The sequence below is a fragment of the Achromobacter sp. Marseille-Q4954 genome (assembly GCF_943737025.1).
In the GTDB taxonomy this organism is placed as follows: Bacteria; Pseudomonadota; Gammaproteobacteria; order Burkholderiales; family Burkholderiaceae_B; genus Achromobacter; species Achromobacter bronchisepticus_A.
In genome coordinates this window covers 677,367-789,246 of sequence record NZ_CALSFQ010000002.1, presented here as the reverse complement: position 1 = coordinate 789,246, position 111,880 = coordinate 677,367, and the positions used below count along the sequence as shown (strand labels likewise).

Genomic DNA, 111,880 nt, shown 5'->3' with positions numbered 1-111,880 from the left:
ATGGCGGCCCGATATTCGCGTATTCGGGGTCGCTGCCGTTCACGCCCGCGCACCTGTTGGCCTGCGCGGCCGTAGGCGTGCTGGCGGGGCTGGGATCGGGCGTGCTGACGTCCATGGTCTACGCCGCCGAGGACCTGTTCGAGAAACTGCCGCTGCACTGGATGTGGTGGCCGGCCTTCGGCGGCCTGGTGATCGGCCTGGGCGGGCTGATCGAGCCGGCGGCGCTGGGCGTGGGCTACGACAACATCCGCCATCTGCTGGCGGGCGATCTGGCGTTCCAGGCCGTGCTCCTGCTTCTGGCGGTCAAGGTCATCATCTGGTCCGTGGCGCTGGGTTCGGGAACCTCGGGCGGCGTGCTGGCGCCGTTGCTGATATTCGGCGGCGCGCTGGGCGCGTTGGCCGCGCCGCTGCTGCCGCAGGCCGATCCGGGCTTCTGGGCGCTGCTGGGCATGGCCGCGATGATGGGCGGCACCATGCGCGCGCCGCTGACCGCGACCCTGTTCGCGGTGGAGCTGACCGGCGACATGGGCGCGCTGCTGCCGGTGCTGGCGGCCTGCGTGTTCGCGTACGGGATGACGGTGCTGCTGCTCAAGCGCTCGATACTGACCGAGAAGATCGCGCGGCGCGGCCATCACATCAGCCGCGAGTACCGCGTGGATCCCTTCGACCTGCTGCGGGTCAGCCAGGTGATGACCACGCCGGTCCAGACGCTGCCGGCCGATTGGACGGTGGCGCAAGCCATCGCGCATTTCACGACGGCGCAGCCGGTGCACACCAGCTATCCGGTGCTGGGTGCCGAAGGCGCGGTGGTGGGTGAAGTCACGCGCGCGGACACGCTGGCCTGGGCCATCGACGACGAGCAGACCGGGCGCACGCTGGGGGAAGCGCTGCAAGGCCGCGACCTGGTGTACGGCCATCCCGAGGAACTGGCCAGCCAGATCGCCGACCGCATGGCGCTGACCGGCGCCGGCCGCATACCGATTCTTGACCGGGCCAACGGCCGGCTGGTCGGCATCGTGGGGCGCAAGGACCTGTTCCGCTCGCGCGCGCGCCGGCTGCGCGAGGAAAGCCAGCGCACCGCGTACTTCCGCCGCACGCCCTCAGCGGGCGGGTGAGGCGCGCAGCTCCCACAACACGTCCAGCACGTGCCGGGTGGCTTGTTCCACCTGCCCGGCGCGGTGCGCGATACCCAGCGGACGCCAAAGGGCCGGCCGCAGCGCGCGCATCTGGATGCGCGGATCCGGCTGCGGCGCGGTGGCCTCGTGCGGCAACAGGGTGGCGCCGTAGCCCGCGGCCACCAGGCTCTTGATGGCGTCGTTGTAGTTCAGCTGGATGCGGGCGCGCGGGTTCAGCCCGGCGGCGGCGAACCATTCGCCCGTCAGGCGCGACAGCCGCGTGCTGGCGTCGTTCAGGATGAGCGGCCGTTCGGCCAGCCAGGCCGGCGTTAGGCGCGCGGGCGCTTTCCAGTCCGCGGGCAGGAAAGCCATGACCGGGTCGCGCCGCCAGGGGCGCAGCACCAGGCCTTCCAGCGGCGGCTGGGGCAGGGCCACCAGGCCCACGTCCAGCGAGCCGTCGGCCAGGCGCAGCAGGGTTTCCTGCGAAGTCAGCACGGCCACCTGCACGTCGATGCCGGGATGGTTGCGCCCCAGCGTTTCCAAAGCCTGCGGCAGCAGATGGGCAATGGCGCCGGTGGAGGCGCCCAGCCGCACGCGGCCGGACAAGCCCTGCACCTGCCGCTGCACGTCGTCCAGCGCCTGGTCGGCATCGGTCAGCAGGCGGCGCGCGCGTTCCAGCAGGGTTTCGCCGATGGCGGTGGCGCGGACCTGGCCGCGCTTGCGCGTGAGCAGCGGCGCGCCGATGCGCGCCTCCAGGTCGGCCACGTGCAGGCTGACGGTGGGCGGGGCCAGATGCAGCGCGCGCGCCGCATCGGCGAACGAGCCCAGGTCGGCGATGGCAACCAGGGTGCGCAGGCGGTCCAGGCTGATTTCACGCATGGCGGTTTCGTTCAGGAAAGCTGAATTGGATAGTCATGATATTCGACTTTTGTAATCTGGCTTTCAGTCCGATGATGGAGTCCTGCGCCCGGAACCTTCCGGCGCCCCTTTGATCCAGGACGCAAGCGCCATGACCCAACCTCTAGTTTTCATCGACGGCGACCAGGGCACCACCGGCCTGCAGATCCACGAACGCCTGCACGGGCGCACGGATCTGCGGCTGCTGACGCTGCCCGAGGCGGAACGCAAGGATCCGCAACGCCGCGCGCAGGCGATCAACGGCTGCGACATCGCCATCCTCTGCCTGCCGGACGAACCGGCGCGGCAGGCCGCCGCGTCCATCGTCAATCCCGCGGTACGGGTGATAGACGCCAGTTCCGCCCACCGCACGACGCCGGGTTGGGTCTATGGCTTTCCGGAAATGAACGCGGAACAGTCCGGGCTGATCGCCCAGGCGCGGCGCGTCAGCAACCCCGGCTGCTATCCCACGGGCGCGGTCGCCTTGCTGGGTCCGCTGCTGCGGGCGGGGCTGGTGCCGGCCGACTACCCGGTAGTGGTGCACGCGGTGTCCGGCTATTCGGGCGGCGGGCGCGCGGCGGTGGACGCCTACGAAGCCGCGGACGGCGCGCCGGGACCGGCGTTCCAGCTCTACGGCCTGGGCCTGGCGCACAAGCACACGCCCGAGATCGAGCGGCATGCCGGCCTGACGCAGCGGCCGGTGTTCGTGCCAGCCTATGGCGCCTATCGCCAGGGCATCGTCCTGACCGTGCCGCTGCAGCTGCGCCTGCTGCCGGCGGGCGTGGACATGGAGCGCCTGCACGCCTGCCTGCAGCAGCATTACAAGGGCGCGCGCCACGTGCAGGTCGTGGCGCCGCAGGACGCGGCCGCCCATACGCACCTGGATCCGCAGGCGCTCAACGGCACCAACGACCTGCGCCTGGCTGTCTACGGCAATGCGCAGCACGGCCAGGTACTGCTGACGGCGGTGTTCGACAACCTGGGCAAGGGCGCCTCGGGCGCGGCGGTCCAGAACCTGGACCTGATGCTGGCCGCGATGCGATAAGCGCCGCGCCTGGGCGGGCTCAGGCCGGGTCCGCCAGCGTTTCCACCACCAGGCGGCGCAACCAGACGGTGCCCGGGTCGCTTTCGAAGCGGGCGTGCCAATGCACGGTCACGGACAGGGGCGGCAGCGCGATGGGCAGCGGGCGTATCTGGAACGCGTCGTCGTGGTTGAACCAGATCGCGGCCCGCAGCGGCAAGGTCATGGTGAGATCGGTGCGCCGCACGATCTCGGCCGCCGCCGAGAAATGCGGCAAGGTCAGATACGGCCTGCGCGGCAGGCCGGCCTCGCTCAGCACATCGTCCAGCAAGCGGTGGGCGCTGGCGCGCGAGGCCACCAGGATGTGGTCCAGGCGCTTGTACTGGCTGCGCGTCAGGCCCGTCGACAACACCGGATGGCCGCGCCTGCCCATGCAGGTGTAGCGTTCGCTGAACAATTCCGCGTGGCAGGTTTCGCTGCCCAGCCCGGCCAGGTTGCCGATGGCGAGATCGACCTCGCCTTCTTTAAGAGCCTGCGGCAGCCGTTCCAGCGGGATCTCCAATACTTCCACCTGCAGGCGCGGCGCCAGGGCGTGCACGCGTTCCATCAGCGACGGCAGGAACACCATTTCACCGATATCGGACATGGACAGGCGAAAGCGGCGGGTGCTGCTGGCGGGCTCGAAGCGCTGCCGCAGGCTGACCGCCTCCGCAAAGCTGTTCATGCCGCGCTCGATGGGGTCGGCCAGGGCAAAGGCGACCGGCGTGGGCTGCATGCCGGACGCCGTGCGCGCGAACAGGGGATCGTCGAACTTTTCGCGCAGGCGCGCCAGCGCGTAGCTCACGGCGGGCTGCGTCAGGTTCAGGCGCTGCGCCGCGCGCGTGACGCTGCGCTCCTGCAGCACGGTCAGGAAAACCCGCATGAGGTTGAGATCAAAATCCACGCATGCCTCTCATATCAGCTTGATTTATAAGATAAATAATATCCATAAATTTGACATATAAATAGTTGATTCCTAGACTAATTTCATAAGGCTGGGGCAACGCTTGCCGAGGGCCGCAACAAAGGGGAAGCACCGCCATGCATGCGTTGACACTGCCGTCGTTGTTGCTGGAGCAGGGCGCCCGATGGGGCGAGCGCACATGGGTACAGGCGCCGGGCGGCGCGCTGCGTTACGGCGATGCTCCCGGGCATGCGGCGGCCTGGGCCGCGCGTCTGGCCCAAGCCGGGATCGCCCGGGGCGACCGGGTCGGGCTGATGGCCGGCAACCGGCATGAGTTCCTGTCCATCGTGCTGGGCTGCGGCTGGCTGGGGGCGGTGGTGGTGCCTATCAACACCGCGTCGCGCGGCATGCAGTTGCAGCACATCCTGGCCAACAGCGGTTGCCGTTTGCTGGTGGCCGACGCCGCGTCCTGTCCGGCGCTGGCCGCACTGGACATGCAGCCCCTGGCCTTGAACCGCATCTGGCTGCTGGACGGCAATGCCGACGCGCTGCCGGTGCACGCGTGTCCGCCTCCTCCCGCGCCGGACACGCCGCTCCCGCCGGCGGCCGACCTTGGGCCGGGAGATACGCTGGCCATCCTGTACACCTCGGGCACGTCAGGCCTGTCCAAGGGCGTGTGCTGTCCTCATGCGCAGTTCTATTGGTGGGGCACGATCGCCGCGCGCAACCTGGAAATCGTCGAGAGCGACGTGCTCTACACGAGCCTGCCGCTCTTTCACACCAATGCGCTGAACGCCTGCTTCCAGGCCCTGGTCACGGGCGCGACCATCGTCTGCGACGAGCGTTTCTCGGCCAGCCGCTATTTCGACCGGCTCGAGGCCACGGGCGCCACGGTGACCTATCTGCTGGGCGCCATGGTGCCCATGCTGTTGGCGCAGCCGCCTGCCGCAGCCGAACGGCGCCAGCGCGCGCGGATCGCGCTGGCGCCCGGGGTGCCCGAACGCTTCCATGCGGCGTTCGCCGAACGTACCGGCATTGCGCTGCTGGAGGGCTACGGCTCCACCGAAACCAATTTCGCGCTGGGCGGCACGCTGGCCGAGCAACGCCCCGGCACGATGGGACGGGCCGCGCCTGAGTTCGACGCGATGGCGGCCGACGAGCACGACGCGGCGGTGCCCGACGGCACGCCGGGCGAATTGCTGCTGCGCGCACATGTGCCATACGCCATCGCCACAGGCTATTTCGGCATGGATGACAAGACGGTGGAAGCCTGGCGCAACCTCTGGTTCCACACGGGCGACCGGGTGGTGCGCGATGCGGACGGCTATTTCCGCTTCCTGGACCGCACGAAGGATGCCATCCGCCGGCGCGGCGAGAACATTTCCTCGTACGAGGTGGAGCAGGTGCTGCTGGCGCATCCGGCGGTGGCTGCCGCGGCGGTCTATGCGGTGCGTTCCGATCTGGCGGAAGACGAGGTCATGGCGGCGCTGGTCTACAAGACCGGGCAGGCCATCGCGCCCGAGGCGCTGCTGGACTTCTGCCAGCCTCGCATGCCGTATTTCGCCGTGCCGCGCTATCTGCGCGTGCTGGAGGATTTGCCGCGCACCGAGAACGGCAAGATCCGCAAGTTCCGCTTGCGGGATGAGGGCATTACCGGCGACGCCTGGGACCGCGACGCCGTCGGTTATCGCGTGGCGCGCTGAGCGTCATCAATCCATTCAAACAGACTAGGGGCGGCAATGACGATGGCATACAAGGGGGCGGCCGCGGCCGCTGGCGACGATGCGCGCAGAAAGCGCACGCGGCGCGTGGTGATGGCGTCCGTCGCGGGCAACGCGATGGAATGGTATGACTTCTTCATCTACGGCACGGCGGCGGCGCTGGTGTTTGGCGAACTGTTCTTTCCCAAGGGCACTGACCCGCTGCTGGGCACCATGGGGGCGTTTGCCGGCTTTGCGGTCGGCTTCCTGGCGCGGCCGCTGGGCGGCGTGATCTTCGGTCATATCGGCGACCGCTACGGCCGCAAGCTGGCGCTGGAATGGACCCTGGGCCTGATGGGCGCCGCGACCTTCCTGATCGGGCTGTTGCCCACCTATGACCAGGTCGGCTTCTGGGCGCCGGTGGCCATGGTGGTGCTGCGCATCCTGCAAGGCGCGGCCGCGGGCGGGGAATGGGGCGGCGGCGTGCTGCTGATCAGCGAGGCGGTCGGAGGCAAGCGCCGCGGCTACTTCTCTTCCTTCAGCCAGTTGGGCGTGGCGGGCGGCTTCGTGCTGTCCTCGGGCGTCTTCATGCTGGCGCAGCAGTTGCCGCAAGAAGCCTTCATGAGCTGGGGCTGGCGCCTGCCGTTCCTCTTGAGCGTGCTGATCTTCGGCGTGGGCTTGTACATCCGCAAGCACATCCCGGAAAGCGATGAGTTCGTGCAAGCCGCCAAGACCGCCAAGCGCGGCATGCCGGCAGTCGAAGTGTTCCGCCGCTATCCGCGCCAGGTGTTTACCGCGATGGGCCTGCGCGTGGCCGAGAACGGCGGGTCGTACATCTTCCTGGCGTTCGCGCTGGCCTATGGCAAGTTCCTGGGCATTCCCAACGACGTCATGCTGGGCGGCGTGCTGGTGTCGATGTTCATCGAGCTGGGCACGCTGGTCTGGTTCGGCCATCTGTCCGACCGCATCGGGCGGCGCACGGTGTACCTGATCGGTTCGGCCGGGCTGGTGCTGGTGGCATTCCCGTTCTTCTGGCTGGTGCAGACCAAGGAGCCGGTATGGATATTCCTGGCCTTTTTCCTGGGCAACACGGTCTGCCACGCCGCGATGATCGGCACCCAGCCGGCGTATTTCGCCGAACTATTTCCTGCAGAGGTCCGCTACACCGGACTGGCGCTGGGGCATGAACTGGCGTCTGTCTTCGCTGGCGGCCTGTCGCCGCTGATCGCCATGGCGCTGCTGCGCAAGTATGAATCGGCGACCCCGGTGGCGTGGTTCCTGGTGGGCATGGCCGCGGTCACGGTGTTGACCTTATTGCTGACGCGCGAACCGCCGCGGCAGGAATCGGCATGAGCGCGGCGCGCGGCCCGGGCATCGTTGGCGTGGGCGAAACGCCTTCGTTGCGCCATCCCGGCCCGGGGACCAGCACGGCCGGCCTGATGGCCGAGGCGATCGCGCAGGCGCTGCGCGGCGCAGGGTTGGAGCCCGGCGATGTGGACGGACTGGGCGTGGCTTCATTTACGTTGCGCCCCGACCGCGCGATCGATCTGGCGTGGCGTCTGGGACTGCGGCTGAACTGGTGCATGCAGGACGAGATGGGCGGCGCCAGCGCCATCAATCTGTTGCGCCAGGCCTGGCTGGCGTTGCAAGCAGGGCAGGCCGAGACCATTGTGCTGGTCGCGGGAGACCATTTCACGGGCGCCGATTTCGCGGGGCTGGTGCGGGGCTACAACCGCAGCGCGCAGGACTATCTCAGCCCCCTGGGCTGCGAGGGTCCGAACCCCTTGTTCGCCATGCTCACGCAGCGGCAGATGGCGCATGCCGGCCTTGCCCGGGAAGACTATGGCGCGCTGTGTGTCGCGCAGCGGCAATGGGCGGCCGGCAATCCCAACGCGGCGTATCGCGAGCCCATGAGCCTGGCGCAGTACCTGGCCGCGCCCATGGTCGCGCCGCCGCTGGGACGCCTGGATTGCGTGCCGGTGGTCAGCGGCGCTTGCGCGTTGGTGCTGAGCGCGCGTCCGGCGGGAATCAGCGTGCGGCTGCTGGCCAGCGATGCCCGCTATAACGGCGACCAGCAGGAAGGCGACGGGCTGCAGACCGGCATCGCGGCGTTTGCGTCGGCGCTCTGGCAGCGCGCGGGCCTGGGGCCGCAAGACATGGATGTGCTCAGCGTGTATGACGACTATCCCGCCATGGCGCTGGCGCAGCTGTGCGATCTGGGCGTCGCCAGCGTGGATGACTTGCCTGGCTTCATCGCGCGCCGCCTGGCCTCGCGTGACTTGCCCGTCAACACCGCGGGCGGCCAATTGTCCGCCGGGCAGGCGGGCACCGCCGGCGGCATGCATGGCCTGGTCGAAGTGGCGCGCCAATTGCTGGGGCAGGCAGGGGAACGGCAGGTGCGCGGCGCGCGCCACGGCGTGGCTACCGGCTACGGCATGGTGCAGCTGCGCTACGGCATGTGCGCCAACGCCGCGGTGCTGGCGCGGGAGGAAGCATGAGCGTCAACGTCAGCCTATGCAGCAGCTGCGGCCATCTGGTTTATCCCGTGAGGCTGTGGTGCCCGGCTTGCGGCCATGGACAGGCGCGCGCGGCGGCGGTGGAGCAGGCTGAGTTGCTGGCCTGGACCGAGTTGCCGTCGCGGGACGGTGCGTCCGCCGCAGTCATTGCCACGGTCCGGGCGCTGCCCGCGGGACCGGTCCTGGTCGTCCGGTTGGAAGAACCGCCCACCCATGCAGGCCAGCTCCTGTCGCTATTCGAACGCGATACGGACGGGCGGCCCTTGCCTTGGGCCCGCCTTGCGGCCGAGCCGCGGTCCTGAAGCGCTCTTGGGTCAATCGCCGCTGGCCGGCGCCTGGATCGCCTCCAGGCGCTGGGCCAGCGACGCTGCCGACAGCTCGCCCACGCGCAGGTCCACCAGCCGTCCCCGGGCATCCAGGAACAGCGTGGCGGGCAGGCCGCGGTTGCTCATCTGGCGCGAGGCCGCGCCTGCTGGGTCGAGCAGCACGTTGCGCAGCGTCGGCGCGTGTTGCGCCAGGAACGCCGTGACGTCCGGCGGCGCTTCGGCCTGGTTCAGGAAGACAAAATTCACATTGGGATGCGCCGTTTGCGCCGCGACGAAGGCGGGCATTTCGCGGCGGCAGGGCGGGCACCAGCTCGCCCACAGATTGATGACGGTGGGCTTGCCCTGGTAGACCGCCAGCGCCGCGGGTGCGCCGTCCAGCTGGCGCAAGGCCAGCGCGGCCAGTTCGGGCTGAGCCTGCGGCGCGGGCGCCAGCCAGCGGCCGCCGCCTATCCAGATCGCGCTGGCCAACGCCAGCGCGCCCAGCAGCGCGGGCCGCGGCGCCCGGCGGCGCAAGGCCGCGTACAGCGCGTAGAGCCACGCCGCGGCAAGCCCGGCCATCCCGGCCCAGCCGCCATCGCGCAGGTCCAGGATCCGGAGCGGATTCTCGATGAAGTGCGCCTGGTACTGCCAAACGAAGCCCAGCCGGGCGACCACCAGGCCGATGATCAACGCCCGCCAGAGCACCGCGCCCGTATCGGGCCGGGGCTGTAGCTTGCGGGTGAATATCCTGGCGGCCAGCAGCCCGACGGCGGCGGCAACGATGAGGACCAGCAGGTCCGAGGGAAAGACGAGGGGACCGATACGGATGGCGGGTGTCATGCGTGAACCTGGGACTGGGGGCGTGGATCAGGCCGCTTGCGGCAGCTTGGTCGGCGCCTGCGCGATGCGCCGGGTGATCTCGGTGGCGGCGCGGCAGATCAGGCCGGCCAGGTAGTCCTCGCGGAAGGCCGCGAAGGCATCCTGCATGCCGATGAGCGTGATGCTGCCCAGCACATGGTTCTCTTCATCGAAGATCGGCGCGGCGATCCCGGTCTTGCCGGAATCCAGTTCGCCTGACGAGATGCAATAGCCGGCCTTGCGCACTTGCAGCATGGCTCGGGAGAAAGACTTCCAGTCCTGGCCCAGCCGCTGCATGTCGGACGCATCGGCGTGCTCGTCGTAGACGCGGCGTAGCTGGCGCGGCCCCAGATTGGCCAGGATCACGCGGGCGGTCGCGCTGCGCAGCAGCGGCATGTGCCGGCCACGGCCGAAGTTGAGGGCCTGGGTATTGCGGCCCGCCTGCTGGTGCACGTTGATCACCTTGTCGTCGTAGCGCGCGCTGAGCAGTACGTCCAGCCCGGTCTGGCCGGACAGTTCCTCGATCAGGTCGCGGCTGACCGTCAGCATGGGGTCGTACTCCCGCATCTGCAGGTCCAGGGCAATGATGCGCGGGCCCAGCGCGTAGCCGGCGGGCAGGCGCACCAGCAAGCCGCAGGCGCACAGCTCGCGCACGTAGCGGTAGGCGGTGGCGGGCGCGTAGCCCTGCAATTGGCAGATGGCGTCTACGTCCAGGACCGGCCGGTCGGGCTGAAAGAGGTCCAGGACATCGAGCATGCGGCGAAGACTGTTCATGTGTGTGAGGCGTGGGAAGGCAGACGTGCTGCGAGGGTGCACCAAGGGGCGCGTATTGGCAAATCGCCCCACCGCGCGCGGCGCGCACGCGTGTGTATAGGACTTTCCTGCAGATCTATCAAATAGATAATTCTAATAAATTATCAGACATCAATCCGCCAAAAGAAATTGCACATTTATCAAATTACGATAAAGTAGCAAAAAAGGAGGCGGTAATCATGACCGGAGCTAGTGCCTTGCTGGAGGCTCTGCGCAAGCAGGGCGTGGAAGTCTGTTTCGCCAATCCCGGCACCACCGAGCTGGACCTGGTGCGTGCGATGGAGGAGGTGCGCGGCATGCGCTGCGTCGTCGGCCTGCAGGAAAACGTCTGCACTGGCGCGGCCGACGGCTACGGCCGGCTGAGCAGCAAGCCGGCCGCGACCCTGTTGCATCTGGGACCGGGCTTCGCCAATGGCATCGCCAATCTGCACAACGCGCGCCGCGCCCGCACTCCCATCGTCAACATCATCGGCGACCACGCCAGTTGGCACCTGGAATGCGACGCGCCCCTGACCTCGGACATCGAATCGCTGGCGCGTCCCGTGTCCGGCTGGGTGCAACGGATCGCGTCCGCGCAGGACGCGGCGGGCGCCGCGCGCGCCGCCGTGCAGGCCAGCTTGGCCGATGGCGGGCAGGGCGCGACGCTGATCTTTCCCGCTGACTTCCAGGCTGAAAGCGTCGCGGCGGATTCCCCGGAGGCGGCTGTCCAGCCCGCTGCCGAACCTGAGACCTTCGACGCCGCCGCCGCATGGCAGCGCCTGAGCCGCGCGCAAAAGCCGCTGTTCCTGCTGGGTGGGGGCGGCCCGGCCAGCGGCCTGGGACGCCGCGCGCAGATTGCGGCCGCGCGCCTGTGCGCCGCCCTGGGTGGCAAGGCATACGCCGAGACCTTTCCCGCCAGATCGGAGCGCGGCCGGGGCTTGCCGGACTTCGACCGCCTGCCGTATTTCCCGGAACCCGCTCGCGCCGCGCTCGACGCCGCCGACCTGGTGGTGCTGGTGGGGGCGCTGCCGCCCGTGACGTACTTCGGCTATGCAGGCCATCCCAGCCGTCTGGTGCCGGCGGAACGCCTGCTGGAGCTGGCGGCGCCTGGCCAGGACGCCGCCTCGCGCCTGGAGGCGCTGGCCGAATTGGCGGGCGCGCCGGCTTTCGAACCCGCCGCCGCACCGTTGCGCGAACCGGCGCCGGGCGCCCTGACGCCGCAATCCATCGCGGCCGTGGTGGCGCGGGCCTTGCCCAACGACGCCATCGTCTCGGTCGAGGGCGGCACCTGCGGTTATCCGCTGTATGCCGCGTCCGCCGGCGCCGCGCCGCACACCGTGCTGACCAATACCGGCGGCGCCATCGGCCAGGGCTTGCCGGTCGCCATGGGCGCCGCCATCGCCTGTCCGGAACGCCGCGTGGTGGCCGTGCTGTCCGACGGCAGCACCCAATACACGATCCAGGCGCTGTGGTCGCTGGCGCATGAAAACCTGCCGGTCACGGTGCTGATCGCCGCCAACCACCAATACGCCATCCTGCGCAACGAGCTGCGCCGCGGCAACGCCGTGCTGGGCGAGCGCGCCGCCGAACTGACTGCGCTGGACCGCCCGCGCATCGACTGGGTGGGGTTGGCGTCCAGCTATGGGGTGCAGGCCAGCCGCGCCGCGACGTCGGAAGAACTGGCCGCGCAGCTGGAATCCGCGCTGCGCCAGCCAGGACCGGTCCTGATCGAGATGGCGCTGTAGGCGCCGCTATATATAAGGAGCATCAAAACATGGACTTGCAACTCAAGGGGAAGGTCGCGGTGGTCACGGGCGGCAGCCTGGGCATCGGGCGGGCGGTGACCGAAGCGCTGGCGGCCGAGGGCGTGCGCGTGGCCATCGTGGCGCGCCGCCAGGCGCAGCTGGACGAGGTGGCGGCCGATATCACCCGCGCCACGGGCGTGGAAGTGCTGGGCGTGGCCGCCGACGTGTCGGACACGGCCCAGGTCAACGCCATGATGCAGCGCGTGGCCGAACACTTCGGCCGCATCGACATCCTGGTCAACGGCGCGGCCCATCCCGGCGGGCTGGTGCGCAGCGAGATCGACGAGGCCGATCCCGAGGGCCTGCTGGAAGACATCAACATCAAGGTGGTGGGCTACATGCGCTGCGCCAAGGCGGCCGCGCCGCACATGCGCCAGGGCGGCTTTGGCCGCATCGTCAACATCGGCGGGCTGACCGGGCGTGGCAGCAAGCAGCTCTCGGGCATGCGCAACGTGGCGATCTGCCACCTGACCAAGACCTTGTCGGACCAGCTGGGTCCGCATGGCATCACGGTCAACGTGATCCATCCGGGCGTGGTCGAGACGCCCCACATCCATGAACTGTATGAAAAGGAAGCCGCCAAGCAGGGGCTGACGGCCGCCCAGGTCGAGGCCAACTATGCCAAGGCCACGCCGATACGCCGGGTGCTGCAGCCGGCCGAGATCGCCGACGCGGTGCTGTTCCTGGCGTCGCCGCGGGCGGGCGCCATCACCGGCGAATCGCTGGGGGTGGACGGCGGCATCACGCGCGGCATCTTTCTTTGAACCGCTGAACCTCATTCGGGGAGTCTGGATATGCAAGGCACGATACTGGTCGGCACGGCCGGCCAAGGAATACTGCGCAGCGTGGACGACGGCGCCACCTGGCACCGCCTGGGGCTGAAGGAAGCCATCGAGTTCGACGGCACGGTGCGCAGCCTGGCCGTGGACCCGGCCGATCCGCGCCGAGTGTTCGCTGGCGCCGACGCCGGCATGTGCGTCAGCACCGACGGCGGCGCGCATTTCACCCGGGTGGACAGCCCCATGAACGGCATGACTGTCTGGGCCATGGCGATCGACCCGACAGACCCGCGACGCATGTATGCGGGCACCGGCGCGCCTTCGCGCGCAGCGATGTTCCGTTCGGAGGATGGCGGCGCCAGCTGGCAACGCCTGTCGCCTGAACTGCCGGAATTCTGCCGCGGCGTGAACCGCCCGCGCATCCTGTCGGTTTGCGTGGATCCGGACGACGGCCGCGAGGTCTGGTTCGGGGTCGAGGAAGGCGGGCTGTGGCGCAGCCGCGATGGCGGCGACACCTGGTCGCGCGAGGACGAGGAGGGCAACGCCGATGCCATCGCCAACCCCGACATCCATTGCGTAGCTGTCCTGCCGGCCACCGCCGCCGCGCCCAAGACCGCCATGGCGCTGACCGTGAACTCCGTCTACCTCAGCGAGGACGACGGCCGGCGCTGGGACGGCGTGGCCTCCAAGTCGCGCTTTGACGGCATGTACTACACCCGCACGGTGCAGGCGTTGCCGAACGATCCCGACACGCTATTGCTGGCCATCGGCGACGGCACGCCCGGCACGCGCAGCAGGATCTACCGTTCGTCCGACCGCGGCCGCAACTGGCAGCCGGCGCTGCTGCACACGCCGCCCAATTCCACCTTCTGGGCCTTCGGCGTGCACGCCGCCGACCCGCGGCTGGCTTTCGCCGGCACCAAGTACGGCCATCTGTTCCGTTCCACCGACGGCGGCCGCAGCTGGTTCAAGGAATGGCGCGACTTCAGCGAAATCACCGCCGTGGCCTGGACGCCGTATGCCGCGCCCGTGACCGCGCATCCCCAGTCCATCAACTGACAACCCGCCCGAGACCGCCATGTCCACCAACACCACGCTAGCGCCGGCAGACCGCCGGCCGCGCATCGCGCGCACCCACCTGGCCCTGTTCGTACGCGACCCGTTCGCGTCGGCGCCCTGGTACGAATCCGTGCTCGGCATGCAGGAGACCGCGCGGGGCGAGCAATGGGTGTTCCTGTCCTTCGGGCGCAAGCATCACGACATCGCCCTGATCCGCGCGGCCGAGGGCGAGCCCGCCCGCGGCCCCGTCAACATGCAGCACTACGGCCTGGAGATCGAGGGCGACGTGGACGAACTGCGCCGCCTCTACGGCATGTTGCTGGCCAAGGGCGTGGACGTGGTGAAGATCACCGACCACAAGGTCGGCTACGGCCTGTACTTCACCGACCCGGACGGCCACCGCTTCGAGTTCTTCTGCGAAACCGTGCACGGCGACGAAGAGGGCAAGCAGGTTCTGCACGACCACAACGCACCCAGCGTCCCCATGACGCTGGACCCGCTTTGACCGCCCGCGCGGCGCATCCCTTACTGATTCCACATTTCCTGGAACATCCATGAGCAACAGCAATTTCGGTCCCTACCGCATCCGCAAGTGGTATTTGCAGATCGACGACACCCTGGCTACTGAAACCGGCGAACCCGCCGACGGCGAGCCGCTGCGCAAGATCGTCATCGCGGCCGCGCTGCACAACCCCTACGCGGGGCGCTTCGAGCGCGACCTGTCGGGCTACGTCGAACCCTCGGGCATGCTGGGCGAGGAATTCGGCCGGCGCATCATCGCCGCGGCTGGCGGCCAACCGCTGGAAAGCTACGGCAAGGCCTGCGTGGTGGGCACCGACGGCGAGTACGAGCACGGCAACGCGCTCCTGACCACCATCTTCGCCGAGCCCGTGCGAGCAGCGCTTGGCGGCGGCAAGGCCTGGGTGCCTTCCACCGGCAAGCGCGGCGGCCCCGGCACCGTCATCGACATTCCGCTGGCGCACAAGGACGCGCTCTATGTCCGTTCCCACTACGACAGCGTGACGGCACTGTTCGGCGACGCGCCCAACCGCGACGAAGTGCTGATCGCCTTCGCCTTCGCCACCCGCGGCCGCCTGCATGCGCGCCTGGGCGGCATCCCGGCCAGCGAAATCCAGGGCAAAGACGGACTCTGCTGAAAGGAAGCGCACATGCAACGCCGCGACACCGAAATCGCCGTCAACGGCATGACCCTGCACCTGACCGAGTGGGGCCCCCAGGCAGGGCGTCCGCTCTTCATGCTGCACGGCATCCGGGGCTACGCCGAGACCTTCGCCGGCATCGCGCAGGCCTTGCAGCCGGACTTCCGTGTCCTGGCCTATGACCAGCGCGGCCGCGGCGCCAGCAGCTGGGATCCGGGGCGCAACTACTACACCGACGCCTACGTCGACGACCTGGCGAGCGTGGCCGACGCGCTGGGCCTGGACCGCTTCGATCTGCTGGGACATTCGATGGGCGGCATCGCGGCCATCGTCTTTGCCGCCCGCCATCCGCAGCGCGTGCGGCGCCTGATCGTCGAGGATGCGGGACCCGCCGCCTTCGAAGGCAGCGCGGGCGCGGCGCGCATCCAGCGCGAGCTGCGCGAAACGCCCGAATCCTTTCCCGACATCACCGCGGCGCGCGAATACCTGCGCGCGCTGCGGCCCAGCGTGACCGAAGCCGCCCGCGAGGAACGGCTGCGCCACATGCTGAAGGAGGACGGGGCGGGCGGCTGGACCTGGCGCCACGACCATGCGGGCATTGCCGCGACCCGGCTTGATCCCGATCCGGCGCGCGTGGTGGACCTGTGGCCGCAGGTCCAGGCGCTGAGCTGTCCGACCCTGGTCGTGCGCGGCGGGCGCTCGGACTACCTGCAGGCCCAGACCGCCCGCGACATGGCGGCGCGCAACCCGAACGTGGAATGGGTCGAGATCGAAGGCGCCGGCCATTACATCCACGACGACCGGCCGGCCGCCTTCGAGCAGGCCGTCGGCGGGTTCCTGCGGCGCGCCTGAGGCGAGCCCAAGGCGCAACCCGCCAGGCACAAGACAAGAATCCAAGGGAGAGCCGAGATGGCGCATATCGTAGAAGTGCCGGTGCTGGTTGTGGGCGCCGGGCCGGTCGGCGTGACGCTGGCCAATCTGCTGGGCAGCTATGGCGTGGAAACGCTGGTGCTGGAACGCAACCAGGACGTGCTGGACTATCCGCGCGCGGTGGGCCTGGATGACGAGGCCATGCGCACGTTCCAGAGCGCGGGCCTGGCCGATGAGATGCTGCGCGACATGATCCAGAACGTGCCCATGCGCATGTACACGCGGACCAAGCGTTGCTTCGCCGAGATCCTGCCGGCCACGCGTGAGTTCGGCTGGTATCGCCGCAACCTGTTTTCGCAGCCGCTGGGCGAGCGCACCCTGCGCGCCGGGCTGCGGCGCTTTCCCCATGTGGCGCTGGAACTCGGCACCGAGCTGCTGTCGCTGACGCAGGACGAGCGCGGCGTCTCTGTGCGGGTGCGCGATGCCAAGGGCGCCGAGCGCGAGATCCGCACGCAATACCTGCTGGCCGCCGACGGCGGGCGCAGCACGGTGCGCGAGCGCATCTTGCAATTGCCCTTCGACGGCAACACGCATCCGCGCAAATGGGTAGTCATCGAATGCGACCAGGACCCCCTGGACGCGCCCTACACGGCGCTGCATTGCGAGCCGCGCCGCCCCTATGTCTGCCTGCGCCTGCCTTACGGCCTGCGGCGTTGGGAGTTCATGCTGTTTCCCGGTGAGGACGGCGAGCAGATGCTGCAGCCCGAAAAGGTGCAGGAACTGCTGCGCCACCACGTCGCCGATCCGACCAGGCTCAACGTCATTCGCGCACGGGTCTATACGCACAATTCGCGGGTGGCGCGCAGCTTCGTCTCGGGCCGGGTCTGCCTGGCGGGCGACGCCGCGCACCTGACTCCGCCCTGGATCGGCCAGGGCCTGAACGCCGGCCTGCGCGACGCCTTCAACCTGGCCTGGAAGGTGGCCTGGATCGTGCAGGGCCGCCTGGACCCGGCCGCCTTGCAGAGCTACCACGACGAACGCCACAGCCATGCCCGCGCCATGATTTCGCTGGCCGACATGTTCGGCGCCATGCTGTCGCAGACCAATCCCGTGCTGGCGGCGCTGCGCGACACGTTCTTCCTGTCGATCCGGAACATTCCGAAAATCCGCGACTATGTGCTGCAGATGAAGTTCAAGCCCATGCCGCGCTACAGCAGCGGCGTGGTAGGCGACAGCGCCGACAGGACGCAGCGCGAGTGCATCGGCCGCATGTTCATCCAGCCGCTGGTGGAAGGCGAGGACGGCGCCACGCTGCGCCTGGATGAAGCGCTGGGCGCGGGCTTCGCCCTGATAGGCTGGCGCCGCGATCCGCGCGCCGGGCTGCCGCCGGCCCTGCGCGCGCAGCTCGACAAGCTGGGCTGCCGCTACGTGGCGGCGCAGCGCGCGCGTAGCGGCTGCGATCCCGACGAGCTGCAGGCCGGGGCCTTGCCCGTGCTGCAGGACACGGAAAACGCGCTGCACTTCTGGTTCCAGCGCACCCGCGCCGACTGGGTGCTGGTGCGTCCGGACCGTTACGTCGCGGCGCTGGGCCGGCGCGAGGACGCGGCCGATGCCCTGGGCCGCTACGCCGCCCGCTTCGTGCCGGGCGCCGCCCAGGCCACAAGCCAGCCCGCGGCGCAGGCAAGCAGTCCGGCACATGCGCCCGGGGCCATGCTGAACGGAGCGCAGCCATGAACGCGCCTGTCCAATCCGGGAACGGCCCGGTCCGCAACGTGCTGTTCATCATGTGCGACCAGCTGCGCGCGGACCACCTGTCCTGTTATGGCGGAGCCGGCGCCTTGCGCACGCCCCACATCGACCGGCTGGCGCGCATGGGCGTGCAGTACGACCGGGCCTATGTGACGTCCGCGGTCTGCGGCCCGTCGCGCGCGTCCTACTACACCGGCCGCTATCCGCTGTCGCACCGCGTCACCTGGAACCGCGTGCCGCATCCGGTGGACGAATGGTGCCTGGGTGAATACCTGGCCCAGGCCGGCCTGCCGCTGCACCTGCTGGGCAAGACGCACTTCGTGCCCGATCGCGCCGGATTGCGGGGCAAAGGCTATTCGGCCGAGGACGAACAGCGTTTCCTGCAAGGCGGCTTCGTGCCCATCGAGCGCTACGACGGCCATTTCGAATTGGCCAAGGACAGCCCTTACCGCCGCTACCTGCGCGAACGCGGCTACGACAGCGAACGGCCCTGGGAAGACTACGTGGTGGGCAGCCAGGCCGCCGACGGCAGCATCGCCAGCGGCTGGCTGATGCGCAACGCGCCGCTGCCTGCCCGCGTGGACGCGGCGGACTCCGAGACGGCCTATCTCACGGACCGCGCGCTGGATTTCATGCAGGGGCAGGGCGACCAGCCCTGGGCGCTGCATCTTTCCTACATCAAGCCGCACTGGCCGTACAAGGCGCCGGCGCCTTACCACGCCATGTACGGCGCGCAAGACTGTGCGCCGCCGGTACGCTCGCAGGCGGAACGCGAGCGTCCGCATCCGGTGCATGGCGCCTACCAGCGGCTGGAAGAGTCGGAGTCCTTCGCCCGCGACGAGGTCTGGCGCAGCATACGGCCGGTCTACATGGGGCTGGTCAAGCAGATCGACGACCAGGTCGGCCGGCTGCTGGACTACCTGGAGAGCAGCGGCAGGCTGAAGGACACGCTGATCCTCTTCACCTCCGACCACGGCGACCACCTGGGCGACCACTGGCTGGGCGAAAAGGAGTACTTCTACGAGAGCGCGATGCGCGTGCCTTGCCTGGTCCATGACCCGGCGCCCGCCGCCGACGCGACCCGCGGCACGCGCAGCGAAGCCTTCGTCGAATGCATAGACATCGTCCCCACGGTGCTGGAGGCGCTGGCGCTGCCGGGGCAAGAGCACCGCATCGAGGGCCGCTCGCTGCTGCCGGGCATCCGCGGCGTGTCGGAGTCCGCGCCGCCCGCGCGCGAGTACGTGGTGGGCAGCCTGGACTACGCCTACCGCGAGGCGCGCCTGTTCCTGGGACGTGGTGAGCGCGAGTGCACCGGTCTCATGGTCCGCGACGAGCGCTACAAATACTTGCATTGGCAGGGCTATCCCGCGCAACTGTTCGACCTGCGCGACGACCCCGGCGAACTGCATGACCTGGGCGCCGATCCGGGCATGGCGCCGGTGGCGGCACGGATGCGTTCCGCACTGCTGGACTGGCACGAAGGCCTCAAGCGCCGCGCCACCGAAACCGACGAGGAAGTACGCGAGCGCACGCATGCGCACGAACGGATGATGGGCATTCTGATCGGCCGCTGGTGAAGCGGACCGGTCCTGATCTGGATTTCCAGCCGCCCGGGTTCGTCCTGGCTCGGAGCGGCAACTCAGTCGCCGGACGCTTCCGGGAAACGACATATACAAGGGGAAGTACCATGGGATCGCCGTACCGTTGTTGTTTGCAACCCGTCTTGTGGGCCGCGCTGGCGCTATTGCCAGCTACCCAGGCCGCGGCCCAATCCTGGCCGTCGGACACCGTGAAGATCGTGGTGCCGTATCCGCCCGGCACCGAACCCGACGTGCTGGCGCGCGACCTGGGCAACCGCCTCTTCAAGGAGAGCGGCAAGACCGTGGTGGTGGAGAACCGCCCCGGCGCCAACGCCATCATCGGCAGCGACTACGTCGCCAAGGCGGCGGGCGACGGCAATACCCTGTTGATGGTGGACCGGCTGGCGCTGGAGACCAATCCCTTTCTATATGCCAAGGTGCCGTACCGTTGGCAGGAAGATTTCAAGCCCGTCACCGACCTGGGCCAGGTCCAGCTGTACGTGGCGGTCAGCAATGCCTTTCCGGCCAAGACCTACAAGGAATTCATCGACTACGCCCGGGCCAATCCGCAGCGCATCAACGTCGGCACCGGCGGCCAGGGCCATGTGAACCATCTGGGCATGGCCATGCTGGCCAGCGCCGAGGGCGTGCAGTTCACCTATGTGCCGTTCAAGGGCGTGGCGCCAGCCATGACAGCGACCATGGCGGGCGACGTGGACAGCGTCATGGCGGGCGGCCTGGCGGTGTCGGAACAGTACAAGGCCGGCAAGATCCGCGTGCTGGTCGCCGGCGCCTCGCAGCGGGCCGCCATGATGCCCGACGTGCCGACGCTGCAGGAGGCGGGCGGCAAGGCCGGCAGCATTCCGTCCACGGTCTTTACCCTGTTCGCCCCGGGCAAGACGCCGGATGCGCTGGTGGCGCGGATCAACCAGGCGGTGACGGCGGTCACGGCGGATCCAGCGTTTCGCCAGACCTACGAAGCGCGCGGCCTGCTGGTGCGCGGCTCCACGCCCCAGGCCACGCTGGCTGCCATGAAGGAAGAGGCCGGCCGCTATGAAACCCTGATCAAGTCGGCCGGGATCAAGCCGGATTGAAGAGCAGGGCGTCCGGGCGCCGCGCGGGCGGCGTCTGGGGCGGGTTGTGGGGCAATGTCGCCCCAGGGGACGGATTGCGCTCCCGCAAGAGGATAAAATACCGGCTCGCGGCTTTTTGACTGGCCATTCCGGCATTCTTCATTCTTGCGCCCGGCGCATCCATAACGATGAAAAAACTGACAGCTGTACTCCTCGCTTCCGCCACCGCGCTGCTCACGGCTTGCGGCCCCAGCGACAATGCGCCCGCCGCCGGCGCGCAGGCGCCTGCCGCCGCCAAGAAGGTCGTGGTCGGCCTGGATGACAACTTCCCGCCCATGGGTTTCCGCGATTCGAACAACCAGATCGTCGGTTTCGACATCGACATGGCCAAGGAAGCCAGCAAGCGCCTGGGCCTGGAAGTGGAGTTCAAGCCCATCGACTGGAGCGCCAAGGAAGCCGAACTCAACGGCAAGCGCGTCGACGTGCTGTGGAACGGCCTGACCATCACCGAAGAGCGCAAGAAGAACATCAGCTTCACCGCGCCCTATATGGCCAACCACCAGATCATCATCGTCGGCAACGCCTCGCCCGTGAAGGCCAAGGCTGACCTGGCTGGCAAGGTCGTGGGCGCCCAGGACGGCAGCAGCGCCACCGACGCCATCGCCAAGGACCCGGTCGCGGCCCAGATCAAGGAAGTGAAGAAGTTCGGCGACAACGTCACCGCGCTGATGGACCTGGCCGCCGGCCGCCTGGACGCCATCGTGGTGGACGAAGTGGTGGGCCGCTACCTGATCAGCAAGCGCGCCGGCGAATACCGCGTGCTGGACGAGAACTTCGGCACCGAAGACTACGGCGTCGGCGTGCGCAAGGACGACACCGAGCTGCTGGGCAAGCTGGACAAGACCCTGGATTCGATGAAGCAGGACGGCACCGCCGGCCGCATCGCCACCCAGTGGTTCGGCGCCAACATCATCAAGTAAGGGGCGGGCGGCGTCCGCGGCCATCCGGCGCGGGCGTCCCGGCCTGTATTTCGCAGCCCGCCGCGGCGCCAAGGCGCCAGGCGGGCTTACTCATGAATCGATCCAGCCCCGGCGTCCACCGACGCTGACGGCGCGAACCCACTGCATGGACTACGTTCTCTCCCTATTGGGGCCATTGGCGCAAGGCGCGAAAGTCACCCTGACGCTGTTTTTCATCACGCTGGCGCTGGCCGTCCCGCTGGGCCTGGTGCTGGCGCTGGTGCGGATCTCCAAATGGCGCCTGGCCAGCAGCCTGGTCAACGGCTATATCTGGCTCATGCGCGGCACGCCGCTGATGCTGCAGATGCTGTTCATCTACTTCGCGCTGCCGTTCGTGCCGGTGATCGGCATCCGCCTGCCGGACTTTCCGGCCGCCGTGGTGGCCTTCGCGCTGAACTACGCGGCCTATTTCGCCGAGATCTTCCGCGCCGGCATCCAGTCGGTGGACCGCGGCCAGTACGAGGGCAGCAAGGTCCTGGGCATGACCTATCTGCAGACCCTGCGCCGCATCGTGCTGCCGCAGATGGTGCAGCGGGTGCTGCCGCCCATGAGCAACGAGACCATCACCCTGGTCAAGGACACCTCGCTCATCTACGTGCTGGCGCTCAACGACATCCTGCGCACGGCGCGCGGCATCGTGCAGCGCGATTTCACGACCACGCCGTTCCTGGTCGCCGCCGCCTTCTATCTCATCATGACGCTGATCCTGACGTGGTTCTTCCAGCACATGGAAAAGCGCTATGCCAAATATGACCAGTAATTCTCCGTCCGCGCGTCCCGTCATGATCGAGGCCCGCGAAATCATCAAGTCGTTCGGCCCCAACCGCGTGCTGGACCGGGTATCGCTCAGCCTGGGCCAGGGTGAAGTGGTCGCGGTGATCGGCCCGTCCGGCTCCGGCAAGAGCACCTTCCTGCGCTGCCTGAACCACCTGGAAACCATCGACGAGGGCAGCATCGAGGTCGAAGGCGAGGCCATGGCCCGCGCCGTGCCGGGCGGACGCAGCCAGTACGCCAGCGACGCCGACGTGCGCCGCATCTGCCGCAAGATGGGCATGGTGTTCCAGTCGTTCAACCTGTTCCCGCACATGACCGTGCTGCAGAACATCATCGAGGCGCCCATCACCGTCAAGGGCATGACCCGCGCCCAGATCGTGCCCAAGGCCGAAGAGCTGCTGCGCAAGGTGGGCCTGCTGAACAAGCGCGACAACTACCCGACGCGCCTGTCCGGCGGCCAGAAGCAGCGCGTGGCGATCGCCCGCGCGCTGGCCATGGAACCGGACATCATGCTGTTCGACGAACCCACCTCGGCGCTGGATCCGGAGCTGACCGGCGAAGTCCTGCGCACCATGAAGCAGCTGGCCGACGAGCGCATGACCATGCTGGTCGTCACCCATGAAATGGGCTTTGCGCGCGAAGTGGCGCACCGGGTCATCTTCATGGACGAAGGCCGCATCATCGAGGAAGCGCCTTCGGCGGACTTTTTCCACGCTCCGCAAGAGGCGCGCAGCCGCGAGTTCCTGGCGCACATGCTCTGAGGCGCCGGCGTCGCAGGAAAAAGCCCGCTCAGGCGGGCTTTTTCATTTCGCAAACACTCCTGTCACCGCCGGGCGATGCCCAAGGACGAGCGGACCGTCTCTGCAATGAGCGCAAAAGGCAGCTTCTGGGCACTGCGCGGGAGCTTGGCGGAAGTGAAGCCGTCGGCCAGCCAGCCCTGCAGGGCTTGTTCCGGACGCTCTTGCGGGGAGGCCGCCGCCACCGCCTTGGGCACGGAGATGGCAAGCAGCAAGGACTCCTTCTTCGCGTAGTACCTGGCGCTGGAAGAAAAGCCTTGTGGTCCGTAGTCGGTGATGCTGCCGCCGATCCACAACTCGACGTCGAGGGTCCGCAGGCCGGCGACGGACAGGTCGGCCAGGGCGGACTTCAGCTTCGGCCGAAGTTGGACGATGCCGGCAAGCCAGGCGACGCCGGCCTCGGGGCCGCCGATTCTGCCACTCAAGGAAACTTCCATCGAAACTCCTGAAAAGGCGCGCCGGTGTACGGGCTGCGTCGCGCTATCGTCGCACGCCAGCGGGCCATGATGGGCGCTTGAGATTAACGCATCACCGAGGTGGTTCCGGGTGCGGACCGGGACGCCACGGGCTAAGATCTGTATCCATGCCGAACACCACCACCGACGCGCACCCGCTGCTCAGGCTGCGCGGTATCTATAGCGAACGCCTTGCGCCCGTCGGCCTGGACCTGGCCGCAGGCGAATGCGCCGCCATCATGGGGCCGTCAGGTTCCGGCAAATCCCTTCTGCTGCGCCAGATCGCCGACCTCGACCCCGGGCATGGCGAAGCGCTGCTTGAGGGCCGCCCGCGCTCGGGCATGCGGGGTCATGAATGGCGCCGCAAGGTCATGTACTGCCAGGCGGAAGCAGGCTGGTGGGACGATCTGGTGCTGCGGCATTTCACGGACCGCGCCCAGGCCTTGGCCATCATGCAACGCCTGGGGCTGTCGCCTGACAAGCTGGACGCGCTGGTGCATGAGCTGTCCACGGGCGAACGCCAGCGCCTGGGCCTGGTGCGCGCATTGGCGCTGGCGCCCCGCGTGCTGCTGCTGGACGAGCCGACCGCCGCGCTGGATCAGGCCGCCACGGACCAGGTGGAAGCGGAGCTGCGGCGCTACCTGGACGGCGGGGCAGCGATCTTGATGGTGACGCACAGCCCGGCGCAGGCGCAGCGTCTGGCGCGCCGTTCCTGGCGCATGGAGCAGGGCAGGCTGGAACCGCTATGGACGTGATCAAACTGCAGGCCTCCGACCTGGCCATTGCCTCGCTGCTGGTGCTGCTCAGCGCGGGCATCTCCTTTGCCTTGCGCCTGAACCTGCAGCGGCAGGTGCTGTGGGCCGCGGTGCGCACCGTGGTGCAGCTGCTGCTGGTCGGCCATATCTTGCGCATCGTGTTCGCGCATGCCGCGCCCTGGCTGACGGCGCTGGTGGTGGCGGTGATGATGGCGCTGGCGGCGCGGGAGGTGGCGGCGCGGCCCAAGGCCAGGTTGACGCAACGCGGCAACGGCTGGGTGGGCGCAATGGCGGTAGCGGGGACCACGGTCATCACGGTGCTGTTCATCCTGAACACGGCGCTGCGTCCGGACCCCTGGTACGACCCGCGCTACACCATCGCGCTGATCGGCATCGTGCTGGGCAGCGTGCTCAACGCGGCCAGCCTGGCGCTGGACGGGGTCTTGTCCGGCGCGCGGCGCGAGAAACTGGCGATCGAGGCGCGGTTGGCCCTGGGCGCGACGGTGCACGAGGCGTTTTCGTCCTTGCTGCGCGAATCTGTGCGGCGCGGCATCGTGCCCAGCATCAATCAGATGTCGGCCGCCGGCATCATCACCCTGCCGGGCATCATGACCGGGCAGATCATCGCCGGCATGGATCCGATCGAGGCCGCAAAGTACCAGATACTGCTGATGTTCCTGCTATGCGGCGCCAGCGGCATGGCGGCGATTGCGGCGGCCTATGGCGCCATGCGCCGCCTGACGGACGAGCGCGAGCGGCTCAGGCTGGACCGGCTGCATCCGACGTAGGCGGCAGGCAAATTTTTTGGAAATTTCATGAAAGCTTGACGCGCGCCTGGCGATACTGCGCGCAATCTTGCATTTTCCTGAACCCTTTCCGGCTCCTCATGCGACTAGCGTCCCGTCCCGAAGCACCTCCGCAGCACATTGCCTCCGTCCAGCGCCGTCTATGGGCGCGCCGCAGTGCCTGGCCCGCCTGGCTGGTGCTGGCTTGCCTGGCCCTGTGGCTGGGGGCGCTGGCCTGGGCGCGCTGGCTGACGCTGCCCGACGAGGGGCGTTATGCCGGGGTGGCCTGGGAAATGCTGCGCAGCGGCTCGCCCATGGTGCCCTTGCTTGACGGCATGCCGTACTTCCACAAGCCGCCGCTGTACTACTGGCTTGCGCAGATCAGCTATGTGCTGTTCGGCGTGCACGAGTTCAGCGCGCGGTTGCCTTCGCTGCTGGGCGCCTGGAGCGCGGGCGCCGCGCTCTACGCCTTCGTGGCGCGCTACCGCAATGCCGCGCAGGCGCGCTGGGCCGTGGTGATCCTGGGCATGATGCCGCTGTTCTTTGGCGCCGCCCAGTTCGCCAATATGGACATGCTGGTGGCCAGCATGATCACCCTGTGCGTGCTGGCGGCGGCCGACACCGCCTTGCGCCGCGCCGCGGGGCGGCCGTTCCGCGCCATGGCGGTGGCCACGGGCGTGCTGGCCGCGCTGGCGGTGCTGGCCAAGGGGCTGATCGGCGTGGCGCTGCCCGGCGCCATCGTGCTGGCCTGGCTGCTGCTGCGCCGCGACTGGCCCGGCGTGCGCGCCTTGCTGTGGGTGCCGGCCTTGCTGGCGTTCGCGCTGGTGGCGGTGCCGTGGTTCTGGCTGATGGAATTGCGCCATCCCGGCTTCTACCAGTACTTCTTCGTCTACCAGCAGTTCGAGCGTTTTTCGCAGGGCGGCTTCAACAACGCGCAACCGTTCTGGTTCTACCTGCCCATCGTGGCGGGGCTGTCGCTGCCGTGGTCGGTGTGGGGCATTTCGATCTTCAAGCCGGCCTATTGGCGCGAGTCCGATCCGCAGGGCCTGCGGCGCCTGATGGCGATCTGGATCGCGGTCGTGATCGTGTTCTTCTCGATTCCCAATTCCAAGCTGATCGGCTACGTGCTGCCGGTGTTCCCGCCGCTGGCGTTCCTGATCTGCGAACGGGTCGCGCCCGCCTGGGCGGACGGCAAACGGCGCGGCGCCTGGATCGCCGTCGGGGTGTCCGCCGTGATCTGCCTGGCCGCGGTCATCGTCGCGTCGTCCAATCCGCGCGGCAGCGCCGGGCCGCTGGCCAGGGAATTGCGCAAGGAAATGCAGCCGCAGGACATCCACATGGCGCTGCATACCTTGCCTTTCGACCTGGGTTTCTATACCCAGGCCAAGGAACCCGCCTGGATCGTCGACGATTGGCAGAACCCCGAGATCCCCAAGCGCGACAACTGGCGCAAGGAACTGTACGACGCCGCCCAGTTCGACCCCGTGATGGGCAAGCGCGTGCTGATCGGCGCCGACGACATGCGCGTGCGCATGTGCGCAGCGGCGGACGGATCGCGCTTCTGGATCTGGGGCCAGGAAGACGACGGCGGACGCTATCCGGTACTCGCCGGCGTGGCGCCGAGGCTGTCCGTCGGGAAGCGGTTCGTCTGGCGCATCGATATCGACGCCGCGTCCCGCCAGCGCATGTGCGCCGGCATGCCGGCGGCGCCGGCGCAGGCCAAACCTTGATTCAAAGATTCGATCATGAGCATTACTGAAGTGTTTTCCTGGCTGACCAGCGAGCAGGGCCTGATGGAGGTGCTGGCGCAGAATTGGGTGCTGGGCACCGCGATCATCGCCGCGGTCATCTTCGTGGAAACGGGCCTGGTGGTGATGCCATTCCTGCCCGGCGATTCGCTGCTGTTCGCCGCGGGCGCGTTCCTGGGGCTGGCCGGCGTCGATCCGGCCATTTCGCTGGCGGCCATCACCGCTGCCGCCATCGCCGGAGATGCGCTGAACTATTCCATAGGATCTTCTCGCTGGGGGCAGAGGCTTGCCAGCAGCCGCTGGATCAAGCCCGATCACATGGAGCGGGCGCGCGCGTATTTCGCGCGCTTCGGCGCGATGACCATCACCGTGGCGCGTTTCGTGCCCATCGTCCGGACTCTGGCGCCGTTCGTCGCCGGCCTGTCGCAGATGCCGCGCCGCACGTTCTACACCTACAACGTCATCGGCGGCATCCTGTGGTGCTCGTCGATGCTGCTGGCCGGCTACTGGCTGGGTTCGATCCCGTGGGTGCGGGCCAACCTGCATTGGGTCTCGGTCATCATCATCGGCCTGTCGCTGATTCCCGTCGCGCTTCAGTTCCTGCAGGTGCGCCAGCTGCGGCACCGCGAAGCGCAGCGCTAGGCGCGCGCAAAGGAAAAGGCCGGCAGCCCTGGGGCTGCCGGCCTTTTTTTGTTGCCGCGCCGAGGCGCGGCAGCGGAGGCTTAGGCGATCGAGGCCAGGGCCTGGTTCAGCGTGGCGCTGGGGCGCATGGCCTGGCTGGCGAGGGCTTCGTTGGGCTGGTAGTAGCCGCCGATGTCGACGGGCTTGCCCTGGGCAGCCTTCAGTTCGGCCAGGATCTTGTCCTCGCCGTCGGCCAGCGCGCGAGCCGGCGCCGCGAACAGGGCAGCCAGTTCACGGTCGTCGGTCTGCGCGGCCACGGCCTGGGCCCAGTACATGGCCAGGTAGTAGTGGCTGCCGCGGTTGTCCAGGCCGCCGACCTTGCGCTCGGGCGACTTGTTCTCGTCCAGGAACTTGGCGGTCGCCAGGTCCAGCGTCTTGGCCAGGACCTGTGCGCGGGCGTTGCCGTAGCTGCGGCCCAGGTGGTCCAGCGATTCGGCCAGGGCCATGAACTCGCCCAGGGAATCCCAGCGCAGGAAGCCTTCTTCCAGGAACTGCTGCACGTGCTTGGGGGCGGAACCGCCCGCGCCCGTCTCGAACAGGCCGCCGCCGGCGACCAGCGGCACGATCGACAGCATCTTGGCGCTGGTGCCCAGTTCCATGATGGGGAACAGGTCGGTCAGGTAGTCGCGCAGCACGTTGCCGGTTACCGAGATGGTGTCCAGGCCTTCGCGGATGCGCTTGACCGAGAACTTGGTGGCTTCGACCGGGCTCAGGATGCGCAGATCCAGGCCGCTGGTGTCGTGGTCCTTCAGGTAGTGCTTGACCTTGGCGATGATCTGCGCGTCGTGGGCGCGGTTCTCGTCCAGCCAGAACACGGCGGGCGTCTTGGTGGCGCGGGCGCGGGTGACGGCCAGCTTGACCCAGTCTTGCACGGCGGCGTCCTTGGTCTGACACATGCGCCAGAGGTCGCCGGCTTCGACGGCCTGTTCCAGCAGCACCTTGCCCGAAGCGTCGGTGACGCGCACGGTGCCGGCAGCCGGGATGACGAAGGTCTTGTTGTGCGAGCCGTATTCCTCGGCGGCCTGGGCCATCAGGCCGACGTTGGGCACGCTGCCCATCGTGACCGGGTTGTAGGCGCCGTTGCGCTTGCAGTCCTCGATGACGGCCTGGTAGACGCCGGCGTAGCTGCGGTCGGGGATCACGGCCTTGGCGTCCTGCAGATTGCCTTCGGCGTTCCACATCTTGCCCGAGTCGCGGATCATGGCGGGCATGGATGCGTCGACGATGACGTCGCTGGGCACGTGCAGGTTGGTGATGCCGCGGTCGGAATTCACCATGGCCAGCTGCGGCAGGGTCTTGTAGGCGGCGTCGATGTCGGCGGTGATCTCGGCCTGCTTGTCGGCGGGCAGGGACTGGATCTTGGCGTACAGGTCGCCGATGCCGTTGTTGGGATCGAAGCCGGCTTGCTTGAGCGCGTCGGCGTGCTTGGCCAGCACGTCCTTGTAGAACACGGACACGACGTGGCCGAAGATGACCGGGTCGGAGACCTTCATCATCGTGGCCTTCAGGTGCACCGAGAACAGCACGCCGGTGGCGCGGGCATCGTCGATCTGCGCTTGCAGGAAGGACTTCAGCTTGGCCGTGGACAGCACGGCGGCGTCGATGATCTCGCCGGCCTTGACCGGGGTCTTTTCCTTCAGGACGGTCTTCGCGCCGTCGGCGGCGGTCAGTTCGATCTTGACGTCGCCGGCTTCCGAAATCAGCGCCGACTTCTCGGTGCCGTAGAAGTCGCCTTCGCTCATGTGGGCGACGTGCGACTTGGAGTCAGCCGACCAGGCGCCCATCTTGTGCGGGTGCTTGCGGGCGTAGTTCTTGACCGACAGCGGGGCGCGGCGGTCGGAGTTGCCTTCGCGCAGGACCGGGTTCACGGCGCTGCCCTTGACCTTGTCGTAGCGGGCCTTGACGTCGCGCTCGGTGTCGTTGGCGGGAGCGTCCGGGTAGTCGGGCAGCTTGTAGCCCTGGTCCTGGAGTTCCTTGATGGCGGCCTTCAGCTGCGGCATGGACGCGCTGATGTTGGGCAGCTTGATGATGTTGGCTTCGGGCTGGACGGCGAGGGCGCCGAGTTCCGACAGGGCATCGCCCAGTTTCTGGCTGTCTTCGAGGTAGTCGGGGAAGACCGAGATGATGCGGCCTGCCAGCGAGATGTCGCGGGTCTCGACCGTGATGCCTGCGGGCTTGGCGAAAGCCTGGACGATGGGCAGCAGCGAACGGGTTGCAAGCGCCGGAGCTTCATCGGTGAGGGTATAGATAATCTTCGGAGTAAGAGACATGATCCTTGAATCTGTTCGGCAGGCGCTAGGCGCAAACCCGAACATGCTATGCGGCCAGAAGCCGGTAGATGTTGTCGGAGAGTGGGTTGGTTTGGGCAAGCACGCGGACGCGTCCAGGATTTGGCCGGAAGGCGTATACCCAACATGACCGACGCCTGCCCCTTTTTGATTTGGGAAAGTGCGACTGCCACGAACCTTCCATTGTAATACCGCGCTACGCCTGCTGCGCAGCAAAAAACCGCGGATTCGGCCGGGATGTGGCCATAATGGCGCCAAATTAAATGGGGACGCATTTAATCGGGAGCGCCGGGGCCGGTTGGCCGTTTGACAAAGCGCCGCACAAGGAGGAAGCTACGTCCCCATGAATTTCCGCGCCGTCCGCATTTCGCTGATTATTACCATCATTCCTGGAATGGTGGGTTAGCGCGCGACCGCAACAGTCACAGCCACCCGCCCCACGAGGCGGGTTTTTTGTTTCACGATGACTCCAGTACCGCAATTCGCTGGACTACGCCAAGGCTCTATACAGCAAGTTTATCAATCACTTAGGCGAGTTCAACATATGCCGGTGCTTTCCGAAACTTGACCCGGCTTCCCCTCGCGTGGCTCCCATGCGGCTCTTGGAAACCGGGCTCTCCGAGGAGTCATCATGGCGAAGATCAAGCTCACCAAGTCCGCAGTAGATGCGGCACAACCCCAAGACAAGGCCATCGAACTGCGGGACACTGTGGTGCCCGGCTTCCTGTGCAAGATCACCCCGGCAGGCCGCAAGGTGTTCATGCTCCAGTACCGCACGAACGCGGGCGAGCGCCGTAAGCCCGCCTTGGGCCAGTACGGGGAACTGACCGTCGATCAGGCACGCACGATGGCGCAGGAGTGGCTGGCCGAGGTGCGCAAGGGCGGCGACCCCAGTGCGGCCAAGAACGCCGCCCGCAAGGCACCAACCATGAAGGAGTTTTGCCACACCTTCATGGAGGACTACTCCAAGCAGCGTAACAAGCCCAGCACGCAGCGTGGCTATCAGGGCGTCATTGACCGCTGCATCATCCCGATCATGGGCCGGATGAAGGTGCAGGACGTGAAGCGCCCGGACGTGGCGGCGCTGATGAAGAAGCTGGCCTACAAGCAGGCCGAGGCGAACCGTACCTTTGGCGTGCTGCGCAAGATGTTCAACCTGGCCGAAGTGTGGGGGTTGCGCCCTGATGGGACGAATCCATGCCGCCATGTCCCGATGTACCCACCCGGCAAGGAAACCCGGCTTATCGTGGACGATGAACTGGTGCGGATCTTCCGCCAGTTGGAGACGCTGGAAGCCGAAGGACTGGAAAACTACGTCATCCCGCTGGCAATCCGACTGCAATTCGAGTTTGCCGCCCGCCGCTCCGAAATCTGCCCGCTGGAGTGGGGCTGGATTGATCTGGAAAAGCGCCGCGTCGTCTGGCCGGACAGCAAGACGGGCGGCATATCCAAGCCCATGAGCGAGGAAGCCTATCGGCTGTTGTCCACAGCGCCGCGCCGGGAAGGCTGCCCCTATGTCCTGCCGTCGCCGAACGATCCGGCCCGGCACATGACCCACGGTGAGCACTACGGCGGCTGGACGCGCGTGCTCAAGGCCGCTGGCGTGCCGCACGTTGGTACGCACGGTATCCGTCACCGGGCGACGACCGATATTGCCAACTCGGGCGTGCCGACCAAGGTGGGCATGAAGCTCACAGGCCACAAGACCGTGGCGATGTTTATGCACTATGTTCATACCGAGGACAAGCCGGTGCGGGATGCGGCCGAACTGGTGGCGAATCGGCGACTGGCGATTACCGGGGCATCCCGTTCTATGGAGGTGACAGCATGACAAGGAAGACGCCCGTGGCAACACGGAAACCCGCTGCCTTACCGGCTGGCTATGCCGGCATCCACGGCGGCATCGTGGAGCTGCTGGACGCGGCGCGTCAGGCGGCGGCGCGCAGTGTCAACGCGCTGATGACGGCCAGCTATTGGGAGATTGGCCGCCGGATCGTCGAAGCCGAGCAGAAAGGCAGACGGCGGGCCGGTTATGGCGAGCAGTTGATGGCGCGGTTGTCCGCCGATCTCACGGCGCGCTTTGGGCGCGGGTTCAGCCCGGATAACCTGGAGAACATGCGGCGCTTCTTCGTCGCTTATCCCCTTGAGGCAATTTCCGAGACACTGTCTCGGAAATCTGGAGACGGACTGCCCATCGAGAATTCCGAGACAGTGTCTCGGAAATTCGACCTCTCCGAACTGGCCCAGGTCTTCACCCTGCCATGGTCGGCCTATGTCCGACTGTTGTCAGTCAAGGATGACCATGCCCGCCAGTTCTACGAGGCCGAGGCGCTGCGCGGTGGTTGGAGCGTGCGCCAGCTTGATCGACAGATCGGCAGCCAGTTCTACGAACGCACTGCCTTGTCCAAGGATAAGGCGGCGATGCTGGTCAAGGGTTCGGTAGCCAAGCCCGAGGATGCCGTCGCGCCCAATGACGCCATCAAAGACCCGTATGTGCTGGAGTTCCTCGACCTCAAGGATGAGTATTCGGAATCTGATCTGGAAGCGGCATTGATCCAGCGTCTGGAAGATTTCCTGCTGGAACTCGGGGAAGGCTTCACCTTCGTCGGGCGGCAACGTCGGTTGCGTATCGACCAGACTTGGTATCGGGTCGATCTGCTGTTCTTTCATCGCAAGCTACGCTGCCTGGTCATTATTGACCTGAAATTGGGCAGTTTGACCCATGCCGATGTGGGGCAGATGCATATGTACTGCAACTATGCCAAGGAGCATTGGGCCTACCCGGACGAGAACCCGCCGGTGGGCCTGATCCTGTGCGCCGACAAGGGCCATGCCCTGGCGCGGTATGCGCTGGATGGCTTGCCGACTAAGGTGATGGCGGCGAACTATCGCACCGTGCTGCCGGATGCGGAGTTGCTACAAAAGGAACTGGAGAACACGCGGCGTCTGCTCGAATCACGTAGACCGGTACCTCACAATACGCCCAGCGAAAACTAGGGCAGTTGCAGCGTGACGCTGCCACGCTTAGCTAGCGACGCTTGCTCCGCCCTGGCCACGGCAACTCACCAGTTAATTCCGGTAGGCCGCCATCGTCCTCCACTCGCACGCCGAAGCGGTTCACTTCGATCTCCGGCAGGTCTTCACTGTCAAACCATAGTAGTGAAATGGTGGTGTCGGTACGTGCGTAGTGCCTCGAAAGCTCCCAGAGATCAAGACCTTTTTCCCAGTTATCGAACCATACATCCTGGGAAATCTCCCCCGTATCGGTGGCGTTGACCCCTGAAGATCTGATTCGGTGCGCTACCGAGCCAGCCGGGATCACCGACTTGGGTGATATCCAGGCCCCAGCTTGTCTCAAAGACGTGGAGCGTGCTGCATACCGTACTGCGCCACGCTCCATGGTGACGAAGGCACACGGAACATCGCTGAGACTGGCGAATCTCGACGCAGCCGCGGGAAATGAAGTGCCAAACAAATCGGCCATGCGCTGGATAAGGTCCAAGGAAGGCTCTTCCTTGGGAACGACAGAAAGCCATCGCTGATAAGGCATCAGCAGTTCAGCGGCAAATGTGTCGCAGGCGATCTCGTTGGGATGCCGTTTGGCATAAGACCAGGACGGGACTTCCTCGTGACTCGATTCTAGGTCGAGCACGATATGCGCTATCTCGTGGCAAATAGTGAAACGCTGGCGTTCCTCAGTCTCCAGGGAGTTCACGGTGATTATGTGCTTCCCGTTCGGCTTGGTAATGGTATAGCCAGACTCTCCTTCGCCAAGCTCATCTTTCTTGACCTTGGCATTAGCAGCGGTCACATAGGGAGACAGGTCTCCTCGGATGTTAGAAACATCGACTTTCGCAATGAACGCGCGTGCTTTCTGTCTGACATCCGATTCGTCCATGTTCAATCGTCCTCGTCGTCGTCCTCAAGGGCCTTTTTGATCCGGGTAATCAATGTGGCGGGATCAGGCCTTGCGTTACCCCGATGCCTGACGCCGGCCGCCATCGTAAATACGTCGATACCAATAGACGAATCTTGTAGCACAAATTCGACGAGGTTCGGGTCGGCGTCCGCATGGTCAACCAGCCAAGTTACGAGTGCAGCATCTCTCTCCGTCGGCTTAAGAACCTTCAATAGCTTTTCAATCAGGTCTTGGGAGGGGTTTGTTTTTTCGCCAGTTTCGAGGCGGTAGACGTATGCATGGTCCACTGACGATAGCTGCCCAATTTCACGCAGGGAAAGGGTTCTGCGTTCGCGTAGCGTCTTGATAGCGACGCCCAAGCCTGTTTGTGGCATGAGTTCTGATCCTTGCGTTGCGGGGGAAGGCCGTAGCCCTCTGTTGCATCAACCCCACATTCAGTCGAGTCCAAAGGCGCATGTTGCGCAGGTGTTGCGCCAGCGCACATGCTCTGATACATTGTTGTCTAGCCAGACAACGGAAGCGGATTTTTCGCCTGCTACAGGTTGGATTGGCTTGGTCTTCCTGTTGTCTGCATGAGCAACGTATTGTGCTACAGCGGGCGGCCATTGACAACCCAGCCGGCTGGCTGGGACTTCCATAGTTCCATTGTAGGAGTGCCATCATGGCCGGAAAAAATCAGCATGTTGTTCCTCATCAAGACGGTTGGGCCGTTAAAGGCGCCGGCAACGAGCGGGCGACCTCTGTGCATGACACGCAGCAGCAAGCAATAGATGCAGCGCGGGATATTGCACGCAACCAGAAGTCCGAACTCGTCATCCATCGTCCAGATGGCCGTATCCGTGACAAGGATAGCCACGGCAACGACTCCTTTCCCCCGAGAGGTTAAGACGTCATGACTGACATCCCTACCTACCATGTGCTCGCCCTGTCGGGGGGAGGCTATCGCGGCCTTTATACGGCCACGGTTCTTGCCGAGCTTGAAGCCGTGCTGGGCCGGCCTATCGCTTCCCACTTTGACCTGATTTGTGGCACATCGGCAGGAGGGATGTTGGCTTTGGGACTGGCAGCGGAAATCCCCGCCAGCGAACTCAAAGCACTGTTCGAAGACGAAGGCAGCCGCATCTTTGGTTGCCGCAGTCTTTCAAGACGGCTTCTGGGATTCTGGCTGACTGCAAAACATGATTCGGCAGGGTTGCGGGAAGTGCTGACCGAACGCTTCCAGGGAACCACCGTAGGCGACCTGAAGCATCGTGTTCTTGTACCAGCAGTCAACTACTCGACAGGTCGCGGACAGTTTTTCAAGACACCTCACCACCCTTCCTTTGAATTTGATCACCGCATGAAGATCGTCGATGTTGCGTTGGCGACCGCTGCCGCGCCCGTCTACTTTCCGCTGGCGCGCAACGACCGCGGTGTCTTCGCGGATGGCGGACTGGTAGGTAATGCCCCCGGCCTGTTCGGATTGCATGAAGTCAACACGTTCCTGGCACCGAAACAGGATGTGCGGATTCGGGTTCTTTCCATCGGCACGATGACGATTGGTGCGACCGTCCGTGGCGGCGCTAGCCTTGACCGAGGATTCGGTAAGTGGCGCGGAGGACTCTTCGATCTGGTGATCTCCGCCCAGGAATCGTCCGTGGACTACATGCTGAGGCAGCTGTTGGGGAACAACTACTTCCAGATCGACGACAAGGCAACGCCTGATCAGAGCAAGGACGTGAAGGCGCTGGATCGGGTTTCCATTGGCGCCACGAATACGCTCAAGGATCGTGGCAACCACGCGGCCCAGCGCGCGCTTGGCGATCCTCTTTTTCAACCATTTCGGGCGCACCAGGCCGGCGCCCCCATTTTCTATCACGGCCCCAACAAGAATGTACCGGAGGCCGCATGCTGAACCTGAGCCCGCTTTTCTTTACCACTGTTGACGACGAATCCTGCATCCATGATGAGCTGGATTTGACGCCTGAACAGCGTACCAAGATCGCCAGTGCACGGACGGATGTCAGAAGCTGCCTACGCACGGGCATTCCTCGTGTGATGAGAGCTGGCGGATACACAGAAGACGTACCGCAGCCGCGCTTCTTTACGCAGGGGTCGTGGGCATACAAGACGCTGAACTCGCCGGCACAACGTCCGCAGCAGGCGGATGTCGATGATGGTTGCTATCTACCAATGAGTTTCGTCTCGCAGACGCAGCGCCCCAGCACAGCGGCAACAGTTTTCTTTACTGCTGCGGAAGAGGCGTTAAGGCCGCTGGTCGAAGAAAAGGGGTGGAAGCTTGTCACTGACAAGCCGACTTGCATTCGCATTGTCATTGCTGCCTATGCCCACATTGACATCCCACTATATGCCATCCCCGATCAGGAGTTCGTGAATCTGGCCGAGGCCTCAATGAGGCGATATGGCTACGACTCGGTGATGGATGCCATTATCAAAGCGGAGCGAGATGCGTGGACGGCATTACCGCGCGACAAGGTTTTACTTGCCCATCGTGAATGCAATTGGATGCCCTCTGATCCTAGGCCTGTAAAGGAGTGGTTCCTGGGCGAAGTGGAAGCTAAGGGGGAGCAGTTCCGCCGCGTGGTTCGTTACTTGAAGGCATTCCGCGATTGGAGGTGGTCCAGCGGCGGGCCCTCTTCGATCCTGCTGATGGCCGCCGCGGCTCCGCTATTTGAAAAGCGTGATCGGCGCGACGACCTCGCGTTGCTAGATGTCGTCGCGGCACTACCGGCCCGATTGCGTGCGGGGGTGAACAACCCCGTGGATGAATCCGAATCGCTTACGGTACGGCTGGGCAAAGCCGGTGTCGAAGAAGCTGCAAAGGCGTTCGAAGAATTTGAGAAGGTGCTTCGTGGCGCAACCGACGCCAGCAGCCCTTCACAAGCTTGCATCTGGATGCAGGGCGAATTCGGCCCGCGTTTTCCGAATGAGCCGGATCGGGTCAAGGTGGTATCCATCGTTGCCACCATCGCCGCCGCTCCCGCCGCCGCTGGTCCGAGCGAACTCGTCGGACGAACGAAGGCCGGATGAGCGGCGCCATAGCGGTCGCAAACGTGATCGAGGCCTTTGAGCAGCAAGGCTTCGCGTTTGTTGGCAAGACGGATGACGGCTGGTTCAGGCTGCACGGACAGTTGATCCCGCCCCAATTGGGCAAGGGCTATCCGTGCGAGGTTCAGCTCGATCCGACGTTCTTCGACTTACCTCGCATCCGGCTGCTGGAAATCCCCTCCGAACTGCCAGCTGCGGTTCCTCATCTTGGCGCAGATGGCGGGCTTTGCTATCTCGCCAAGGGCACGGTCGTCCTGGACATCTACGATCCTGTCGGACAGTCGCTGGCATGCCTGCAACGCGCGGCCGTCTTGTTCGGGCAGATCCTGAAGGGGGAGATGATCGAAGATCTCGCGGAAGAGTTCTTCGCCTACTGGCACGGTGGGCTTTGCTTCGTGGACATGCAAAGCGAGGATTTGGGGCGGCAGAACTGCATCGTCGCGCAGGCCAATGGGAATCCCTTGTGGTTCATCACCGACAACGAAGATCGAACAACAGAAAAACTGAAGTCGCTCGGCTACCAAGTCACCGATAGAACGGTGCTGACTTACCGGGTAAAGACGGGTGCTCAACCCCGTCCTCTGACCAGCCATTGGCCTCCTGAAACAGTGAGGGATATCTTGGCATGGCAAAGCACCCTTGACCCTCGGTGCCGGCGCAAGATTCACGAACGCATCAAGGAAGGAGAAAGGAAAAAGGCCAATGGCGTTCTGATCGTCGTCGAATCCCCGTTGATGACGTATGGCTTCGTGGTTCTCTATGACCGCCAACGTCCTGTGCAAAAGAGCAAGCTCGCAGATCGCAGGGATTCCAGCTATGGATTGAAGGTGATACCCATCTCAATGGTCAGAATAGATGATCGCTACCTTGCCCAGCGGAACATGCCTAAGGCAAAGACGCTTGCAGGTAAGAACCTGGCCGTCGTGGGATGCGGCACGATCGGCGGATATCTGTCGGACATGCTGGTCAAGGCCGGGGCGGGGACAGGCGGCGGAAAACTCACGTTAGTGGACTTCGACTGCCTTCTCCCGCAGAACATCGGGCGCCATCGCTTGGGATTTCCAGATCTGCTGTCTAACAAAGCCGAGGCTATGGCGAAGGAACTGAACCGCTTGGCGCCAGGGGCCAAGATTCGTTCTCTTCCCGTTGATGTCAGGCAGGCCCAGTTGGGAGAACTGGACCTTCTCATAGATGCCACCGGGGAGGAATCCCTCGGGCATTGGCTGTGCGGCCACTATCCACCACCTACGCCCATGCTTTCGGTCTGGATAGAGGGGCCGGGTACGGCTGTCCGCGCACTATTGAGAACGCACGCATCTGGTGCTTGCTACCGATGTCTTTGGCATAGCAATAGAAGAGGTGAACTCCGCTCTACAGTTGATCCTCTTCCTGCCATCTTGGCGGGGCACGGATGTGAGGGCTTATACGTGCCGTTTCCTGCCTCGGTGTCGGTGCATGCTGCCAGCCTGGGCGCAGAGATGGCGCTTGATTGGGTTAACGGCGTCCATTCCCCCGCACTTCGAACGAGGGTCATCGACCGTACCCAGCAATCTGCCACGCCCGACTGTGATCCGCTGCGGAACCCGGAATGTCCTGTATGCAATTCATGAGTTCTTGGGCCACTGGCGACAGGAGGACGTTGCTGCATTTTACGGATTCCGCACTGGAGACTTTTTGCCAGCATATTCAGGTTATTGATACCGCCTGTGAAGCTGGTGGAATTCTGCTTGGTTCAGTTCATGGGGCTCACATGATTATCGAGGAAGCAACGGCCCCTACGGAATATGACAAACGATTCAGATGTCTATTCGAGCGTATGCCCTTTGGTCACGAATCTATTGCCCTGGCGCGATGGACGGGGAGTAACGGGACCATCCGCTACTTGGGGGAATGGCACACTCATCCAGAGGATCATCCTCACCCTTCTGGTCTGGATAGATCGGAATGGAACCGCTTATCAGCGAAGCGTCGGGACAAGCGGCCAATGATTGCTGTCATCGTCGGACGAAAATCTCTATACGCCGAATTGGTGCCGAAATCAGGCCGAGGTTTGGTACTCGCTCCCGTGGAGTAGCGCACAATCAATCCAGTGCGTCCCGGCGTGCAGCCGTCGGGTTCACGGGCTGCGCCCCGCGCTTCGTGCCGAATCGCGGCTATTCGGCTTTGACCCCTGACGCCTTCGGCCCTGACGGGCCTGCGCGCTCCGCTTGCACAAGGGCCAGTGTGTGCAATGGGAGGGTGTAGGCGGTCTTGCTGTTCCCTTCACTGTATCACGGCGTTCTCGCCGTCAATGACTGCGCGTGCTCGCACGCTTGCGGCCTGATGGCCGTCTCCGATCCCTGACTGCTTGCGCTGCGCCGTGCTCTCCACGGTTCCGGGCAATTCCGCCCGAGCAACCGGAGCACGATCATGTCGCAACTGTCCTTTTCCTCGTTCGATTCCTCGCTGATGGTGCGTGACGCGCAGGGGCGCTACCTGCTCGCGACTGCCGAGCAGATTCTGGAGGCCGCGCGCCAGGCCATCGAGCGCAAGATGCAGCGTGGTACTTCGTTCACGTCGCCGGCGGCGGTCAAGGAGTACCTGTGCGCCAAGCTGGCCGGCTTCGAGCATGAGGTGTTCGCGGTGCTGTTCATGGACACGCAGCATCGGCTGATCGAGTACGCCGAGATGTTCCGAGGCACCATCGACGGCGCATCGGTGTATCCGCGCGAGCTGGTCAAGGAGGCGCTGCGGCTCAACGCGGCGGCGGTCATCGTGTCGCACAACCACCCGAGCGGCAATCCCGAGCCGAGCGGTGCCGACAGGACGCTGACCCAGCGGCTCAAGGAGGCGCTGGGGCTGGTGGACGTGCGCGTGCTGGATCACATCATCGTTGCAGGCACCGACACCACATCGTTTGCCGAACGTGGCCTGATCTGACGAAGGGGGCTTCGGCCCCTTTTTGCTGCGCCGTGCTACTCGGTTCCGTTGCGCTCACGCTGACGGAGGCGCTTCACGTAGGCTTCGTCCACCAGTTCGTCGGGGCCGAGATCCAGTGCGCAGTTCGCCAATGAGGCCAATGTCCGATCGGTCAGCTTGAACGCCCTTGGCAGTTGGCCGTAGTTCTCCGTGCTGTTTTCCTCGATCGAAGCGAACAGTGCCTTGAAGAAGTCGGCCTTGGAGGGACGGGTCGCCGCAGTGGCGGCGGCCGTCAGTGGGTCTGTGGCCGCCATCTCCGCCTTCTCAGCATCCGATGCCAGTTCGCGCATGAAGTCGCCCAATGAGGGCCAATACTTCAGATCGAACTGGCCCCGGAGGGCATCCAGCTTCTCTTGTACATATGACTGGAACAGGTAGTTGTTCTGGGATGCAGCCTCGATCACGTCGCCAACGTGATAGTGGGTTTCGCTGCTGAAACCCGAGGTGTTGTGCAGATCGGTGCGTTGATCCAGCAGTTCTGCCAACTCATTCGCCTTTCTCGCGATTTGCTGATTGACGTTGGTGAGGTCGTTGCGGGCGGTGCGCGCCTTCAGCATCTTCTGTGGATTCCAGAAAGCGGCAGTGCTCAACACAAGGCCGAGAAAGACCTGGAGCGCCGGAGGCCGGGCGTGGAGCTTTCCATGCAATTCATCGTAGGCGTCTTTCAATTCGACGCCACGCGCCAGCAGGCGATCCGCGACCGCGTTCTCGCTGGGCAGGATGTGGTGCTCGATGTTGTACTGCTTTCCCTCCAGGAGGAGGTCTTCGCAGGCTTGCTGCGGATTCACGGTTTGAGACGAACTCACGGTCTGTCCTTGATGTTTTAGATGCTTCACAGCGTATTGAACCCTGCCTGATTTGTCGGTACCCGAGCGACTGTTGATGAACCGGCTCTGAGGTACCCACGCCAATGCAATCCGGGCGTCCCCGGCCCCCTGGGAGATGGCCGGTCGCGCTGTCGTGCGCGTGGCGCATCGAGCCGCCTGCGGCGTCTCGCCCCTGACGGGCTTCCATCGTTCCCTCGCTCCGCTCGGCTGACGCCTTCGGCCCGGAATCCTCGATCCGGGCCTGCGCGCTTGCGCTTGCGTGCAGTTCAGCACACGGGGACGGCCGTTGCCATGTCCAGCCGTCTCCCCTGACTTCATCACCTTGTCCGCGACTGTAGCCCGTGTCCGCGTGCCGTCAAGGCGCGCCAGGCCGTGTCCTCGGCTGCGCCTGCGGGCCGCACCTACCTGACGCTTTTCTCCTTGACGGCCCACGTCCGTGGGCTCCTGACCGTCGCGGGCGATGAACTCAGGAAAGACGGTGGCAACAGGGCCAACCGGGTTCCTCGTGCCAACCGCACCGAACAGCCGAAAGGCTGGGCTCCGAATCTTGGAATCCGGTGTGCGGTGTGAACAGCAAACCCTTTTCGTCAGGAGAAAGATCATGCAACTCGCATCCCGTTTCGCTTCCCGTTCCCCCTCGCTGCGCAGCGACTACCCGCTGACCGATGACCAGATTCACCGCGTAGCGCCGTCCATCTTCGCGGACGCGCCGCATGAAAGCCGTTCGCAGCGGTACGCCTATATCCCCACCGCCGCCGTGCTGGCCGAGCTTCGCAAAGAAGGGTTCCAGCCGTTCATGGTTTGCCAGACTCGCGTGCGCGATGAAGGCAAGCGCGAGCATACAAAGCACATGCTGCGCCTGCGCCACGCCAGCCAGATCAACGGCGCGGAGGCTAACGAAATCGTGTTGCTCAATTCCCATGACGGGACGAGCAGCTATCAGATGCTGGCCGGAATGTTCCGGTTCGTGTGCAGCAATGGCCTTGTGTGCGGCGACACCGTGGCCGATGTGCGCGTGCCCCACAAGGGCGACGTTTCCGGGCATGTCATCGAAGGCGCTTACGAAGTCTTGCGCGGCTTCGACCGGGTGAAGGATTCCTGCGATGCCATGCGCGCGATCACGCTGGACGAAGGCGAGGCCGAAGTGTTCGCCCGCGCCGCGCTGGCCCTCAAGTACGACCCCACCGACAACAAGCCCGCGCCCATCACCGAATCACAAATCCTGATGCCGCGCCGGTTCGACGACCGCCGCCCGGACTTGTGGAGCGTGTTCAACCGCACCCAGGAAAACCTGACCAAAGGCGGCTTGCATGGCCGCAGCGCCAACGGACGCCGCCAGCAGACCCGCCCGGTGCAGGGCATTGATTCCGATGTGCGCCTCAATCGCGCCCTCTGGATGTTGGCCGATGGCCTGCGCCAGTTGAAAGCCTGATTCCCCACGCGGCAGGGGCAGGCAGCAGCCCTTGCCGCTTTCTTCGCTGCTGCATCCCTGAACCGATAGGAGTTATCACCATGAACGCCGTTACCCAAACCGAAGCCCGCGCCCTCAATACCGCCGCCGCTATCCCGCTGGAAGCCGCCGACCCGACCAAGAACCTGATTTTGGTTCCCCTGTCGCGGCTGGTGTCGCGTCCTGCTGGCCGCAACGTGCGCAAGACCCCGCGCATGTCCATTCCCGAACTGGCCGCTTCTATCCAGCGGGTCGGCCTGCTGCAAAACCTCATCGTCATTGCCGCCGCCGATGGTGAGCATTACGAAGTGGTGGCCGGTGGCCGCAGGCTGGCCGCGTTGAAGCTGCTGGCGAAGAAGCGCCGCATCAGCAAGGAATGGGACGTGCCTTGCCTGCTGGTGGCCGATGGCACCGCCCGCACGGCCAGCCTCACCGAGAACGTGCAGCGCGAAGCCATGCACCCGGCAGACCAGTTTGAAGCCTTCGCGGCGCTGGTGGCCGAAGGCCGACCCATCGAGGACATAGCCGCCGATTTCAGCGTGTCCCCGCTGGTGGTGCAGCGCCGCTTGAAGCTGGCGAACGTCTCGCCCCGGCTGCTGGCCGACTACCGCGCAGAAGCCGTGAGCCTTGACCAGTTGATGGCCCTTGCCATCACCGACGACCACACCGCACAGGAAAGCGCCTTCTATGACGCGCCGACGTGGCAGCGCAACCCTTCCCAATTGCGCGACCGCCTCACCGAGCGCGAAATCGACGCCTACCGGCATCCGCTGGTGCGGTTCGTGGAACTGGACACCTACGAAGCCGCAGGCGGCGGCATTCGCCGCGACCTGTTCGCAGAAGGCGATGCGGGCGTGTATCTGACCGATGCCGCGCTGCTGGAACGGCTGGCGCAAGACAAGCTGGCCGGTATGGCCGCCGAGGTGAAGGCCGAAGGTTGGGCATGGGTGGATGCCACGCCCGCCGTGACCCATGCCGACCTGCACGCCTTCCAGCGTGCGCCGAGGGAACGGCGCGAACCGCGCAAGCGCGAAGCGCAGCGCATCGAAAAGCTGCAAACCAAGCTGCACGAACTGGCCGCAGCCGTGGATGACGCGCTGGATGCCGAGGACGAAGAAAAGGCCGATGCCTTGCAGGAAGAAGGCGAATCCGTAGGCGAGCAGTTGCAGGCGCTGGAAGATGGCTTGCAGGACTTCGGCGCGACCGTGAAGGCCGCAGCCGGTGCCATCGTCACCATCGACCGTAACGGGCAGGCCGTGATTCATCGCGGGCTGCTGCGCGAAGCCGAAGCGAAGGCGCTGCGCACGCTGGAACGCCTGCGCCAAGGTTTCGGCAGCGAAAGCGAAGCCGGGAACGACGACGAAGGCGAAGACGACGAGCAGCCCAAGACCGCCGCCATGTCCGATAAGCTGGCGCAGCGGTTGAGCGCCCACCGCACCGCCGCGCTGCAAATCGAAGTCGCCCGGCATCCGCAAGTGGCGCTGGCCGCGCTGGTGCATGGCATGGTGCAGACTGTCTTGCAAGAAAGCCATTACGGCCACGACCTGCCGCTGGGCGTGAGCCTGAAAGTGCAAGACCGGCTGGAAGGCATCGCCCCGGACATACCGGATTCGCCCGCCGCCGTCGCGCTGCGCGAGTTGCAGCAGGTAGCAGGCGAAGGCTTGCCGGAAGACAGCGCCGAACTGTTCGCCGTGCTGCTGGCGAAGTCGCAAGATGAACTGGTGCGGCTGCTGGCGGTATGCGTGGCCGTTACGGTGGACGTGGTGACACCCCGCGCCACGCAGCAGCAACCGGGCGCGGAACTGGCGCAGGCCGTGGGGCTGGACATGGCCGCATGGTGGAAGCCCACCAATGAGGGTTATTTCCGGCATGTGCCGAAGGCCACGATTCTGGAAGCCGTGGAGCAGTACGCCCCGGCGCACATCACCCGGCTGGCGAAGTTGAAGAAGGCCGACATTGCTAGCGAAGCCGAACGGCTGGCGGATGGCACCGGCTGGATGCCCGCCGTGTTCAAGGCTGAAGGCACCGACGACACCACGGCGCAGGATGCGCCGCAGACCGTGACGGATGACGAACCGGAAGCCATCGACAACGCCGACGAGCAACAGGCCCACGCACTCGCCGCCTGATCTTCACCATCACCGAGCGCCCCGGTTCCGGCCGGGGCGCTTCGCTGTTCCATCAGCATCGGCACCAGGCCGTACCGCCCTGGTGCCGATAGTCAAAAATCCGGGCGCGGCGGTGGCCGCGCCCGGTTTCGAGGCCCAAAGCCAGAACGCCCCTTCGCCGCCTTCGGGCAGGCGGCGAAGGGGCAGCGCACAAGTGGCCTTGTGCGCGGGAAACCCTCGAAGCCCATAAGTGCGTCGGCGCATAGCGCCGACGACATTCCGAACGCGCCCCGCCGCAATGGGCGGGACTTGTGGGGCTACGCCCCGGCTTGCTGCCGCAGGTTGCACGAAAGCGTGCCGTCCTCGACGCTGGCGGTTCGTCGCCTGTACGTCACGGAGGACGGTTCACCGACACGCCGTCCGGCCCTGCAATGGAGCTTCCACGCCACGCCGCATGCAAAAGGCCGCCTGCAACGTCAGGGGCGCTTTCGCCCTTGTCGCCGGGTGTTGTCCTTGCCCGTGTCAGGGCGCAGGCCGGTGAATCCGTCGCGCGGGGATGCCGAGTCGGCCATGTCTCCATTCGGGAGCGGGCGGCCAGTACGTCCTTGTGTTGTTGTGAATCCTGGCGGTGGCTGGGCTTCATGGCCGCAACCTTGCAGCGAAAACAATTTCCCCTGCGCTGCGCGCATTCCTCGCGGGACAAATTCTTTTCGCTTCCAGTTTCTCCACGGTGTTGCGACCGCTGCGCGGTGCGGCCAGCCCATCCCCCGCCGGACGGATCACAACAAGGACGCACTGGCGCGACCTTGTTCAACCCGAAAGGAGAAATCATCATGGCTAACATCGGCACCTTCACCGCAGAGAAAGACGGCTTCACCGGCCAGCTCCGCACCCTGACCCTCAACGTCAAGGCCAAGCTGGTTCCCAACGACAAGGGCGAGAACGAAAGCGCCCCGGACTTCCGCCTTCAGGCGGCCGGCCACGACTTCGGCGCGGCGTGGAAGAAAACCAGCGAGGCCGGGCGGGATTACCTGTCGGTGGCCATCGACGATCCTTCGTTCCCGGCGACGGTCTATGCCCGCCTGATCGAAGGTGAGAACGGCACGCACGACCTGATCTGGTCGCGCAGCAAACCCAAGGCGGCCTGACAGCCGCCCACCGCGCCCCGCCCATTGCGGCGGGGCGCGATGCTGCTGATCGCAGCACCGCACGCACAGGGTTTCGGTAGTTGCCCGATGCTTGGCATGTCCAGGGCAGGCATTGCATTGGCGATGGTCGGATGGCTCGAAGCCCGTGGCAGCAAGCACAGCATGGCGTGTCGGCGCATTGCGCCGCCGGGCTTTCGGGCTGCGCCCCATGCCGCCAATGGCGTCATGTCCATTCGGCTTCAATCCCTCACGCCTTCGCACCTGGCGGCGCTGCGCGCTCCGCTTGCGGAAATCCAGACGCGCTAGGGCGCGTCGCGCTCTTTCAGCACGGCCTCGAACTCTTGGCGCACCTGCGCCAGCAGTTCATCGACCTTGTGCGCGTCGTCGCCGGCGTAGGCCAGCGTCAACAGCGTCAGCGGATGCACTTCCATGACTTCGCATAGCTCGGTCAGCTTGTGCATGGTCGGGCTTTTCAAGTCGCGCTCCAGCGTACTCATGTAGGTGCGGCTGGACACGTCGGAGAACGCTTCCTGGCTCAAGCCTCGCGCCTTCCTGACTGTCCGTATTGCCGTTGCCAATGAGTGTTTCGCTGTCACTAACTTGGTTTCCCCATAAAAACCAAGATGACAGCCGATTGCGCCCTATAGGGCTACAATCTATAGTGTTCATTAATGGCTGAAAGGCTGCTTTCGTGCTTTTACGGAAATCCGTAATTACGGATTCCGACAGAACCGGGGAATCGCATCCGTGTCTTTCCGGCTTCCTACAATTCCGCTTCTGCGCTTGCGTGCTTCTACGGATGCGATGGCTTGCGCGTCCGTGCTTCCCCACGAAAACAAAGAGACGGTTCGGCGGTTCCGTGCTTCGACGCAGAAGCGCATCCGCGCATCCTCGGTTTCATGGAGGTTCCGGCCATGACCTTGTCGCTTGTCACCACCGACGAGCGCGCCCGGCTGCTGACCCATGGCGCGGCGCTAGCCGCTGGTCAGCGGCTCGACCCGTTGCCCGTGGTGCGGCTGTTCACCCCAGACGCGCATGTGACCTGGCTGCTGGTGTCGCTCGATCCTGCGGATGGCGACACGGCCTACGGCCTGATCGACCTCGGGATCGGAATGCCCGCGCTCGGGACGGTCAAGCTGTCCGATCTGGCTGGCATCGTTGGGCCGCGCGAACTGCCAGTGCGACGGGATCGGTATTTCCAGGCGGTGCGTTCGTTGTCGGAGTACGTCCGGTTGGCGCAGGAGAACAGCGCGATCACGGACTGATGAAAGACAGCATGGCCCGGCCAGCCGAGGCGCATTGTGACTATTTCAGTCTTGGTCAAGACCGTCCAGGTCTCAATCCGCATCCTTGCACCGAAGCGGTGCGACCCTGCTGCAATCGGTCATGATCTTCGGCCTGGACTAAGGCACGGTGTCAAGTGCTGCGCGTCAGTTTTATGACGGTGTGGCCGTCGCATTCAGACGATTTTCGCAACGTGCCGGAGCCAAACGGTCTTGACACCAACATTTGCAGCTTAACCATTCTTGATGACGACCTGATGGCGGTTCGATAGCTCCCGCACGGCGGAATTCGTGGCGACGTTCCTGCTGAATGACAGGAGGTTGCGTCATGGCTGACCCGAGCGCCGAACACTGGTATCCGACAGCGGCCTATCTCTACGTCCTGCACCTGGACGGCCCCGCGTTGGCGTGGGAATACCTGCGCCGTCACCCCGACTACCGCCGCGACTGGCTACGCCGTCGCCGACGACCGGACGCGGCGCAGGCTTGGGGCTTGCGCCTGCTGGAAAACCCGGCCCTGGATGCGCGCGATGCGCATCCGGCCTGGTTCCCCGATCACGATGCTGTCGTGCAGGTTTACCCGGACGATGACCCACCACCCGAAGCCCATGCCTTTGAGTTCTGGCGCGTTCCCGGCCGCAAGCAACTGATCCACGATGGCAAGCGCCTGGTGCTGGTGTCGCACTGGCCCGGCTGCTGCCTGCGGCTCGCGCTCGCGTCGGGCCTGGAAGACGGCATGGCCTACCTCTACGCCACCCGCGCCTGCGCCACGCCCTGCGCGCGCTATCGCACGCTCGCGGCCGAGCTGGACGCATTGGCCGTGGCAACGGTTGCCGCGCCTGCGGCGGCGGCCCGTTCCCGGCCCACGACGGCTGCGGTGCTGGAACTGCACACCTTGCAGGCGCTGGACGCGACCCTGGCGGGCGCGTCCTTGCGCGAAGTCGCTGAAGGGCTGTTCGGCACGGATGCCGTCGCCGCCGACTGGCACAAGGACAGCGCCTTGCGTGCTCGCGTGCGGCGGCTGGTACGTCGTGGCGATGCGCTGATGCGCGGCGGCTATCGCCGCCTGGCACAGCTTCCGCTGCTGCCGTTGCAGTAGGGGGGACGTTTCGCGTCCCCCGCAGATCGTCCCTTAGCAAGAAGCCCCGCTTTCTTGAAAGTGCCTCTATCCGGCCGCGTGGTGTGGCCGGGCTTGATGGAGGTACATCCCATGCGACCCGCTCCCTTGCGGCCTGCCGCCGCTGCTGTCGCTGCGCCCGCGCAGCCCCAACGCTACCTGACCAACGACGAAGCCGCCGACTACCTGCGCCTGTCGCCGCGCACGCTGGAGAAACAGCGCGTGATCGGCGGCGGGCCGAAGTTCCGCAAGTTCGGCCGCCGCGTCATGTACGCCGTGAGCGACCTCGACGCCTGGGCCGATGCGCGCAGCTTCGCGGCGACTTCCGACCCGGAATATGCCGAGCGGCATGCGGGCGACTACCGTGACGGCCGCTGATTTCTGGCTCGCCGGTGGCCATCGCCATGTCCAGCCCATCGCTGCCCCTGCGGCAGCGACCAGCGCAGCAGCGGGAACAGCTCGACCTGTTCCGCGCGCTGCCGGGCGACATGGCGCCGCGCGACAGCCAGGACTTGATGGCCTTTCCGTTCTTCTCGCTCGCCAAGTCGCGGCGCACCGCGCCGATCGACTTCCGCGCCGGCGGCATCACCATCCGCGTGGAGGGCACGCAGGAGCACGGCATCGCGACGATCTGGGATGCCGACATCCTGATCTGGGCCGCCTCGCAGATCGTGGAAGCCCGCGATGCGGGCATCCCGACCTCGCGGCTGATGCAGGTGCGTCCCTACGAGATCCTGCGTTTCATCGGGCGCGGTACGTCGCTGCGCGACTACCAGCGCCTCAAGGCGGCCCTGGATCGCCTGCAATCGACCACGGTGGCCACGTCCATCCGAGAGACAACAGGCCGGCGCCTGCATCGCTTCTCGTGGATCAACGAGTGGAAGGAACTGGCCGATGCCAGCGGCGTGCCGCTGGGCATCGAACTGATCCTGCCGGACTGGTTCTATGCGGGTGTGCTGGACGCCGCCCTGGTGCTGACCATCGACCCGACGTACTTCCGGCTCACTGGAGGCATCGAACGATGGCTGTATCGCCTGGTGCGCAAGCACGGCGGCCGGCAGGAGCACGGTTGGCAGTTCGATTTCCAGCACCTGTACCGCAAATCGGGCAGCGTGGCGCGCTTCTACGACTTCGCCGCCGACCTGCGCGCCCTGGTGGCGCGGCAGTCGCTGCCCGGCTACGTCCTGGGCATCGAGCGGATGCCCGGCGAGAAAACCGAACTGCTGACCTTCCGGCCCGTGCCGCCCACGGCACGGGGATAAGTCTGGGAAAACCTGTTAATTCACTCGTGCTATCAGGCAACAGGAGGCTCGTGCTATCAGGCAACAAATCCTCGTGCTATCAGGCAACAAAATCGGCTGCAAAGCCGCGCCAGCATTGGGTTTTTGCGTCCCTTAACTTCCCTAACAGTAAATACATAACTTTTAGTAGAAGCGCGCCGTTTCGGTGGACAACCACCCAACGGCACCAAACGCAGGAGCGAAAGACCGGCTTTCCAACACGGAGGGCCGCGCCATGATCCTCGCTCTGCTCAACCAGAAAGGCGGTGTCGGCAAGACCACGCTCGCCACGCACATCGCGGGCGAACTGGCGCTGCGCGGCCAGCATGTCGTCCTGCTCGATGCCGACCCGCAGGGTTCGTCGCTGGACTGGACGCAGCGCCGCAGCCAGCAAGGCTTGCCACGGCTGTTCAGCGCCGTGGGCCTGGCCCGCGAAACGCTGCATCAGGAAGCGCCAGAACTCGCCAGGCGGGCCGATCACGTCGTCATTGATGGGCCACCCAGGATTGCCGCCTTGGCGCGCTCCGCGCTGCTGGCGGCCGAGCGCGTGCTGATCCCGGTGCAGCCCAGCCCTTACGACTTGTGGGCCAGCTCGGAAATGGTTTCGCTGATCCGCGAGGCGCAGGTGTTCCGGCCGGCGCTGCGCGCGGCCTTCGTCATCAACCGGCGCGTCAGCACCACCATCATCGGCCGCGAGGCGCGGCAATCGCTGGCCGAACAGCCGCTGCCTGCGCTGCGCTCGGAAGTGCATCAGCGCATCGTGTTCGCCGACAGCGTGGCCGCTGGCCGGCTCGCACGCGAGACAGCACCCGACAGCGCCGCTGCCCGCGAAATCACCGCCCTGGTGGACGAATTGCTGCGGTGGCCGACATGACAGCGGAGCAGCCGCCCAACAGCAAACGCACGGGCAAGCGCGTCGGCATCGGCGCACGTCCGCCCGCGAATCCGCACGCCGAGGCGTGGATTCGCCAGGGCGATGCCGATGCACTGGGTAAAGGCGACCTCTACACCGCGCGCCTGACCCTCGACATTACGCCCGCCATGCGGGCGCGCATCAAGGTGTCGGCCTTCACGCAAGGCGTGACCGTGGCCGATCTGCTGCGCGGCCTGCTGGAGCGGGAGTTTCCCGAGAACCACAGGGAGAACACACCATGACGGCATCCGCTTCGCCTGCCGCTGGCGCGGCCACGGCTGCGCCACAGCCATCATTCATCGTGCCTTCCGGCCAATCCGCCAGCGCGCCGCTGACGCGCGTGGCGCTGGCCTACATCGAGGCCCGTTTCAAGCTCTATCTGCGCTTCGGCGAGCCCGCACGCACGCTGCGCCTGGACGACTGGCGGCGCTGCGCGGTGTTCCTGCCTGGCGCGATGTTCTGCCGCATCCGCTGGCAGGCCAACGACTACGGCACGATCCGCTGGCAGCTCATGGTGATGCAGGCTTGCACGCCACTGGACGCGGCGCAGCGCATCCCCGGTGTGCAGCCGGGCGCGCGCCTGCTACTCCACGCCGAAGGCGATACCAACGTGCGCGCCGTGCTGGAACGCATCGACGGCATCGAGGCGCTGGGCATCGCCGCCATCGACGTGTCGCCCGCGTACTGGCGCACGCTGGGCAACCGTCTTGCAGCGCGCCATGCGCTGCCCGAATACACCGCCGAGCGGCACACCGCCTGGCTGGCCGGGAGGGTGTTGCCATGACCGCGCCGACCGCTACCGCCAGCGCGCCGCTTCCTCGCTCGCGCCTGCGCACTCGCATCGTTCTGGCGACACTGGCCGCCATCGGCTTCGCTGCGCTGGCCTGGGCGGCTTTCGTGTCGCCGCTGCCGCGCCTGACCTACAACCCGTCCGACAGCGTGGCGGTCGGCTGGTATCGCATCGACCCGTTCGACCCGCGCACCACTGCGCTGCCACGTCCGTTGTCCGTGGACAGCATCGTGCTGGTGCCGCTGCCGACCAGGGCCGCCATGCTGGCTGCACAGCGCGGCTACCTGCCGACCCGCGTGCCACTGCTCAAGCGTGTGGGTGCGGTCGCACCGCAACACGTCTGCATCGTCGCAGGTCAGGTACGCATCGACGGCGTGCCTGCGGCCGCCGTGCTGCCCGCCGACCGGATGGGCCGGGCGCTGCCGTCCTTGCAGCTTTGCCGCCGCCTCGAACCGGGCGAACTGTTCCTGTTGAGCGTGACCAATCCGGCATCGTTCGACAGCCGCTACTTCGGCCCGGTCAGCGCATCCGCCGTGATCGGCGTCGCGCATCCGGTGTGGCTGGAGGAACGCCCATGATGGCCGCCGACTCGCTGCACGCTGCCGTGCATCTCATCGTGCCATCGGTCGTGTCGATCCAGTGGCTTTCCGCATGTCGTCGCGCGTGCAGTGCGAGCGCATCCGCGCTGCACTTCGCGCTGCCTTCCCATGTGCAGGCGTCTTGCCTCGAACGCGCCCGGTCTGCGGCCGTCGCAGCGTTCGCCGGCGCGCTGGCTGCTCGCACAGCAGCGCCGCCGGGACGCCGGTGCCTGGAGCGACAGCGGAAGGCAAAGGCGGAAGGCAAGACAAAAGGACGCGGCACTAGGCCGCGTCGAAAGCCTGTCTGCACATGGGGGTGGCGCGGCACGGAGCGGCTTCGCCGCCGTGCCGCGTGGGGCGCGAAGGTCGCGCCAATGCAGGCATGTCCGCGTGCTTCGCACGACAGGACACGCCAGAGCTTGCAGGATGCGCGGCCATGAGCGACCGCCGCGACGACGATTTCCGGGTACGCCCCAGCGCCCCGAAGAACCGGGGCAAGGGTCAGGGCCAGAGCTTCGTTTCCAAGGTGCTCAAGCAGGCAGGCAAGGCCAGCAGCGGCAAGTCCTCGATGCGCCATTCCGCAGCCGGCGGCAGCGGCGCACGCGCCGGTCAGCGCCCCGGTTCACGGCTTGGGCGCGGCCACACGGCGGCGCGCTTCGCCGGGGCGAAGCTGACGCCCATGTCGCGGCGCGTGACCATCAAGACCCTGCTGGTCAACCAGCGCAACGCCAGCCCGCAGTCGCTCGCCAGGCACCTGCGCTACATTGAGCGCGACGGCGCCGGCCGCGATGGCGAACCGGGCCGGGCCTACGGGCCGCAGACCGACGAAGCCGACCTCGATGCCTTCAAGGAGCGGGCCGCCGACGACCGGCACCATTTCCGCTTCATCGTCTCCCCGGAGGACGGCGCCGAGCTGGACGACCTGCGCACCTACACCCGGCATCTGGTGAACCGGATGGAAGCCGACCTTGGCACGCGGCTGGATTGGGTGGCGGTGGATCACTGGAACACCGACAACCCGCACGCACACCTGATCGTGCGCGGACGCGACGACACCGGCAAAGACCTCATCATCGCCGGCGACTACATCGCCCACGGCTTCCGCCATCGGGCCGCCGAACTGGCGACCGAATGGCTGGGGCAGCGCACCGAACTGGAGATCCAGCAGACCTTGGGACGCGAGGTGAAACAGGAGCGGTGGACGAGCCTCGACCGCACATTGCAGCGTGAGGCCGGCGTGGATGGCCGGGTGCAGATCGAACGCTTCAATGAACCCCGGCTGCAACGCCAGCGGCTGCTGCTGATCGGCCGACTCCAACGCTTGCAGCGCCTGGGCCTGGCCGACGAGGTGCAGCCCGGCACCTGGGCCGTCCATGCGGACGCGGAGAAGACCTTGCGTGCCCTGGGCGAGCGTGGCGACATCATCCGCACCATGCAGCGCGCCATGAGCGGCCAGCCGCGCGAACTGGCGGTGTTCGAGCCGGGCGACGACGGCCGCACCATCGTCGGCCGCGTGGCCGGCAAGGGGCTGGCCGACGAGCTGCACGACCGCGGCTATCTGGTCATCGACGGGGTGGACGGCAAGGCCCACTACGTCGCGTTGAACGCCGGCGACGAGCTGGCGAACTATCCAACCGGATCGGTGGTGGAGGTGCGTGGTTCCGCGGAGGTACGGGCGGCCGACAAGAACATCGCCGCGCTGGCGAGCGATGGCCTGTACCGCACCGATCATCACCTGGCGATCGAGCAGGGCCGGGCCAAGCCCGACCGCGACCCGCAGCAAGTCGTCGCGGCCCACGTCCGCCGGCTGGAAGCCCTGCGCCGGGCCGGCATCGTGGAGCGCGTGGCCGAGGGGTTATGGAAGGTGCCGGACGACCTGACCGAGCGTGGCCGCCAGTACGACCCGCAACGGCTGGGCGGCGTCGCCGTGGAGCTGAAATCGCACCTGTCCATCGAGCTGCAGGCGCGCGTGATCGGAGCCACCTGGCTCGACCAGCAGTTGATCGGCGGCGGCAAGGGGCTGGGCGACTTGGGCTTTGGTGGCGAGGTCAAGAACACCCTGCAACAGCGCGCCGACTTCCTTGAAGAACAGGGGCTGGCGGAGCGGCGCGGGCAGCGAGTGATCCTGGCGCGCAACCTGCTGGGCACGCTGCGCAATCGGGAACTGGCGCAGGCCGCCAAGGACATTGCCGCCGAAACCGGCCTGGCGCATCGGCCCGCCACGGACGGGCAGCGCGTTGCAGGCATCTACCGGCGCTCCGTCATGCTTGCCAGCGGGCGCTATGCGATGCTCGATGATGGCATGGGGTTCAGCCTGGTGCCGTGGCGGCCTGTGATCGAACAGCGGCGGGGGCAGCAACTCGCAGCGACGATGCACGGTATCGGGGCATCGTGGGAAGTCGGTCGGCCAAAGGGGCCATCGTTGGGCTAGTTCCAGGTACTAGTCCTTTAAAATCTCCGTCGTCATGAAGTCTATGAGTGCTCATAGTTTCGGCGCCATATGCTTGCTGGATGACCAGAGCATGTGGAAGGTGTCCTGACGCTCGGTGCTCTCGTGCTCATGCATACGAACGCAGTGGTCTCAGTGTCGACTATCTGGATATCCAACTCACCAATTCCTTCCAATCGCTCAATCAAGTCGTATCGATCCACGTAAACGTGCGTTGAGCTGATCAACCAGCCACAAGAGACTACCGCGAATGATCCCGTGCAGGCGTGCCTGGTGGCTACGATAGAGCAGCACATGGCTGGCCTGCGCCAGCCTTCCGCGTAGCGTTGTCCCCTTGAGCAGGCCGAACTTGCCCAGCGACGCAAATGCGTCGTACTCGCCTAGTGACACCAGGGATCCAAGGTCGCGGTGCACGAAGTCAGGGGGCGTCAAGCCTCGCTCGATCACGCGCGGAAGTTGGCGGATGAGGTATTGCGCCTGCTGATGTGCAACCTGTGCTGTCGGCGGCAAGGAGCGCTGGTTGCCCGACAAAGTAAGGCTCGCGCAATCGCCCACGGCGTAGATCCGCGGGTCCTGCGTCGTCTGCAGCGAGGGCCGTACCAGTAACTGGTTGATAGCATTCGCTTCCAGCCCCGCTAGATTCGACAGCAAGTTCGCAGCCTTGACCCCGGCCGCCCAGATCTTTAGGGATGCCTCCCGCCGAGTGCCGTCGCTAAACAGGAAGGCATCGGCATCCACTGCGCTGACCCGTGTGTCGGTGTACACACGGACACCCAATTGCTCCAAACGCGCTCGGGTAGCTTCAGAGATGTCTTTGGGAAAGGCGGCCAGTAATCGCGGTCCGCTCTCGATTAAAGCAACTGACATGCGCGACATCAGGTCGTGGGCGCCATACGCCGCCGCTGATTCGGCCAGTTGCACCAATTCGGCAGCCAACTCCACGCCTGTGGCGCCGCCGCCAACTATCCCGATTGAGAGTTGGGCATCCTGCGCCACGCACTGCAGGACACGAAGTCGAATCTCCCGGTTGAATGCATCGGCCTGCTCGCGCGAGTCGATCCGGTAACAGTGGTTTGCGGCACCACGCGTCCTGAAGTCGTTCGCTTGACTGCCGATGGCAATAATCAGAGTGTCATATCCAACTATGCGGCCGGGAATCAGAAGTCGCCCGTCGTCAGCGTAGACTGCGGCGATCTGCAGTTCTCGCCGTTCCCGATTCAGGCCGCACAGCTCGCCAGGCTGGTAGACGAATCCGGTATCGCGCGCCTGCGCCAAGTAGGGTGTTTGCTGCTGCGAAACATCGCGCGTACCTGCCGCGATCATGTGCAGCATAGGCTTCCAGACGTGGGCCGAATCCCGATCGACCAGTGTGACTGTGGGCGTTCCCGGACGTCGCCATCGGCGGGCCAATGCGCTGGCAATCTCCAGCCCCGCCACGCCCCCTCCAACGATCACTAGGCGATGTCTTTGCCGCTGATCAGTCATGATAGAACCCCAAGCAGAAAGGCTGCAGGCGGAACCTGGCAGGCTTGTGAATGTGACGGCGGCAAGGCGCTGACCCACGGCATCGCCTTGGCGGCCGTCACCTTACCGGCGAAGGTATCGACGCGCACTCCCGCACCAACCTCGTTGATGCCGGAGACCTGGCTGCGCACGTGGATGCGGATACCGGCGCGCAGTGCCAGCTGTTTCAGTGAGACGATGAACTTGGCCGGATCAACGATCCACTGCAGGATCCGGGCCGCGCCGAAAGTCTGGGCGCTCGTCACCGCGACCTGCTCTGGCGACACCAAGGCGCAGTCGTAGCCGAGCTCCTGCAGTTCGGCGATTGGGTAACGGCGATGGGCTCGGGTGACCAGTAGCTGTGGACGGACTTGGGCATGGCAGCTTACCTAGTCGAGTGCGACGACTCGGCCGCAGCGGGGGATGGCAGGTCGGCGTGGCGCGCGCGCGCGTCCGAACCGGTGGCGGATGCCGTGGGCTGCTCCAGGACCCAGTCGACGACTTGGGCAGCCAACGCATCCGACGCGGCGCCGAACGCAGCTATCACGTCGGTCTCGCGTTTGCTCGCGGCGGCATGCACCACCTCAAAGCGCCGGCTGACGCCGGCGCCCGCACGGTCGCGCTCGGCCAGTTGCGCGTCGAGCCGGATCGCCACCACCGGCGCGGTGCCGCGCTGTTCGACCTGAAACGCCCGCAGCGCGCCGAGCAGGTCCAGTTCGGCGGCGGGCGCCGCACTGTCCACGTGCACGGTCAGTCGTCCATCCTGGATGAAGGCTTCGGCCAGGCGGTCGCGCAGCAGGACCGGTGCGGTATCGGCCCAGCGCAGTCCCTGCCAGGCCGCAAGGCGTCCATCGGGCTGGGCAATGATGACCCGGTCCGAATCGAGCACCCGATTGCTCGCCGGGGAATGGATGACCAGTATGGGGCCATCGGCGCGCGGCCCATGTACGCCGCTGCGCGCCTGTGCCGGGTGCTGCAACGGCAGTTGGTAGGTGGCGGCTGGCGCCTGCTTGGGCAGGATGCTGCAGGCCGGCAGCGTGGCGGCGAGCAGGAGCGCCGCGAAGGTCGCGGGCAGCTTGCGGGAAGCATGGGTCATGGGGTGGTTTCCTCGATGTTCTCGCTGCCGAGCAGGTAGCCGGCGGGGTTGCGATCCAGACGGCGCAGCACGGTGTTGAGGCTGGCCAGTGACTGCCTCAGTTCGTTCATCGCCGGGCCGGTAGCGGCCATGCCCTGATCCAGCGAGGCCGCATTGCGCTGCAATAGGGCTTCCATCCGCGCCGAACTACGCTCCAGCGAGGCCATGGCCTCACGCGTGCTGGCCAGTGCGGGGCGTCCCTCCTCGTTGAGGATCGCTTGGGCATCGTCGATCACGGCATTGGCCTGGCGCAGTGCCGCGGTTGATTCCCGGCTCGCTTCGGTCAGGTTCTTGACCAGCCCGGCCAGCTCGGTGCGCTGTCCGGCGAGCGTGCCGGTGGTGTCCTCGAGGTTCACCAAGGTCTTATGCACCAGTGCCACGTTCTCTTCGGAGAACAGTTCATGCGTGCGCAGCAAGATGCCGTTGATCGTGGTCATGGTGTTGCCGTCGCCGGAGACCAGCGAAGCCAGAGCCGAGCGCGGCGCCAGGATCAGCGGTTCCTCGCCCTCTTTCCTGGGTAGCAGCGGCACGTCAGGACCACCGTCGCTCAGCTCGATCACCGCAGCGCCGGTGATGCCGGTGATCACCAGTTCGGCCCGGGTGTCCTGGCGAATCGGAATCGAGGTCTCGATGCGCACACGGGCGATGGCCCGGCGCGGGTCCTCGGGCAGCAGTGACAAAGCAGCGACCTCACCGACGGTGATGCCGCTGTACTGGACCGGGCTGCCGATCGAGAGCCCGGTCACCGGCTCGTCGAACATGACGCGGTAGTAGTGGAAGTCACGGTCGGAACGGGCGTCGCCAAGCCACAGCGCGACGCCGAAGCCGAGCGCGGCCAGGAAAAGGACGAAGACGCCGATGGCGACGTGGCGGGCACGGGGCTCCATGATTCAGTGCACCTCTCTGATAGGCATGCGGCTGTTCGGCGCAGGCGCGCGCGACCGCGGTCGGGGGAAGGAGGCGGACCCGCGCATCACGGCGGCGCCGCGCTCGTGGATCCGGCGCGCGCCTGCGCCGCCGCGCGGCCGCGCGGTCCGTGGAAATAGGCCTGGATCCAGGGGTGGTCGAAGCGCTCCACCACCTCGATGCTGTCATTGACAAGCACCTGCCGATTGGCAAGCACCGCCACGCGATCGCAGATCGTGTAGAGCGAGTCCAGGTCATGGGTCACCAGGAACACGGTCAGCCCCAGCGCATTGCGCAAGGTCAGAATCAGCTGGTCGAACGCGGCTGCGCCGATCGGGTCCAGTCCTGCCGTCGGCTCGTCCAAGAATAGGATGCCCGCGTCCAAGGCTAGCGCCCGCGCCAAGGCCGCACGCTTGACCATGCCACCCGACAGGGATGCCGGCGACTTGTCGCCGGCATCCGGTGGCAGGCCAGCCAGCGCCAGCTTGCTGCGCGCCAGGTGCTCGGCCTGGGCACGCGGCAGGCCGGCGTGCTCGATCAGCGGCAGGGCGACGTTCTCGGTCACGCTCAGCGACGAGTACAGGGCACCCTTCTGAAACAGGATGCCGAAGCGCCGTTCCAGATGCGTGCGCGCTGCGCCGTGGAGCTGCAGCAGATCCAGGCCTTCGATGCGGACCACGCCGGCATGCGGGCGCTGAAGACCAACGATGCTACGCAGCAGGACCGATTTGCCGGTGCCCGAACCGCCGACGACACCCAGGATTTCGCCACGCCGAACGTCCAAGTCCAGGTTCTGGTGCACCTGCTGCTCGCCGAAGCGGTTGTCCAGCGCGCGCACCTCGATGGCATGAGTTGCCGTTCCGTTCGAAAGGCCGCTCACCAGCCCATCTCCATGAAGAACAGCGCCGCCAGCGCGTCGAGCAGGATCACGACGAAGATCGACTGCACCACGCTCGAGGTGGTGTGGTCGCCCACCGACTGCGCGCTTCCGGAGACCTTGAAACCCTCGTGGCAGCCGATCGCGGCGATCATGACGGCGAAGAACGGTGCCTTGCTCAGCCCGACCAGAAAATGCCGCACCTCGATCTTGTCCTGCACTATGGCCAGGAACTGCGCCAGCGAGATGTCGAGACTCAGCACGCAGACCGCGGCACCGCCAGCGATGCCCGCCAGAACGCCCACCAAGGTCAGCAGGGGCAGCGAGACCAGCAGTGCCAGCACCCGCGGCAACACCAGCAGCTCGATTGGGTTCAACCCTCCCGAGCGCAGCGCGTCGATCTCCTCGTTCGCTTTCATCGAGCCGATCTGTGCGGTGTAGGCGCTGGCGGTGCGCCCGGCGATCAGGATCGCCGGTAGCAGCACGCCGAACTCGCGCATGAACGAGAACGCGACCAGGTGCACGGCGAAGATGCTGGCGCCGAAGTTGGCCAGCACGGTTGCGCCGAGGAAGGCGACCACGGTACCGACCATGAAACTCAGCAGGGCGACGATGGGCACAGCATCGACAGCGACACGCTGGATCTGCGCGACCACCGCAGTCAGCCGCCAGCGCCGCGGGTACGGCGCAATGCGCAGCCAAGTCTCCAGGATCTGGCCGACGAAGCCGGCCAGATCCAGTAACGAATGCAGCCCCCGCTCGGCCGTTGCGCCGATGCCCGCGATGCCGCGCAGCCATGCAGGCGCGGAATCGAGCGCAGGGTGCCCCGCGACCTGTTGGGCCTCCGCAGCGTCCACCAGCACCTCCAGCAGGGCTCGGCGTTCCGGCTCCAGCCGTGGATCGGCGCGCAGGTGCTCGCGCGCCAGCACTGGGCCGAGCATCTCGACCAGCAGCGCCGCGCCCGCGGTGTCGAGCTGGCGGACCTGCGTCCAGTCTAGGAACGGCACCGCGCGCTGCGCACCGGGGTTTGCGCGCGCGTCGGATACCAACGTGGCCAATCGGCCGTAGTGCTCGATCGTCCAGTCGCCGCCGGCAATCCAGGCCGCGTGTCCGTCAGCGTTGGCCTCGCGGCGTAGCCATGCCTGCGTCATCGCAAAGCCTCCTGGTCGTGGCGCAACGCGGACCGGAGTCGGCGTGCATGCATGGCGGAGGGGAAACTCATGCGGTCGCTTCCCCATTCGTGGACTTGCCGCCGCTGCGCACGCGCAGCGAGAACAGCAGGTCGTACAGGATCGGAATCAGGCCCAGCGTCACCAGTGTTCCCAGCGCTAGGCCGCCGATCATCGTGATCGCCATGCTGGTCCACAGGGGACCGCCGAACAGCATCAGTGGGATCAGGCCGACGATGCAGGTCAGCTTGGTCATCACGATCGGGCGCAGCCGCATCACAGCCGCCGAGATCACCGCCTCGCGCCGCGCCAGGCCCGAGGCCAGTTCAGCCTCGATGCGCTCGAGCAGGAGTACAGCGTTGTTGACGATGATGCCGGCCAGCGCCAGCAGGCCGAAGGTGGCGATGAAGCCGAACGGGTAGCCGGTCAGCAGCAGCGCCAGGGCCGCGCCGATCAGCACGAACGGGATGCTCGCCACCACGATGAACAGCTTGCGGAAAGAATTGAATTGCCACACGAACAACAGCAGGATCATGATCAGCGCATGCGGCATGAACTGCAGCAGCGACTGGTTGGCTTCAGCCGAATCCTCTATCTCGCCGCCAAGTTCGATGCGGTAGCCCGGCGGCAGCTCGATCGCATCGATCTGCGGCGCGATCTCGGCGACGATTCCATTGGCGGTCATGCTGGGATGGCGGCCGGTGACCGTCAGCGTGCGCACCAGGTTGCGGCGCATGATCGTTGAGGGCTCGCTCGCCGTGGAGACCAACGCGATCGCCGATAACGGTAGCGGCGCGCCGCCCGCGCCGGGATAGACCAACGTATCGGCCGGGCTGCCCGCGGCATCGCGCTCGCGCGCATCGCCGCGCAACACGATCGGCGCAGCCACGCCGTTGTCGCGGATCAGCGAGGCCTGCAGGCCGCTGTAGCGCAGTTGCAGTGCTTGGGCCACGTCTTCGCTGCTGATGCCGGCGCGGCGCGCCTTGAGCTGGTCGACCTCGACCACGTAGCGCGGCACGCGCGGCAACCAATCGTCGTAGACGTCCTGAATACCAGGCAACCCGCGCAGCGCCGCGGCGATGCGCTCGCCCGTCTCGCGCAGCACCGCCTCGTCCGGGCCGACCACGCGGTAGATGGCCACGCCGGCCTCGGTCGCACCCAGCGGGAAGCGTTTGGGCTCGGCGCGAGCCTGCGGAAACGCCTCGCGCATGTACCGATGGGTGCGGTCGATCACCTGCTCGATGTCGGTGCCCTGCGCGACGCTGACGGTGAAGTAGGCGATGTTGCTGCCCGGCAGCGGGGGATTCAGGCCCAGCACGATGCGCGGACCGCCGTCGGCGACGTAGCCGATGCTATCGGTCACCTCTGGATTGACCTTGTCGTCGGCGAACCAGCGGCTCATCGCCTCCACCGTGCGCAGGGTTTCGCGCGAGTCGCTACCAGGTTGCAGGGTCACCGGCATCTGGAACTGCAGTCGGTCGGACTTGGGCAGGAAGTCGTAGGGGATCGACGCCAGCACAACGCCGGCGCCGGTCAGTAGCACCAGCATGGTGCCGATGAACAGCGCCTTGTGGTCCAGCACCCGGGTGATGATCCGGCGGTAGCCGCGGTAGAAGCGCGAATCGTACTGGCCAGCACCCTCGCCGTGGGACGGATGCACCTTGGCGAAGTACAGGCACAGCAGCGGCGTCACCGTGATGCTCAGCAGCCAGGAGCCGAGCAGGGTCAGGCCGAGTACGATCGGCAGCGAACGCAGGTATTCGTTGGTGGCGGTCTGGCCGATGAAGAACGGCGAGAACGCCATCACGATCACCAGCGAGGAGGTCAGCAGCGGCACCGCCAGCGTGCGGCCGGCCTCGATACATGCATGGCGGCGCTCTTCGCCGGCGGCCAACCGTCGTTCGATGTCCTCGGCGATGACGATCCCGTTGTCCACCAGCAGGCCGAGAGCCATGATGATGGCCGCGATCGATACCGTCTGCAGTTCCACGCCCAGCGCGCGCATGGCGATCAGTGCGCCGAGGATGGTCAGCGGCACGATCGCGCCGACGATCAGACCGGTGCGCCAACCCAGAAACAGCATCACGACGACCATGACGATCAGGATTGTCTCGCCCATGACCTGGTGCATGCGGCCCATCTCGCGCGCGACCACGTCGGCCTGGAAGGTGACCACGTGCTGCTCGAAGCCGGCCGGCAACTGCCGTGCGGTCTCTTCCAGCTTAGTACGCAGCTGCGCACCGAAGTCGCCGATGTTGTAGCCGGTGGCCATCGACACCGCGACCACCACCGCCGGCATGCCCTCGTAGACCGCGGCGCTCTCGGGCGGATCGGCCGGCATCACCTCGATCCGGGCAAGATGTCCCAGCGGCACCTCGCGCGTACCGCCCGCACCGGATGTGTCCGACACCGAGACCAGAAAGTGGCGCAACTCCTCGGTGCTGCGCAACTCGCCGGAAGTGGCCACCGTCATCGCCAGCCCCGAAGCCGACACCAGCCCACCGGGCGCGACCACGTTCTGCGCCTGCAACTGCTGCATCACCGAGGCCGGGCTCAGCCCGGCCTCGACCAGGCGCCCGCGATCGAACGCCACGTAGACCCGGTCTTCCTGCAGGCCATAGAATGTCACCCGCTCGACGCCAGGCAAGGTATGCAACTGCGCGCGCAGGTCGCGTAGCGGCTCGCGCATCTCGCTCATGCCGAAGCCCGGCGCGGTGACAGCGATCGAGGCCACCGCCACCCGTCCGAAGTCGTCGTCGACGAACGGCCCGAAACTGCCGGCTGGCAGGGCCTGGCCGGCCTCAGCCGACTTGGCGCGGACGCGCTGCCACAGCGCCGGCAGGTCCTTGACGTGGTCGTAGGCGGTGAGCTGGATAGTCGCGGTGCCGGGCCGCACCGTGGTGACGATCCTCTTGAGGCTGCCGATCTCGCGCAGGCGCTCCTCGACCGGCTTGGCCAGCAGGGCCTCGACCTGTTCGCTGGGCATGCCGGGATGCGAAATCGTCACCAATGCATCGCGAATCGTGACCGTAGGTTCTTCCTGTGAAGGAAATCCGAGAAAGGTGACGATGCCGCCGACCAGTACCATCAGCGCGGCGAACAGGGTCAGGCGGCTGGCACCGAGGGCCGAATGGGTCAGCTTCATGGGCGCCCCGCTTCATTCAGGCGCGAAGCGGAGCGGAACGGCAGCACCGCTTGGCCGTCGCTGAGGAAGGCGCCGCCAGCGGTGACCACCTGGTCGCCTGGCTGCAGGCCGGCGGTCACGCGCACGCGCTCGCCTTCGACCGAGCCGAGTTCGACGCGGCGGCGGGTCACGGTGCCCACCTTGGTATCGTAGACGTACACCGCATCCTCGCCCTGTTGTCCGACTACCGCCTGCAGTGGCACCGACAGGTCGACTGCGGACTCATTCGAAAGCGCGAGCAGCAGGCTGTCGCCGCTGCGCAGCGGTACCGAGGCCTCGGTCACGTCGAAGATTGCCTGGACGCTGGCACCGCCTTCCAGCCGTGAGGAGACGCTTCGCAAGCGCAGCTCGAACGTCGCCTGCGGCGCGTCCGAGCGCATCGCCCGCACCAGCGCGCCTGGCGCCAGGCCCTGCGCGACCGAGCTCGGCAGCGTCGCCAGCGCCTGCGGCTGGCCCTGGCCCTCGACCTGCAGCACGGTCTGCCCGACCAAGGTATCGGCCTGGGGCTGCAATTGGCGGGCCACCACGCTGCCGTCGAACGGCGCACGCAGCTCGCTCTGGCGCAGCGCGCGTGCAGCCAACGCGCGGTCGGATTCGGCCACGCGCAATTGCGCCCGTGCCGAGTCGTCGGCGACCTGGGCGCTGGTCAGCGTCGCTTGCGAAATCGCTCCGTCCTCGAACATCGCTTGCTGTTGTTGCAATTGGATCTGCCGTTCCCTGGCCTGCACGGTGGCCGCGCGCAGGTTCGCCTCGGCCTGTGCCAGCCGCAGCCGCGCCGGCTCGGCGTCCAGACGCGCAAGCACCTGGCCCTTGCGCACGCGGTCACCCACGTCCACGGCGATCTCGGCGATGCGCCCACCGTTCTCGAACGCCAATTCCGCGCGCTGCTCCTGGCGCAGGGTGGCGACGAAGCGCGAGGCGGCGGCGGCCGAACCGGCCCCGACGGCCTCCAGCTTGACCGTGCGCAGCGGTTCGGGCGCGGGCGTGTCGGGACTGCAGGCCGACAGCAGTAGTGTCGCGACCAGCAGGCCGGCGGGGACAATGGAGCGCGCAATGGGCATAAGGCTACCTCCGGTCGCCTGCGCGCCGGTCTGAAGGGGGGAAGGGATAGTCGGCGCCGCTGTCCAGGTGGAGCAATCCGGCACGGGCGAAAAGCGAAGCGTCATTGGTCGGGGTCCTCTCTCAAAGCCGGGCGGGCAGTTCGACGCCGTAGAAGGCCCTGAACAGTGCGATGCGGCTTAGCGCCAGATCGCGCTGAGCGTGCAGGTGGTCGAGCGTGGTGCGGGTCGCCTCGATACGGTCGGCCAGCAGGTCCTGGCGATCCGCCAGCCCGCGCGAGACGCGGCGCTCGGCGCGTTCGAGACGCAGCGCCGCGAGCCGATCCTGCTCGCGCAACTGGGCTTCGGACACGGCGAAGGTGGCGCGGGCGTCGAGCGCGTCGGCGACTTCGCGGAATGCGGCCTCGATGCTGCGCTCGTACTCGATCACGCCGGCGTGCCTGCGGGTCCAGGCCAGGTCGAGGTTGGCGCGGTTGCGGCCGAAGTCGAAGATCGGCAGCACCAACTGCGGCATGAACGACCAGCTGCGGCTGCCCGAGCTGAACAGATCGTCCAGCGAGTTGCTGGCGCTACCCAGCGAGGTGCTCAGGCGGATCGAGGGAAAGAAGGCTGCGCGGGCTGCGCCAATGTTCGCATTGGCCGCGCGCAGCTCGGCCTCGGCCTGGCGGATGTCGGGACGCTGCAGCAGCACCTTCGAATCCAGATCGCGCAGTGCCGCCATTGCGTCGGGCGCCTCGGCGAGCGGTGCCAGCGGGCCGGGTGCCACCTCCGCATCGAATCCGGTCAGCAGCTGCAACGCCCGCCGCGCTGCTGCGGCATCGTCGCCGGCGCGCAGTGCGGCCACCTGCGCCTGCTCGGTGGCGGCACGCCGGCGGTCCAGCGCGTCGCGTGCGATCAGCCCGATGTCGTACTGCCCTTGCGCGATCTCCAGCAGCGCCGCGTTGTCCGCATGCACGGCCTGCAGGCGCTGGTGCGCCTGCGTCGCCGCGCAGACCAGCGCATAGGCCCTTAGCAGGCCGTTGAAAAACTCGGCTTCAACTGCCCCAACCCGTCCGGTTTGGCGCTTTTTCAAGCGCTTTGGCCTAACGGAGTCCACACAAGGCCTGACTTCAGGCCTTTTTGACAGGTTTCAGCACCACGTTCACGCCTTTCGGCGTTTTTTGGGCGTAACTCGCCCTATACATGCGATCCTCGCCACCAACCCGACAGGCTACCCAGTCGGATCAGGTTGTAGACCGAGAAACCCAGCAATAACTGAGCACTCAGCTTGGCGCGACCGATCAGCTTGGTCTTGCGCAGGCCGCCAACCGTCTTCAGCCAGCCAAAACCTTCTTCGATCCGCTTGCGGATCTTCTGGCTGGCGGCATACCCCGGATGCCGCGTGGTGCGCCCATCGATGGCGCTGCCCTTGCGCTTCTGCGCCACATGCGGTGTCACTTTCAGCTCGCGCGCCCTCTGCACGAAACGCTTCTGGTCGTAATTCTTGTCTGCACCTACCGTGCTGCCCGGCTTGGCCGTGCGCTCCAGCATCTCCAGCGCCGCCTCTACCTCGGCACGTCCATTGAACTCGGTGCATTCCACATCCACGATCAGACCGTTGCGGTGCTCCATCATCGTGTGGGCCATGTGCGCCAGACGACTGGCATCGCCATTGCTCTTGCGCGCCAGCCGGGCCTCGGGATCGCTGGTCGATTGGTGGGTCGCGTTGCTGCGCTTCTCGCCCTTGAAGTCGGCATCGGGGTTGCGCGTGCCATCCTCCGGTGGGTCGCCGCCATCCTTCTTGATAAAGGACTTGTGCGAGGCCCAGGCGTCGATCAGCGTGCCATCGACGCTGAAATGCTCGTTGCTGGCGTACTCGGACCATGCGGCCAGCGACTTGATGCGCTGGAAGAACAGCCGCGCTACATCCTGGTTGAACAAGCGGTCACGGTTCTGGCTGAAGGTCGAGTGATCCCACATGCGCTCGTCCATCGACAAGCCGACGAACCAGCGAAACAGCAGGTTGAAATCAATCTGCTCGACCAACTGCCGCTCGGAGCGAATGGTGTAAATCACCTGCAGCAACGAGGCGCGCAGCAGCCGCTCCGGCGCAATCGAGGCCCGTCCCAGGGTGGAGTACAGCCCGTCGAAGTCCCGATCCATCGAAGCCAGAACGGTATCGACCAGGCCTCGCAGGGGACGCAGCGGGTGATCGTTCGGGATGCGCTGCTCCAGCGTCGTATAACTGAACAGCTCGTTTTGTTTGAGGTCGAGTCCACGCATCGGCTTGGGCTGGCTTCGGCAGAAGAGGATGGCCGCCATTTTGCCAGAGCCACGCGGGCTCTGGCTTTTTTCAACGGCCTGTTAGTACCTCGGCGACCAACGCGCCGCGCGCTGCCTCCTGCCCAGCCTCGCTGGCTAGATAATGTTCGCGAGCGGCATCGGATAGCGACTTCAGTCGTCCGAATACGTCCAGTTCGTAGTCGCTGATGGCGATGCCGGCACGCGACAGATCCTGCTGGTAGCGCTCGCGTAGCGCGGGATCGTCGAAGCTCTGTCGGGTCTGCTGCGCATCGATACCGGCCGTGGGCAGGCGCGCAGAGCGCTCGACGCGGTATTGCGCGCGCGCCTGCTCGACCCGAAGCGCCGCAAGTCGATAGTCGGCGTTGTGCGCCAGAGCGCGCACTACCAGCGGCGCCAGGGCGCCGTCGGGCGTCAGGGCGCCCAGGAACTCACGCTCCTGATCCGTCAGCGCCGCGGGCGCGGCCTGCTCTGCGGCGGTGGCGGCCGCTGCAGCGCGAAGCTGCCCGAACGTCGCCGGTACTGCCTGCGGCGGCCGCTCATAATGCGGTGCCATCGAGCATCCAGCGAGCCACGGCGCGGCCAGCACGGAGGCCATCAACCAGGCCGGGACATCGCCAGACAATTTTGGGAACATGCGAATTCTCCAGCGTGTTACAAGAATCGGTGTAGGTTGCCTTCGGGACTTGAAGGGATGTTTCGGGTTTTTTTTAGATTTGATTAAGAAGCGCCGCTTCGCGCCCAGCGCGATCACGTGGCGCATGCACGAGCGAGTGGAGTCAGCATGTCTCAACAGAAAATACTGGTCGTCGAGGACGATCTGGACAGCGCCAGCATCCTGGAGGCCTACCTGCACAAGGACGGCTTCCAGGTCAGCAAGGCACACGACGGCGCGCAGGCCCTGCAGTTGCACGCACAGTGGCGCCCCGACCTGGTCCTACTGGACGTCATGCTGCCCAAGGTCAGTGGTACCGACGTGCTCTCCGCTATTCGCCGTGTTGGCGACACGCCGGTGATCATGGTCACCGCCATCGGCGACGAGCCGGAGAAACTCGGCGCACTGCGCTACGGCGCCGACGACTACATCGTCAAGCCCTACAGCCCAAAGGAAGTGGTGGTTCGCGTGCACGCAGTGCTGCGCCGCGCACGCCCCTCGCCGCGGCCCGATGGTCTACTGCGCCACGGCAACGTCGTAGTCGATACCGGTGCGGTTTTGGCCAGCGTGGAGGATGCATCGGGACAGCCAATTCCGCTGTCCCTGACGCCTGCCGAGTTCAACCTACTGGCCAAGCTGTTGAAGACGCCGTTCAAGGCCTTCACCCGTCATGAACTGCTCGACGCCTGCTTGCCCGAAAGCGATGCACTGGAGCGGTCCGTCGACGTGCACATGCACAACCTCCGCCGCAAGCTAGAACAGCGTGGTGTGAGCGGCGTACTGATGACAGTACGTGGCGTCGGATACCGTTTCCAATGAAGCTGCGTACGCTGCTGTGGCCGCGCCGGCGTCCGGGCTCGCTATGGTGGTGGTTCGGTCTGCGCATGAGCGCGCTGGCCGTAGGAACCGTGTTGGCGGTGGCGATCGGCATGTGGGCGTACTTCGACATCGCCGATACGCTAACACTGCGCCAGGCACCGCCGGAGACGCGCCAGGAGATCGAGCGGCTGCGTGAGGATCCTCGCGGCAATGAGCCTCGGCTGTGGGAGCTGATGGAGCGCTACCACAACATCGAGCGATTCGGCCCCGGCCTGACCAATCCTGACTGGCTGATGTTGGCCGTCATGGTCGTCGTCGCAATCCCTGTCGTCATCCTGGTCGGGCTGTGGTTGTCGCGACCACTTTCGCGTCAGTTCGTACTGATCGCAGAAGCAGCCCGCAGAGTCAGTGAAGGCCATTTCGGTAATCGCGTCGATGCGGTGACTACCGCACCCGACGAATTGGCGGGCCTTGTGCGCAACTTTAACGACATGACCACGCGGCTACAGCAGTACGAGCGCGAGGTGCGTGACTCCAGTGCGATGCTGGCGCACGAATTGCGCACGCCGCTCAACGCGGCCATGGGCCGTGTCCAAGGCATGATGGATGAGGTCTTCCCGCTGGAGCAGGATCAGCTTGGTGCGATTCTTCGCCAGCTCGAGCAGATCAACCGGCTGGTGGGCGATCTACACCTGGTTTCTCTGGCGCGTGCCGGGCAGCTCCCGCTCGAAATGGACAGCTTCCCGCTGCAGGAACTGATTGCGGAGCGGCTGGAATGGGCCGCAGCTGACCTGGATCGAGCAGGCATTAAGCCGGTTGTGTCGGCTGCGACCCATATCCAACTGTATGCCGACCGAGATCGCATAGGGCAGGTACTGACGATTCTCGTCGAGAATGTCCTGCGTTACGCGGCGCGCGGCAAGACACTGGAGATCGACGCAAATAGTACGCCGTTGGGCACAACGATTACCGTCTCGGACCACGGGCCTGGCGTCGCACCAGAACATCTTCCCGCGATGCTCGACCGCTTCTGGCGCGCCGAAACCTCGCGAGCGCGTCATTCCGGTGGAAGCGGACTTGGCCTGGCGATAGCTGCGGCCGTCTGCCGGGCACACGGGGGCGAGCTGGAATGCGGCAATCGTAGCGCTGGCGGCTTGATCGTAAGCGTGCGCCTGCCGACGCGGACTTTTGTCTCGACCGGTTGACCTGAGACCTGAAGTAAGCGGACGAAAGTCGTGGCGAATACTGAGCTACGAATTGGCGAGCTGGCTATTAGGGAATGCGCCGGCCCAGTCAAGTGCTTCTGGCAACTGCCAGTCTCGTCGAGAGACTTATCCAGCATTGGACAACGGCAGCAAGCGGATCTGAATTCATCTCTCAACTGATCGGCCTTTTTACCGGTGTGCGAAGCCGCGCAGTTCGTCACCAAAGGTGTGCTGGTAGCCAGTCACAACATCGATTGCGGATAGGGCTGCATGTGCTGCGCGTACTGTTTGATGGTGTCCTGACGCAATCCATGCCTAACGAAAGGTCAACCATATCCAAAGAAAATCTTTAAATTCCACGCGCATGCTCGCCACGCTCCGAAAGCAAGCTGCCGTGCAATGCTCATCCCGTCCCTGCTTCTGCCGCCCCGGCAGGCAATCCAGCCCGCACTTCTGGAGCGAGCCGGCAGTTTCCATCGCGCCACCGCGCCCGCTCGGGGGTTGTTCTTACTCTCCGTGCTGTGCTGGGTCTCGACGGCACTGGCCAGCGAGCCATGCCAAGCTCCCGCCACCCCCAGAAGTGCGAGCACGCTCAACCTGCGCATGGACAACGACCTGCTCGGCGGCACCGGCCAGGATCAGGGATATTCCAACGGCATATTGGCGACGCTGGTCTCCCCTAACCTAGCAGATCAAGCGAATTCGACCTGCCTGCCGGGCGTGGCGCGCTGGCTCAGCCAGCAGTTTGCCGAACGACAATCATCGACCATCGATGAATGGCATCTCACTGCCGGATTCGGCCACCTGATGTTCACGCCCACGGAGCGAAAGCGGCGGGGCCTGATTGCCAGCGACCGCCCCTACGCCGGGGCGCTGATGTTCAGCTTGGGATACAGCGCGCGCACGGGTGATGTCCTGCGGACGTCCCAGTTGCGCGTCGGCGTGGTAGGCCCCTCGGCCAAGGCTGGCGAAGTACAGAACGCGCTGCACCGCGTCATCGGTGCTGACAGCTCTCTTGGCTGGGACAATCAATTGCATGACGAGCCCGTGATCCAACTGATTCACGAGCGGCGAGAGCGTCTGCGCAGCAGCTCCTCGTCCCAGGCTTGGCAGTGGGACGCCATCGGGGCGGTGGGTGGCAGCATTGGCAACTTCGCGACTGCCGCCCATGCAGGGATGGAACTGCGCCTGGGCACTGAGTTGTCGGACGACTTCGGCATGGCGCCGCTGCGTCCGGCCGGTGAGAACACCACAGCCTTTCAAACTCTCGCGGATGGCATGTGGCGTAGCCACCTGTTCCTGTCCCTCGATGCCCGCTGGGTGATGCGCGACATCACACTCGATGGCAATACCTTCCGCAACAGCCACAGCGTCGATAAGCGCCCCTTCGTCGCCGACATCGGCTACGGCATCGCGGCCGACCGCGGGCGCTGGCGGATCGCCTTTGCACGTTATCACCGCACCCGCGAGTTCGCAGGGCAGCGACAACGACCGGTCTTTGGTAGCGTCACCTTCACCCGAGGCTTCTAAGGAACAGTTCGAGACATCCAGAGGTTATCGTCCCAGCGCCGCATTCGCGCCGTGCAATGGCAAGCGACTTAACAAAATCCAAAAGAATCCCAAAAGAATTCTTCAAGCAAGCCCGGCAGGCTGCTACGGCGGACAGATGCACAAACGCACAACGTGAGGCGGAAGAAGCTTGGGCACGACCTGGTCGTTTCGTCCGCCGACAAGCGTTTGTCATGGTTGCCGCAAAGCCGACCATAAAGGGCTCTATGCCGTTTCCAGTGGAAATTGACTTCTCAACAAACATGATCTGCGGTGGTACAACCGCCCGACACTGACGCCGACCTCGCACCCGATGAACAACCAGATCGAAGCCCTCTTCACCACCGCACTTGGCCTGCAGCCGCCCTGGCACGTCGCCAAGGTCGAGCTCAACACGGCCAGGCGGCGCATCGACTTCGAGGTCGAGCACACCGGCAAGCGTGCAGCCTGCCCTGCGTGCGGGGTCGAGCATCAGTTGATCCATGACCGGGTGCGCCGCAGTTGGCGACACCTGGATTTCTTCCAGTTCGAAGCGTGGTTGCATGCTGAGGTGCCGCGCGTGCAGTGCTCGGGCTGCGGCAAGACCGCGCAGTTGCCGGTGCCGTGGGCACGCGAGGGCAGTGGCTTCACGTTGCTGTTCGAGGCGCTGGGCCTGTCGCTGTGCCGGGAATTGCCGGTAGCCCAGGCCGCCAATCAGATGCGGGTTGCGCCAAAGCGGCTGTGGCGGCGGGTGCGCCACTATGTCGAGGTGGCCCGTGCCAAGGACGACATGTCGGGCGTGCGCCACGTGGGCATTGACGAGACCAGCGTCAAGCGTGGGCACCAGTACATCACCGTGGTGCATGACCTGGCGGCCAAGCGCTTGCTGTTTGCCTGCCCCGGTCGTGACCATCAAACCTTGGGGGCCTTTTCCGATGACCTGCGTGCGCACGGCGGCGATCCGGCCAGGATCGAACACGCCTGCATCGACATGAGCGCGGCCTACGCCAGGGGGATTGGCCAGTCGCTGCCCAACGCGCAGATCAGCTACGACCGCTTCCACGTCGTGGCGCTTGCCAATGCGGCGATGGATGAGGTGCGACGCGAAGAGATGCGAACCTCGGCGGCGGCGGTCCGCGAGGCGGTCGGCGCAGACAGCAAGAAGACCCTTCGCCAGTTGCTGTGGGGCATGCGCAAGGACGCGGCGCGTTGGACCCGCGCGCAGTTCGAGGCAATGCACTGGCTGCAGCGCTCGAACCTGAAGAGCGCGCGGGCCTGGCGGCTCAAGCAGGCCCTGCGGCTCGTCTACAGCGAGGCGCGCGACAGTAACAGCGAAGCGATCGCCCTCGGGGCACTGACGAAGTGGATGAGTTGGGCGCGACGTTCGCGGCTCGAACCGTTCAAGCGCCTTGCAGCCACGTTGAAGGAACATCTCGGTGGCGTCGTGCGCGGCATGCTCGATGGGCGCAGCAACGCCTACGTCGAGGCGATGAACGGCCTGCTTCAGAAAGCGAAGACCGCTGCCCGAGGCTTCCGGGACCCCGAGAACTTCATCGCGATTGCCTACCTGCGCATGTCCAAGCTCGAGCATCTACCACAAAGCCCCTTGGTGCCGGCTATCCCCCGCGACTACGGGCGCTACCGTCATGTTTGTTGAGAAGTCAATTTCCACTGGAAACGGCATAGAGCCCCATAAAGTCGCATCCGATTTGCAGACTCCGGACATACTACCAAGGCGGACACATGAACAAATTTGTAGCCATCATTTTTCCAGATGAAGCGCGGGCCTACGAAGGGGTCCTGGCGCTTCGCGAGCTGCATCGAGAGGGCAGTATCCTCCTTTACGGCGAAACGGTAGTCGTCAAGGACGAAGCCGGCAAGCTCTCGATCAGGGAAGCCAAGTCGGCGGGCGGGCTTGCAACCACGATTGGCGCAGTTACTGGTGGTCTTCTCGGCTTGCTGGCAGGTCCGTTCGGCACAATCGCAGGACTGACCGGCGGCGCGCTTCTCGGCGGGCTTAAAGATATATTCGATGCTGGAATTTCTGGGGATTTTATCAAGGTCATCTCCGAAGAACTTACGCCTGGCAGGAGCGTGGTCATTGCCGAAATCGATGAGGGCTGGACTTCGCCCCTTGATATTCGCATCGCCCCTCTAGGCGGCGTGGTGGTGCGTACGTTCCGTCACGAAGTCGAGGAAGCCCAGATCCGACGCGAGATCAATGACATCACGAACGAATTGACGTACCTACGCGAGCAACTGCTCCAAGAGGGTAAGCATGCTGGCACAGAACTAAAGGTGCGCATCGAACTGTTGGACAAATCCTTGGCCGAAGCCAGCAAGCGAATTCAAGGGAAGGCCAAAGCTCTTCGCGAAGAAACGGAGGCTGTAATCGTCTCATTACAAGCGCAGGCCGAGGGGGCTGTCGAATCGGCTGGAAAGCGGATTGAACAACGCATTGCCGATATCCAGGAAGACTACGATAAGCGCGCTGCCAAACTCGAACAGGCTTGGGAACAAACCAAGGCCGCGCTGAGATAGCGGCAAAGAAAGCGATCGTCTAAATCGTTGCCCATTGCGCTCTAACGACCCGCGCGGTCGTCGTGGTGGAAGTGCTCGCAATTCTCCTTCTCCAGTTGGATGAGGTCGCTGGCAAGCTGGTTTCAATCCCTCCCGATCCGAGGGAAAGGAGGTCGAGCCAGATGTATGGATGAAATGTGTTAATGAAAAAATACGCAATGGACATCAGGTCGATATGCAATTAGTGAACCTAAAGGATCGGTCGTTCATTCTCGCGCTGATCGTAATTACGCTGCTCTTCGGCCTACTGCTATGGCCGTTCTACGCAGCAATCTTTTGGGCGACGGCGCTAGCAGTGCTGTTCTGGCCGCTCTACGAGCGCATCTTGTCATCGATGCCTCGATCCCCGGCACTGGCATCTCTTTTGACCATAGTAGCGTGCGTGCTGCTCGTAGTGGTTCCGCTTGCACTGGTCGCTATATCTGCTGCGCAGGAAGTAGTGCAACTCTACGATCACCTACTGGCTGATGGCGGCAGCGGCATCGAAGCCCGTATACATCAGGCCGTAAAGACGGCTCCTCCTTGGTTGCGGGCGTGGCTGGAACGGATGGGCCTCAACCAGTTGGATGGCATCCGCGGCAACACAGTACAGATCCTCGAACAAGCGCTGCAATTCATCGCCTCGCACGCCGTCGCAGTTGGTCAAGATACGCTGCGGCTTGCAGTGAGCTTCACGTTGATGCTCTACCTTCTTTTCTTTGCTTTCCGTGATGGAACGAAGGTGGTCGAGAATTTACGTGACGCATTACCAATCGAGCGCAGCTACTTGGGTGAGTTGGGGCTTCGGTTCGAGAACATGGTGAAAGCGACGATTAAGGGAAGCCTGATGGTCGCGGGCATCCAGGGTGCGCTTGGAGGCGTGCTGTTCTGGTTGCTCGGAATCCAAGGAGCAGTTTTGTGGGGTGTCGTAATGGCAGTGCTGTCACTAATCCCCGTGCTGGGGGCGTGGTTGGTCTGGGGGCCGGTGGCACTTTATCTTCTAGCAACGGGTGAAGTGGCAAAAGCGGCTCTTATGGCCGCGTTCGGCGCCGGTGTAATCGGATTAATCGACAACATCCTGCGACCGATCCTCGTTGGTAAGGAAGCTCGCATGCCGGATTATATCGTCCTGCTATCCACTCTCGGTGGAATCTCGCTTTTTGGATTGACCGGTCTCGTCGCTGGACCGGTTATCGCGGCCTTTTTTATGGCGGCCTGGTCATTGTTTGTCGCAGGAAACACAAGTGGCGAATCCAGCACTCCGCATGCTTCAGCCGAGCCCGAGAATTCGGGGTAGAGATTAACTCCCGGGTATGGCGAGACCATGACAATGGAACTACGACACCTTCGCTATTTCCTTGCCGTAGCCGAAGAATTGCACTTCGCCCGTGCGGCTGAGCGGCTGCATATTGAGCAATCGCCGCTGTCGCGCGCCATCAAGGAGCTTGAAGAAGAACTGGGCGTGATTCTGCTTGCCCGCACCACTCGCAGCACACGACTTACTCGTGCCGGAAAGTTATTTATGGATCATGTGCCGCGCGTCTTCGCAGCATTGCAGCAGGCTCGCGATAGCGTGCAAGCAGCTGCGAACGGCTTCCACGGGCAGTTGCGCGTGGCTCTTTCCGATGGCATCACCCCGTCGCGTTTGCCGGGGCTCTTGGCGCTGTGCCGCCAAGAAGAGCCAGAGGTTGAGCTTCGGTTCTTCGAGGTGCCTCTATCGCAGCAGATCAAGGGACTGCATGATGACCTCTATGACGTGGGTTTCGCGCAGTCCGACGAAGTGGGCGACAGAGTTGTCGCCATGCCGGCCTGGAGCGATACGCTTATGGTGGCGGTGCCTGCGCGGCACCCTCTGTTGGTCCACAAGCGCATCCCTTTGGATGCGCTGTTGCGTTACCCGCTAGTGCTATGCGATCCACAGGTGTGCGAGGGTCATGCCAAGCACGTCGAACGTGTGCTGCGTCGGACAGGCATGGAGCCGTTGATAGCCGAGCGTGTGGCCTCCTGCGATCTGATGATGGCGCTGGTATCCGCAGGCTTCGCGTTGGGTCTGACGGGCGAGGCGCACATTTCCACCAGTCGCGAAGCGGGCGTTGTGGCACGGCCGCTTGCATCGCGTGTGCCGCCGCTGACGACCTACTTGCTGCGCCTTGAGGGCGATCCATCCGATGAGATCTCGCGCTTCATCGAGCGAGTGAAGGCCATCCAGTCGCCAGAGTCTCCCAAGCATCGACCTGATTCCCCGGGAGCGCTTGCGCCATGAAAAGGATCATCCCGCTTTTGCTGGTGACCGCGATGACTGCCTGCGGCCAGTCCGAAGCGCCTCAGAAGATCAACGCTTCCGAAGCGAATATTCCAACAGTGGAAGAGCTTGCGGCCAATCCTGAACGGCTCAAGGAACTGCGCCAGCACTGCAAGACTGACCGCCCAAAGTTGGGTGGCGTGCTGTGCAACCGGGTGGCCGAAGCTACGCGCAAGCGGTTCTATGGCGACGGCGAAACGCCATACACGCCTCCGAAGGAACCGCCCAAGTTCTGATCGTTGTCGGTTCGACGCATCATCTTCATTCTCCTGTTCGACACGCCGCAATGCGTCTTCGCTTGCGGCGCTTTTCTTTGACTCGCCACTGCACTCATTCTTTCTTTTTTCTTGACTTTTCTGCTCAACACGGTCTTTGACCAGCACTGACTTGACACCGAACCTGACGCCTGCGGCACGCCCCTGTGCCGCGATCTCCATGAGGAATCAGCGCAGGAGAAATCGGAGGCCAGGTCATGCAAGGGACGAACGTGCTGTTTGGTCAGATCGCCGTGGTGCTCGGCATCGTGATCGCCGGAGTGTGGGCCGCCACACAATGGACGGCAGCGGCCCTTGGCTATCAAGTACGCCTTGGCTCGCCCTGGTTCGACTTTCTTGGCACGTCGATCTACCACCCGTGGAAACTGTTTGAGTGGTGGTTCTTCTTCGGCGCCTATGCACCGGAGGTCTTCGACACCGGCGGCGCGATTGCCGGCGCCAGCGGCATGGCCGCCGTGGGCGTCGCCATCGCCATGTCGGTCTGGCGCTCGCGTCAAGCACGCATGGTCACAACCTACGGCTCTGCGCGCTGGGCGAACGCACAGGACATTCGCAAGGCTGGCCTCACACAGCCTGCCGGCGTGTTCCTGGGCCAGCATGATCGCCAATACCTGCGTCATGAAGGCCCGGAACACGTCCTGACCTTCGCACCCACGCGCTCGGGCAAGGGCGTTGGCCTCGTGGTGCCGACGCTGCTGTCATGGCCGGCCTCCGCCGTCATCCACGACATCAAGGGCGAGAACTGGCAGATCACCGCCGGCTGGCGCTCGCGCTTCTCGCACTGCCTGCTGTTCAACCCGACCGATGTGCAGTCGGCGGCCTACAACCCGCTGCTGGAGGTTCGACGCGGCGCGCATGAAGTTCGCGACGTGCAGAACATCGCGGACATTCTCGTTGACCCCGAAGGCGCGCTGGAGAAGCGCAACCATTGGGAGAAAACCAGTCACGCGCTGCTGGTCGGGGCCATCCTGCATGTGCTCTATGCGGGCGAAGACAAGACGCTGCGCGGCGTCGCCAACTTCCTGTCCGACCCGGCCAGCCCGTTCGAGCTGACTTTGCATCGGATGATGACCACGCCCCATCTGGGCAATGGGCCGCATCCTGTCGTCGCTTCGGCGGCGCGCGAAGTACTCAACAAGTCGGACAACGAGCGTTCCGGCGTGTTGAGCACCGCCATGTCGTTTCTCGGCCTGTACCGTGATCCGACCGTGGCCGCAGTCACGTCGCGCTGCGACTGGCGCATCGCTGACCTGATCGCTGCCGAGCATCCGGTGTCGCTGTATCTGGTGGTGCCGCCTTCGGACATTTCTCGGACGAAGCCGCTCATTCGCCTGATCCTCAACCAGATCGGTCGGCGCCTCACCGAATCGCTCGATGGCTCCGACGGCATCGAGCGTCGCCACAAGCTGCTGCTGATGCTTGATGAGTTCCCGGCGCTGGGACGCCTGGACTTCTTTGAGACGGCGCTGGCCTTCATGGCCGGCTACGGCATCCGCAGCTTCCTCATCGCGCAGTCGCTCAACCAGATTGACAAGGCGTATGGGCAAAACCACTCCATCCTCGACAACTGCCATGTGCGCGTGACGTTCGCCACGAACGACGAGCGCACCGCCAAACGGATCTCCGAGACGCTGGGCACGGCCACCGAGCTGCGCGCCCAGCGCAACTACGCGGGCCACCGACTCGCGCCGTGGCTCGGGCATCTGATGGTGTCGCGCCAAGAAACAGCGCGCCCGCTGCTGACGCCGGGCGAGGTGATGCAGCTTCCGCCTGACGAGGCGGTGGTGATGGTGTCCAGCGTCGCGCCGATCAAGGCCAAGAAGCTGCGCTACTACGCGGACAGCAATTTCAAGCGCCGTGTGCTGCTGCCTCCCGCGCTCGCGGACGGGCAGTACGCGGACGTGCCGCCGTTGCGTCTGGACGACTGGAGCGGCCTGGCGATTCCCGCCGTGCCCGTTGCGCCGGCGTCCGATACCGCCGAGGGCTTCGCTGCCTCTGCCGACGACGGCGGCCCGCGCCGTCAGCCCGAACTCTCCGAAACCGTCGCCTACGCCCCTGAGCTGGCCGCGCCTGCGGCCGACCTCGCGCTGCTCGATGACGACGACGACCTGCCGCTTCCCCTTCCTCGCCAGCTTGACCCATCCATGCAGCGCACGGCGCGGCTGGCTTCCCTCGACCCCAACGACGGAATCGAGCTATGAGCCACTACCGCCTCAATCTGTTCATCCAGCCTGAGCACGCCAAGCGGCTCGATGAACTGGCTGCCAAGAAGGGCGTGTCCAAGTCGTCCATCGTCGCGGCGGCGCTCGCATCGTGGCTGTCGCCCGATGCCGGCGACCAGCGCGAAGCGGCCATTTCCAAACGGCTTGATCGCCTCTCGCGCCAGGCCGAGCGCATGGAGCGCGACCAGAACATCGCCATCGAAACGCTGGCGCTGTTCATTCGCTACTACCTGACCGTGAGCACGCCGGTTCCCGAGGCGCATCAAGACGCGGCACGCGCGCAGGGCAAAGTGCGCTTCGAGCAGTTCACCGAGCAGCTTGGCCGCCACCTGCTGCGGGGCCGCAGCCTGGTTCGTGACGTGGTGGAGGAACTGCATCCCGATCCGATGCGGATGGAGGACGCGGCGGCAGCCGCGCAAGCGCAGGAGCGTGCTTCATGAGCGCCGCTCCGCAGTCCATGAGCGCCACGTCGCTCGACCGGCGCATCCAGATGCTGCGCACGGCGATGGGGCCGCTGATCGCCGCCGCGCTGGAAGACCCGGACGTGGTGGAAATCATGCTCAACCCCGATCGCACCCTTTGGGTGGATCGCCTGTCGTCGGGTCGTGCGCCGATCGGTGTGGAGATGCCCGAGGCCGATGGCGAGCGGATCATCCGCCTCGTCGCGGCCCATGTGGGCGCGGAAGTCCATCGCGGCCAGCCGCTGCTATCCGCCGAACTGCCCGAAACCGGCGAACGCTTCGAGGGCATCTTGCCGCCCGCCGCGCCAGGGCCGGCCTTCGCGCTGCGGAAGCGCGCCATCGGCGTGATCCCGCTGGAGCGGTACGTCATCGACCAGATGATGACCGCCGCCCAGGCGGGCTTTCTCGTTCGCGCCGTGCGCGAGCGGCAGAACGTCCTGATCGCCGGCGCCACCAGCAGCGGCAAGACCACGCTCGCCAATGCGCTGCTGGCCGAGATCGCCGCCACGGGCGACCGCGTGCTGGTGCTTGAAGACACGGTGGAGCTGCAATGCGCGGCCCGTGACCACGTTCCGCTGCGCACCCGCGCAGGCGTGGTATCGATGACCGAGCTGGTTCGCTCGTCCATGCGCCTGCGGCCTGATCGCGTCGTCGTTGGCGAAGTGCGCGGCGCCGAGGCACTGGATCTCATCAAGGTGTGGGGCACAGGCCATCCGGGCGGCATCGCCACGATCCATGCCGGCTCCGCGCTCGGCGCGCTGCTGCGCCTGGAGCAACTGATTCTCGAAGTGGCGGTGAATCCGCCCCGTGCGCTGATTGCCGAGGCGGTCAACGTGGTGATCCACATAGCCGGACGCGGGCGCAAGCGCCGCATCGAGAGCATCGCCCGCGTCGTCGGCTTCGACGGCGTGGGCTACCAACTGGCGGACGCGCTGGAAACGCCGTTTCCCGAGCTGCCGCCACGTCCCGATGCCGCACCCGCTGCGGCGACTTCCCGATCCCCTCACTCACTTGGAGAACTGCCATGACGCAGATGACCATTCCTGCTTTCCGTGTTTCCGTAAATCCGCCTTCTCACTTGTCTAACTCTGCACGGCTGCGCTGCCTGGGCCGCCCTGCGGGGCAAGGACTGCTGCTGGCCGCGCTGCTGCTGTTCCTGGCTGGAACAGCACAGGCCGCCGGCTCCTCGATGCCGTGGGAAGGCCCGCTGCAATCCATCCTCGAATCCATCCAGGGGCCGGTAGCTCGCATCGTCGCCGTCATCATCATCATCGCCACGGGCCTCGCGCTCGCGTTCGGCGACACGTCTGGCGGATTCCGCAAGCTGATCCAGATCGTCTTCGGCCTGTCCATCGCTTTCGCGGCTTCCAGCTTCTTCCTGTCGTTCTTCAGCTTCTCCGGCGGGGCCGTCGTATGAGCGCCCCGGACGCCTTCACGGAAGGCTTCGAGGTGCCGCTGCATCGCTCGCTGACCGAGCCGATTCTGCTGGGCGGTGCGCCGCGCACCGTGGCGATCGCCAACGGCACGCTGGCTGCCGCGGTCGGCCTGGGCCTGCAACTGTGGATTCCCGGCGTGGTGCTCTGGATCGTCGGCCATTCGCTGGCGGTGTGGGGTGCGCGCGTCGATCCGCAGTTCATGCAGGTCTTTGCGCGGCACATCAAGCACCGCCCGCTGCTGGACGTGTGAGGGGAGGACGCCGCGATGCTGAACCTCGCCGAATACCGCCAGCGCCCGGCCTTGCTTGCTGACTGGCTGCCCTGGGCCGGACTGGTCGCACCGGGCGTCGTCTTGAACAAGGACGGCAGTTTCCAGCGCACAGCCCGGTTTCGTGGGCCCGACCTCGACAGTGCGACGCAAGGCGAACTGATCGCCACGTCGGCGCGCTTGAACAACGCCCTGCGCCGCATGGGATCGGGCTGGGCGCTGTTCATCGAAGCCGACCGCCGGGCCGCTGCCGACTATCCGCGCTCGGAGTTTCCCGAACCGCTTTCGTGGCTGGTGGAGGAAGAACGCCGGGCCGCCTTCGAGGAATCGGGCCATCACTTCGAGAGCGGCTATCACCTAACGCTGCTTTACCTGCCGCCGGAAGAATCCCGCGCCCGCGCAGCCAGGATGCTCTACGAGAACACGCCGACGAATGGTGTGGACTGGCGCGAGCGGCTGCAAGCCTTCGTCGCGGAAACGGATCGCGTCTTTGACCTGCTCGACGGCGTGATGCCGGAAATTGACTGGCTCGATGACGCGCAGACGCTGACCTACCTGCACGCGACCATCTCGACGCGGCGCTATCGCGTGGGCGTGCCCGAAGTGCCGTTCCACATCGACGCGCTGCTGACCGATTCCGCGCTGGTCGGCGGCCTGGCGCCCATGCTGGGCGACCAGCACCTGCGCGTGGTGTCGGTGCGCGGCTTCCCGACCTCGACCTGGCCAGGGATTCTGGACGACCTCAACCGCCTCGGTTTTGCGTACCGCTGGAGCACGCGCTTTCTCTGCCTCGACAAATCCGAGGCGGAACGGGAGTTGGGACGCCTGCGCCGCCAATGGTTCGCCAAGCGCAAGAACGTCATCGCGCTGCTGCGCGAAACGATCTTCCAGCAGGAAAGCCCGCTGGTCGATACCGACGCCAACAACAAGGCCGCCGATGCCGACGCTGCCTTGCAGGAGCTAGGCAGCGATCAAGTCGCCTTCGGCTATCTGACGGCGACCGTCACCGTCATGGACGAGGACGCTGCCGTCGCAGACGAGAAGCTGCGCATGGTGGAGCGCGTCATCCAGGGTCGGGGCTTCGTCACCATCCCTGAAACGCTCAATGCCGTGGATGCCTGGCTGTCTTCGATCCCCGGCAACGCCCACGCGAACGTGCGCCAGCCCATCGTTTCGACGCTGAACCTGGCGCACATGATGCCGGTGTCGGCGGTGTGGGCCGGGCCAGAGAAGAACGACCACCTCGACGGCCCGCCGCTGATCGTCACACGCACCGATGGCGCCACGCCGTTTCGCCTCGTGACGCACATCGGCGATGTGGGCCACACGCTGGTCGCGGGGCCGACTGGCATGGGCAAGTCGGTCTTGCTCGCCACGCTGGGGATGCAATTTCGCCGCTATCGCGGCTCGCGCATCGTCGCCTTCGACATGGGCCGCTCCATGCGGGCTGCGATCCTCGGCCTGGGCGGCGAACACTACGACCTGGGCACGGATGGCGAAATCGCTTTCCAACCACTCGCGCGTATCGACCGTGAGGGCTATCGCACGTGGGCCGCCGAATGGATCGAAGGCCGCTTGGTGCACGAAGGCGTGGCGGTCGGCCCCGACGAGAAGACAGCTATCTGGTCGGCGCTGGGAAGTCTCGCCGGTGCGCCGGTGGAGCAGCGCACGATGACGGGGGTCTCCGTGCTGTTGCAATCGAACACGCTGCGCCAGGCGCTGTCGCCTTATGTGCTAGGCGGTGCCCACGGCAAGCTGCTGGACGCCGACCATGACCGCCTCGGCATGGCCGACGTGCAGTGCTTCGAGATGGAGGAGCTGATGCACAGCAAGGCCGCCGTCATGGCCGTGCTGCATTACCTCTTTGCGCGCTTCGATGAACGCTTCGACGGTGCGCCCACGCTGCTGATCCTCGATGAAGCGTGGTTGTTCCTCGATGACCCGGTGTTTGCCGCGCGTATCCGCCAGTGGCTCAAGACGCTGCGCAAGAAGAACGTCAGCGTCATCTTCGCCACGCAGAGCCTTGCCGACATCAAGGATTCGAGCATCGCGCCCGCGATCATCGAAAGCTGCGCCAGTCGCATCTTCCTGCCGAACCCGCAGGCGACCGAACCGCAGATTCGCACGATCTACGAGGGCTTCGGCCTCAACAGGCGACAGATCGAAATCGTCGCAACCGCGCAGCCCAAGCGCGACTACTACTACCAATCCCGCCTCGGCAACCGCCTGTTCGACCTCGACCTGGGGCCGGCGGCGCTGGCGTTTGTGGGCGCTTCCACGCCGCAAGACCAGCGCGACATAGACCGCGTGCTGCTGGACGCCGGCGTGCCCGGCTTCGCGGGCGCCTGGCTGCGCCATCGCGGCCTCGATTGGGCGGCCGACCTGCTGCCCTCGTTCCCCGGCCTCGCGCCGGGTTCCCTCGCTGACCAACCCCTGGAGAATCTGCCATGAAGAAGCGTCTTATCGCCGCCGCCATCGCGGCCATGCTTTGCACCGCCACCGCCCATGCGCAATGGGTCGTGGTCGATCCCACCAACCTCGTGCAGAACACGCTGACCGCGATCCGCACGCTGGAGCAGATCAACAACCAGATCCAGCAGCTTCAGAACGAAGCGCAGATGCTGATGAACCAGGCGCGCAACCTCGCCAGCCTGCCGTCCAGCGTAGTGAACCAGTTGCGCGCCAATCTGGCGACGACCGAGCGGCTGATCGCGCAGGCCCGCGGCCTGGCCTACGACGTGACGAATCTGGATCGGGAGTTTGCGCGCCTGTATCCCGAGCAGTACGCCGCCACCGTCAGCGGCGACCAGATGTACCGCGATGCGCAGGAGCGTTGGCGGAACACGCTCAACGGCTTGCAGACCACGATGCAGATGCAGGCACAGGTGTCGCAGAACCTGGGCGAAGACGAAAGCGTGCTGGCTGACCTCGTGGGCAAGAGCCAGTCGGCCGAAGGCGCGCTCCAAGCCATGCAGGCCATGAACCAGTTGCTGGCCTTGCAGGCCAAGCAGTCGATCCAGTCGCAACGGCTCCAGATCACGCAGGATCGTGCGGCCTCGCTGGAACTGGCGCGGCAGGCGGCCGCCACCGAGCGAGCGCGCGAAGTGCGGCGGCGTTTCATCGGCGATGGCACGCCGTACACGCCGCAGCGCGTGGATTTCTACGGCAATTGACAGGAGGCCGCCATGCGATGCGTCCTTGTCCTGTGTGTCGCGCTGGTGGCCGCTTGCGGCGAGCAGCCGGCCGACCACCTTGCCGATGCCTTGGCCGCTGATCCCGTGCGGCTCAAGGCATTGCGCGCGCAATGCGCGGCCGACCGGCAGGCCACGGGCGAGGACGCTTGCCGCGCCGCTGCCGAAGCCTTCCGGCGGCGCTTCTTCTCCGGCCAGGCTGAGCCGGATGAATACCAGACCTTGGCCGACCTGCCGCCGATCCCGCCGAGCTTCGAGGAGCCGGCCGATGGCGTGGCTCCCGCAATGCCACCCGAACCGGAGGACACGCCATGAATGACGTGACCATCATCGACCAGTTCCTCAACACCTTCGCCGCCTATATCGACTCGGGTTTCGGGCTGCTGCGGGGCGAAGTGGCGTTCCTCACGGCTACGCTGATCGTCATCGACATGACGATCGCTGGACTGTATTGGGCCATGAGCCACGCCACCGGCCAAGGCGAGGACGTGATCGCCAAGCTGCTGCGCAAAGTGCTGTACGTCGGCGCCTTCGCCTACATCATCAACAACTTCAACTGGCTGGCGAGCATCGTCTTCCGCTCGTTCGCGGGATTGGGCATCACCGCCACCGGCTCTGCCATCACGATGGAGAACTTCTTGCAGCCTGGCCGGTTGGCGAAAACCGGCCTTGACGCGGGCGGGCCGATCTTCCTCCAGCTCGACGACATGATGGGATTTCCCGAGGTGTTCTTGAACCTCGATGCCATCTTGGTGCTGTTCCTCGCCTGGCTGGTCGTGGTGCTGTGCTTCTTCGTGCTGGCGATCCAGCTTTTCATCACGCTCATCGAGTTCAAGCTGACAACCCTCGCGGGCTTCGTGCTGGTGCCGTTCGCGCTTTGGAACAAGACCTCGTTCCTGGCCGAAAAGGTCTTGGGCAACGTGGTGGCCTCCGGCGTCAAGGTGTTGGTGCTGGCCGTGATCGTCGGTATCGGCTCGGGCCTGTTCACTCAGTTCCAAGTCCACCCCGATGAGCCGTCGCTCGACCACGCACTGGTCATCATGCTGGCCTCGCTCACTTTGCTGGCGCTGGGGATCTTCGGCCCTGGTATCGCCACGGGCCTAGTGTCCGGTGCGCCGCAGCTCGGCGCGGGCGCGATGGCAGGCGCTGCCATCGGTGCGGCCGGGACGGCGGTAGCTGTCGGTGCTGCCGCGACGGGTGTAGGCGGTGCCGTAGCCGCTGGCGCACGTATGGCACCGGCTGCCGCCAAGCTGGCCGGCGCTGGTGCGCGTGCGGCCACGTCGGCGGCTGGCAGTGCGAAATCGGCGTTCCAGGCCGGCTCCGCCGCCGCAGGCGGTGGTGCGAAAGGCGCAATGGCGGGCCTGGGCAACGTCGCCAAGACCGGCGCGCAGGCAGCCGAACGAGGCGCGGCATCCCGCGCCTCCGCTGCCGGGCAACGCATGGCCGCTCCCTTCCGCGCTGGCTGGAATGGCGCTGCTGCCGATGGCGGCGCGGCATCCGGTCAGGGTGGCGCAGGCGAGGCCACAGCCGGCGCGGCTACCGCCCAGAAGCAGGAACAGCCCGCTTGGGCCAAACGCCTGCACCGCCGCCAGCAACTCACCCATGCCGCGACCACCACCGCCCACACGCTACGCGGTGGCGATGGCGGCGGCTCCGGCCAGGGGCCGAGCCTGCGCGATTCCGATTCATAAGGAGAACTGACCATGCGATTCAAGAAACCGCAGGTGCGCTATGCCGACACGCCGCAGCCTGCCACGCCGTACCAAGCTGCCGGCCAGGTGTGGGACGAGCGCATCGGCTTGCCGCGCGTGCAGGCGAAGAACTGGCGCCTGATGGCCTTCGGCTGCCTAACGCTTGCGCTGCTGATGGCCGGCGGCCTGGTGTGGCGCTCGGCGCAATCCATCGTGACGCCCTACGTCGTGGAGGTGGACAACGCGGGCCAGGTACGCGCCGTGGGCGAAGCCGCCACGCCATACCGGCCCAACGATGCGCAGACCGCGCACCACATCGCGCGCTTCGTGACGCTGGTGCGCTCGCTGTCCATCGACCCCATCGTCGTCCGCCAGAACTGGCTCGACGCCTACGACTACACAACCGACAAGGGCGCGGCCGTGCTCAACGACTACGCACGGGTCAACGACCCGTTCGCGCGTATCGGCAAGGAGTCGGTAACGGTGCAGATCACCAGCGTCGTGCGCGCCAGCGACACGTCTTTCAACGTGCGCTGGACGGAACGCCGCTACGTCAACGGCGCCGCGGCGGGCTTGGAGCGGTGGACGGCCGTGGTGTCCATCGTGCTCCAGCCGCCGCGCACCGAAGAACGCTTGCGCAAGAACCCCCTGGGCATCTACGTCAACGGCCTGTCGTGGAGCCGCGAACTGGATTCTTCCGAAGGAGCCAAGCCATGAATGATCTTCTCCGTAAATCCGCCTTGCCGGTGATCCTGCTTGCCCTGGCGGGCTGCGCTACGCAGGGCAAGCCACCGCCGACCATCTCGCTCGATGAGCCGGTGCAGGCCCAGCCGCTACCCGAGCCATCCGCGCCGGTGGAGGTGGTGGCCGTGCCCGAGGTTCTGCCGATGCCGGCGCAGTTGAAGCCATTGCCCGAAGCCGAGGACGCCAAGCCCACGCCGGAGCCAGCCGACGAGAAGGTGCGCGTCTCACGGGCCAATGCCGAGGCGCGCGTCGCACCCACGCGCGAGGGATACGTCAACGCGATTCAGGTGTGGCCGTTCACCGATGGCGCGCTCTACCAAGTCTATGCAGCCGTGGGCCGCGTGACCGTGATTTCGCTCCAGCCGGGCGAGGAGCTGGTGACGGTGGCCGCTGGTGATACTGTGCGCTGGATCGTGGGCGATACGTCCAGCGGCAGCGGTGCCGACCTGCGCGTCAATGTGCTGGTCAAGCCGATCCGCTCGGGCCTCAAGACAAATCTCGTCATCACCACCAACCGCAGGACGTACCTGCTGGAGTTGGCTTCGACGGAAAAGACGTGGATGGCGTCGGCGTCCTGGGAGTATCCGCGCGACCGGATGCTGGCCTTGCAGCGCCGGGCGCAGGCGGCCAGCGCAGCCGCGCCGGTGGATTCCGGCTTGTCCTTGGAGAACCTGCGCTTCCGCTACGCGGTCAGCGGCAGTAATCCGTCGTGGAAGCCGCTGCGCGCCTTCGACGACGGTGCGAAGGTCTATATCCAGTTCCCCGTCGGCATCGCGCAAGGCGAGCTGCCGCCGCTGTTCGTGATCGGGCCGGAAGGCGACGGGCAACTGGTCAACTACCGTTTCCGCTCGCCGTATTACATCGTGGATCGGCTGTTCGGCGCGGCCGAACTTCGCCTGGGCGGAGACAAGGGCGACGTGGTGCGGATTGAGCGCACGGACGGCGTTGCGCGGAGGAACTGACCATGAGCCAGGACGACACCCCCGACCTTGCCACGCCGCAGGCGGGCAAGGTCGCGCCCGAAGCGGTGGCGCTGCGCGCCCAGCCGCGCCCGGTCACGCGCCTGAACCGGCGCACGCTGGCCATCCTTGTCGGCGGCCTGTCGGTCGCCGTGCTCGCGGCCACGATCTGGTCGCTGCAACCGCAGCGGCGCGGCACCAACGAGCAGACCGAGCTTTACAACGTCGATCGCGTCTCGAAGTCCGAAGGGCTGGATGCGCTGCCGACGGACTACTCGAAGCTGCCACCAGCCTTGCCGCCCGGTGTGCCCGAGCTGGGGCCGCCGTTGCCCGGCGACCTTGGCCCGGCCATCGTCGCTTCGCAGCAGCCGGTGACGCCGGGCTATTCGCCGCCAGGCCATGATCCCGAAGATGCCTTGCGTAAGGAGGCGGACGCGGCTGCGGCCTCGTCGGTGTTCTTCCGCTCGGGCGGCCAAGGGCAGACCGCCGCCACGGTCGCGCAGGCAGCGCCGGGGGCTGCAAGCACGCTTGCGGCCTTCGATCCGCTCGCTGCTGGGCCTGCCTCAACGGCGGCCCAGCCCGCCGACCCGACCGCCGTGCAGAACCGGCAAGACCAGAAAGAGGCGTTCCTGAAAGCCGGTTCTACGGAAACCCGCAATTCCGGGAATCTGGCGCTGCCCGCGTCGCCGTATCAGGTGATGGCCGGAACGGTGATCGCCGGTGCGCTAGTGACAGGCATCAAGTCGGACTTGCCGGGCGACGTGATCGGCACTGTGACGGAGCCGGTCTATGACACAGCCACCGGCAAGTTCCTGCTGATTCCGCAGGGGGCGCGCATCCTCGGGCGCTACAACAGCCAGGTCGGCTACGGACAGAGCCGCGTACAGGTGGTGTGGAACCGGATCATCCTGCCCGACACGTCCTCGCTGACGCTGGACAACCTTGTCGGCACCGACCCGGCCGGCTACGCGGGCTTGGAGGATGACGTGGACTGGCACTGGAACCGCATCTTTGCCGGTGCGGTGCTGACGACGCTGCTGGGCGTCGGCGCAGAACTGGCCGCGCCAGAGAACCGCCAGGACGGCAACCGCATCGTCATCGCCGGACGTGACAGCGCCCAGGACAGCATCAATCAGGTCGGCCAGGAAATCACCCGGCGCAACATGAACATCCAACCGACGCTGACCGAGCGGCCGGGCCTGCCGGTGCGGATCATCGTTAACCGGGATCTAGTGCTGCGGCCCTACCAGCCGCTGTTCTTCAATCGGGGAGCTTCGCAATGAACGCGACCAAGAAACTGCGGCTTGGGCCGCTGCCCAAGACCGAGAACGTCAAGCTTACCTTCGCGTGCCCGGCCAGCCTGAAAGCCGACCTCGACCGCTACGCCGCACTGCACGCGCAGGCGTATGGCGAGGCGGTCGATGCAGAGAAGTTGATCCCGCACATGCTGGAGGCGTTCATTGCCGGCGACCGGGGATTCAGGAAGGGAGGCGCGAGCAGGCCCGCACCGCCGAAGCCGAGCTGACAATGCACGGATACTTTGCCGACGCACCCTCGAACGCGCAGCCCAACGCTGCGCGTTCTTCGTTCTGGAGCGCCGCGACCGATTGGGCTATGATGGCCGAGCAAGCCTGCCGTCTGCTGGCAATCGCCCCGACGCAGTACGCTCCGGCTTTCTACCGCGACGCTCTTATGTGGCTCCTAGCCCACAAAGCCGCAGCCCCGCAAAGCGGCCCGAAGTAGAGCTAAACCCGTGTCCTGTATAAGCTTTCAAGCCCCCAGCGATTTTCACTGAGGGCTTGACACAGGCACTTTTTTGTGGCCGCCTCTGCCGGGCAAGCACACCGAAGCAGAGAGCCAGATGCACCACACCCCGCAAGCCAGCCAGCAAACCGCCGCGCCGACCGCATTCCAGGACGGCCGGGCCTCGCCGATGGAATACCTGAGGCAGATCCTGACCGCACGCATCTACGACATCGCCCGCGAAACCGAGCTGGATCGCGCCCGCGGCCTGTCGGCCCGGCTGGGTAACCCGGTCTACTTCAAGCGCGAGGACAACCAGCCGGTCTTTTCCTTCAAGGTGCGCGGCGCCTACAACAAGATGCGCAACACGCCGCAGGCGGCGCTGGACCGGGGCGTCATCACGGCGTCCGCCGGCAACCATGCGCAGGGCGTGGCGATCTCGGCGGCCAGGATGGGCGTGCGCGCCATCATCGTGGTGCCGCAGACCACGCCGCAGGTGAAGGTGGATGCGGTCAAGGCGCATGGCGGCCCCACGGTGACGGTGGTGCAGGCGGGCGATTCCTATAGCGATGCCTATGGCCACGCCCAGAAGCTGGCGAGCGCGCAGGACCTGACCTTCATTCCTGCCTTCGACGATCCCTATGTGATCGCCGGCCAGGGCACGGTGGGCATGGAGATCCTGCGCCAGCACGCGGGCCCCTTGCATGCCGTCTTCGTGCCGATCGGCGGCGGCGGACTGGCCGCGGGCGTGGCGACCTACATCAAGGCAGTGGACCCCGGCGTCAAGGTCATCGGCGTGCAGACCGAGGATTCCTGCGCCATGTCCCTGTCGATGCAGGTGGGCGAACGGGTCAACCTGCCCGAAGTGGGCCTGTTCTCGGATGGCACGGCGGTCAAGCTGGTGGGCGAGGAGACCTTCCGCCTGTGCCGCGAATACCTGGACGAGATCATCCTGGTGGATACGGACGCGGTCTGCGCGGCGATCAAGGACGTGTTCCTGGATACCCGCAGCGTGCTGGAGCCGGCGGGCGCGCTGGCGGTGGCCGGGCTGAAGAAGTATGTAGAGCGCGAAGGCGTGCAAGGCCTGCCCATGGTGGCGGTGACCTCGGGCGCGAACATGAACTTCGACCGCCTGCGCTTCGTCGCAGACCGCGCCGAGGTTGGCGAGGCGCGCGAGGCGGTCTTCGCCGTGACGGTGCCGGAAGAGCGCGGCAGCTTCCGCCGCTTCTGCAGCGTGATCGGTCAGCGCAGCGTGACGGAATTCAACTACCGCATCGCCGACGCGCGCACCGCCCACATCTTCGTCAGCATGCAGATCTCGCGGCGCGGCGACGCGGCGGAAATCATGACGGCGCTGCAGGAACAGGGTTTCTCCGTCGGCGACCTGAGCAACAACGAAGTGTCCAAGCAGCACATCCGCTACATGGTGGGCGGCCGCTCGCCGCTGGCGGCGGGCGAGCGCCTGTTCCGCTTCGAGTTTCCTGAGCGCCCCGGGGCGCTGATGAAGTTCCTGTCCGAGATGGCGCCCAACTGGAACATCAGCCTGTTCCATTACCGCAACCAGGGCACGGAGTTCAGCTCGGCCTTGGTCGGCATCCAGGCGCCGCTGGCGGACAGCGCGGCGCTGGACGCGTTCCTGCGGCAGCTGGGCTACGCCCATACCGAGGAAACCGGCAACGAGGCCTACCGCCAGTTCCTGATCTGAGCGGGCCAGGTCAACCGGGCGCGCAGCCGGGCTTGCGTGGCAGGGTCACGCCCGGCTGCAGGCGCAGCGCGGCGCGCCCCTGCGCCGCCTGCGTCAGCTGCAGGGTGGCGGCGCGCCAGGCCGGCACGTCGTCGAAGGCCACGTCGGGCGCGGTCGAGGACTTGGACTGCGCGTCCGGACGATCGAATTGGATCGCGGGCAGGCGCAGGCAGACATCCTTGAAATCCAGCCGGGCCAGTTCGCGCCCGTCGCTCATGCGCACCGCGCGGAACGCCATCGGAGTGTCCACGAACTTGGTGATGGCCGGCACGATCTGCAGATAGCCGTCGGCGTCCTTGACCCGCTTGGTGGGCTCGATCTCGACCGCGTCCCTGCCTGGCGGCACGGCCAGGTAGGCCACGCCGTCCGCCACGTCCAGCAGCTTGCCCGGCCCCAGGTTCAGGGCGGCGAGCGGCGCGTGGCGGATCATCACGGTTTCGTTCCAGGACGTCTGGACGCGCGTCCAGCCAGGCAGGCGCGCGTCCTCGAAGCGCGTGGTGGCGATGCGATCGCGCTCCGGCTTGGCCGACAAGGCCAGGCGCTGGACCCGCAGCGCGCCGTTGGTCGCGCTCAGCTGCGCCAGCACGGTATTGGCGCTGGAACTGGTGAAGTAGGCCAGCACGGCGTCCGTTTCCAAGGCCTTGGCGGTGGATGCGCAGAAGAACGCGCGGGCCTCGACGCTCTGGCCATCGGGATAGAGCAGGGCGCCGACGTCCTTGCCGCACAGCGGCTTGCCCTGGTAGGTGATGGTGGTGGCGCGGGTGGTCTGCCGCTGGCCGGTATTCCAGTCGCTGCGGCTGCCGGTGGTGGCTTCGACCACCAGGCCGTGGTTGTCGTAGACGACGGCCGCGCCCGCGGGCGCGGCAAGCATGCTGAGCAGAAACGCGAGGTTGCGTCGACGCGCCATAGGCTGACTCCCGGGTGTGGCTGGACCGGTCTATATATACCACCGCCCGGGAGGGCTCCTTACTGCGGGCCGAGCTTGCGGATGAGAGCGCCCAGCATCTCCAGTTCATCGGCCCGCAGGTCGGTCAGGGGCGCGCGCACCGGACCCGCGTCGCGGCCCACCAATTTGGCGCCGGCCTTGACGATGCTGACGGCATAGCCCGGGACGCGGTTGCGGATCTCGAGGTAAGGCAGGAAGAAATCGTCCAGCAGGCGATTGGTGGTGTCATGGTCGCCCGCGGCGATGGCGCGGTAGAACTCCATGGCGGTGCGCGGCACGAAATTGAACACGGCCGACGAATAGACCGGCACGCCCAGCGCGCGGTAGGCGGCGGCGTAGACCTCGGCCGTGGGCAGGCCGCCCAGGTAGGAAAAGCGGTCGCCCAGCTTGCGGCGGATGCGCACCATGGCTTCGATGTCGCCCACGCCGTCCTTGAAACCCACCAGGTTGGGGCAGCGTTCGGCCAGTTGCGCCAGGCTGTCGGCCGACAGGCGCGACTGCGCGCGGTTGTAGACGATGACGCCGATATCCACGGACTTGCAGACCTGTTCGACGTGCGCGGCGATGCCTGGTTGCGAGGCTTCGGTCAGGTAGTGGGGCAGCAGCAGTATGCCTTTGGCGCCCAGGCGCTCGGCCTCTTGCGCATAGGCGATGGCCGTGCGGGTCGGGCCGCCAGCGCCGGCCAGGATGGGGACCTTGCCCGCGCAGGTCTGCACCGCGGTGCGGATCACGTTCGCGTATTCCTCTGGCGCCAGCGAAAAGAACTCGCCCGTGCCGCCCGCGGCGAACAGGGCGGTCGCGCCGTAGGGGGCCAGCCATTCCAGGCGCTGCGCATAGCCCCTGGCGTTGAAGTCGCCGTTCTGGTCGAAATCGGTGACGGGAAAGGACAGCAACCCTTCCGAAACGATGTGCTTGAGTTCCTGCGGGGTGGTCATGTTGCGTTGATCCGTATGGGGGCGTCATCGAACGGCAGGAGTCTGCCGGTAGCCTGGTTAAGAGGTAAGTCATCGTACAACATGAAATGCCCGCTACTCAAGCAAAGGCCGCTGAGAAAATTGGATTTATAGGTGCATACCCGGTAGATGAATATTTCGCTTCCCAACAATAATTTCATAGTTGTACGATGACATAGGCAGAACATATGCGGCAGGCGCAGGCGCGCGCGGCGGCCAATCCGAAGAGGTTGTCCCGGAGAGCCCGGGCGCAGCGTCCGCCCGCAAGACATTCCAAAGGAGACTCCATGAACCCAAGCAAGAGACAGTTCCTGGGCGGCGCCGCGGCGCTTTGCCTGTCGCCGTGGCTACCGGCATGGGCGCAGCAGCCGGGCGACTGGCCGACGCGCGCGGTCCGGATCATCGTGCCTTACCCGCCCGGCGGCTCGTCGGACATCATCGCCCGCATCCTGGCGCCGCGCCTGGCCGATGCCCTGAAGCAGACCGTGGTGGTCGAGAACAAGCCCGGAGCCAATGGCAATCTGGGCGCAGGCCTGGTGGTGCAGTCCGCGCAAGAGGGCCATACCGTGCTCTTGTGCGACGTAGGGGCGCTGGCGATCAGCCCGTCCGTTTACACCAAACTGTCTTTCGATCCATCCACGGATTTGCGCGCGGTCGGCATGCTGGCCTATTCGCCGCACGTGCTGGCCGTGCATCCCGACGTGCCGGCCAAGACGGTGCCGGAACTGGTGGCCTTGTCCAAGCAACAGCGCCTGAACTTCGCCGTGACCGCCATCGGCAGCGCGCCGCACCTGGCTGCCGTCGCCGTGCAGCAGGCCACGGGGGCGAAATGGGAGTACGTGCCCTACAAGGGCGGTTCGCAGGCGGTGACGGACACCATAGGCGGGCAGACCCAGGTCATCATGAACGGGCTGCTGGCCACGCTGCCCCACATCAAGGCCGGCAAGCTGCGGCCGATCGCGATCTCCAAACGCGAGCGCATGCGGCTGGTTCCCGACATTCCCACCATTTCTGAACAGGGCGTGGCCGGCTTCGAGTCCGGCACCTGGCAGGGGGTGATGGCGCCCGTGACCACGGCCGATCCCGTCGCCATCCGCTTGTCGGAACTGATGGCGCAAATCGTCAACCAGCCGGACGTGAAGGCGCAGCTGAACGAACAGGGCGCCGAAATCGTTACCCGCAATCCCGCCGAACTGGCGCAGTTCTTCAACAGCGAGCGCGCGCGCTGGGCCTCGGTAGTGAAAAGCGCGGATATCCGGCTGGATTGACGCCGGGCCTGTCTGGACAGGCCCTCAGGCGCGGGGGCACACTGGAATCATCCCGCGCCCGCCCAGGCCCCGGCGCGACGCGGGGCCGGGCCGAGGGACGCTATGCGGCGCCCGGCCGCAGACCAGGGGCAGGGCACGCAGCCATGAAAATCCTTGGTGCAGTCGCGCTGCTGGCGGCCGCCTGGGGGCAAGCCGTCGCGCAAGGCGCCGGACCCGCCATTCCCCAACCTCCGCCTTCGGCCCGCGTCATTCCCGATGCCTGCGTTGGGGCTTCCTGTCCCCGGCTGGTCAATCCGGGCGCTACCCAGGAACCCTGCCTGGGCACCGGTTGCGCCACCGCCGGCAGGCCGCCCGGCCCGCCCGCGCCGCCTTCCAGCGGACCGAGCCGCCAGCCCGGCTGGGTAAGCCCTGCGCCGTCCCGCCTGCCGCCGATGCCGGCGCAGCGCGGCGTGCCGACGGGGCCGCTGACGCCCGCGCCCCCGTTGCCGGTACCGCGTTGATGTTTCCGGATCGCGCCATCATGGCGGCAGAAAAAACGGTAGAAAAAAGGGTGGAAAGAGCGGAATTTAAAGTGCTTGATTTAGCAATTCATACACCAATTATTTAACAATATTAGTCGGTTAGAATGCGGGGAATCGGAAAAAAAACCGGAAATAATATATGTATGATTCTCCGCAACAGTTCCTACCCTTGATGCCCGCTGTGCACATGCTCGTCCCGTACTTGGAACGAGCAGCCAGCATCGTGTATCGGGCCGCCGAGCTGAGCGGATTTGCACATCCCAACACCCGGGGGGCGCTGCAGGATCTGCTTCGCAGCATGAATTCGTATTACAGCAACGGGATCGCGGGGCAGGGCACGTCGCCCAGGAACATCGATGCAGCCCTGCGTCAGGAGTTCTCGGACCGCCCGGAAATCGCGCGGCTGCAGCGCATTGCCGTGGCCCATATGGACGCGGAAAGAGAAGTTGAAGAGCAGGCGGCGCGGGTTTCGCCGTTGAATGCGGATTTCGTCCAGATCGCCCACCGTGCGCTATACGGACGCTTGGAGTCCCATGACCGGACAACCAAGGACGGGCTGGTCGTGGAACCGGGAACACTGCGGGAGATCGACGTCACGGTTGGCCGCCATAGCCCGCCAGCCTGGCAGTCATTGCCACAATTCATGGAGGCCTTTACCTCTCATTACGGCAGGCAATGGACCAACGAACTCCGCTTGATCGCCATCGCTTGCGCGCATCAACGCATGGCCTGGATGCATCCGTTTGCGGATGGCAATGGTCGGGCCACGCGACTGCAAACGCATGCCGCCATGTGGCCTGTCACCAGGGGACTTTGGTCCGTCAATCGTGGATTGGCGCGTGGGGTGCAGGATTACCACGGTCATCTGGCCGCTGCGGACGCGCCGCGTCAAGACGATCTTGACGGCCGGGGCAACCTTACGCAAACAGGTTTGCTGCTATGGATCGACTACTTCCTGCGCGTGTGCGAAGAGCAGGTTGACTATATGTCCCGCATGCTGGCGCTGAACTCGATGAAGGAAAAGATCAAGGCGTCCGTTCTGATTGAAACCGCGAAAGGACGGCTGCGCGCAGAGGCTGCCTTGCCGATCTACCACCTGTTCGCGGCGGGGCCGGCCACGCGGGGCGAGTTCATTCAGATGACTGGCCTGGGCGAACGCACGGGCAGGTCCTTGCTGGCGGCCGCCTTGAAATGCGGATTGGTTGCCTCCGACACCTCCCACGCGCCCGTCAGATTCGCCTTTCCGCTGGACTCGCTGCCGATTCTGCTGCCGGCGCTCTACGGCGCTGAAGAGTAGGCGCGGGCAGTTCCGGATTGGGCCTGCGCGTCAGGGCCGGGCTGAAACGCAGCGGCCGCCAAGCTCACGCGGACACGGCGCGCGCATCCGCCATCCGCATATACGAGCGGTAAGGCTCCGCCTCAACCATGTCCCGCAGCAATTCACGCAGAATGTCCTGCACGATTTTCACCGCCTGCGTCAGCGGCCGGTTCGATGCGGTGGCCAGCATCAGGCGGGTGGACAGGGCGGGATTGACGATCCTGCGGGCGACGAGCTGGCCGCTGTTCAATTCGCCCACTACCGCGGGCAGGGCCAGCACCGTGTGGGCCAGACCGTTCAACACGATTTCCTTCATCAGTTCCAGCGCGTCCATTTCGAACACGACGTTCAAGGGCGCGTCGGCCTGCGCGGCCGCCTGCTCCAGCGTGCGGCGCAGGCCGTGGCTGCGCGTGGGCAGCGCCAGGGGCAGATCAACCAACTGGGCGAAGTCGATGGAGGACAAGGCCCGCGCGGCGGGCGACAGGTTCTGTACGGGCGATACCAGCGCCAGGTCCAGCTCGGCCAGGGGATCGACCACCACATGCTGGGAACGCCGCGCGTCATGCAGCACCGCGATGTCGACGCGGGCGTTGGCCAGCCATTCATGCACGTAGCCGCTATAGCCCGTGATGACGTTGAGCTGGATGCGCGGATGGCGCTTCCAGACTGCCGCCACCAGCGGCATGCCGACCATGTGGGATAGCGTGGGCGTCAGGCCCAGCGTGACCTGGCCGGAGGGCGACTTCTGCTCGTCGTGGAATTCGGTCACGACCCGCGCCATCTGCGCGAGCAAGGGGCGCAGGCTATCCAGCAGCTTCTCGCCTTCCGGGGTCAAGGACACGCCGCGGCCATTGCGGTAGAGCAGGGCGCAGCCGCATTCGTCTTCCAGCTTCCTGACTTGGCGGCCCAGCGCCGATTGCGCGATGCCCAGCACCGAAGCGGCCTTGGAGAAGCTGCCCGAGTCGGCCACGTGGATCAGGTTTTCGATCTTGCGCAGGTCCATCGCGATGTCTCGCCGCCGGCGCTTGCGGGCGGCTCCTCCTTGTGTGCGTTTTTTGTATATCTGATAGGCACAGTATGCCTACATGGCCCGCCGCCAGCCACCCTAGAATTCCTGCGTATCAGACCCGCGCCTGCGCGCTAGCCCCTAGGTTTACGGCCATCCATGACACCTGCTTCCGAACTGAACACGTCTTCCCACGCCTTGCTCGGGGTCTTCGCCCGCAACGGCATCGACCGCGTCTTCCTGGTTCCCGGCGAAAGCTATCTGGGCGTGCTCGACGCCTTGCATGATTTCCCGGGCATCGATGCGGTGACCTGCAGGCACGAAGGCGGCGCGAGCTTCATGGCTTGCGCCGACGGGCGGCTGACGGGCCGCCCTGGGGTGGTCATGGTGTCGAGGGGGCCGGGCGCGGCGAATGCGGCCATCGGCGTGCATGCCGCGCAGCAGGACGGCGTGCCGCTGATCCTGCTGATCGGCCAAGTCCCGTGCAAGGACCTGCGCAAGGAGGCCTTCCAGGAAATCGATTACCAGAAGATGTTCGGTTCCATCGCCAAATGGGTGCACGAGGTGGCGGCGCCGGAGGACGTGGCCTGCGCCGCATTCAAGGCGCTGCGCGTCGCAACTTCGGGCACGCCGGGGCCGGTGGTGCTGGTGGTGCCGGAAGACGTGCAGCAGGCGCGCGTGCCGCAACCGGATTGGGTCGCGCAGCCGGCCAGTCCGGCGCAGCCCGTGCCCGCCACGTTGCAGCGGCTGCAGGCGTCGTTGGACGCAGCCCACAAGCCGCTCATCATCGCCGGTGGCGCATTCAATGCGCCGGGCGGCCGCGACGCCTTGCGCCAATTGGCCGAACGGCACGGCATACCGGTGGCGGTATCGTTCCGCCAGCATGACATCTTTCCCAATACGCACCCGCTCTACGCGGGCGACCTGGACCTGGCGACGCAGCCCGCGCAGGTCGCGGCGTTCGATTCCAGCGATCTCATTCTGGCCCTGGGTACGCGCCTGGGCGATATCACCACGCAGGGCTACACGTTCCCCGGCTACCCGCGGCCTTCGCAGACGCTGGTGCATTGCCACGTCGACGCCCATATCGTGAACCAGCATTTCGCGGCCGACGTCGGCATCGTCGCCGATCCGGTGGCCACCGCGCAGGCGTTGGCGGCTCTGCCTGCGACGGGAAGCGCGGCGCGCGGCGATTGGGCGGCGTCCTTGCGCGCCATCCGAGAACGCTCCGCCGCCTGGCCGGATCCAAAAGCCGATGATGGCGTGCCCTTCGTGTCGGTGGTGCGAGCGCTGGCCGAACAGGCGCCGCCGGACGTCATGGTGTGCCTGGACGCGGGCACCTTCGCCGCGCCGGTGTACCGCCATTTTCCCTTCGTCTACCCGCAACGGCTGATGGCCTCGCAGTCGGGCGCGATGGGGTACGGCACGCCGGCGGCGATTGCCTCGCAGTTGCGCCATCCGCAAAGCAAGGTCGTGTGCCTGGTGGGCGACGGCGGCTTCCTGATGACCGGCAATGAAATGATGGCCGCCGCCGAGCGCGGACTGCCGGTGCTCTTCATCGTGTCCAACAACAATTGCTATGGCTCCATCCGCCTGCATCAGGCGCGCACCTATCCCGGGCGGTATGCGGGCACCAATCTCGCCAGTCCCGATTTCACGATGATGGCGCGCGCCTGCGGCATGCAGGCCGAGTACGTCACCCATCCGGACCAGGTGGCCGCGGCCATCGCGCGCGGGCTGGGTTCGGCCGTTCCGTACTTCCTGGAGGTCAAGACCAGCCTCGCGGCGATCCTGCCGGAAGGCGCGGACAGCGCGGCCGGCATCGACCTCCTGGGGCGGGCCCAGGCAAGGACTCAGTCGCGATAGCCGGGATCCTTCCTGTCCATCAGGCGCAGCATGGCCGGCCATTCCAGTTCGCCGAAGGGGCGGCGCGTGGTCGGCTGGTACAGGTGCCAGGTCTTCTCGATCACTTCCGGCGGCGGGACGCAGAGTTCGCGGTTGGCGGCCAGGGCATCCACCTGCGCCTTGCAGGCCATCTCCAGCCAGTACAGCGTATTGAATGCCTGCGCGATGCTGGGGCCGGCGGCCAGCAGGCCGTGGTTGCGCAGGATCATCGCCTCGGATTGGCCCAGGTCCGCCACCAGGCGCGCGCGCTCATCCAGGTCCAAGGCCACGCTTTCGTAATCGTGGTAAGGAATCTTGGCGAAGCGCATGGCGGTCTGCGTCAGCGGCAGCAAGCCGCATTGCAGCGCCGACACCGCCATGCCGGCGCGCGTATGCGTATGGATGACGCATTGCACGTCGTGGCGGGCGCCGTGCACGGCGCTGTGGATGACGTAGCCGGCCGCATTGATGCCGTACTCGCCCGGATTGTCCAGCACGTTCCCGTCCAGATCTATCCTGACCAGGCTGGATGCGGTGATCTCGTCATACATCATGCCGTAGGGGTTGATGAGCAGATGTCCCTCCGGGCCAGGGATGCGCGCGGTGATGTGGTTGTAGATGAGATCGCTCATGCCGAAGTGGGACACCAGCCGGTAGCAGGCGGCCAGTTGAATGCGGGTGTCACGCTCAGCGGGGCTCATGGTGCTATGCATGGTTCGGGTCTCCGGTTCAGTCGCTGGCTTTGACGTTGAAATCGCGGACTACCTTGCCCCACGATTCGTATTCGGATTTCATCAACGCGCCGAACTCGGCGGGCGTGGCGGTGGTGCGGACCTGGGCGCCCAGGTCCGCCAGCTTGTCGCGCACGGCCGGATCCGCCAGCACGGCGTTGACCTCGGCGGCAAGCTTCTGCTGGATCCCGGGCGGGATGCCGGCGGGCGCGATCAGGCCCAGCCAGGCGCCCATGTCGAAGCCGGGGTATCCCTGTTCGGCGACGGTGGGCACGTCCGGCAGGCTCGCGACCCGTTGCGGCGTGCTGACGGCGATAGCTTTCAGGCGCCCGGCTTTCACCAGCGCCAGCGAGGACACCATGGTGTCGAAGGTGGCGTAGGTGCGCCCGCCCACGATGTCGGTCTGCGCCTGGCTGCTGCCCTTGTAAGGCACGTGGATCATGCTGGCGCCGGCCTTGGCCAGCAGCACCGAGGTCACCAGGTGGCTGGTGGTGCCCACGCCTGTGGTGGCGTAGGTGTAGTGGTTCGGTTTGGTCTTTACGGCCGCGAGAAAGTCCTGCAGGTTGTTGGCCGGATTGTCCGGACTGACGACGAACAGATAGGGCAGCCAGGTCAGCAGGCCGATGGGCGCGAAATCCTTTCGCGCGTCGTAGTTCAGGTTGGGATAGACGTGCGGGTTGATGGCTTGCGGCGCGGATGCGCCGATCATGAGCGTATAGCCGTCGGGCTTGGCCCGCGCGCCCAGGCCGGCGGCGATGGAGCCGCCCGCGCCGGGCTTGTTCTCGACGATGAACTGCTGGCCCAGGCGCTGCGCCAGGCGGTCGCCGACCATGCGGGCGACGGTGTCGGTGGCCGTGCCGGGCGGAAATCCGACCAGGATGGTGACGGGTTTGGAGGGATAAGGGGCTTGCGCCCAGGCCGGCCCGGCCGCGGTCCAGGCCAAAACGCCCAGCATGGCTGCCAGCGCGGCTCGCCTTGTCGCATTGCGCATCGTAGTCTCCAGTCATTTTTCTGATGGCGGGAGAGCGCCTGCGCCTGCCCGCAACGGAACCGCGGTGGGCAGCCCGTCGCTGTTCAAGGTCGCACAAGGGGCCACCGCCTTCAATGGCACTGGCGGCCAAGCAGATAACGCGAAATGGCAAGGATGGCGGACGCCGCGCAGGCGTCCGCCCCGGGGATCAAGCCGTCAGGCTGATCCAGGTGGTCTTCAGGTCGCTGTACTTGTCCAGCGCATGCAGCGACTTGTCGCGGCCGAAGCCCGATTGCTTGACGCCACCGAATGGCACGGTGATGTCGCCGTCGGCGTAGCAGTTGACCCAGACCAGGCCCGCGCGCAGGCGGCGCGAGAGGCGGTGGGCGCGCGACAGGTTGGAGGTCCAGAGTCCGGCGCCCAGGCCGTAGATCGAGTCGTTGGCCAGCCGCACCGCGTCGTCTTCCGTGGCGAAGCGCTGCGCGGCCAGCACCGGGCCGAAGATCTCCTCGCGCACCAGGCTGTTGTCCTGGCCGGCGCAATCGAAGATGGTCGGTTCGATGTAGTAGCCGCCCGTGTCGCCGCGGGCCTGGCGGCCGCCCATGCGCAGGCGCGCGCCCTCGGCGGAGCCCGCTTCGATGCGGGCCAGCACGCCGCGCATCTGGCGTTCGTCGACCATGGCGCCCATGGCGGTGGCGGGGTCCAGAGGATCGCCCGGCTGCAGTGCGGCGGCGTAGTCCGCGACCTTGGCCATGAAGGCGTCGTAGATGCCGTCCTGCACGTACAGGCGCGAACCCGCGATGCAGACTTCGCCCTGGTTGGAGAAGATGGCCAGCGCCGCGGCCTGGGCGGCGCGGTCCAGGTCGGGGCAATCCTCGAACACGATGTGGGGAGACTTGCCGCCGCACTCCAGCCACACGCGCTTCAGGTTCGATTGTCCCGAGTACTCCATGAAGCGCTTGCCGGTGGCGGTCGAACCGGTGAAGGCGATGCAGTCCACGTCGGGATGCAGGCCCAGCGCCTGGCCGGCCTGCGCGCCCAGCCCGGGCACCACGCTGAAGACGCCGGCGGGAATGCCGGCTTGCTCGGCCAGGGCCGCCAGCCGGATGGCCGACAGCGAGGCCTGTTCAGCAGGCTTGAGGATGACGCTGTTGCCGGCCGCCAGGGCCGGTGCGACTTTCCAGGCGGCCATCATCAGCGGATAGTTCCACGGCACCACCGCCGCGACCACGCCCAGCGCTTCGCGCGTGATGGTGGCCAGCGCGTCCGGGCCGGTGGGGGCGATCTCGTCGTAGATCTTGTCGATGGCTTCGGCGTACCAGGCGTAGCAGCGCGCCGTCTCCGGCACGTCGAAGGCCAGCGCATCGCGGATCGGCTTGCCCATGTCCAGCGTTTCCAGCAGCGCGAGTTCCTCGCGGTGCTCATCGATCAGCGCGGCCAGGCGCAGCAGATGCTGCTTGCGCTGGCGCGGCGCCAGGCCGCTCCAGACGCCAGCCTCGAAGGCGCGGCGGGCGGCCTGCACGGCGCGGTCCACGTCGGCCGCGCCGCAAGACGCCACGTCGGCCAGCTTGCGCCCGTCTATCGGGCTGGTGGCGGGGAAGGTGGCGCCATCGGCCGCGCCGCAATAGGCGCCATCGATGTAGGCCTGGCCGTTGAAAGCGAGCGCGGCGGCGCGGGCGCGCCAGTAGGCGGCGTCCTGGCTCATGAGCGGACCTCCTGGGCGTTGGCGCGCGCCACCATGGCGTCGAGCAGCACATTGCAGCCGGCTTCCAGGTCAGCGGGCTTGGCGTCCTCGATCTCGTTGTGGCTGACGCCGTCCTTGCAGGGCACGAAGATCATGGCGGTGGGGGTGACGGCGGCCATGTAGACCGCGTCATGGCCGGCGCCGGTGACGATGTCCATGGCGGCCAGGCCGCGGCGCGCGGCGCCGTCGCGCACCTTGCCCACCAGGTCCGGGTCGAACGGGGTGGGCGGGAAATACTGCACGTGCTTCACGTCCACTTCCACGTTGTGGCGCTGGGCGATTTCGGCGCAGACTTCGTGCCAGCGCTGGTCCATGCGGGTGAGCGTGGCTTCGTCCTCGTGACGCAGGTCCGCCGTGAAGCGCACCTGGCCCGGGATGACGTTGCGCGAACCGGGGTGCGCGTAGATCTCGCCCACGGTGCCGCGGCCATGCGGCTGGTTGCCGTTGGCAATGTCCACCACCGCCTGCAGCAGGAAGCTGGCGGCATACAGCGCGTCGCGGCGGATCGGCATGGGGGTGGGGCCGGCATGCATTTCCATGCCGGTCACGGTCACGTCGTACCAGCGCAGGCCGAGCGATCCGGTCACCACGCCGACCACCTTTTCCTCGTGCTCCAGGATCGGGCCCTGTTCGATGTGGGCCTCGAAGTACGCGCCCACCGGACGGCCGCCCACGGGGTCCGTGCCGGCATAGCCGATGGCGGCCAGCTCGTCGGCCACCGACTTGCCGTCGCGGTCGGTGGCGGACAGCGCCACTTCCAGCGGGAACTTGCCGGCGAATACGCCCGAACCCATCATCACGGGCACGAAGCGCGAGCCTTCCTCGTTGGTCCAGATGGCCACTTCCAGCGGCGCTTCCGTGACCACGCCATGGTCGTTCAGGCTGCGCATGACCTCCAGGCCCGCCAGCACGCCGTAGCAGCCGTCGAACTTGCCGCCGGTCGGCTGCGTGTCGATATGGCTGCCGGTCATGACCGGCGGCAGGTCATTGTTGCGGCCGGCGCGGCGGGCGAAAATGTTGCCCACCTGGTCCACGCGCAGCGTCATGCCGGCATCGCGCATCCAGCCGGTGACCAGGTCGCGGCCCTGGCCGTCCAGCGCGGTCAGCGCCAGGCGGCAGTTGCCGCCCTTGGCGGTGGCGCCGATCTGCGCCAGGTCCATCAGCGACTGCCACAGCCGCTGTCCGTTGATCGAGATAGTCGTCGTCATGGTGGAGTCCCTCTGTGTCAGTGGCTGGCGGCGGCATTGCGGGCCAGCGCGGCCTCGCGGATGCCCATCAAGGTTTCGCCCGGCGAAATGCCGTTGGCGTCGTAGCGGATTTCCAGCAGGGCCGGCATGCTCTCGCGTTCGGCAAAGGCCAGCGCGCGCTCGAAGGCGGGGCCGAAGCTCGCCGTGTCTTCCACGGCCTCGCCATAGCCGCCGTAGCCGCGGATGATCTGGGTAAAGTCCGGGTTCTCGAAGGACAGCGCAATCGGGCGCGCCGGAAACTCGCGTTCCTGGTGCGCGCGGATGGTGCCCCAGATGCCGTTGTTGAACACCAGCACCACCACGCCCAGACGGTATTGCAGCGCCACGCCCAGTTCCTGCATGTTCATCTGGAAGCAGCCGTCGCCGGCATAGCAGACCACCGTGCGCTTGCGGTCCTCCAGCTTGGCCGAGATCGCCGCCGGCAGGCCGTAGCCCATGGAGCCCACGGTAGGCGTGAGGCTGGTGCCGGGGCCGGCATAGCGGCGATAGCGGTGGGGATACAGCGCATAGTTGCCCGCGCCCACGGTGATGCAGGCGTCGGCCGGCACGTGCGCGTCGACGTAGGCGGCTGCCTGGTCCAGGCTCATGGGCCCGGGCGAGGGCAGCGGCTTCAGACTGTCGACCAGTTCCTGGTGCGCGGCGCGCACCGCCTCGCCGCGCGCCGTCTTGTGGCCGGGGACCAGGCCCGCCACGCTGGCGGCGAAGCTGGCTACGTCCGCCACGATGGCCTGGGTCGGCGAGAACACGCGACCCAGTTCGGCGGCATCCGGATACACATGGATCAGCTGCTGGCGCGGCAGCGGGCTCTCGATGACGGTATAGCCTTCGGTCGTGGCCTCGCCCATGCGCGTGCCCACGGCCAGCACCAGATCGGCGTCGCGCAGGCGCTGGCGCAGTTGCGGCGTCATGGCCCAGCCGACGTGGCCGGCCGCGTTGGGGTGGCGTTGGTCGAAGCATTCCAGGCGGCGCCAGGCCGTGCCTACCGGCAGCTCGAAGCGCTCGGCGAAGCCGGCGATCTGGTCGATGGCGGTCTGGTGCCAGCCGTTGCCGCCCAGCAGCAGGAAGGGACGTTCGGCGGCGTCCAGCAATTGGGTCATGCGGGTCAGGTCGGCAGCGCCGGGGTGGCTGTGCACGCGCGGGTAGCGCGGCAGGTCGGCCACGCGGGCGCGGCCCCACAGGGTGTCTTCGGGCAAGGCCAGCACCACGGGGCCGGGACGACCGCTGGTGGCCACGGCGAAGGCGCGCGAGATGTACTCGGGGATGCGGTCGGTGCGGTCGATCTGCGCCACCCATTTGGCCATCTGGCCGAACATGCGGCGGTAGTCGATTTCCTGGAAGGCTTCGCGCTCCATGAAGTCGTTGCCCACCTGGCCCACGAACAGGATCATCGGGGTGGAGTCCTGGAAGGCGGTATGCACGCCGATGCTGGCGTTGGTGGCGCCCGGGCCGCGCGTGACGAAGCAGATGCCGGGTTCGCCGGTCAGCTTGCCGTAGGCCTCGGCCATGTAGGCCGCGCCGCTTTCCTGGCGGCAGACGATGGCTTCGATGGCATCGGTGTGGTCATTCAGCGCGTCGATGCAGGGCAGATAGCTTTCGCCAGGAATCATGAACACGCGGCGCGCGCCATGGATGCGCAGCTGCTGCATCAGGATCTGACCGCCATTGCGTTCGGGAATTGCTGCTGACGTCATGCGGAGTCTCCTTGTTGCGGGACGGCCTGCGCGCGGCGCTCGGCGGCCCATCGTTCGAATTGGTGATGGCGCGCCAACAGGCGGCGCGCGGTGTTGTAGACAGGCGGATCGATGCGCTCGGCGTCGTGGCGGCCGGCGCGCTGGGCTTCATAGCGGGCGACGCAATCGTGGGCTGCCATGACTTCGTCCGGGGCGGGCGTGAAGACGGCGTGGATCAGCCTGACCTGGTCGGCCACGGTGGCGCACTTGGACTTCAGGCCCATGCGGCGGGCCCAGCGCACGTCGGCTTCCAGCGCCGGCATGTCGCGGTAGTTGAACGGGCAGTCGATCGGCAGGCAGCCTGCCGCCGTGCAGTCCAGCAGGAAGCGGGCGCGCAGGTGATGCAGTTCGATGCCGTCCTTGCCGCGTTCAGCGCCCAGGCTGGCGGTCAGGTCTTCGGCCGCCAGCAGGCAGGCGGAGACGCGCGGGCTGGCGGTCAGGATGTCATAGGCGCGGTGCACGCCCAGCGCCGACTCCAGCGTGGGCACGATCTCGGTGCTGCCGGCGGGCAGGCCCAGTTCGGCCTCCAGCGCGGTGATCGCCTGGTCCAGCGCGGCGATCTGTGCCGCGCTTTCGGCGTGCGGCAGGAACACCGCGTCCGGCGCGCCCGGCATCACGCCGCGCAGGTCCGCCAGGCCGTCGTCCTCAAGCTTGTTGATGCGCACCGCGGCCACCACGCCCAGGGCGCGGCAACGGCCGAACAGCTCCGCAATGAGCGGCCGCGCGTCCGGCCGGTCCGCGGGAGCGGTGAACTCTTCCAGGTCCGCGACCAGCGCATCGGCGCCGCTGGCCAGGCCGTCGGCCTGGGCATTGGCGTCGAATCCGGGCACGAACATCCAGCTGCGGCGCAGGAAGGGGGGACGGCGGGAGGGGGTGATAGGGGTCATTGCACGTGCCTCGGCAGGAACAGCACCAGTTCAGGTACGAAAGTCAGCAGCAGCATGACCGCGGTCATGGCCAGCATCATCCAGGACAGCGGGCGCAGGGTCTGCATCATGTTGATGCCGCCGATCTTGCACGCGGCCATCAGGTCGACCCCGACCGGCGGCGTGTTGGCGCCGATGGCCATGTTGATCGACAGCAGGATGCCGAAGTGCACGGGATCGATGTTGTAGTGCGCCAGCACCGGCATCACGACCGGAGCCACGATGATGATGACCGGAATCGCTTCCATGAAGGTGCCCAGGAGCAGCAGCACCACGGTCAGCACCAGCAGCACGGCGGTCTTGCTGTCGGTCCATTCGACCAGCAGCGTGGACAGCGCCTGCGGCACCTGCTCGGCCACCAGCACCCAGGCGAACAGGCCCGACGCGCCGATGATCAGCAGGATGGACGCGCTGCTTTCACCGGTGGACTTCAGGTTGTCCCACAGCGACTTCAGGCTCAGCGTGCGGTACCAGAAAAAGCCGATCAGCAGGGCGTAGATAATGGCGCTGGACGCGGCCTCGGTGGCGGTGAAGATGCCGAAGCGGATGCCGCCGATGATCAGCACCGGCACCATCAGCGCGGGCAGCGCGTCGACGGCGGCGGCGCGCAGCTCGGTCCAGCTGAACGGCTGGCCCCCGGCCCAGTTGTGCTTGCGCGATTGCCAGATCGCCACGCCGATCAGCGACAGCCCCAGCAGGATGCCGGGGATGATGCCGGCCACGAACAGCTTGCCCACCGAGGTGTCGGTGATGGTGCCGTAGACGATCAGCACGATGCTGGGCGGGATGATGGTGGAGGTGGCGCCGGCGCTGCCGACCAGGGCGCAGGAAAAGCCCTTGTCGTAGCCGCTGCGGGCCATGGCGGGCAGCAGCAGGCTGCCGATGGCGACCACGTCGGCCACGCCCGAACCCGATAGCGCGCCGAACATCAGGCAGGCCAGCACGGCCACCACCGCCAGGCCGCCCTTGATGTCGCCGACGATGGCGGCGCACAGGCGCACGATGCGCTGCGTCAGGCCGGCGCCGTTCATCAGCTGCGCGGCCAGGATGAAGAGCGGAATCGCCAGCAGCGTGAAGCTGTCCAGCCCCACCACGTACTGCTGCGCCGCCACCATCATGGGCGCGGAGTCGAAGACCGCCAGATAGGCCAGGCAGGACAACACCAGGCCGAAAGCGATGGGCATGTCGATCAGCACCGTGATCGTGAACACGCCCATCAGGAAGAGAGCACCCGTAGACATCTGGTTATTCCTTTGCAGCGGCGGGAGCGGGAGAGAACAGTTGCGCCAGGTGCACCACGATGGTGATGGCGCAGGCGAAAGGCAGCGCCAGGTAGACGGCGCCGGCGGACACGTCCAGCGCGGGCAGGGTCTGGTCCATGGTCAGCTCGGCCAGCTGCCAGCCGGCGTAGCCCAGCGCCGCCAGGCCGACGATGATGAGGGTCTGGTTGATGCGTTCGAAGACGTTCAGGATGCGGGGATTGCGCACCACGAACGGCAGCAGCCCGGCCATCAGGTGCGAACGCTCGAAGCTGCAGACGACGCCGCCGATGAAGGCCGACCACACCAGCACCAGCCGCGGCAGTTCCTCGGCCCAGTGCGGCGTGGTATGGGTGACGAAGCGGGCGAACACCACGTAGGAGATCAGGATCGCCAGCAAGGCCACCGCCAGGGCGGCGAAGGCCTTGCTGATGCCCGACAGGATCGCGGACAGTCGGTTGAGCATTACTTGGCCTCGCGGTACTTCTGCACCAGCGCCATCAGCTCGGGGCCGTAGGTGACCGAGTAGGTCTTCCAGACCGGCTCCACCGTGGCGGCGAAGGCAGCCTTATCGACCTCGTTGACCTGCATGCCCTTTTCCTTCAGCTGGGCGATGTACTGCTGGTCGCCGTCGGTAATCATCTGGCGCTGGGCGTCGCGCCACTTGTCGGCGGCCGCCTGCACGATCTTCTTGTCCTCGGCCGAGAGACGGTTCCAGACCGGCTTGGAAATGATCAGGTTGGCCGGACCCCAGACGTGGCCGGTCAGCGACAGGTACTTCTGCACCTCGAAGAAGGACGAGGTGTAGATGATGGACAGCGGGTTCTCCTGGGCGTCGAACACCTTCTGCTGCAGGGCCGAATACAGTTCGCCGAAGGCCAGCGGCGCGGGGTTGGCGCCCAGCGCGGTAAAGGTGTCCAGGCGCATCTTGTCGGGCGTGACGCGGGTCTTCAGGCCGGCCAGGTCGGCGGGCTTGGCCACCGCGCCGCGGTTGTTGGTGACGTGGCGAAAGCCGTTTTCCCACCACGAGATGATGGTCAGGTTCTTCTTGTCGGCCAGCTTGGCCAGGGCCTCGCCGAGTTCGCCGTCGAAGGCCTTGTAGGCCTGCTGCGAAGTCGACCAGGTATAGGGCAGCTCGACCACGCCGAACTTGGGTTCGATGGGCTGCAGCGAGCCCGAGCCGATGATGGCCGCGCCCTGGCTGCCGATCTGCAGGCCTTCCAGCATGGTCTTTTCATTGCCCAGCTGGCCGCTGGGGAACAACACGAAATTGACGCGGCCGGCGGTCTTTTCCTTGACCTCGGCGGCGAAGCCTTCGGCGGCCTTGTTCCAGCTATGGCTGGGCGCCAGCACGTGGCCGAGCTTGATGTCCAGGGCATGGGCCGACAGCGGCGCGAGGCCGGCGAGGGCGAGCAGGGCGGCGGCCAGCAGGGCCGGTTTCTTTTGAGGAGCGGTGGTCATGGCGGAACTCCGGGAGCGGGGTGGGATGGGTAGGGTCAGTAGGATTGGGCGCGCATCGAAGCGGGCCGTCCGGGCAGGGCGATGCGGGTGCCGGTGTCGCTCAGGCCGTGGTCGTCCACGGCGAGAACCTGCATTTCGGCATCCAGGAAATTGCCGACGTAGAGGTAGCGGCTGTCGGGGCTGAAGGCCACGCCCTCGGGCAGCGCGCCGACCTCGATGGCGCCGGCGCGGGTCACGGACTGGCCGTCGATGCGCAGCAAAATAATCTGTCCGCGCGGGTGGTGGAACCAGGCGCTGGACGGGTTGTTCGAACCTTGCACGATGGCGACCGCGGCATGGCGTCCGTCGGGACTGATGGCGATGCCTTCCGGGCCGTCCTCGACCATGAGGCGGTCGATCACGCGGGGCGGATCGGCGCGCAGGTCCACCACGCTGACCGAATCCGCATGGCCGTCCGACGCGGTCGGGCTACCCATGTCCACCACCAGCGCCAGCGCGCCGTCGGGCGACACCACCAGGTTGAACGGCACCAGGCCGGTGGTCAGGTCTTCGGCGGGATCGTGGGTCACGAGGGGCGCCGCGCCGCTCTCGTCGATACGCAGCACCCCCAGGCGATGGGTGTCGGTCTTGACCACGAAGGCGCGGCGGCCGTCGGCGGAAAATGACACGGCCACGACAGGGGTGCCTACGTCCACTTCGCCGCAGACCTCGGCGCGCTTGTCCGCAATGCGCAGCACCGACACGGAACGGCCGGCCTTGTTGGCCACCAGCGCCAACGTGCCGGCGCGATTGATGGACAGGCCCGAAGGCTGCAGCCCTATCTCCAGCCGCTGCACGATGGCGGGCGGATTGGCTTGCAGGTCGATCACATACAGGCCGCGGCCCGGTTCGGGCTGCCAGCCCGCGCCGTCGGCGCGCGCGCGCCAGTCCATGGAGTCCGCGATCAGGCCCAGGCGCTGGTCCGGCGTGACCGCCAGGTTGACCGGCGGGCCGAACAGCGAATTCGGCAGCGGCAAGGTGGCGACCAGTTCGGGCACGGCGGGATTCGCGCCGGCATCGTAGACGCACAGGCTGTCGTTGCCGGGGGCAAGGAAACGGATCTGGCCGTCGTCCCAGGTGACCTTTTGGTCGTTGCCGACCAGCAGCAGGTGGCGTTCGCCTTGCGGGTTCATGCCGCGAGCTCCTGCGCCTGCGGCACCGCCAGGGTGGCGCCGATGAGCTGCCGCGTGTACGGGTGGACCGGCTCGAAATATACCTGGCTGGCAGCGCCGCGTTCGACCACGCGGCCGCCTTGCAGCACCACGATTTCGTCGGCGATGTGTTGCACCACGGCCAGGTTGTGGCTGATGAACAGATAGCCCAGGCCGCGTTCGCGTTGCAGCTCCATCAAGAGGTTCAGGATTTGCGCCTGCACCGACACGTCCAGCGCCGAAGTGGGTTCGTCGCAGATCAGCAGCTGCGGCTCCAGCATCAGGGCGCGCGCGATGGCCACGCGCTGGCGCTGGCCGCCGGACAGCTCGCGCGGATAGCGCGCGGCGAAGGCCGGCACCAGGCCCACGGCATCCATCATGCGGCGCACCGCGGCGGCCTGCGAGGCTGCATTGCCGATGCCATGCGTGCGCAGCGGCGCGGTCAGGATTTCGTTGATGGTGCGGCGCGGGTTGAGCGAGGAATACGGATCCTGGAACACCATCTGGATGCGGCGGGCGCGGGCGCGGGCCGGCATCGCGGCCAGCGGCTTGCCGTCCAGCAGCGCCTGGCCTTGCGTGGGCGCCAACAGGCCCAGCATCAGCTTGGCGATGGTGGACTTGCCGCTGCCGGATTCGCCAACGAGGCCGATGGTCTGGCCGGCGGGCACGTGCAGGTCGATGTCATGCAGGATGCGCGGCGCGGGCCGGCGCGAGAACAGGCCGGCGCGGCCGTACTGGAAACACAGCGCGTTCAGGCTGATGCTGGCGGAAGAGACGGTCGGGCTGCTCATGCCGTGGCTCCTAGGCGCAGGGCGCCGGGTTTGATGCACAGGCAGCGGTGTCCGCCCTGCACGCGCGCGGGAAAGGGCTGGGCGCAGCGGGCTTCCGCCGCCGGGCAGCGTTCGCGGAAGGCGCAGCCGCGGATGGCGGTGTCCAGCGAGGGCACGGCGCCGGCGATGGTGGGCAGGTCGGCGCGCGGCGCGGTGCGTCCGGGCTGGGGGATGCAGTTCAGCAGCATCGCGGTATAGGGATGGCTGGGTTGTTCCAGCACCTCGCGCACGCTGCCGCCTTCGACGATGTCGCCCGCGTACATGACGATGACGTGGTCGGCGATGCGCGCCACCAGGCCCATGTCGTGGGAGATGAACACCAGCCCCAGGCCGAACTCGGCCTGGATGTCGCGCAACAGGTCCAGCAGCTCGGCCTGCACGGTGACGTCCAGCGCGGTGGTGGGCTCGTCGGCGATCAACAGCTCGGGGCCGCACATGAGCGCCATCGCGATCATCACGCGCTGGCGCAGTCCGCCCGAGAGTTCAAAGGGATACTGCCGCATGCGGTCGCGCGGATTGGCGATGCCGACGCGGCGCAGCAGGTATTCGGCGCGCTCCTCGGCCGCGCGGCGGCTGACGCGCTTGTGCCGGCGCAGCACGTCGACCAGCTGGGTGCCGATGGGGAACACCGGGTTCAGCGAGGTCATCGGATCCTGGAAGATCATGGCGATGCGCGCGCCGCGCAGCTGCCCGAGTTCAGCGGGCGTGAGCGCGCTCAAGTCCTGGCCCGCGAATTCCAGTTTGGCGACGCGGCGGCGCGCGGCCGCCGGCAGCAGGTCCAGCAGGGCCAGCGCGGTCAGCGATTTGCCGCAGCCCGATTCGCCCACGATGCACAGCGTCTTGCCGCGCTCCAGGCTGAAGTCCACCGCGCGTACCACGTGCTTGACGTGGGTCGGCGTCTGGATGTCGATGTGCAGGTCCTGGACCCGCAGCAAGGGATGGCTGGTATCGGTCATGGCATCAGCCCTTCTTCATTTGCACGGCGCGCAGCGATTCGCCGGCGCGGTTCACGCACAGCACCAGCACGAACAGCACGACGCTGGGAATCACCACAAGAGAGGGCTGGAACAGCATGTTTTCCTTGCCTTCGGCGATCATCAGGCCCAATGACGGCATCGGCGCCGGCACGCCCAGGCCCAAGAACGACAGCGACGCTTCCAGCGTGATCGCCATGGCGGCGTCCACGGTGCCGATGATGAGCAGGTTGCCCACCAGATTGGGCAGGATGTCGCGCCAGATGATCTGCAGGTGGGTGCAGCCCTGCAGGCGCGAGGCCGTGACGAACTCGGCGTTGCGCAGGCCGGCCGCCATGGTGCGGGCCACCAGCGCATAGCGTTCCCACAGCAGCAGGCCCAGCACCAGCACCACCACGGTGAGCGAGGCGCCCACCACCGACACCACGGCCAGCGCCACCAGGATGATGGGCAGCGCCAGGCGCGCGGTGATCAGGAAGGAGACGATGCGGTCCACGGCGCCGCCGAAGTAGCCGGCGGCCACGCCCAGCGTGGTGCCGATCAGCCCGCCCATCAGCGCGACCGACAGGCCGATCAACGCCGACACGCGCACGCCGTACAGCGCGCGCGCCAGCACGTCGCGCCCTAGCTGGTCGGTGCCGAGGATGTGGTTCCAGCTGCCGTCTTCGCCCCAGACGGGCTCTTGCAGGCGCGCCAGCAGGTCTTGCGTGTACGGGTCGTGCGGCACCAGGTAGGGACCGAGCAGGCCGGCCAGCACCAGCAGCGCCAGCACGGCCAGGCCAAGGTTGCGGCCCAGGCGGGCCGCGCGTGCGCCGCGCGAGCGGACGGGAAGGGGGGAGGCGATGACGCTGCTCATGATGAAACTCGCACGCGGGGGTCGAGCCAACCGTTGATCAGGTCGGCGACGAGGGTCAGGACGATGTAGATCAGGGCGAAGATCAGGATCAGCGCCTGCATCGTGGGAAAGTCGCCGCGCAGGATCGAGGTCCAGGCCAGCAGGCCCGCGCCGTTGATGGCGAACACGGTCTCGATGACGACGGAACCGGCCAGCAGCGTGCCCATCTGGGCCGCGGCCAGCGATACCAGCGGCCGCAAGGCGTTGCGCAGCGCGTACTTGAGTACCACGCTGGCGCCGCCCAGGCCCATGGCGCGCGCGGTGCGGATGTAGTCGGTGGCCAGCACGGTTTCCATCTCGGACTTCATCAGCCGCAGCATCGCCGGCATGGCGAACAGCCCCAGCGCGGTCACCGGCATCACGTAGTGCTTCCAGCTGTCAAAGCCCGAGGCCGGCAGCCATTGGTTGCGCACGCTGAAAAGGATGATGAGCAGGAAGGCCAGGCAGAACGGCGGCATGGCCTGGGCGCAAGCCGACAGCAGCATGGTGGCGCGGTCGATCAGCGAGCCCCGGCGCAAACCGGCCGCCACGCCCAGCGGTATCGCCAGCAGCAGCGCGAACAGCATGGCGGCCAGGCCCAGCTTGGCGGTGGCGGGGAAATGCTGGGTCAGCAGTTCGGCCACCGGGCGGCTGAAGTACAGGCTGTCGCCGAAGTCGCCGCGGGCGACGCCGGCCAGCCAGCGGCCGTACTGCACCAGGATGGGATCGTTGAAACCATGCAA

The 111,880-nt window shown here is 66.1% G+C and carries 106 protein-coding genes and 1 pseudogene (2 of these 107 only partly in view); 69 read left to right on the top strand and 38 right to left on the bottom strand.

The features are described from left to right. Positions 1 to 1,115, top strand: the 3' portion of a protein-coding gene (locus tag NGK62_RS21655) for a chloride channel protein (protein WP_251880283.1). It extends 673 nt beyond the left edge of the window; only the last 1,115 of its 1,788 coding nucleotides appear in the window; the start codon falls outside the window, past its left edge; its stop codon occupies positions 1,113 to 1,115. Here the strand turns inward: NGK62_RS21655 and NGK62_RS21650 are convergent. After that, complete coding sequence (locus tag NGK62_RS21650) at positions 1,101 to 1,994, bottom strand: LysR family transcriptional regulator (protein WP_251880282.1); 894 nt, start codon at positions 1,992 to 1,994, stop codon at positions 1,101 to 1,103. The genes NGK62_RS21655 and NGK62_RS21650 overlap by 15 nt on opposite strands. Before the next feature lie 130 nt (positions 1,995 to 2,124). On the opposite strand from NGK62_RS21650, the gene argC reads away from it, so the two are divergent. Beyond that, positions 2,125 to 3,057, top strand: a complete 933-nt coding sequence (argC, locus tag NGK62_RS21645) for an N-acetyl-gamma-glutamyl-phosphate reductase (protein ID WP_059379801.1) — start codon at positions 2,125 to 2,127, stop codon at positions 3,055 to 3,057. Between the two features lie 19 nt (positions 3,058 to 3,076). On the opposite strand, the gene NGK62_RS21640 is transcribed toward argC, so the two are convergent. After that, the gene (locus tag NGK62_RS21640; RefSeq protein ID WP_251880281.1) at positions 3,077 to 3,976 is read right to left on the bottom strand and encodes a LysR family transcriptional regulator; all 900 of its coding nucleotides are present in this window, start codon (positions 3,974 to 3,976) and stop codon (positions 3,077 to 3,079) included. 131 nt (positions 3,977 to 4,107) lie between these two features. On the opposite strand from NGK62_RS21640, the pseudogene NGK62_RS21635 reads away from it, so the two are divergent. The 4 genes and pseudogenes from NGK62_RS21635 to NGK62_RS21620 all read left to right on the top strand — a co-directional run. Continuing rightward, a pseudogene (locus NGK62_RS21635) lies at positions 4,108 to 5,679 on the top strand (ATP-dependent acyl-CoA ligase); the annotation flags it as partial. Between the two features lie 36 nt (positions 5,680 to 5,715). Beyond that, positions 5,716 to 7,029, top strand: a complete 1,314-nt coding sequence (locus NGK62_RS21630) for an MFS transporter (RefSeq protein ID WP_059379722.1) — start codon at positions 5,716 to 5,718, stop codon at positions 7,027 to 7,029. After that, positions 7,026 to 8,174: a thiolase family protein gene (locus NGK62_RS21625; protein ID WP_251880246.1), complete on the top strand. Its 1,149-nt coding sequence runs from the start codon at positions 7,026 to 7,028 to the stop codon at positions 8,172 to 8,174. Before NGK62_RS21630 ends, NGK62_RS21625 begins: the two co-directional genes overlap by 4 nt. Then, positions 8,171 to 8,494 (top strand): zinc ribbon domain-containing protein, encoded by a 324-nt coding sequence (locus NGK62_RS21620; protein ID WP_251880243.1) that lies wholly within the window; start codon positions 8,171 to 8,173, stop codon positions 8,492 to 8,494. The genes NGK62_RS21625 and NGK62_RS21620 overlap by 4 nt, the downstream gene beginning before the upstream one ends. Before the next feature lie 12 nt (positions 8,495 to 8,506). On the opposite strand, the gene NGK62_RS21615 is transcribed toward NGK62_RS21620, so the two are convergent. Together NGK62_RS21615 and NGK62_RS21610 are read right to left on the bottom strand one after the other, a co-directional pair. After that, positions 8,507 to 9,337 (bottom strand): TlpA disulfide reductase family protein, encoded by an 831-nt coding sequence (locus NGK62_RS21615; protein ID WP_251880241.1) that lies wholly within the window; start codon positions 9,335 to 9,337, stop codon positions 8,507 to 8,509. A gap of 27 nt (positions 9,338 to 9,364) precedes the next feature. After that, positions 9,365 to 10,129, bottom strand: coding sequence for an IclR family transcriptional regulator (locus tag NGK62_RS21610; protein ID WP_165867793.1), 765 nt, complete (start codon positions 10,127 to 10,129; stop codon positions 9,365 to 9,367). Positions 10,130 to 10,347: 218 nt separating this feature from the next. On the opposite strand from NGK62_RS21610, the gene NGK62_RS21605 reads away from it, so the two are divergent. The 12 genes from NGK62_RS21605 (at position 10,348) to NGK62_RS21550 (ending at position 22,776) form a co-directional block, all read left to right on the top strand. After that, positions 10,348 to 11,892: an acetolactate synthase large subunit gene (locus tag NGK62_RS21605; protein WP_251880239.1), complete on the top strand. Its 1,545-nt coding sequence runs from the start codon at positions 10,348 to 10,350 to the stop codon at positions 11,890 to 11,892. Between the two features lie 29 nt (positions 11,893 to 11,921). After that, entirely contained in the window at positions 11,922 to 12,716 is a 795-nt protein-coding gene (locus tag NGK62_RS21600) for an SDR family NAD(P)-dependent oxidoreductase (protein ID WP_118931975.1), read from the top strand. A 30-nt stretch (positions 12,717 to 12,746) separates the two neighbouring features. Further along, positions 12,747 to 13,790 carry a WD40/YVTN/BNR-like repeat-containing protein gene (locus NGK62_RS21595; protein ID WP_118931976.1) on the top strand — a complete coding sequence of 348 codons (1,044 nt, stop codon included), beginning with the start codon at positions 12,747 to 12,749 and terminating at the stop codon, positions 13,788 to 13,790. 19 nt (positions 13,791 to 13,809) lie between these two features. Next, the gene (locus NGK62_RS21590) at positions 13,810 to 14,295 is read left to right on the top strand and encodes a VOC family protein (protein WP_054454578.1); all 486 of its coding nucleotides are present in this window, start codon (positions 13,810 to 13,812) and stop codon (positions 14,293 to 14,295) included. Positions 14,296 to 14,344: 49 nt separating this feature from the next. Continuing rightward, complete coding sequence (locus NGK62_RS21585; protein ID WP_251880237.1) at positions 14,345 to 14,947, top strand: amino acid synthesis family protein; 603 nt, start codon at positions 14,345 to 14,347, stop codon at positions 14,945 to 14,947. Between the two features lie 12 nt (positions 14,948 to 14,959). Then, on the top strand, positions 14,960 to 15,802 hold the full coding sequence (locus NGK62_RS21580) for an alpha/beta fold hydrolase (protein WP_118931979.1): 843 nt from the start codon (positions 14,960 to 14,962) through the stop codon (positions 15,800 to 15,802). Positions 15,803 to 15,859: 57 nt separating this feature from the next. Then, positions 15,860 to 17,554 carry a bifunctional 3-(3-hydroxy-phenyl)propionate/3-hydroxycinnamic acid hydroxylase gene (locus NGK62_RS21575; protein ID WP_118931980.1) on the top strand — a complete coding sequence of 565 codons (1,695 nt, stop codon included), beginning with the start codon at positions 15,860 to 15,862 and terminating at the stop codon, positions 17,552 to 17,554. Continuing rightward, the gene (locus NGK62_RS21570) at positions 17,551 to 19,146 is read left to right on the top strand and encodes a sulfatase-like hydrolase/transferase (RefSeq protein ID WP_251880235.1); all 1,596 of its coding nucleotides are present in this window, start codon (positions 17,551 to 17,553) and stop codon (positions 19,144 to 19,146) included. The genes NGK62_RS21575 and NGK62_RS21570 overlap by 4 nt, the downstream gene beginning before the upstream one ends. Before the next feature lie 134 nt (positions 19,147 to 19,280). Beyond that, complete coding sequence (locus NGK62_RS21565; RefSeq protein WP_223283322.1) at positions 19,281 to 20,243, top strand: Bug family tripartite tricarboxylate transporter substrate binding protein; 963 nt, start codon at positions 19,281 to 19,283, stop codon at positions 20,241 to 20,243. A gap of 167 nt (positions 20,244 to 20,410) precedes the next feature. Further along, on the top strand, positions 20,411 to 21,202 hold the full coding sequence (locus NGK62_RS21560; RefSeq protein WP_118931983.1) for an amino acid ABC transporter substrate-binding protein: 792 nt from the start codon (positions 20,411 to 20,413) through the stop codon (positions 21,200 to 21,202). A gap of 145 nt (positions 21,203 to 21,347) precedes the next feature. After that, on the top strand, positions 21,348 to 22,001 hold the full coding sequence (locus NGK62_RS21555; protein WP_054454544.1) for an amino acid ABC transporter permease: 654 nt from the start codon (positions 21,348 to 21,350) through the stop codon (positions 21,999 to 22,001). A gap of 22 nt (positions 22,002 to 22,023) precedes the next feature. Continuing rightward, positions 22,024 to 22,776 carry an amino acid ABC transporter ATP-binding protein gene (locus NGK62_RS21550; protein WP_251880925.1) on the top strand — a complete coding sequence of 251 codons (753 nt, stop codon included), beginning with the start codon at positions 22,024 to 22,026 and terminating at the stop codon, positions 22,774 to 22,776. Positions 22,777 to 22,838: 62 nt separating this feature from the next. On the opposite strand, the gene NGK62_RS21545 is transcribed toward NGK62_RS21550, so the two are convergent. Further along, complete coding sequence (locus NGK62_RS21545) at positions 22,839 to 23,237, bottom strand: hypothetical protein (RefSeq protein ID WP_251880233.1); 399 nt, start codon at positions 23,235 to 23,237, stop codon at positions 22,839 to 22,841. A gap of 158 nt (positions 23,238 to 23,395) precedes the next feature. On the opposite strand from NGK62_RS21545, the gene NGK62_RS21540 reads away from it, so the two are divergent. The 4 genes from NGK62_RS21540 to NGK62_RS21525 all read left to right on the top strand — a co-directional run bounded on the left by NGK62_RS21540 (position 23,396) and on the right by NGK62_RS21525 (position 27,197). Continuing rightward, positions 23,396 to 24,022 (top strand): ABC transporter ATP-binding protein, encoded by a 627-nt coding sequence (locus tag NGK62_RS21540; RefSeq protein ID WP_118931986.1) that lies wholly within the window; start codon positions 23,396 to 23,398, stop codon positions 24,020 to 24,022. Beyond that, on the top strand, positions 24,013 to 24,810 hold the full coding sequence (locus NGK62_RS21535; protein WP_251880231.1) for an ABC transporter permease: 798 nt from the start codon (positions 24,013 to 24,015) through the stop codon (positions 24,808 to 24,810). Before NGK62_RS21540 ends, NGK62_RS21535 begins: the two co-directional genes overlap by 10 nt. Before the next feature lie 98 nt (positions 24,811 to 24,908). After that, entirely contained in the window at positions 24,909 to 26,537 is a 1,629-nt protein-coding gene (locus NGK62_RS21530) for an ArnT family glycosyltransferase (RefSeq protein ID WP_251880229.1), read from the top strand. 15 nt (positions 26,538 to 26,552) lie between these two features. After that, the gene (locus tag NGK62_RS21525) at positions 26,553 to 27,197 is read left to right on the top strand and encodes a VTT domain-containing protein (protein ID WP_251880227.1); all 645 of its coding nucleotides are present in this window, start codon (positions 26,553 to 26,555) and stop codon (positions 27,195 to 27,197) included. Positions 27,198 to 27,277: 80 nt separating this feature from the next. On the opposite strand, the gene NGK62_RS21520 is transcribed toward NGK62_RS21525, so the two are convergent. Further along, positions 27,278 to 29,506 carry an NADP-dependent isocitrate dehydrogenase gene (locus tag NGK62_RS21520; RefSeq protein ID WP_059379731.1) on the bottom strand — a complete coding sequence of 743 codons (2,229 nt, stop codon included), beginning with the start codon at positions 29,504 to 29,506 and terminating at the stop codon, positions 27,278 to 27,280. A 649-nt stretch (positions 29,507 to 30,155) separates the two neighbouring features. On the opposite strand from NGK62_RS21520, the gene NGK62_RS21515 reads away from it, so the two are divergent. Further along, entirely contained in the window at positions 30,156 to 31,355 is a 1,200-nt protein-coding gene (locus tag NGK62_RS21515; protein WP_049444918.1) for a tyrosine-type recombinase/integrase, read from the top strand. Beyond that, positions 31,352 to 32,521 (top strand): PDDEXK nuclease domain-containing protein, encoded by a 1,170-nt coding sequence (locus tag NGK62_RS21510; protein ID WP_049444920.1) that lies wholly within the window; start codon positions 31,352 to 31,354, stop codon positions 32,519 to 32,521. Before NGK62_RS21515 ends, NGK62_RS21510 begins: the two co-directional genes overlap by 4 nt. 31 nt (positions 32,522 to 32,552) lie before the next feature. Here the strand turns inward: NGK62_RS21510 and NGK62_RS21505 are convergent, their stop codons facing one another. Together NGK62_RS21505 and NGK62_RS21500 are read right to left on the bottom strand one after the other, a co-directional pair. Continuing rightward, positions 32,553 to 33,422, bottom strand: coding sequence for an ImmA/IrrE family metallo-endopeptidase (locus NGK62_RS21505; RefSeq protein ID WP_049444922.1), 870 nt, complete (start codon positions 33,420 to 33,422; stop codon positions 32,553 to 32,555). Between the two features lie 2 nt (positions 33,423 to 33,424). Next, complete coding sequence (locus NGK62_RS21500; protein WP_007182527.1) at positions 33,425 to 33,817, bottom strand: helix-turn-helix domain-containing protein; 393 nt, start codon at positions 33,815 to 33,817, stop codon at positions 33,425 to 33,427. Between the two features lie 287 nt (positions 33,818 to 34,104). On the opposite strand from NGK62_RS21500, the gene NGK62_RS21495 reads away from it, so the two are divergent. The 6 genes from NGK62_RS21495 to NGK62_RS21470 all read left to right on the top strand — a co-directional run bounded on the left by NGK62_RS21495 (position 34,105) and on the right by NGK62_RS21470 (position 39,410). Beyond that, positions 34,105 to 34,329 carry a DUF2188 domain-containing protein gene (locus NGK62_RS21495; RefSeq protein ID WP_071890187.1) on the top strand — a complete coding sequence of 75 codons (225 nt, stop codon included), beginning with the start codon at positions 34,105 to 34,107 and terminating at the stop codon, positions 34,327 to 34,329. A 6-nt stretch (positions 34,330 to 34,335) separates the two neighbouring features. After that, complete coding sequence (locus NGK62_RS21490; protein WP_049444928.1) at positions 34,336 to 35,337, top strand: CBASS cGAMP-activated phospholipase; 1,002 nt, start codon at positions 34,336 to 34,338, stop codon at positions 35,335 to 35,337. Next, a complete protein-coding gene (locus NGK62_RS21485; protein WP_049444931.1) occupies positions 35,331 to 36,473 on the top strand; it encodes a CBASS cGAMP synthase in 1,143 nt (380 codons plus the stop codon). Before NGK62_RS21490 ends, NGK62_RS21485 begins: the two co-directional genes overlap by 7 nt. Further along, positions 36,470 to 38,101, top strand: coding sequence for a ThiF family adenylyltransferase (locus NGK62_RS21480; protein ID WP_049444933.1), 1,632 nt, complete (start codon positions 36,470 to 36,472; stop codon positions 38,099 to 38,101). The genes NGK62_RS21485 and NGK62_RS21480 overlap by 4 nt, the downstream gene beginning before the upstream one ends. Further along, entirely contained in the window at positions 38,089 to 38,565 is a 477-nt protein-coding gene (locus tag NGK62_RS21475) for a Mov34/MPN/PAD-1 family protein (protein ID WP_055312166.1), read from the top strand. The genes NGK62_RS21480 and NGK62_RS21475 overlap by 13 nt, the downstream gene beginning before the upstream one ends. A 335-nt stretch (positions 38,566 to 38,900) precedes the next feature. Then, entirely contained in the window at positions 38,901 to 39,410 is a 510-nt protein-coding gene (locus tag NGK62_RS21470) for a JAB domain-containing protein (RefSeq protein ID WP_044062348.1), read from the top strand. Positions 39,411 to 39,445: 35 nt separating this feature from the next. Here the strand turns inward: NGK62_RS21470 and NGK62_RS21465 are convergent, their stop codons facing one another. After that, a complete protein-coding gene (locus NGK62_RS21465; protein ID WP_044062347.1) occupies positions 39,446 to 40,255 on the bottom strand; it encodes a hypothetical protein in 810 nt (269 codons plus the stop codon). 622 nt (positions 40,256 to 40,877) lie between these two features. On the opposite strand from NGK62_RS21465, the gene NGK62_RS21460 reads away from it, so the two are divergent. The 4 genes from NGK62_RS21460 to NGK62_RS21445 all read left to right on the top strand — a co-directional run bounded on the left by NGK62_RS21460 (position 40,878) and on the right by NGK62_RS21445 (position 45,288). Then, positions 40,878 to 41,708, top strand: coding sequence for a DUF932 domain-containing protein (locus NGK62_RS21460; protein WP_049444937.1), 831 nt, complete (start codon positions 40,878 to 40,880; stop codon positions 41,706 to 41,708). 80 nt (positions 41,709 to 41,788) lie between these two features. Continuing rightward, the gene (locus tag NGK62_RS21455) at positions 41,789 to 43,855 is read left to right on the top strand and encodes a ParB/RepB/Spo0J family partition protein (RefSeq protein WP_055312167.1); all 2,067 of its coding nucleotides are present in this window, start codon (positions 41,789 to 41,791) and stop codon (positions 43,853 to 43,855) included. 812 nt (positions 43,856 to 44,667) lie between these two features. Next, complete coding sequence (locus tag NGK62_RS21450) at positions 44,668 to 44,982, top strand: DUF736 domain-containing protein (protein WP_049445269.1); 315 nt, start codon at positions 44,668 to 44,670, stop codon at positions 44,980 to 44,982. A 39-nt stretch (positions 44,983 to 45,021) separates the two neighbouring features. After that, positions 45,022 to 45,288 carry a hypothetical protein gene (locus NGK62_RS21445; protein ID WP_049445265.1) on the top strand — a complete coding sequence of 89 codons (267 nt, stop codon included), beginning with the start codon at positions 45,022 to 45,024 and terminating at the stop codon, positions 45,286 to 45,288. On the opposite strand, the gene NGK62_RS21440 is transcribed toward NGK62_RS21445, so the two are convergent. After that, positions 45,285 to 45,578 (bottom strand): helix-turn-helix domain-containing protein, encoded by a 294-nt coding sequence (locus tag NGK62_RS21440; protein WP_071890182.1) that lies wholly within the window; start codon positions 45,576 to 45,578, stop codon positions 45,285 to 45,287. The genes NGK62_RS21445 and NGK62_RS21440 overlap by 4 nt on opposite strands. Before the next feature lie 318 nt (positions 45,579 to 45,896). Here NGK62_RS21440 and NGK62_RS21435 point away from each other — a divergent pair, with 318 nt between their 5' ends. The 9 genes from NGK62_RS21435 to NGK62_RS21395 all read left to right on the top strand — a co-directional run bounded on the left by NGK62_RS21435 (position 45,897) and on the right by NGK62_RS21395 (position 53,374). After that, complete coding sequence (locus tag NGK62_RS21435; RefSeq protein WP_049445260.1) at positions 45,897 to 46,247, top strand: DUF2958 domain-containing protein; 351 nt, start codon at positions 45,897 to 45,899, stop codon at positions 46,245 to 46,247. 346 nt (positions 46,248 to 46,593) lie between these two features. Then, positions 46,594 to 47,364, top strand: a complete 771-nt coding sequence (locus tag NGK62_RS21430; RefSeq protein ID WP_049445256.1) for a DUF2285 domain-containing protein — start codon at positions 46,594 to 46,596, stop codon at positions 47,362 to 47,364. Between the two features lie 111 nt (positions 47,365 to 47,475). Then, entirely contained in the window at positions 47,476 to 47,760 is a 285-nt protein-coding gene (locus NGK62_RS21425; protein ID WP_049445253.1) for a helix-turn-helix transcriptional regulator, read from the top strand. 26 nt (positions 47,761 to 47,786) lie between these two features. Beyond that, complete coding sequence (locus NGK62_RS21420; RefSeq protein ID WP_049445273.1) at positions 47,787 to 48,644, top strand: replication initiator protein A; 858 nt, start codon at positions 47,787 to 47,789, stop codon at positions 48,642 to 48,644. 253 nt (positions 48,645 to 48,897) lie between these two features. Next, positions 48,898 to 49,536 carry a ParA family partition ATPase gene (parA, locus tag NGK62_RS21415; RefSeq protein WP_049445250.1) on the top strand — a complete coding sequence of 213 codons (639 nt, stop codon included), beginning with the start codon at positions 48,898 to 48,900 and terminating at the stop codon, positions 49,534 to 49,536. Next, positions 49,533 to 49,817: a hypothetical protein gene (locus NGK62_RS21410; RefSeq protein WP_049445247.1), complete on the top strand. Its 285-nt coding sequence runs from the start codon at positions 49,533 to 49,535 to the stop codon at positions 49,815 to 49,817. Before parA ends, NGK62_RS21410 begins: the two co-directional genes overlap by 4 nt. Further along, complete coding sequence (locus tag NGK62_RS21405; RefSeq protein WP_049445245.1) at positions 49,814 to 50,359, top strand: DUF2840 domain-containing protein; 546 nt, start codon at positions 49,814 to 49,816, stop codon at positions 50,357 to 50,359. Before NGK62_RS21410 ends, NGK62_RS21405 begins: the two co-directional genes overlap by 4 nt. Next, the gene (locus NGK62_RS21400) at positions 50,356 to 50,943 is read left to right on the top strand and encodes a S26 family signal peptidase (protein WP_049445242.1); all 588 of its coding nucleotides are present in this window, start codon (positions 50,356 to 50,358) and stop codon (positions 50,941 to 50,943) included. The genes NGK62_RS21405 and NGK62_RS21400 overlap by 4 nt, the downstream gene beginning before the upstream one ends. A 436-nt stretch (positions 50,944 to 51,379) precedes the next feature. Continuing rightward, positions 51,380 to 53,374 (top strand): relaxase/mobilization nuclease domain-containing protein, encoded by a 1,995-nt coding sequence (locus tag NGK62_RS21395; protein ID WP_251880225.1) that lies wholly within the window; start codon positions 51,380 to 51,382, stop codon positions 53,372 to 53,374. 198 nt (positions 53,375 to 53,572) lie between these two features. Here the strand turns inward: NGK62_RS21395 and NGK62_RS21390 are convergent, their stop codons facing one another. The 11 genes from NGK62_RS21390 to NGK62_RS21340 all read right to left on the bottom strand — a co-directional run bounded on the left by NGK62_RS21390 (position 53,573) and on the right by NGK62_RS21340 (position 66,141). Further along, complete coding sequence (locus tag NGK62_RS21390) at positions 53,573 to 54,877, bottom strand: NAD(P)/FAD-dependent oxidoreductase (protein WP_031687786.1); 1,305 nt, start codon at positions 54,875 to 54,877, stop codon at positions 53,573 to 53,575. Next, a complete protein-coding gene (locus tag NGK62_RS21385) occupies positions 54,874 to 55,212 on the bottom strand; it encodes an FAD-dependent oxidoreductase (RefSeq protein WP_332880349.1) in 339 nt (112 codons plus the stop codon). Before NGK62_RS21385 ends, NGK62_RS21390 begins: the two co-directional genes overlap by 4 nt. 68 nt (positions 55,213 to 55,280) lie before the next feature. Further along, positions 55,281 to 55,991 (bottom strand): ABC-type transport auxiliary lipoprotein family protein, encoded by a 711-nt coding sequence (locus NGK62_RS21380; RefSeq protein WP_023093945.1) that lies wholly within the window; start codon positions 55,989 to 55,991, stop codon positions 55,281 to 55,283. Continuing rightward, positions 55,988 to 56,917, bottom strand: a complete 930-nt coding sequence (locus tag NGK62_RS21375; RefSeq protein ID WP_023093946.1) for an MlaD family protein — start codon at positions 56,915 to 56,917, stop codon at positions 55,988 to 55,990. Before NGK62_RS21375 ends, NGK62_RS21380 begins: the two co-directional genes overlap by 4 nt. Positions 56,918 to 57,003: 86 nt before the next feature. Continuing rightward, the gene (locus tag NGK62_RS21370) at positions 57,004 to 57,816 is read right to left on the bottom strand and encodes an ABC transporter ATP-binding protein (RefSeq protein ID WP_023093947.1); all 813 of its coding nucleotides are present in this window, start codon (positions 57,814 to 57,816) and stop codon (positions 57,004 to 57,006) included. After that, positions 57,813 to 58,964: an MlaE family ABC transporter permease gene (locus NGK62_RS21365; RefSeq protein WP_023093948.1), complete on the bottom strand. Its 1,152-nt coding sequence runs from the start codon at positions 58,962 to 58,964 to the stop codon at positions 57,813 to 57,815. Before NGK62_RS21365 ends, NGK62_RS21370 begins: the two co-directional genes overlap by 4 nt. A gap of 67 nt (positions 58,965 to 59,031) precedes the next feature. Further along, complete coding sequence (locus NGK62_RS21360) at positions 59,032 to 62,127, bottom strand: efflux RND transporter permease subunit (protein WP_023093949.1); 3,096 nt, start codon at positions 62,125 to 62,127, stop codon at positions 59,032 to 59,034. Then, positions 62,124 to 63,227 carry an efflux RND transporter periplasmic adaptor subunit gene (locus NGK62_RS21355; RefSeq protein ID WP_023093950.1) on the bottom strand — a complete coding sequence of 368 codons (1,104 nt, stop codon included), beginning with the start codon at positions 63,225 to 63,227 and terminating at the stop codon, positions 62,124 to 62,126. Before NGK62_RS21355 ends, NGK62_RS21360 begins: the two co-directional genes overlap by 4 nt. A 121-nt stretch (positions 63,228 to 63,348) precedes the next feature. Next, positions 63,349 to 64,296: a TolC family protein gene (locus NGK62_RS21350; protein ID WP_251880223.1), complete on the bottom strand. Its 948-nt coding sequence runs from the start codon at positions 64,294 to 64,296 to the stop codon at positions 63,349 to 63,351. Between the two features lie 104 nt (positions 64,297 to 64,400). Beyond that, a complete protein-coding gene (locus NGK62_RS21345; protein WP_011913346.1) occupies positions 64,401 to 65,486 on the bottom strand; it encodes an IS5-like element ISPst12 family transposase in 1,086 nt (361 codons plus the stop codon). A gap of 70 nt (positions 65,487 to 65,556) precedes the next feature. Further along, on the bottom strand, positions 65,557 to 66,141 hold the full coding sequence (locus NGK62_RS21340) for a TolC family protein (RefSeq protein WP_251880221.1): 585 nt from the start codon (positions 66,139 to 66,141) through the stop codon (positions 65,557 to 65,559). A gap of 147 nt (positions 66,142 to 66,288) precedes the next feature. Between NGK62_RS21340 and NGK62_RS21335 the strand changes: the two genes are divergently transcribed. The 22 genes from NGK62_RS21335 to ilvA all read left to right on the top strand — a co-directional run bounded on the left by NGK62_RS21335 (position 66,289) and on the right by ilvA (position 89,266). After that, the gene (locus tag NGK62_RS21335; protein ID WP_023093952.1) at positions 66,289 to 66,978 is read left to right on the top strand and encodes a response regulator; all 690 of its coding nucleotides are present in this window, start codon (positions 66,289 to 66,291) and stop codon (positions 66,976 to 66,978) included. Then, positions 66,975 to 68,183 carry a sensor histidine kinase gene (locus NGK62_RS21330; protein ID WP_023093953.1) on the top strand — a complete coding sequence of 403 codons (1,209 nt, stop codon included), beginning with the start codon at positions 66,975 to 66,977 and terminating at the stop codon, positions 68,181 to 68,183. The genes NGK62_RS21335 and NGK62_RS21330 overlap by 4 nt, the downstream gene beginning before the upstream one ends. A gap of 516 nt (positions 68,184 to 68,699) precedes the next feature. Beyond that, entirely contained in the window at positions 68,700 to 69,713 is a 1,014-nt protein-coding gene (locus NGK62_RS21325; protein WP_044305238.1) for a lipid A deacylase LpxR family protein, read from the top strand. A 331-nt stretch (positions 69,714 to 70,044) separates the two neighbouring features. Continuing rightward, the gene (locus tag NGK62_RS21320; RefSeq protein ID WP_251880219.1) at positions 70,045 to 71,367 is read left to right on the top strand and encodes an ISL3 family transposase; all 1,323 of its coding nucleotides are present in this window, start codon (positions 70,045 to 70,047) and stop codon (positions 71,365 to 71,367) included. An 86-nt stretch (positions 71,368 to 71,453) separates the two neighbouring features. Then, positions 71,454 to 72,251, top strand: coding sequence for a DUF1269 domain-containing protein (locus NGK62_RS21315; RefSeq protein WP_023093955.1), 798 nt, complete (start codon positions 71,454 to 71,456; stop codon positions 72,249 to 72,251). 169 nt (positions 72,252 to 72,420) lie between these two features. Continuing rightward, complete coding sequence (locus NGK62_RS21310; protein WP_055312169.1) at positions 72,421 to 73,566, top strand: AI-2E family transporter; 1,146 nt, start codon at positions 72,421 to 72,423, stop codon at positions 73,564 to 73,566. Between the two features lie 33 nt (positions 73,567 to 73,599). Next, positions 73,600 to 74,532: a LysR family transcriptional regulator gene (locus NGK62_RS21305; RefSeq protein ID WP_023093957.1), complete on the top strand. Its 933-nt coding sequence runs from the start codon at positions 73,600 to 73,602 to the stop codon at positions 74,530 to 74,532. After that, complete coding sequence (locus NGK62_RS21300) at positions 74,529 to 74,807, top strand: EexN family lipoprotein (RefSeq protein ID WP_023093958.1); 279 nt, start codon at positions 74,529 to 74,531, stop codon at positions 74,805 to 74,807. Before NGK62_RS21305 ends, NGK62_RS21300 begins: the two co-directional genes overlap by 4 nt. A gap of 236 nt (positions 74,808 to 75,043) precedes the next feature. Beyond that, positions 75,044 to 77,047, top strand: a complete 2,004-nt coding sequence (locus NGK62_RS21295; protein ID WP_023093959.1) for a conjugal transfer protein TraG — start codon at positions 75,044 to 75,046, stop codon at positions 77,045 to 77,047. Continuing rightward, positions 77,044 to 77,508, top strand: a complete 465-nt coding sequence (locus NGK62_RS21290) for a ribbon-helix-helix protein, CopG family (protein ID WP_023093960.1) — start codon at positions 77,044 to 77,046, stop codon at positions 77,506 to 77,508. Before NGK62_RS21295 ends, NGK62_RS21290 begins: the two co-directional genes overlap by 4 nt. After that, positions 77,505 to 78,557 (top strand): P-type conjugative transfer ATPase TrbB, encoded by a 1,053-nt coding sequence (gene trbB, locus NGK62_RS21285; protein WP_023093961.1) that lies wholly within the window; start codon positions 77,505 to 77,507, stop codon positions 78,555 to 78,557. The genes NGK62_RS21290 and trbB overlap by 4 nt, the downstream gene beginning before the upstream one ends. Continuing rightward, positions 78,554 to 78,946, top strand: a complete 393-nt coding sequence (locus NGK62_RS21280; protein WP_023093962.1) for a TrbC/VirB2 family type IV secretion system protein — start codon at positions 78,554 to 78,556, stop codon at positions 78,944 to 78,946. Before trbB ends, NGK62_RS21280 begins: the two co-directional genes overlap by 4 nt. After that, entirely contained in the window at positions 78,943 to 79,215 is a 273-nt protein-coding gene (locus tag NGK62_RS21275; protein WP_023093963.1) for a VirB3 family type IV secretion system protein, read from the top strand. Before NGK62_RS21280 ends, NGK62_RS21275 begins: the two co-directional genes overlap by 4 nt. A 15-nt stretch (positions 79,216 to 79,230) precedes the next feature. After that, positions 79,231 to 81,684 (top strand): conjugal transfer protein TrbE, encoded by a 2,454-nt coding sequence (gene trbE / locus NGK62_RS21270; RefSeq protein ID WP_023093964.1) that lies wholly within the window; start codon positions 79,231 to 79,233, stop codon positions 81,682 to 81,684. Next, positions 81,681 to 82,406 (top strand): P-type conjugative transfer protein TrbJ, encoded by a 726-nt coding sequence (gene trbJ / locus NGK62_RS21265; protein ID WP_023093965.1) that lies wholly within the window; start codon positions 81,681 to 81,683, stop codon positions 82,404 to 82,406. Before trbE ends, trbJ begins: the two co-directional genes overlap by 4 nt. 12 nt (positions 82,407 to 82,418) lie before the next feature. Next, positions 82,419 to 82,739, top strand: a complete 321-nt coding sequence (locus NGK62_RS21260) for a hypothetical protein (protein ID WP_023093966.1) — start codon at positions 82,419 to 82,421, stop codon at positions 82,737 to 82,739. Further along, positions 82,736 to 84,115, top strand: coding sequence for a P-type conjugative transfer protein TrbL (trbL, locus tag NGK62_RS21255; protein ID WP_023093967.1), 1,380 nt, complete (start codon positions 82,736 to 82,738; stop codon positions 84,113 to 84,115). The genes NGK62_RS21260 and trbL overlap by 4 nt, the downstream gene beginning before the upstream one ends. A 12-nt stretch (positions 84,116 to 84,127) precedes the next feature. Beyond that, positions 84,128 to 84,832, top strand: a complete 705-nt coding sequence (gene trbF, locus NGK62_RS21250; RefSeq protein ID WP_023093968.1) for a conjugal transfer protein TrbF — start codon at positions 84,128 to 84,130, stop codon at positions 84,830 to 84,832. Then, a complete protein-coding gene (trbG, locus tag NGK62_RS21245) occupies positions 84,829 to 85,821 on the top strand; it encodes a P-type conjugative transfer protein TrbG (RefSeq protein WP_023093969.1) in 993 nt (330 codons plus the stop codon). Before trbF ends, trbG begins: the two co-directional genes overlap by 4 nt. 2 nt (positions 85,822 to 85,823) lie before the next feature. After that, on the top strand, positions 85,824 to 87,101 hold the full coding sequence (locus tag NGK62_RS21240; RefSeq protein ID WP_023093970.1) for a TraB/TrbI/VirB10 family type IV secretion system protein: 1,278 nt from the start codon (positions 85,824 to 85,826) through the stop codon (positions 87,099 to 87,101). Beyond that, the gene (locus NGK62_RS21235) at positions 87,098 to 87,343 is read left to right on the top strand and encodes a DUF2274 domain-containing protein (protein WP_023093971.1); all 246 of its coding nucleotides are present in this window, start codon (positions 87,098 to 87,100) and stop codon (positions 87,341 to 87,343) included. The genes NGK62_RS21240 and NGK62_RS21235 overlap by 4 nt, the downstream gene beginning before the upstream one ends. A 336-nt stretch (positions 87,344 to 87,679) precedes the next feature. After that, positions 87,680 to 89,266: a threonine ammonia-lyase, biosynthetic gene (gene ilvA, locus NGK62_RS21230; protein ID WP_118931990.1), complete on the top strand. Its 1,587-nt coding sequence runs from the start codon at positions 87,680 to 87,682 to the stop codon at positions 89,264 to 89,266. A gap of 10 nt (positions 89,267 to 89,276) precedes the next feature. Here the strand turns inward: ilvA and NGK62_RS21225 are convergent, their stop codons facing one another. Beyond that, positions 89,277 to 90,212: a hypothetical protein gene (locus NGK62_RS21225; RefSeq protein ID WP_251880217.1), complete on the bottom strand. Its 936-nt coding sequence runs from the start codon at positions 90,210 to 90,212 to the stop codon at positions 89,277 to 89,279. Between the two features lie 59 nt (positions 90,213 to 90,271). Next, on the bottom strand, positions 90,272 to 91,186 hold the full coding sequence (kdgD, locus tag NGK62_RS21220) for a 5-dehydro-4-deoxyglucarate dehydratase (protein WP_118931992.1): 915 nt from the start codon (positions 91,184 to 91,186) through the stop codon (positions 90,272 to 90,274). A gap of 305 nt (positions 91,187 to 91,491) precedes the next feature. Between kdgD and NGK62_RS21215 the strand changes: the two genes are divergently transcribed. From NGK62_RS21215 to NGK62_RS21205, 3 genes are all read left to right on the top strand, one after another. After that, positions 91,492 to 92,472, top strand: a complete 981-nt coding sequence (locus NGK62_RS21215) for a Bug family tripartite tricarboxylate transporter substrate binding protein (protein ID WP_251880215.1) — start codon at positions 91,492 to 91,494, stop codon at positions 92,470 to 92,472. A 143-nt stretch (positions 92,473 to 92,615) separates the two neighbouring features. Then, a complete protein-coding gene (locus NGK62_RS21210) occupies positions 92,616 to 92,972 on the top strand; it encodes a hypothetical protein (protein ID WP_251880213.1) in 357 nt (118 codons plus the stop codon). Between the two features lie 160 nt (positions 92,973 to 93,132). Continuing rightward, entirely contained in the window at positions 93,133 to 94,290 is a 1,158-nt protein-coding gene (locus NGK62_RS21205) for a Fic family protein (protein ID WP_251880211.1), read from the top strand. Positions 94,291 to 94,354: 64 nt separating this feature from the next. Here NGK62_RS21205 and NGK62_RS21200 read toward each other — a convergent pair whose 3' ends face one another. Further along, positions 94,355 to 95,314 carry a LysR family transcriptional regulator gene (locus NGK62_RS21200; RefSeq protein ID WP_118931994.1) on the bottom strand — a complete coding sequence of 320 codons (960 nt, stop codon included), beginning with the start codon at positions 95,312 to 95,314 and terminating at the stop codon, positions 94,355 to 94,357. Between the two features lie 162 nt (positions 95,315 to 95,476). Here NGK62_RS21200 and NGK62_RS21195 point away from each other — a divergent pair, with 162 nt between their 5' ends. Then, positions 95,477 to 97,183, top strand: a complete 1,707-nt coding sequence (locus NGK62_RS21195; RefSeq protein WP_251880208.1) for a thiamine pyrophosphate-dependent enzyme — start codon at positions 95,477 to 95,479, stop codon at positions 97,181 to 97,183. On the opposite strand, the gene NGK62_RS21190 is transcribed toward NGK62_RS21195, so the two are convergent. From NGK62_RS21190 to NGK62_RS21125, 14 genes are all read right to left on the bottom strand, one after another. Beyond that, a complete protein-coding gene (locus NGK62_RS21190) occupies positions 97,171 to 97,914 on the bottom strand; it encodes a class II aldolase/adducin family protein (protein ID WP_059379738.1) in 744 nt (247 codons plus the stop codon). The two genes, NGK62_RS21195 and NGK62_RS21190, sit on opposite strands and share 13 nt — an antisense overlap. Before the next feature lie 16 nt (positions 97,915 to 97,930). After that, a complete protein-coding gene (locus NGK62_RS21185; RefSeq protein ID WP_251880206.1) occupies positions 97,931 to 98,923 on the bottom strand; it encodes a Bug family tripartite tricarboxylate transporter substrate binding protein in 993 nt (330 codons plus the stop codon). Between the two features lie 187 nt (positions 98,924 to 99,110). Beyond that, positions 99,111 to 100,607 carry an aldehyde dehydrogenase gene (locus NGK62_RS21180; protein ID WP_251880204.1) on the bottom strand — a complete coding sequence of 499 codons (1,497 nt, stop codon included), beginning with the start codon at positions 100,605 to 100,607 and terminating at the stop codon, positions 99,111 to 99,113. After that, positions 100,604 to 101,854: a Zn-dependent hydrolase gene (locus tag NGK62_RS21175; protein ID WP_059379741.1), complete on the bottom strand. Its 1,251-nt coding sequence runs from the start codon at positions 101,852 to 101,854 to the stop codon at positions 100,604 to 100,606. Before NGK62_RS21175 ends, NGK62_RS21180 begins: the two co-directional genes overlap by 4 nt. A gap of 17 nt (positions 101,855 to 101,871) precedes the next feature. Further along, positions 101,872 to 103,584 carry a thiamine pyrophosphate-binding protein gene (locus tag NGK62_RS21170; RefSeq protein ID WP_251880202.1) on the bottom strand — a complete coding sequence of 571 codons (1,713 nt, stop codon included), beginning with the start codon at positions 103,582 to 103,584 and terminating at the stop codon, positions 101,872 to 101,874. After that, positions 103,581 to 104,510, bottom strand: coding sequence for an HpcH/HpaI aldolase/citrate lyase family protein (locus tag NGK62_RS21165; RefSeq protein ID WP_251880200.1), 930 nt, complete (start codon positions 104,508 to 104,510; stop codon positions 103,581 to 103,583). Before NGK62_RS21165 ends, NGK62_RS21170 begins: the two co-directional genes overlap by 4 nt. Continuing rightward, entirely contained in the window at positions 104,507 to 105,790 is a 1,284-nt protein-coding gene (locus NGK62_RS21160) for a TRAP transporter large permease (protein ID WP_059379744.1), read from the bottom strand. The genes NGK62_RS21165 and NGK62_RS21160 overlap by 4 nt, the downstream gene beginning before the upstream one ends. A gap of 4 nt (positions 105,791 to 105,794) precedes the next feature. Further along, positions 105,795 to 106,274 carry a TRAP transporter small permease gene (locus tag NGK62_RS21155; protein ID WP_059379745.1) on the bottom strand — a complete coding sequence of 160 codons (480 nt, stop codon included), beginning with the start codon at positions 106,272 to 106,274 and terminating at the stop codon, positions 105,795 to 105,797. Then, positions 106,274 to 107,269 carry a TRAP transporter substrate-binding protein gene (locus NGK62_RS21150; RefSeq protein WP_059379746.1) on the bottom strand — a complete coding sequence of 332 codons (996 nt, stop codon included), beginning with the start codon at positions 107,267 to 107,269 and terminating at the stop codon, positions 106,274 to 106,276. The genes NGK62_RS21155 and NGK62_RS21150 overlap by 1 nt, the downstream gene beginning before the upstream one ends. A 35-nt stretch (positions 107,270 to 107,304) precedes the next feature. After that, a complete protein-coding gene (locus NGK62_RS21145; RefSeq protein ID WP_118932001.1) occupies positions 107,305 to 108,441 on the bottom strand; it encodes a YncE family protein in 1,137 nt (378 codons plus the stop codon). Continuing rightward, positions 108,438 to 109,250, bottom strand: a complete 813-nt coding sequence (locus tag NGK62_RS21140) for an ATP-binding cassette domain-containing protein (protein WP_251880198.1) — start codon at positions 109,248 to 109,250, stop codon at positions 108,438 to 108,440. The genes NGK62_RS21145 and NGK62_RS21140 overlap by 4 nt, the downstream gene beginning before the upstream one ends. Next, positions 109,247 to 110,245: an ABC transporter ATP-binding protein gene (locus NGK62_RS21135; RefSeq protein ID WP_059379749.1), complete on the bottom strand. Its 999-nt coding sequence runs from the start codon at positions 110,243 to 110,245 to the stop codon at positions 109,247 to 109,249. The genes NGK62_RS21140 and NGK62_RS21135 overlap by 4 nt, the downstream gene beginning before the upstream one ends. Positions 110,246 to 110,249: 4 nt before the next feature. Further along, complete coding sequence (locus NGK62_RS21130; RefSeq protein ID WP_059379750.1) at positions 110,250 to 111,119, bottom strand: ABC transporter permease; 870 nt, start codon at positions 111,117 to 111,119, stop codon at positions 110,250 to 110,252. Beyond that, on the bottom strand, positions 111,116 to 111,880 hold the 3' portion of the coding sequence (locus NGK62_RS21125; RefSeq protein WP_059379751.1) for an ABC transporter permease. The gene runs 153 nt beyond the window's last position; the window shows 765 of its 918 coding nt (coding positions 154-918); the start codon falls outside the window, past its right edge; it ends in the stop codon at positions 111,116 to 111,118. Before NGK62_RS21125 ends, NGK62_RS21130 begins: the two co-directional genes overlap by 4 nt.

What these genes read in the sequence shown, in the direction of transcription:
- NGK62_RS21520 (WP_059379731.1), bottom strand. Translation starts at nt 29,506, where the DNA reads ATGTCTCTTACTCCGAAGATTATCTATACCCTCACCGATGAAGCTCCG.
- NGK62_RS21165 (WP_251880200.1), bottom strand. Translation starts at nt 104,510, where the DNA reads ATGACCCCTATCACCCCCTCCCGCCGTCCCCCCTTCCTGCGCCGCAGC.
- trbB (WP_023093961.1), top strand. Translation starts at nt 77,505, where the DNA reads ATGAGCGCCGCTCCGCAGTCCATGAGCGCCACGTCGCTCGACCGGCGC.
- NGK62_RS21215 (WP_251880215.1), top strand. Translation starts at nt 91,492, where the DNA reads ATGAACCCAAGCAAGAGACAGTTCCTGGGCGGCGCCGCGGCGCTTTGC.
- NGK62_RS21330 (WP_023093953.1), top strand. Translation starts at nt 66,975, where the DNA reads ATGAAGCTGCGTACGCTGCTGTGGCCGCGCCGGCGTCCGGGCTCGCTA.
- NGK62_RS21140 (WP_251880198.1), bottom strand. Translation starts at nt 109,250, where the DNA reads ATGAGCAGCCCGACCGTCTCTTCCGCCAGCATCAGCCTGAACGCGCTG.
- trbJ (WP_023093965.1), top strand. Translation starts at nt 81,681, where the DNA reads ATGAAGAAGCGTCTTATCGCCGCCGCCATCGCGGCCATGCTTTGCACC.
- NGK62_RS21205 (WP_251880211.1), top strand. Translation starts at nt 93,133, where the DNA reads ATGTATGATTCTCCGCAACAGTTCCTACCCTTGATGCCCGCTGTGCAC.
- NGK62_RS21210 (WP_251880213.1), top strand. Translation starts at nt 92,616, where the DNA reads ATGAAAATCCTTGGTGCAGTCGCGCTGCTGGCGGCCGCCTGGGGGCAA.
- NGK62_RS21260 (WP_023093966.1), top strand. Translation starts at nt 82,419, where the DNA reads ATGCGATGCGTCCTTGTCCTGTGTGTCGCGCTGGTGGCCGCTTGCGGC.
- NGK62_RS21190 (WP_059379738.1), bottom strand. Translation starts at nt 97,914, where the DNA reads ATGCATAGCACCATGAGCCCCGCTGAGCGTGACACCCGCATTCAACTG.
- NGK62_RS21625 (WP_251880246.1), top strand. Translation starts at nt 7,026, where the DNA reads ATGAGCGCGGCGCGCGGCCCGGGCATCGTTGGCGTGGGCGAAACGCCT.
- NGK62_RS21180 (WP_251880204.1), bottom strand. Translation starts at nt 100,607, where the DNA reads ATGAGCCAGGACGCCGCCTACTGGCGCGCCCGCGCCGCCGCGCTCGCT.
- NGK62_RS21480 (WP_049444933.1), top strand. Translation starts at nt 36,470, where the DNA reads ATGAGCGGCGCCATAGCGGTCGCAAACGTGATCGAGGCCTTTGAGCAG.
- NGK62_RS21380 (WP_023093945.1), bottom strand. Translation starts at nt 55,991, where the DNA reads ATGACCCATGCTTCCCGCAAGCTGCCCGCGACCTTCGCGGCGCTCCTG.
- NGK62_RS21470 (WP_044062348.1), top strand. Translation starts at nt 38,901, where the DNA reads ATGTCGCAACTGTCCTTTTCCTCGTTCGATTCCTCGCTGATGGTGCGT.
- NGK62_RS21345 (WP_011913346.1), bottom strand. Translation starts at nt 65,486, where the DNA reads ATGCGTGGACTCGACCTCAAACAAAACGAGCTGTTCAGTTATACGACG.
- trbF (WP_023093968.1), top strand. Translation starts at nt 84,128, where the DNA reads ATGCGATTCAAGAAACCGCAGGTGCGCTATGCCGACACGCCGCAGCCT.
- NGK62_RS21405 (WP_049445245.1), top strand. Translation starts at nt 49,814, where the DNA reads ATGACGGCATCCGCTTCGCCTGCCGCTGGCGCGGCCACGGCTGCGCCA.
- NGK62_RS21460 (WP_049444937.1), top strand. Translation starts at nt 40,878, where the DNA reads ATGCAACTCGCATCCCGTTTCGCTTCCCGTTCCCCCTCGCTGCGCAGC.
- NGK62_RS21240 (WP_023093970.1), top strand. Translation starts at nt 85,824, where the DNA reads ATGAGCCAGGACGACACCCCCGACCTTGCCACGCCGCAGGCGGGCAAG.
- NGK62_RS21525 (WP_251880227.1), top strand. Translation starts at nt 26,553, where the DNA reads ATGAGCATTACTGAAGTGTTTTCCTGGCTGACCAGCGAGCAGGGCCTG.
- NGK62_RS21185 (WP_251880206.1), bottom strand. Translation starts at nt 98,923, where the DNA reads ATGCGCAATGCGACAAGGCGAGCCGCGCTGGCAGCCATGCTGGGCGTT.
- ilvA (WP_118931990.1), top strand. Translation starts at nt 87,680, where the DNA reads ATGCACCACACCCCGCAAGCCAGCCAGCAAACCGCCGCGCCGACCGCA.
- NGK62_RS21170 (WP_251880202.1), bottom strand. Translation starts at nt 103,584, where the DNA reads ATGACGTCAGCAGCAATTCCCGAACGCAATGGCGGTCAGATCCTGATG.
- NGK62_RS21530 (WP_251880229.1), top strand. Translation starts at nt 24,909, where the DNA reads ATGCGACTAGCGTCCCGTCCCGAAGCACCTCCGCAGCACATTGCCTCC.
- NGK62_RS21490 (WP_049444928.1), top strand. Translation starts at nt 34,336, where the DNA reads ATGACTGACATCCCTACCTACCATGTGCTCGCCCTGTCGGGGGGAGGC.
- NGK62_RS21435 (WP_049445260.1), top strand. Translation starts at nt 45,897, where the DNA reads ATGACCTTGTCGCTTGTCACCACCGACGAGCGCGCCCGGCTGCTGACC.
- NGK62_RS21225 (WP_251880217.1), bottom strand. Translation starts at nt 90,212, where the DNA reads ATGGCGCGTCGACGCAACCTCGCGTTTCTGCTCAGCATGCTTGCCGCG.
- NGK62_RS21605 (WP_251880239.1), top strand. Translation starts at nt 10,348, where the DNA reads ATGACCGGAGCTAGTGCCTTGCTGGAGGCTCTGCGCAAGCAGGGCGTG.
- NGK62_RS21280 (WP_023093962.1), top strand. Translation starts at nt 78,554, where the DNA reads ATGACGCAGATGACCATTCCTGCTTTCCGTGTTTCCGTAAATCCGCCT.
- NGK62_RS21595 (WP_118931976.1), top strand. Translation starts at nt 12,747, where the DNA reads ATGCAAGGCACGATACTGGTCGGCACGGCCGGCCAAGGAATACTGCGC.
- NGK62_RS21475 (WP_055312166.1), top strand. Translation starts at nt 38,089, where the DNA reads ATGCAATTCATGAGTTCTTGGGCCACTGGCGACAGGAGGACGTTGCTG.
- NGK62_RS21585 (WP_251880237.1), top strand. Translation starts at nt 14,345, where the DNA reads ATGAGCAACAGCAATTTCGGTCCCTACCGCATCCGCAAGTGGTATTTG.
- NGK62_RS21145 (WP_118932001.1), bottom strand. Translation starts at nt 108,441, where the DNA reads ATGAACCCGCAAGGCGAACGCCACCTGCTGCTGGTCGGCAACGACCAA.
- NGK62_RS21445 (WP_049445265.1), top strand. Translation starts at nt 45,022, where the DNA reads ATGCTGCTGATCGCAGCACCGCACGCACAGGGTTTCGGTAGTTGCCCG.
- NGK62_RS21500 (WP_007182527.1), bottom strand. Translation starts at nt 33,817, where the DNA reads ATGCCACAAACAGGCTTGGGCGTCGCTATCAAGACGCTACGCGAACGC.
- NGK62_RS21290 (WP_023093960.1), top strand. Translation starts at nt 77,044, where the DNA reads ATGAGCCACTACCGCCTCAATCTGTTCATCCAGCCTGAGCACGCCAAG.
- NGK62_RS21615 (WP_251880241.1), bottom strand. Translation starts at nt 9,337, where the DNA reads ATGACACCCGCCATCCGTATCGGTCCCCTCGTCTTTCCCTCGGACCTG.
- NGK62_RS21390 (WP_031687786.1), bottom strand. Translation starts at nt 54,877, where the DNA reads ATGACTGATCAGCGGCAAAGACATCGCCTAGTGATCGTTGGAGGGGGC.
- NGK62_RS21365 (WP_023093948.1), bottom strand. Translation starts at nt 58,964, where the DNA reads ATGACGCAGGCATGGCTACGCCGCGAGGCCAACGCTGACGGACACGCG.
- NGK62_RS21540 (WP_118931986.1), top strand. Translation starts at nt 23,396, where the DNA reads ATGCCGAACACCACCACCGACGCGCACCCGCTGCTCAGGCTGCGCGGT.
- trbG (WP_023093969.1), top strand. Translation starts at nt 84,829, where the DNA reads ATGAATGATCTTCTCCGTAAATCCGCCTTGCCGGTGATCCTGCTTGCC.
- NGK62_RS21400 (WP_049445242.1), top strand. Translation starts at nt 50,356, where the DNA reads ATGACCGCGCCGACCGCTACCGCCAGCGCGCCGCTTCCTCGCTCGCGC.
- NGK62_RS21515 (WP_049444918.1), top strand. Translation starts at nt 30,156, where the DNA reads ATGGCGAAGATCAAGCTCACCAAGTCCGCAGTAGATGCGGCACAACCC.
- NGK62_RS21420 (WP_049445273.1), top strand. Translation starts at nt 47,787, where the DNA reads ATGTCCAGCCCATCGCTGCCCCTGCGGCAGCGACCAGCGCAGCAGCGG.
- NGK62_RS21410 (WP_049445247.1), top strand. Translation starts at nt 49,533, where the DNA reads ATGACAGCGGAGCAGCCGCCCAACAGCAAACGCACGGGCAAGCGCGTC.
- NGK62_RS21305 (WP_023093957.1), top strand. Translation starts at nt 73,600, where the DNA reads ATGGAACTACGACACCTTCGCTATTTCCTTGCCGTAGCCGAAGAATTG.
- NGK62_RS21600 (WP_118931975.1), top strand. Translation starts at nt 11,922, where the DNA reads ATGGACTTGCAACTCAAGGGGAAGGTCGCGGTGGTCACGGGCGGCAGC.
- NGK62_RS21360 (WP_023093949.1), bottom strand. Translation starts at nt 62,127, where the DNA reads ATGAAGCTGACCCATTCGGCCCTCGGTGCCAGCCGCCTGACCCTGTTC.
- NGK62_RS21200 (WP_118931994.1), bottom strand. Translation starts at nt 95,314, where the DNA reads ATGGACCTGCGCAAGATCGAAAACCTGATCCACGTGGCCGACTCGGGC.
- NGK62_RS21610 (WP_165867793.1), bottom strand. Translation starts at nt 10,129, where the DNA reads ATGAACAGTCTTCGCCGCATGCTCGATGTCCTGGACCTCTTTCAGCCC.
- trbE (WP_023093964.1), top strand. Translation starts at nt 79,231, where the DNA reads ATGCTGAACCTCGCCGAATACCGCCAGCGCCCGGCCTTGCTTGCTGAC.
- NGK62_RS21315 (WP_023093955.1), top strand. Translation starts at nt 71,454, where the DNA reads ATGAACAAATTTGTAGCCATCATTTTTCCAGATGAAGCGCGGGCCTAC.
- NGK62_RS21485 (WP_049444931.1), top strand. Translation starts at nt 35,331, where the DNA reads ATGCTGAACCTGAGCCCGCTTTTCTTTACCACTGTTGACGACGAATCC.
- NGK62_RS21275 (WP_023093963.1), top strand. Translation starts at nt 78,943, where the DNA reads ATGAGCGCCCCGGACGCCTTCACGGAAGGCTTCGAGGTGCCGCTGCAT.
- NGK62_RS21555 (WP_054454544.1), top strand. Translation starts at nt 21,348, where the DNA reads ATGGACTACGTTCTCTCCCTATTGGGGCCATTGGCGCAAGGCGCGAAA.
- NGK62_RS21135 (WP_059379749.1), bottom strand. Translation starts at nt 110,245, where the DNA reads ATGACCGATACCAGCCATCCCTTGCTGCGGGTCCAGGACCTGCACATC.
- NGK62_RS21355 (WP_023093950.1), bottom strand. Translation starts at nt 63,227, where the DNA reads ATGCCCATTGCGCGCTCCATTGTCCCCGCCGGCCTGCTGGTCGCGACA.
- kdgD (WP_118931992.1), bottom strand. Translation starts at nt 91,186, where the DNA reads ATGACCACCCCGCAGGAACTCAAGCACATCGTTTCGGAAGGGTTGCTG.
- trbL (WP_023093967.1), top strand. Translation starts at nt 82,736, where the DNA reads ATGAATGACGTGACCATCATCGACCAGTTCCTCAACACCTTCGCCGCC.
- NGK62_RS21425 (WP_049445253.1), top strand. Translation starts at nt 47,476, where the DNA reads ATGCGACCCGCTCCCTTGCGGCCTGCCGCCGCTGCTGTCGCTGCGCCC.
- NGK62_RS21495 (WP_071890187.1), top strand. Translation starts at nt 34,105, where the DNA reads ATGGCCGGAAAAAATCAGCATGTTGTTCCTCATCAAGACGGTTGGGCC.
- NGK62_RS21150 (WP_059379746.1), bottom strand. Translation starts at nt 107,269, where the DNA reads ATGACCACCGCTCCTCAAAAGAAACCGGCCCTGCTGGCCGCCGCCCTG.
- NGK62_RS21340 (WP_251880221.1), bottom strand. Translation starts at nt 66,141, where the DNA reads ATGTTCCCAAAATTGTCTGGCGATGTCCCGGCCTGGTTGATGGCCTCC.
- NGK62_RS21395 (WP_251880225.1), top strand. Translation starts at nt 51,380, where the DNA reads ATGAGCGACCGCCGCGACGACGATTTCCGGGTACGCCCCAGCGCCCCG.
- NGK62_RS21300 (WP_023093958.1), top strand. Translation starts at nt 74,529, where the DNA reads ATGAAAAGGATCATCCCGCTTTTGCTGGTGACCGCGATGACTGCCTGC.
- parA (WP_049445250.1), top strand. Translation starts at nt 48,898, where the DNA reads ATGATCCTCGCTCTGCTCAACCAGAAAGGCGGTGTCGGCAAGACCACG.
- NGK62_RS21620 (WP_251880243.1), top strand. Translation starts at nt 8,171, where the DNA reads ATGAGCGTCAACGTCAGCCTATGCAGCAGCTGCGGCCATCTGGTTTAT.
- NGK62_RS21510 (WP_049444920.1), top strand. Translation starts at nt 31,352, where the DNA reads ATGACAAGGAAGACGCCCGTGGCAACACGGAAACCCGCTGCCTTACCG.
- NGK62_RS21505 (WP_049444922.1), bottom strand. Translation starts at nt 33,422, where the DNA reads ATGGACGAATCGGATGTCAGACAGAAAGCACGCGCGTTCATTGCGAAA.
- NGK62_RS21295 (WP_023093959.1), top strand. Translation starts at nt 75,044, where the DNA reads ATGCAAGGGACGAACGTGCTGTTTGGTCAGATCGCCGTGGTGCTCGGC.
- NGK62_RS21630 (WP_059379722.1), top strand. Translation starts at nt 5,716, where the DNA reads ATGACGATGGCATACAAGGGGGCGGCCGCGGCCGCTGGCGACGATGCG.
- NGK62_RS21310 (WP_055312169.1), top strand. Translation starts at nt 72,421, where the DNA reads ATGAAATGTGTTAATGAAAAAATACGCAATGGACATCAGGTCGATATG.
- NGK62_RS21570 (WP_251880235.1), top strand. Translation starts at nt 17,551, where the DNA reads ATGAACGCGCCTGTCCAATCCGGGAACGGCCCGGTCCGCAACGTGCTG.
- NGK62_RS21575 (WP_118931980.1), top strand. Translation starts at nt 15,860, where the DNA reads ATGGCGCATATCGTAGAAGTGCCGGTGCTGGTTGTGGGCGCCGGGCCG.
- NGK62_RS21590 (WP_054454578.1), top strand. Translation starts at nt 13,810, where the DNA reads ATGTCCACCAACACCACGCTAGCGCCGGCAGACCGCCGGCCGCGCATC.
- NGK62_RS21560 (WP_118931983.1), top strand. Translation starts at nt 20,411, where the DNA reads ATGAAAAAACTGACAGCTGTACTCCTCGCTTCCGCCACCGCGCTGCTC.
- NGK62_RS21155 (WP_059379745.1), bottom strand. Translation starts at nt 106,274, where the DNA reads ATGCTCAACCGACTGTCCGCGATCCTGTCGGGCATCAGCAAGGCCTTC.
- NGK62_RS21175 (WP_059379741.1), bottom strand. Translation starts at nt 101,854, where the DNA reads ATGACGACGACTATCTCGATCAACGGACAGCGGCTGTGGCAGTCGCTG.
- NGK62_RS21195 (WP_251880208.1), top strand. Translation starts at nt 95,477, where the DNA reads ATGACACCTGCTTCCGAACTGAACACGTCTTCCCACGCCTTGCTCGGG.
- NGK62_RS21550 (WP_251880925.1), top strand. Translation starts at nt 22,024, where the DNA reads ATGATCGAGGCCCGCGAAATCATCAAGTCGTTCGGCCCCAACCGCGTG.
- NGK62_RS21580 (WP_118931979.1), top strand. Translation starts at nt 14,960, where the DNA reads ATGCAACGCCGCGACACCGAAATCGCCGTCAACGGCATGACCCTGCAC.
- argC (WP_059379801.1), top strand. Translation starts at nt 2,125, where the DNA reads ATGACCCAACCTCTAGTTTTCATCGACGGCGACCAGGGCACCACCGGC.
- NGK62_RS21535 (WP_251880231.1), top strand. Translation starts at nt 24,013, where the DNA reads ATGGACGTGATCAAACTGCAGGCCTCCGACCTGGCCATTGCCTCGCTG.
- NGK62_RS21235 (WP_023093971.1), top strand. Translation starts at nt 87,098, where the DNA reads ATGAACGCGACCAAGAAACTGCGGCTTGGGCCGCTGCCCAAGACCGAG.
- NGK62_RS21320 (WP_251880219.1), top strand. Translation starts at nt 70,045, where the DNA reads ATGAACAACCAGATCGAAGCCCTCTTCACCACCGCACTTGGCCTGCAG.
- NGK62_RS21335 (WP_023093952.1), top strand. Translation starts at nt 66,289, where the DNA reads ATGTCTCAACAGAAAATACTGGTCGTCGAGGACGATCTGGACAGCGCC.
- NGK62_RS21375 (WP_023093946.1), bottom strand. Translation starts at nt 56,917, where the DNA reads ATGGAGCCCCGTGCCCGCCACGTCGCCATCGGCGTCTTCGTCCTTTTC.
- NGK62_RS21450 (WP_049445269.1), top strand. Translation starts at nt 44,668, where the DNA reads ATGGCTAACATCGGCACCTTCACCGCAGAGAAAGACGGCTTCACCGGC.
- NGK62_RS21130 (WP_059379750.1), bottom strand. Translation starts at nt 111,119, where the DNA reads ATGAGCAGCGTCATCGCCTCCCCCCTTCCCGTCCGCTCGCGCGGCGCA.
- NGK62_RS21455 (WP_055312167.1), top strand. Translation starts at nt 41,789, where the DNA reads ATGAACGCCGTTACCCAAACCGAAGCCCGCGCCCTCAATACCGCCGCC.
- NGK62_RS21650 (WP_251880282.1), bottom strand. Translation starts at nt 1,994, where the DNA reads ATGCGTGAAATCAGCCTGGACCGCCTGCGCACCCTGGTTGCCATCGCC.
- NGK62_RS21430 (WP_049445256.1), top strand. Translation starts at nt 46,594, where the DNA reads ATGGCTGACCCGAGCGCCGAACACTGGTATCCGACAGCGGCCTATCTC.
- NGK62_RS21160 (WP_059379744.1), bottom strand. Translation starts at nt 105,790, where the DNA reads ATGTCTACGGGTGCTCTCTTCCTGATGGGCGTGTTCACGATCACGGTG.